This is a genomic window from Maledivibacter sp., from assembly GCA_025210375.1.
In the GTDB taxonomy this organism is placed as follows: domain Bacteria; phylum Bacillota; class Clostridia; order Peptostreptococcales; family Caminicellaceae; genus JAOASB01.
In genome coordinates this window covers 1-115,343 of sequence record JAOASB010000007.1, presented here as the reverse complement: position 1 = coordinate 115,343, position 115,343 = coordinate 1, and the positions used below count along the sequence as shown (strand labels likewise).

The following is a 115,343-nucleotide window of genomic DNA, read 5'->3' as shown; positions in this document are numbered from 1 at the left end:
CAAAGGGTCCAAAAACCCCTCCCCATATGGTGACCGGTGTTCCCGTCTTCACTATTTTGTATAATTCCTCTATATCATCATTTCTCATACGTATACAGCCATGTGAGGATGCCCACCCTATTGAATTAGGCTTATTTGTGCCATGTATACCATACTTCCCCCAGGGTACGTTCAATCCCATCCACCTGGTTCCGAAACCGCGTCCCCATCTTCCCTTATTTATAATTCTCCAGCTTCCTACAGGAGAGGGTGTACTCTGCTTACCACTAGCTATTATGTATCTTTTTACTACTTGATTATCATTAAGATTTATAAGTTCTAAAGTTTTGGAATTTATGTCAATAAATATAGCTAAATTCTTATAATTGGGATTTTCCTTCATTTTTCTTTCTTCCCAAAGGCTATATTCTCTGATTCCTTTATTTTTAAAGACATTTGTTAGGTACTCAGATAGTTTGGTATCCTTAAAGACCTCCCTTCCAAAGCCCATTAAAATACTTATACATGCTATACATATAAGTATCCAGATAAATGACCTTCTCAACATAAGTCACCCCCACATATATATTTATATGTGGGGGTAATGTATACATATGACATTTGGACAATAAGTGGGGTATTGTTTTTGCTAATTATTTTGTTTTCCGTAGCAAACAAAACGTCACTTTGACACGTCAATAAAATGTTCCGTTAGCACTGCTATCAAGCATATATAGCCTTCCCCATTTTTCTTAATAAACATTCAATAGTTAATTTTTCTTTTTCTTTTCCTCTAACATCTAATACTACCTCGCCATTGTCTAGCATAATAAGCCTATTCCCAAATTCTAATGCTGTTTTTAGGTTATGGGTTATCATGATTGTAGTCAATTCATTTTTCTTAACTAAATTTTGGGTCTTATTAAGAATTTTATCACATGTTTTAGGATCTAACGCCGACGTATGCTCATCTAGTAACAATAGCTTTGGAGTTTTTAATGTAGCCATAATCAATGCAACGGCTTGTCTTTGCCCTCCTGATAAAAGCCCTACCTTTGTATTTAGTTGTTCTTCTAAGCCTAATTCAAGCTCTTTCAAAACTTCAATGTAATAGCTTTTTCTCATCCTATTCAGTCCTAATGAAAGTCCATATATATGTCCTTTGTTATCTGCCATGGATAAATTTTCAAATACAGTCATATTCGATGCTGTGCCCATATTAGGATCTTGATATACATTTGATATAAATCTTTTTCTTTTAAAGGAATTAAGATTTTCTATATTATTATTATTAAATACTATTTCCCCTTTATCTACTTCTATATCACCGGTTAATATCTTCATAAGGGTTGATTTTCCTGAACCATTACTCCCTACTATGGTCACAAATTCTCCCTTTTTGATCCTTAAATTTAATTCATCAAATACAATTTTTTCTCCATCTATTGTTTTAAATTTCTTTATCACTTCTTTTAATTCTATCATTTGATCACCTCTAACACTTTAAGTTAATAACTTTTTTACATGATGTTTTTTGCTGTCAATTATTAATATGCCCAGTAAAATTAATGCTGTTATTAACTTTAAATCACTGGCTGTAAAGCCAATCTCCAATGATAAAGCAATGATTAATCTATAGATAATACTTCCGATTATAACTATGGTAGTTAATTTAATATGCTTATTTGTTTTAAAAATTTGTTCACCTAATATAATAGAAGCAAGTCCTGTAACTAATATACCTGTACCCATACTTATATCTGCAAATCCTTGATACTGGGCTAAAATACCTCCCGATAATGAAACTAGTCCATTGGCTATCATAAGTCCAATTATTTTATATTTCTTATCATCAAGTCCAAGGGAATTTACTACATTAGGGTTATTCCCTAAGGCCCTTAAAATATATCCAAATTTAGTCTTTAGCAAATAATCCATTAGTAATTTGCACAAAATTATCAATACCAATATAATCAATAAAGCAGGATACTTGCTTTTGAATATATGATTTTGGTTAAAAACATGGACATTTGCCTTTCCCATTATTCTTAAATTGATACTGTATAGACCTATCATTACAATTATTCCCGATAGTAGATTTGTTATATTGAATTTAGTATGGATATATCCAGTAAAAAATCCAGAAATAGCGCCTGCCAATAAAGCCATGAGTAAAGCCATAAATGGTGAATATCCATTTATTATAATTGCACAGGTGACGGCAGCCCCTAAAGGAAAGCTACCATCAACAGATAAGTCTGGAAAGTTTAATATTTTATAGGATATACTAACTCCTAATGCTGTTATTGCAAATATAAATCCTTGTTCAAGAATTGAAATTATATTCATACTACTCCCCCTTACCTAAATATTGCCCTTTCTTTTATCTCCTCGGGTAAAGCTATATTGTATTTTTCAACTGCTTTTTTATTTATAATAAGTTCTGTATCCTTTAATGTCTCAAATGGAATATTTGAAATTTCTTCACCCTTTAGTATATTTGCAATCATATGACCGGTTTGATATCCAACTTTGTAATTATTTATTCCCTCCGTTGCCAATGCCCCTTGTTTAACAAAATCATCAACGGCCCCAATTATTGGTATATTTAATTCCTCGGATTTCTTTACAATTAATGGGTATGATGATGCTAAAGTATTATCTACATGTGTATATAATACATCTACATTTTTAAGTACTTTATCTAATGCCAATGCCATTTCATTGGTATTAGTAATAGATGCTATCTCCAGCTCTAAACCCAATTTTGCAGCTTCTTTTTTGGCAATATTTACTTGAATTTCAGAATTCAACTCACTGGAATTATATACTATACCCACTCTTTTAGCATCGGGAATAAGTGTTTTTAATAGTTGTAGTTGTTTCCCTACAGGGGTCATATCACTTACACCGGTAATATTTTTCCCTACTAAACCAGCACTCTCGGGATCAGTAACTCCTGAAAAAATTATGGGCATACTCTTTAAATTGTTAAAAGCCGCTTGGGCACTTGGAGTACTTATAGCTACAACTAAATCCTTTTTGTCAAAGGACTTTGCAATCAATTGAGTATTTTCCATATTCCCTTGAGCATTTTTAAACTCTATATTTATCTTTTCACCTTCCCCATAACCATTTTCATTTAATGCATCTACAATACCTTGTTTAATATCATCTAATGAAGGATGTTCTACTATCTGAGTCATGCCAATTTGGATTAATTTCTTTGAACTATTATTTTGCCCACACCCAGTTAAAATAAGGAATAATGCAATCATCAATATACTTAATTTTCTTAATCTCATCATCATAATATACCTCCTGAATTTTCTTTAATATTTTTAAATTTTTAATGCTATTAAAACCAAATCTATATAATAACCTTCAGATAAATGTCAGTGCCATAAAATCCCTCCTTTACAAAATAAAAAGCCCTCTATGCACTTAATAGTGCATAGAGGGCGAATATATCGCGGTACCACCTCTTTTAAAGGTATAAATAGAACACCTTTATCTCTTTTCAAATACGGGATTTTTCATCCGATATTCTATCTCTGTAACGGGAGAAAACCGTGTCACCTACTATTATTTCAGCTTCAACTCATGAGTCCATTCAGTTTATTTCACAATATCAAACTCTCACCAATGTCTGATTCTCTGTAATTATTCCATAAACCTACTACTCTCAATCACAGTTTTAAATATTAAATTTTTGTATTAGAGAAATTATATATTACAATTTATAGTTTGTCAATAGCATATTACAATCCTTAAAAACTTACTAATACATATAGTCTTAAGTGCCCTAGAGGCATACCACATTTATTATGCAATTGTGCCAAGTTATAATTATGCAATTTCCTCAATAAGTTTACTTGAGTTTTACATATTCAAATATGGTTATTTATCGAAATCCGTGGTTTATTTTCAACTATATCTCCCTTGACCAATCTTTTAATAACTCTATTCCATTATGATCTAACAATAGAATTAATTGACAAATTATCTATATAGGAATATTATAAAGATAACGATTATCATTACCAATAATTTGATTATCATATAGAGAGTTCCAAGTAAATCTTAATTTATACATCTACAACTACTCAGTGTTTCTGGGAGTTTTGGACATGTATAAATCAAAGTTTTCACTGGAATCTCTATATAGGTTAGCCTATGGATTTAATTGGAGGTGTAGTAATGGCAAGTCAAATGTTTATTTCAATTATTGCCTTTGGTCTATTTATTGTTTGTCCAAGAATGGCTGGGATGATGCATGTTATTAATAAACATTCAAATGCTTCAATACTAAGGACAGTCTTGGTGGGTACCTTATTATCTATACCATTGTTATTATTGATGGTATTAGCTTTTAATTATATGGGTATATGGGGAGCCATTATTATCTGTGTATTAACTGATTTCGCCGCTGCTTTTATTATGAATGAAATTAGTAATAAGGCGGCCATAGAGACCTGTATAATAGCTATATTTGTTATACTAGGTGTGAAATTATCACCAATGATATCAAGTCTTATATTAGGATTCTAAATTGTACATAGAGGTGATGACCATGGAAAATAAGTTGGGTTTTACAAAGGAAAATATAACAGCAAGCTTAGGTTTTGCATTCTTTGTGGTATGCCCGAGGATGGCTGGAATGATACATATTCTGAGCAATTATTCTAGTTTTTCGTTATTATATACTGTTTTATTAGGGATCGTAGTATCCATTCCGTTACTAATGTTAATGGTATATGTTTTCGATAAGGCAGGAGTATGGGGAGCCCTTGGATTTTGTGTATTAACGGATTTTATTTCTGCTTTAGTTATGAAGGGTGTAAGTATTAAGGCTGGAATAGAGACCTTTATTATAGCAATATTTGTTGTTATAGGTGTGAAATTATCTCCCCATATTTCAAAAGTGATTTTCAGAGAACAAGATAAAGAGAAGATTGTAGAATCTAATGATTTAGAAAATAGTAGTGAAGATAGTGAATAAAAGTGATTCATAAACAAAACAATCTTAATACCATGATCTAAGTAATACAAAATGACTGATGCATCATACTATTTTCAGTCATTTTTTTATTTGATATAGATAAATAGCCTTCTCAACATAGGTTCCGCCCACATATATATTTATATGTAGGCGGAAGTATATTGATATGACATTCGGATAATAATCCGAGGATTGTTTTTGCTAATTATTTGCATAACGGTTGTTGCTGAGTAATACAGTGAATATTTCCACCGCGTAGAATCACGGGGACAAGTATATTTTTAAATAAAAAAGTATTTTCACCTAATCCTTCATTTTTGTTCCAGCTATGCTCATTTAATAAAAGATGGTTTAAAACTAGATTCTTTTATAAGCCAATCAAATAGCTTATTCATCTCTGGTGTGGAATCAATCATCTCTTCTGGATGCCACTGAACACCTATTATTTTTTTGCCCATATCAGATTCAATAGCTTCAATTATTCCATCTTCGGAGCCAGCACAAACCTTAAGGCCTTTCCCCAATTTTTTGACACTTTGATGATGAAGACTATTAACAGATAAATTTACTGACTGAAAAATATTTTTCAACACTGAGCCTTCACTCAATTGAATTTTATGAACACTGTGAGAACGCCCTCCAGTCTGAAAATGCTGATAAACATCTTTACATTGACATTCTATATCTTGGAATAAAGTACCACCAAGTCCAGTGTTAATAACTTGAAGACCTCTACATATACCTAATATTGGCTTGTCTAATTTTTGCACAATTTTAAAGAATGTTAACTGAAACATATCTAACTCTGGTTTAATTGGACCTAGTTTAAGACATGGTCCTTCACCATATTGGTTTGGATCTATATCTTCTCCTCCTGTAAATAGAAAACCATCACAAAGGGAAACTTGTGCTTCAATAATTTTAACATTTCCAGTACAAGGGATTATAATAGGAATTCCCCCTGCCCTTTCCACTGCTCTCACATAGCTACGATTAACGTACGCCCTTTCTATTTCACCAGATATTTCAGTTATTGTTTTGAGAGTATTTCCTACGATACCAATTACTGTTTTTTTCATTAGTCTTCTCCTTCAATTATTTCATTATGATTTAGTTAAAATTCCAATATTTTTGAGCTTGAAAATTTAATAATTATCAATTTCATTTATTCATCCTTAACTGCCAATTTTCTTTTACAAAAACTAACCAATGTATATTTATATAAAATAAGTATCTAATATTGCTTATTTTACTTATTTTACTTATTTAATTCATTAATAAAAGCAATTTTTTCTTCAGATGGTTTTGGTGTTGCTAATGATACTATTACAAATATAATTAATCCCGAAAGTGAACCTGTAATATTTGATGGTAACCCCAGAATTCCTGAAAAGTTTCCTTTCAAGAAAAATTCTGATATTGATCCAACCACTATAGCACTAATAATCCCTGCAAAGGCTCCTTGGGCATTTCCTCTTTTCCAAAAAGTTCCTAAAATCATTGGGAAAAATACCGCTGTTGAATAGAATAAACCTGCTATATATACTATTTTTATTAAATCTTTAAATAACAAAGCAAAGCCAACTGCCAATACACAACAAGCCAAGGTCACAATTCTTGACATACGCAGAATACTCTTATCATCAGCATCTTTATTTATATAGGGCTTGTAAATATCATTAACAAATAAATGTGTTATTGACATTAATTTTGAATCAGAAGTTGACATTGTAGCTGCAAATATTCCACCTAATGCTATTCCCACCAATCCTTCAGGAAGTATTTCCTTTATTAATAGTGGATATGCTGCATTTGTATCAGCTAGTCCAGGCATCATCACTGAAACTACTATTCCGATTAATCCAACTGCTGCTCCGTAGAATATATATGTTATTCCTGTGAATACATACGCAAATTTTGCTGTACTAGTATCTTTAGATGCAAAAACTCTTTGTAAAAAAGCTTGGCTAGTAGAGTAAGTAAAGAAGCACATTAATATCCATGAAATCGGAGTCCAATAACCTATTGCCCCAATATTAAAGAACTCCTCTGGCACAGAATTTATTAGTTCCCCAAAGCCCCCTACATTATTTAAAGCTAATGGAAGTGCTACGAGAATAGACCCTACTAATATAAAAAATTGAAATACATCTGTATTTACAACGGCTATTAGTCCTCCACCCATTGTGTATAAAAGTACAAATATTACACTTAATCCTAATGCTAAGTTTTGATCAATACCTGCTATAACATTTAATGCTACAGCGGCAACTACAAACTGTGCTGACAATGATGCAGCTCCTGAACATATTTGCATTACTGAAGAAATTAACCTTGATTTTTTATCGTATCTTCTTTCCAAAAACTCTGGTCCTGTAGATACTGCTAAAGGTCTTAATCTTTGAACAAAAAAAAGTCCTAGAATAATAAACGCTGGTGCTGCACACCAATTCCACCATGCTCCTGCAATACCAACAGTATAGCAATATGCTGCGGCTCCTATAAGACCACTTCCTCCGAGGTCAGATGCTGCCATACTAAGACCTGCCTGCATTTTTCCTAAAGATCTTCCAGCTATTAGAAAATCCTCTGAATTTTTAATACTTTTTGATGAACGATAACCTATATACGCTACTGTTGCAAATACAAGAATTATACCTAAAATATCCAATATATTCATAAAACCCCTCCAAATTAACAATATTTTTTTATACACCCAAACATATTATTTATTAATTATTACCTCTTTCCATTAATTTTTTTAATGATATTTATACATAAATCTATTGTTGCTATTAATGCATTTTCATCAAAATCAAATTTACAATTATGTAACGGTTGAGGACTATCTGCACCTATTCCAAAATATACTGCTCCGCCTCCTCTCTCCTGTACTCTTTTCATCATTACAGTTGCATCATCACTACCACCAACATTTCCATAATCATAAATTTCTTTGAACCATTCTACATTTTCTGCTGCTTCTTTAACTAGTTCAATCATATGTGTATCAGAATTACCACTTGGTGTTCCTCCGTAATCAACTAATTCATACTTTAAGTCATACATTTTAGCTGCAGCCTCTAATATTGTTAAAATACGGGTTTTGCCGTATTCTGTTATATTGTCATTTTCACCTCTTACTTCAAGCTTTATATGTGCATTTGGAGCAATTGTATTTCTACCAACTCCAGCATGGATTTCTCCTACATTGACTCTAAATAAACCTTCTTCATGGGGTGCTATAGAATGTATGTTTAGTGCTGCTGTACATGCAGCGAGAAGTGCATTTTTACCTTCTTGTGATGCACCGCAAGGGTGTGCAGATTTGCCCTCAAAATATACATCATAACCTTTAATACTTAAAAAATCACTACATCCTCCAGCTAATGTATTAGATGGCAAAGGCTTTCCTTGGTGGCTTAAACAAAGGTGCATCGCAAATAAATAATCAACTGTATCTACTACACCTTTCTGTACCATGGAAGATGCTCCAGGTCCTGCTTCTTCTGATGGTTGAAAGATGAATTTTATAATTCCTTTAAATTGCTCTTTATTTCCAATGACTTTTTCGGCTAATCCCAAACCAATAGCAGTATGTCCATCATGCCCACATGCATGTACACTACTTTCATTTACAGAGGCAAAACCTTCATCATAAGGTCTATGTCCTTTTTCATAAATTTCATAATTACTTAAGGCATCTATATCAAATCTAAATGCTGTAACCGGTCCATCGATACCAGTGTCTAATTCAGCAACTAACCCAGGATATCCGCTAGTTTTATTAACCCATTCTTCTTTAGCTCCTTGTTGTATAGCTCTTTTCATTTCTATTTGTATTTCTTCCTTATTAAGCTTAATTGGATCTATAATAATATTTGAATCTACTACTTCTAAACCCATTTTTATTTTCTTATATCCTAAGGAATTTAAAATCTCCGCTATTCTTGCAGTGGTTCTAAATTCTTTCCACGACGTCTCAGGGTATTTATGAAACTCTCTCCTATAACCAATGATTTTCTCCTCAAAATTCTTATCCATCTTTTCACTCCTTCAATAAATTTTATGGGTTCCTAATATTTATGTTATCCCTCTAAAATGATATAACATAGTCACTATGCACACCAATAAGGAGATAAACAACTTCCTTTGATAATTTTGTTGCTGACTTAGCTTCTTTATTAATATTCATAAAATAATTTTTTTGTCTTTTATTAAGCTATTTCTAAAGAATTTGGATATTTATTACAATTCCATTTTATTTACTTCTATTAAAGTTATTACTACTATGTAATTAAGCAACATTTATGCCAATTTTCTATTATTAGATTAACAAGAGTTTTCAACGCTTTCCTAAAAAATCATTTTAAAAAAACATTTAATTGGATGGTTCCTATTAATCCAATTAAATGTTTTCGTCCATTTTAATCTATATCATCATCTTCTATACTTTCAACAATACGCCGTCCTTCATCTGTCAACCGGCAGCCTACCCTACCCTTTTGAATTATCATTAAGCCTTTTTTAACTATCTGCTCTAATTGTTTTCTAATTTGATATTCGCTAATATCAAAAATGCCTTCTTGTTCAATCTGATGTCGTAGTTTTTGACGCCCTAAGCTCACACCCTGCCTTTCTGCTTCATAACACAAACGTAATATAGTTATTTCAAAATATCCTTTCAAATCATTATCAGAATGAGAATTCAGATGTTCTAATAAATAGGGTGGAAATGGTTCTTCTGTCTCTCTCATCAATTTAAAATAATCTGTAATATTCTTAAGTTCTCGTACGTTACCACCCCAGTGATAATCTAGTAATATTTGACGCAGGTGAAAAGGCATAACATAAGAAGGCTCCTTTAGAAATGTATTGAAAAGTAATAAAATATCTTCTTTCCGTTCTCTTAAAGGCGGTACATTTATAGGCAATACATTAATTCTATAGTATAAATCTTCTCTAAATTGCCCATTTTTCACAGCATTACATAGATTTTTATTAGTAGCTGATATGATCCTTACATCTACTTCAATAACAAAGTCACTACCAATTCTCATAACCTGTTTTTCTTGAATAACTCTGAGTAATCTAGATTGGAGAGGAAAAGGCATGTCGCCAATCTCATCCAAAAAAATACTACCTCCACATGCCTGTTCAAATAAACCGCGTTTCCCCTCTTTTCTAGCACCTGTAAAAGAGCCTTTTTCATAACCAAACAATTCACTCTCTAAAAGACTTTGAGGAAGAGCTGCACAGTTCACTGCAATAAATGGACCGTGTTTTCGAGTAGAATGATTATGAATTGACTGAGCAATTAGTTCCTTACCCGTACCATTTTCTCCTTCAATCAATACCGTTAAATCATTTGACGCAAAACGCATTGCCTTCTTCAAACACTGTTCCATCACTTTTGATTTATGAACAATATCATTGAAATTATATTTTGCTCGATACCCTTTTGATTCAAGCTTTACCCTAATAGATTGCTCTAACTGTTTGATATAAGTTACATCACGAAAAATAATAGCATATTCTTCCATGTTTGGAATATGGCTTACCAACTCCTTTGTAACTAGAAAGGATTTTCCATTAATTTCAATAAGCTCATCCATAAAATCCATTTGATCCTCTAAAGCCGTTCCTTCAAGTAGACTTTGCAATTGTGTCTCTCCATCTATAATAGATTTTTCTAAGTAACAACTCACTTGTTCATTGTGGAGTAAAACAAGTCCATGTTCCGAAACAAGAAGAACACCTTCATGGGAAATAGCAATAACAGTATTTAATTGTTCTTGTCTAATAATTAAACGTCTATATTGGTCTTTTATCCCTTCTTCCAAATTAGCTGTTGTATTTATATATTTCAACAACCTTTTATTCGTATCTCTATCATTTATCCCTAATATATTAACAATATTAATCATAGTTGCTGAATCTAAACATCTATTACCTATATCAATAATTTTTTTTATATGTTTTGGCACACGAAAACTTTCACCCGGTGTAATTGCTATAGTTATATCTGAAAAATCGATTGTATTATCATGGGGTAATAATTTCAAATTTCTTATTCTTAATTTGTATAGCAGTGCAATTGTCTGAAGTGTATTTTCATAACAATCATTGACAACAAGAACCGTTGACCCCTCTGGTATTTCAAAAATCTTAAGAGCTTTTTTCTCTCTAATAGTTCGAGAGACTATTACAATATTAGCATCTGCTCTTAAAGCATTTCGCATGTGTTCTACTCGACTAGGTAACATAAATAGCAATAAATCGCCTTCCAATTGCTTTCCTTCTTCATATTTACTAACATAAACTTTTTCAATGATGATTTTTTCATTAAAAACTTCTCTTAGATTTTTTTCTATCTCTTTAACTACCGGCCCCTGAAAATCTGTCACAATAACAACTTTTTTCATTTGTATACCTCCAGTTCTTCAAGTGTCATATAGACAAGGTTATTAGCATTTTTATACTTTTAAAACAATCTCCCCTCGCTGATACCAGTTATCCTCTCTATTTGTCTACTTAACAAATTATATTCTTTCTTTAATATGCTTTCCTTTATATATCCATTACACCTATTCCACTTGTAAACAAGAAAATTAATTTATAATAGAAAAAATCTAGAAGAATATTTAAAAATCACCTAAAAAAAGATATGCATGTTAAAGCATACTTTTTTCATATTATACAACTTTAGAATAAATCTGGTACTTGAATAGTTGTACCATCTACAACAAATATTTGATAGTTTGTTTTTGATAATTATTTACCTAGGACTTGCTGCTGAGTAATACAGTGAATATTTCCACCGCCTAGAATTATTTCCCTAGCATATATGCCAACAACTTCTCTTTTAGGAAAAATATTTTTTAAGATTTCTATTGCTTTTTTATCGTACACATCATCATTAAATAAAGGTAAAATCACTGCGCCATTGGCTATATAAAAATTAGCATAGGAAGCCGCTTGTCTATCGCCTTCCCTTCTAGGGAGAGTTCCATCTACAATATCAACTCCCTCACTTTCCTCCTTAGTGATCAATACTTTATTGGGGATGTGTAATTTATGTATTTCAAGTTTTCTACCCTTAGCATCGGTTTCATTGGACAAATAGTCATATGCTGCCTTTGAAAGAGGATACTGTGGGTCATTTTTGTCATCGGTCCAAGCAAGAACTAATACACCTGGGTCACAGTAATGTACAATGTTATCCACATGCTCATTGGTTTCATCAAGATAAATACCATTTGGAAGCCATAGAACCTTTTCTACTCCTAGATATTCCTTCAATATATTTTCTATTTCTTCCTTTGTCATTTTAGGATTCCTGCTTTCATGTAGTAAGCAGGCTTCTGTTACAATCACAGTGCCATCACCATCCGTATGAATTGCTCCTCCTTCAAGTATGAAATCCTCTAGGGAATAATAATCTATATTTTCAATCTCACATACCTTTCTTGCCACCTGATCATCCTTATCCCATGGAAAATACAAACCGTCTACTAAGCCTCCCCATGCATTAAACCGCCAATCTACACCCCTAACTTCACCCTTATCATTTACAACAAAGGTAGGCCCTATATCCCTCATCCAAGAATCATCGTTTGACATTTCCACCACACGAATATTACTGCTAAGCATCTGCCGTGCAGCTTCATATTGTCTTTGAGATACACACATTGTAACCTCTTCATATTTTGCTATTGTTTCAGCTACCTCAGCAAATGCTTTTTGAGCTGGCTTTGCCCCCAATCTCCAGTTATCTGTCCTTTCAGGCCAAACTAACCAACACCCTTTATGGGGTTCAAATTCTCCTGGCATTCTAAAGCCATCTTTTTTAGGTGTTCCCTTTAGTATTTTTGCCATCTTCTTCATCTCCACCGCTTCATTTGTTGTCAACCTTATTAAAAGCCAAGCACAATCTCAAACTAATACTTTACAGGTGATTTTTTTATTTATATTACTGCTTCTTTGCTTTTTTGGCAAGTCCTAATACCATCTTTTTTAACAAGAAAGGTAGAACTTCCAGTGCATAGGGGAGATATAATCTTTCTGTAAGCTTATGGGCATCCTTACCTATGGGGCCAATGTTCAAAACCGGTATATTTAAGGTCTTCGATCTATGGAAGGGATAAACAAAATCCACTCCCCAGGCTGGTATGTTTTCTGCAAGGGCTTGCTCATCCATTGCATTTCCCTTAAATCCAAACTCACTCAAATCCGATATTCCTTCATAAATCTCAGCTGTATGAATTTTCACAGAAAATGTTTTTTCTGCTTCCTGTATGATTTCCTCAACGGTATCTAGGATATCTAATTCTCTCTTTGTCTTACGCTCATTATATAAAGCAGGACAATAGGGAGGTAAAAAACCAATAATAACAGCGGGGCCCTTCAACTTTGCTATATCGATCAAATGGTTGACAAGCATCATTCCTCTTTCCTGTAGTTCCATTTGTGATGAAAGAGTCTGTAAATAGGATTCTATAATCTTTTCAATATCTTCATTTGATTGATCTGCTGCAAGGCTCAAGAGTTCATTGTACTCGATTATTCTTCCCTTTAGTATCTTTTCTTTAGTCTGTGTACCTTGGGTAACCCCTTTCATATTTTGTTCTGCTATTGATTTCTCTAATGCACAGCCTGCAGCTTTTTTTAATACAGCCAATATTTCATCGGGGGTCTTTTTAACAAAAAGCACATTATAGTACATTGCAATACGCTCTATGACCGTTACTGAGTAGGTAGGCTTTAAATCTTTTATTTTCAAGCAAGCAAGGGGTGGATACACCACATCCTTGAAGCTATCGGCAAACTCACCACTACCTTCTATAAGCCCTCCTAATTTAAAGGCAATCAAAGCTGCACTCAAACCTTCAAAATACTCACCAACATGGGTTTCTCTCCCTAGAATAAATGTAAAGGGTGTATACATCCCTATAGACCCTAGATGAATCCACCCAGAGCCCTTATCTAATTGTGTAATGGTTGGCTCGCTGTCGATACAGCATAGGAATTCATAGCCTTTTTTCTTCATATCTTCAACAAGTTCTAGAGCCTTATGGATACCACAGGCATTGTTCTCTTCATCTGCAACAGCTATATATAAAATATTTACATCTAGCTCCTCTGGATTTTCAGATAACTCTGCAACAAGTCCAGCTTGTACTGCTAAACCACTTTTCATATCCGCCACGCCTCTGCCAAATATCCAATCCCCAGATTCTAAATCCGCCATAGCCTCTGCTGGAATATCTATTTTAGCAATTTCCTTTGTATATTCTTCAGGATAAAAGGCCATATCCCTTAAATTTCCGCAAACATCGGTATCCACGACATCGAAATGCCCCATTAAAATAATTGTATTCATAGTTTGTTTTTTTGATCTTACAAGGGCACATAGATTTGATCTTTTGAGTCGATCTTCTTCGATCTCCTGTAAAAAAATATCCCGTGGATTATCTTTAAAATATGTGAGTTTCTTTAATTCATCATAAATAAATTTTGGAGCTAATCTTTCGCCCTCTGAATCTGTTATACTTTTGACCTGACAAAATTTCATTAAAAACGAATAAATTTCCTCTTTCGTATTTTTAAGAGGCATTTGATCCCCTCCTTGCATCAAATATCACTCCGGATTATCAACCATTTTCTTTACATAGGTTGGTAGCATGAACGAACCCATATGTACATGGGTATTATAATATTTTGTTTCCAAACCAAGATCTTCCCATTTCTTTGGTTTAAAATCCTTTATTGGATCAAATTTTTTTGATGCAAATCCAAAGAGCCAATGTCCCGATGGATAGGTTGGCATATTATATTGATATACCCTACTAATTGGAAATAGGGATTTGATTTTCTTTACAGCTTTTCTCATCTCTTTGGCATTTTTCTCATAAAATGGGCTTTCACATTGATTAACCAATATACCATCTTCACCTAGTAAATTGAAACAGCATGTATAAAATTCCATGGTGAATAGCCCTTCCCCTGGTCCTATTGGATCTGTGGAATCCACAATAATCAAATCATATTTTTCCTTAGATCTTCTTACAAATTCTATACCATCTTCAAAGTGCAGTTGCACTTTTTTATCCTCTAGCTTGCTGGATGTAAGGGGAAGATATTTTTGACATGCCTCTACAACCATCTGGTCAATCTCCACCATATCTATTTTCTCTATTCCTGGATATCTAGTTAACTCTCTAACCGTACCTCCATCCCCCCCACCAATTACAAGTACTTTTTTCACATCGGGGTTTGTTGCCATTGGAACATGAACAATCATATCATGATATATAAATTCATCCTTTGATGTCAACATGACAATTCCATCAATAATTAGGAATCTTCCCATTTCATTGCTATCAAATATATTGATTTGCTGATAAGGACTTTTGCCACTAAACAATTCTTTCTTTACTTTAATTGAAAATCTCACATTATCGGTCTGGGGCTGTGTATACCAAAGCTCCATTATTATTCCTCCCTCGATATATTTAAGTTTTTTTGTGAATTGATACCATAAATAAATATGCCAAAAGGATTTTTCTTCCTTTTACTAAATGAGCAAATTGCATAATTACCTTCTGCAAAAACTATCTACTATATATAGTTAAAAAACCTTAAGAACCATAACATATATATTATGCAATTCTGTCAAGTAAGAGTTATGCAATTTCCTCAAACACTATTTTTTCCTATAGGACTTATTTTTATGTGATATTAAATTTATATGTTTCGTATATAAAATTTACCTATTTGAGAGTAAAAAAGATCTTTGACCTTCACAATATAATAAAGCACCTAGTTTTTAGCTAGATGCCAGATCAATAAAATTACGGGCTTTGGTAGAGGAATTAATCATATTGCATTTACATTCCAGTCAAAACCTTAACTTTCAATAGCTACAGCTATTTATTCATTTGATAGACATAAAGATAATTTCTTATCATGGCTTCTGCTTTAGGAATCAAATCATACTTTCCTTTATTTTGACACCAGTTATAAATGATTCCTCGGGAAACGACAAGTACTTCCATACTGATCTGCTGATACGAGACAGCCTTTGTCAGTTCTCCATTTTCCTGAGCCCTTTGCACAAGGGAAGCCAGTCCCTTTGGCAGCCCCCTTTCATCGGAGAAAAAAAACTCAGTTCCTTCTGTTATTTGTGCCCTATAAATCTGAATTATAAGGTCTACTCCCAACATAATAGCATACTGTGACTGATACCCGATATATTCAATAATCTTTTCAAAAAAAGTATCTCCAGACAATTTCCCATATACTTCATTCTCAAAATATTCATCACAGATGGAATATCCTTCAATAATAATTCCAGCTTTACTTTTTAAATGATGATAAAAGGCACCTATTGAAACACCTGCTGCCTCACATATCTGATTAATTGTAACAGAATCATATCCATGCTTTTGAATCATTTCCATTGAAACATCCAATAGCTTTTTCTTGGTTCTTATGGCCTGCAACTGCCGACTTGTCATATGCTCCATTTCTGTCCTCTTTTCATAATTTTTTGCAAAATATTATTTAGATTATATCATAAAAATAAAATAGTCCTAATAGAAAACTACCGAATCCTGTGAACTAATTCAAAGAATTCGGTAGACAATTTATCATATTACTCTATGGTATTAAATGGATCTTGCTACCTCATAGGCATCCCATATTGCATACATAATATTTCTTACATTACGTGAATCTCCTATGTTGTAAACAGGTACATCAAAGTCTCTGAGTTCTTTCTGCAAGTTGGTTTCACTGGTGAAGCCTATTGCGATGATAACAGTATCTGCTTCTATCTTCTGTTTATCATTGGCATTTTTAACGAAAACATATTTTCCATTTACATCTGTTACCTTTGTACTGCGGTATATATCCACCTTATTGTCTACTAATAAATCCTTGAGCATGTCGTAGTTCATGAAGGGCATTCCATGTGGGCCCCCTAGAATATCCGGCATCATCTCGACAACTGATACTTGCTTTCCCCGCTGGGCTAACCACAAAGCAGTCTCACAACCAACCAATCCCCCACCTACAACAACGATTTTTTCTCCCACAGTTTCCTTGCCCATAAGAACATCAACGGCTGACACAATATGGTTTTCATCTCCGAGGTTTAGCATAATGGGTTTTGAACCCGTAGCGGTGATTACAGCATGGGCATCAAAGTTCTTTACAAAATCTCCATCTACCCTTGTATTCATCCTTATTTCAACTCCCAGCTTACGCAGCTGTGTTTCATACCACTTAATGAGTCTACGATCGTCTTCCTTAAAATCCGGCACACTCCCAGGAATAATATTCCCACCAAGTTTATCCGATGCTTCTACCAATGTTACATCATGACCACGCACCCCACAAACACGGGCACTTTCCAAGCCAGCTAAACCGCCTCCTACTATGAGAACATTTTTCTTTTTTGTAGCGGGAGAAAGTCCGTATTTTACTTCCCGTCCACAGGCAGGATTCACTGCACATGAGAGAGGCAATCCGTGGGCAATACGTCCCATGCATCCATCATGACAAGATAAACAAGGCCGAATATCCTCAAGATGTCCTGTTTGAATTTTCTCCACTAGGTATGGGTCTGCAAGAAGGGGACGTCCATAGGATACAATATCACAACAACCATTTAAGGCATCCATCGCTATCTCAGGATCATCCATGCGACCTGCAAGGATTACTGGTACATCAACGGCTTCCTTGACCCTGCGACCAAACTCACGATACATCCCTTTTTCAAAATACATAGGAGGATGATTCCAGTACCACGAATCATATGTACCAGCATCTACATTCAGCATATCATATCCTGCTTCCACAAGGATTTTAGCGGATTCAATCCCTTCCTCATAATCCTTTCCAAATTCAGAGAACTCCTCACCGGGTAGTGCCCCCTGCCTAAGTCCCTTCATGAAACTCTTTACACTGAAGCGTAGGGATACAGGAAAATCCGCACCACATACTGCTTTTATCCCCTTGACAATATCCGTAGTAATTTTCAGACGCCCCCTCAAATCCCCTCCGTATTCATCACTACGCTTGTTGTAACAGGAAGTAGCAAATTGATCCAAAAGATATCCCTCATGAACTGCGTGTATTTCCACACCATCAAAGCCTGATTGCTTTGCAACAGCGGCACTCTTCACAAAATCCTGGATCAACCCCTTGATCTCTTCCTTAGTCATCTCACGATGGGTAATTGTGGGATCAAAGCGGTTAGTATTTTCCGAAGGAGCATATGCCTTCTTGATAAAATTAGGAATAGCTGAGCGTCCAAGTCCTCCTGTGATCTGTAAAAGAATCTTAGAATCATAGGCATGTATCCTATCGTTCATTGGTGCCGTAGTCATGTTGAAAATCAGTGGATTTAATGTGGGACATGGCAGTCCCTGTTCCATAACCTCATCGTGATTAACTACACAGATACCAGTTATAATCAAGCCTACTCCACCTTTTGCCCTTTCGATATAATAATCTTGGGCCTCTTCATTGAATCCGCCAGCAGAATCTGAATAACCTACCAATCCCATAGGTGCCATTGAAGTACGATTTTTCAACTTTAATTTACCAATGGAAATTGGTTCAAACAACTTTTTGTAAACATTAGACATAAAAATACCTCCCCCTACAAATTTTGCATAACTAATTCGCCGAATCTATTATGTTAAAATTATATCCCTCTATCATCCCCCTGTCAATATAACAATTTGCTTTACATGAAAATACAGGGGCAGACTTACTTTAAACTTTAAAGTAAGTCTGCCCCTGTATTACAAATTTACAATGGAAATGTAGTCTTAATAACTAAAAAACAATAGCCTCCTGGAGAAGATTCAAAAATAAACATGTCATCTTACTCGTACCCTAACTTGTTTATTTTTTTTATATGTCTAGTTAACTTTTCTCCAGAATAATCTTATGCTCAACTAAAGCCATTTCTACAATCTTTCCCTTTGTAATTCTACGCTGTCCAAAAATGTTTTCTAGATAAATTTCATCCTCACGTATAATCACTTTGTCTACTCTATCTAAAAACAATTCATTTTTTTCATCTACTTTTAAATAAACATCTGCTTCACACATATTTTCTCCTCCTCTATATTACTTCTTTCAAATATCTAACAACTTCGTCTACCAGATGGGGTAAAGGTCCTGGTTTTGCCCCCACCAAATGAATATTCCCTCTAGATAAGGGTAGCAATATTTTAGGTGGAGAACATGAAGATACTGCCTCAGCGATTTTTGGGGTTACCTCCCCCAGTAAAGCATTGGGCATTACTAAACTCAATGAACTAATGACAAAATCCACCTTATTAATACTTGTAACAATAGCATTTTCTCCCGTAGCACCATCATCCGCTCCAGCATTTAGCATAAGGGTTGTTGCAGCCGTATTCGTACCAAAAACCCATATTTCTATATCATCCATATAAGCCCTTCGGATCTTTTCTGTTAATACTTTTCCAATACCTCCACCCTTTCCATCTATAATAGCAATTCTTTTTACCATTGAAGTACACCACCTTATCGATTTCGAGAACAGATATTTGTTTTTCATTAAATAATTTCCTAGTCCTTATAATACCATGACATAACACACCTGCACTTGCAACAGTTGTAATTATACAAATTTCTTATATGTATAATATAGGGTTTTCATAGTATAAGTTAAAGTCTATACTAAAATCCCTATAGATGATTTTTATAAAAAGTAATTATGCAATTTAATCAACTAATATAATAAAGACCACAAAAAAATCCTCTCTTCATAAGAGTCAAGCCTTCGTGGTCAAATCCAAAATCCTAATTATCTTTTAAAAACATATTTTTTGCTACCCCCAAGGGTATCTGCCATAGGTTTTTAATTTATGTCAACAATATTAATTTAATAATGTCAAGTTAATTATAACAGTATTAACTGGTTTCTTCAATACACAAATATTATATATTAACAATATTTGGTGTTTTATGTCCTATTAAATTATCCTATAGAATTTTTTGAGATAGTCTATTAGTATGATGAATTTCCATAACTCTTACTTAGCTAAGCCTAATATGGGAATATCATCCTTGATTGAATTCCTTAAGATATAAGCATATTTGCTTGTATAGCTTTAAGGATTTTCTTCTCAAATATATCATGCTTTTTATGCTTCTAGAATCCAACTGGTAGTGCAAATATATACCATATTGCGAATAGAATGGCTAAGCCTATGAAATAAGCAATTGTATAGGGAAGACATAGGAAAATAATTGTTCCTATCCCCACCTTTGTATTGTTGTCTGATTTATACATATCTAAAAGACTAATAATAATAGGCAAGTAATAATCCGTTGGAGAAATACAATTGGTTACTGTATCTCCTATTCTATAGGCCAGTTGTACAAGCTCCGGTGCAATATTCATCTTATTAAATATGGGTATAGCTATAGGTGCTATAAAAAGCCATTTCACCGATGAGCTAGATATTGCTAAATTTAAAAGTGCAACGATAATCATAAAAGATATTAAAAGAATCAGAGGCGTCATATGGATTTTTAGTAAAAAATCTGAAACAACAATTCCCATCCACGAGCCTAAGTTACTGTCTACCAATACTTTTACAAAAACTGAGGCAGGTAAAGCAGTTACTATAAAAGTCTTTGCCCCAATGATTCCATTGGCAAGAACCTCGGGCACCATGTCTATCTTTTTTATACTTCCACAGGCCATGCCAAATACTAAGCCTGTAAATGTAAAATAGAAGAAAAGAATTCCTACAATATTATCCATAAAAAGCTCTATATTTAGTCCTGTGATCCCCTGGGATTTGTTATAATAATTAATAAATACTAAAAGTACTGTGAAATATAATATATTGGCATAAAGTAAATATTTTAAACCCCTTTTTTCTCCATTACTCAATCTATTATTATCAGTATATGATACATTAATATCATTTTCTGGAGCTAATAAAATTCTTTTTGTGTATTTTTCCGTAACAATTACAGTAAGGACAATAATTACAAAGGAACCAACAAACATAAAATACCAATTGCTAAATGGATTGATAATATGATCTGTGCCGAATCCACTAAGAACAGAGTTAGTGATTTCAGAAAGTATAACATCTGTTCCTGCTATGAACATATTTAAGGTGAATCCTCCATTAACTGATGCATAACCAACAATAATACCCACCCAAGGATTAAAGTTCAAGGATTGGAAAAGTGCTGCAAATAATGTTGGAATCACTATGACACCTACATCCGATGCGATATTACTATTTACTCCTATAAATGCTGCAAAAACAATCATAAACTTGATAGGGATTCTTGTGGATGCACCTCTTATAATAGCAGATATGGCTCCAGAACCCTGAAAAACACTTATCCCCATAAGAATCAATATAACAACTGACAATGGCTTAAAGTACATAAATACTTCATCTAGGTTGCCAATCAGACTCATAAAATATTTTGCATCCATTAAATTTGTTATTTGTGTATTTATAACATTAGAATTATCAATAAAATAAGTTTCCTTACCCGATAATATAAAAGACAACATAAAAGTTACTAGTGTCAATATGGTAAACAACCAGAAGGGATGGGGTATTTTATTGCCTACTGTTTCTAATTTTTTTGTCAGTTCTTTATAATCAATCTTAAAATTTTTCATTATACCCTCCTTTATAAAAATGTTTTAAATACCCTAGGTTTAATAATATTATTATTTTTATATTTTCAAAATTTAATGCCTTATATATATAGAATAATAACATAATATATAATATAATTAAATTGTTTAAATAAATTTGTAGGTGATAATATTGGGTGAAAAACAAAATACAAAAAGAATTAATATGATGCGGCAATTTATTGACACCGCTTTTCAAATGGCACAGGAAGAGGGATTCAATGCTATAACTGTGCGAAATTTGGCATCGAAAACAAACTACAATAGTTCAACAATCTATTATTATTTTTCTAATTTTGATACCCTATTGACCTTTGTAGCACTTAAATATCTAAGTCAATTTTTCAAAGAGCTTTGGCATATCAGACAAAACTATGTTAACAGTATCGATTTATTTCTTAAAACATTTGATACATTCATAAAATTTGTTATCAAGTATCCACAGCAATTTCAAGCATTAATATTAAATGATGCTATAGAACTTGATGAAGTTTTAAAGATTTATTATGAGATTTATCCTGATGGTCATATAAGAGAATACTCTACTTTTCCAATAATAAGAAAAAATGGTATTACATCCGTACCTACTTTGGAACTATGTATTTCCCACGGACATATAAAGGCCAAAAGCCGTGATAAAATCATAGAGCTTATGGATAGTATTTTTTATACTCTCATAAAAAAATCCTTAACAACAACTGATGTAAAGGAACTGTCCGACATTGAAAACAGATATAATGAATACCTTAGACTCTTTATTCAGTGCTATAAAACTCCTATAGGTATATTAAACTGTCCAGATATATAGGGTTTAAATTAAGGTTTTTACTGGAGTTCCTATAATTTAAAAACCCAATTATAAGGGGCTGAACTCAAGAAATGATCCTTTGAGCCAGCCCCTTTTTAGTTGATCAAAACAGAAGTAATTGTTATTATATTACATAAACATAGATACTCCTGGTCCAAGGTTTATACCTAACATATACCAAACAAATAGTAATGCTAATAATCCAATCATATAAGCTATACTATATGGTAAACAAAGAGATATAACTGTTCCTAATCCAACTTTTCTATCTGGGTCCGTATTGTACATTGCCAATAATCCCATGATAACTGGTACATAATAATCTATTGGAGAGATAATATTTGTACAGGTATCTGCAATTCTATAGGTAGCTTGAGTTAATGCAGGAGAAAATCCTAGTCTAGCAAACATTGGTACAAATACCGGTGATATTATCAACCATTTTGCTGAACCACTTGTAATGAATAGGTTCATAAGAGTACAAATTAGAACAAATCCAACTAATAAAGGATATCCTGAAATACTAAGGGAATTTAGTACTTCTCCACCTAAAACACCTATTATTGTAGAAATTTTACTTGCACTAAATAAACTAATAAAGATGGACGCTGGAAGGGCTATAACCATAAATCCTAATGCATTAGAAACCCCTTCCTTCATATACTTTGGTACATCATCCATAGATTTTATACTACCAGAGCCTTTTCCATAAGCCATTGCTAGAGTAAAGAAGAAAAAGAATAATATACTGACAATACTGCTTAGTAGAGGAGATTTCGGTAGTAATCCTCCATCAGCATTTCTAAACAATGCATTCTGCGGTAACGTTAAAGCTAATATAACTAATATAAAAGCAATCGCTGCAATACCCGCATATTTTAAACCTTTTTTCTCTTCTTCTGTAACCTTGTGTTCTTCTAATTGACTATCATCAAGGGTTATTTGTGTTCCCCCAAGCTTTTTAGCTGTATAATACTTTGTTACTAGAACCGTTGATCCTACTATTATTAGACATGATGCTGCCATGAAATAGTAGTTCATCATTGGATGAACCGGTGCATCAATTCCCAAGCCCGTTGTTACAGATTCAGTTATACCTGCTAAAAGAGCATCCGTTCCCGCAATAAAGACATTCGCACTAAAACCACCATTTGCAGCAACATAGCCTGATATAACCCCTATCCAAGGATTAATCCCTAGGGATTTAAAGACTGCTCCCGCTACGGCTGGAACAACAATTACACCTGCATCTGAGGCTAAGTTTGCATTAACCCCTACCAATGCAATAACCAGAATTAACATTGACGCTGGGGCTCCTAATATGGTCTTTCTGATTAGCGCTGACAGCATGCCTGTTTGTTCTAGCATACCTACACCAAGCATCATGATCATTACAAGGCCCAAAGGTGCAAAACCAGAATAAGTGCCAGTAAAATTAGTAAATAAACTTTGAATGTTTGCTTTACTTAATAGATTGTTAACTGCAACCGTTACTTGAGTTGGAGCTTCAGTAGCGATTTTAGAAGCTTTTAAGTATGTTACCTCAACACCTGCTTTAGACATAACAAAAGATAATACCATTATAATGATTGACAAAGAAACAAATAACCAGAACGGGTGTGGTAACTTATTACCTACTTTCTCTACACCATCAATAAATCTGTCAAAGCGTGATCTCTTTTTACTAACAGCTACTTTAGACATAAAATCCTCCTTTTTATTTATTATTTATTCTGAAGCTGCTGTATCAGTTTTACAAAAAGCTCCACCGATGGCAGCATAACAGACTCATCAAAATCAAATGAACTCTGGTGAAATCCAGCTGCAAAATCTGCTCCTAAACCTATATAAGTACCTATTCCTCCATTTGCTTGCACTCTTCTAATCATATCCGATGCATCATCTGTTCCCCCTACACTTCCAACGGGTTCAAATTCTTCAAACCAAGGTATTTCTTTGGCACAATTCATCACTAATTCTATAGCTTCATCATCGCTTTCAGCAGAAGGCGTACTACCCACATGATGTATATCACACTCTAATTGATAAAGGGAAGCCGCTCCTTTTATGATGGATAGCATTTTATCTTCACCATAATCGGCAACCGTGTCATTCTCACCCCTTACTTCAACCTCTAAATAGGCATTTGGAGCGATGGTATTTCTTGACACCCCTGCTTTTAAAACCCCTACATTTACACGCATCATGCCTTGACTATGGGGTGCAATGGCATGGATATTGAGGGAAGCTGCACTAGCAGCAAGCAAAGCATTTTTGCCCACATGGGGATCTCCACAAGGATGTGCAGCTTTTCCTATATATGTGATATTATATCTTCTAATATCTAGGAAATCCTTTACCCCACAGATAATACCCTTTGATTTTAATGGAAGACCGTCCAGTTTAGTTAATCCTACATGACCAGCAAAGAAATAGTCCACATCGTCTAATAAACCTTTTTCTACGATACCCCTGGCACCACCTCCGCCTTCCTCAGCCGGTTGAAAAATCAGTTTTATCTTACCTGTTAACGTATCCTTTATTGACATCAATACTTCTGCTACCCCAAGACCTATGGCAGTATGTCCATCATGTCCACAGGCATGACAATATCCTTCATTAACTGATCTAAATCCATTTACTTTAGGAAAATGTTTGCCTTCATCAGACTCGAAATTTGGCAATGCATCCATATCAAATCTAAATGCTATAGTAGGTCCTTCTTTTTTTGTATCTATAATACCTACAACCCCGGTTATACCATGCATTTGCTCAACAAGCTCCTTTTTAGCCCCTTGGCTAATAGCTCGTTGAATCTCTTTTTCAATATCTTCCTGTGATGGGTAACTAAATTGAAATCCCTTTTCAGCGATATCAAGTCCCATTTTTACTTCCATACCCAATTCTTGAAGTCTCTGTGCAACCTTACTAGATGTTCTAAATTCTGTCCATTTCACTTCAGCATATTTATGAAAATCCCTTCTGGACTCAATTAATTTTTGTTCTAGTTCTTTAGAATATAATGTCATTTGTTCTCCCTCCTTGTATCCTTAACTAATACTTTACTTCATTTTTAGTCAATTGTCAGTATTTTCGTTTTTTTCAACGAGTTGAAAAAGTATATTTTCTAAAACCTTTGATACTACTCATATATAGCGTGATTTATTTTTCTTTTCAAACACGTTTAGAATATGTTTTTCGACATTTTCTGTGGATTTTCGAAGTGTAATTTTGCAATTTTCATAAAAAAGCTATCCATTTAGTTAATTTTTAAACTAAATGGATAGCCATATAAATCCCAGATTAATAATTAATTTATACTGAATAAAAAACTTTTGGCACCATAAACTTACCCAAAAATTCTTCTGATATAAATCCTAAAGAGAATCCATTTCAGATACAAAATACATAAAAACTGTTATCAAAAGTTACACTTTATTTTACTCTGTTTCAGATATGCAATTTCTTACAAAAATGTTTGGGTTCCTAAACAATAAAAAAACTGAAATATAACCTAAGGGTTACACTTCAGTTTCAAATTTTATTTTAATCTCGTATTTATAGGGATTTAAATAAAAACTTTAATTAATATTCAGTATATTTAGAAATTTATCAAATCCAATATTCTCAAAAAACCCACTTACATATAAAGATGGTACTGTTTTTTTTGTAATGGCTTCAACGAGCTTTTTATTGAATGGTATCTTTAAAATAACTTCTAAATTCTCTTCATTGCAATAGTCTTCAATCCCCTTTAATTCATCCTCAGATATATCATATTTATTTATTACAATATACTCCTTCAGTCTGAATCGCTTTACCATTTCGTGTACCTTCCTTAGATCATGAAGGCCAGATAAAGTTGGCTCTATAACGATAATCACTTGATTTACTCCTGTTAAGGAAGATATTACATTACATGCTATTCCCGGCGAACCATCTATAATAATATTTTTCATGTTCTTTTCTTCAGCAATTTTTTTAGCTTTTTTTCTAACCTCCGCAACAAGTTTACCTGAGGTCTCTTCTCCGGGAATTAGTCTGGCATGCACCATATCCCCATATTGTGTATTAGATACAAATATTTTTCCCACAACGGAATCCTTCATATCTATTGCATTTACGGGACAGACATATTCACATACTCCACAGCCTTCACACTTAATAGTATCTACTATGATGTCTTCATCTATGGCATTAAACTTACATTTTTTATGACATTCCCCACAAGCAATACAGATATCCTTGTTGATTACTGCTCTTTGTAAGCCTACAAAATCTTTTTCTGCTTTTATATCATCACCAAATAGAATATTAAGGTCCGGAGCATCAACATCACAATCTGCAATGACCAAGTCCCTAAGAAAAGGTATCATTGAAGAAACCAAAGTCGTCTTTCCTGTACCACCTTTACCCGATATGACTACGATTTCATTTATATTCATATTCAAACTTTTCCTTTCCTAAAAAAGAATATATTATATGGAACGCACTTATAAATCCATATTTTGATTTTTTGAATAGCCAAAGCTTCAATGCTTTTCAAGGAATCAAAATATAAAAGATTTATTGCGATTTCTATACTTTATCTTCTTTAAAATAGCTTCAAATTTTTCTTTATATGATTGAAGCTCGTTACTTAAAATATTCCCGGAAGCATATAATTTAGCTATTTCTCTATCAAAGGGTATCTCCTGCAATATTTCTATGTTCTCCTCGTCACAATATCTATAAATTTCTTCATCTCCCAGTCCTACTTTATTAACTACCACCCCAAAGGGAATATTCATATTTCTTAGCATTTCAACCACCATCTTCATATCGCTTACACCGAATGGTGTGGGTTCAGATACTATTATTGCATAGTCTGCATCCGTGGCAGCAGCGACAGTTGAACATGATGTTCCAGGTGGAGCATCGATGATAACCATTTCTTCATCTTTAACTAATTCCTTTAGCTTTTCAATTATCTTTACTCCCGATACTTCCCCAACATCTAAATCTCCATATTTCATATTGACACCATATTCAGAAGCTCCAGAGTATATATTTCCTATTCCCCTACTTATATATTCTATTGCATTGGTAGGACATACTAGCTGGCAGCCTCCACAGTCATGGCACATTTCTTTAAATATCAATACTTTATTTCTCCCAGGTAATATGGCATTATATCTACAAAAGTCCCCACATTTCCCACATAATATACACTGTTCAGTCACCCTTGGATATTCCTTTGTAACTGAAATAGTGTCTTCTATATGGGGCTTCAAAAAAATATGACTATTTGGTTCTTCCACATCAGTATCTATCAATACAGCATTTTGCATATTTATAGCTAAATTTGTGGATATTGTAGTCTTCCCAGTTCCACCTTTTCCGCTTAAAACTACAATCTTCATATATTTATCTCCTCTTTAATTGTATTATGCTCTTCTCAATCCACCTTGTTCATTTTCCACATCAATCTTTAATTCCTTTAAATCTCCACTTTCATATTTTTTTATTGCTTCCTCTACAGTTTTACTTTCTCCTAAACTATACGCTTTTATTTCAAATGCCTTTAATGCGTCTTTAGCCTTAGGTCCCAATTCTGGAACAATTACGGCTTCAACTCCATGTTTATATAGACTTCTGACTGCTTGTCCACCAGCTCCATGGCCTTCATTCTTAGCACTATTTTCAATTGTTTCTACATCCTTTGTTTCCATATCCCATATTACAAATTTATCCGATCTCCCAAATCTTTCATCGACCAATGCCTTTAGTCCTTCGTTCTTTGAACAAACTGCTATTTTCATATTTTACTCCTCCTCTTTTACTTCCAATAATTACAGGGGCAAAATTTGCCCCTGTATTTTGCCGATTATTAATTTATCAATTGAAATATCTTTAGTTTTTAATGCCTAGATTTTTATTCATGATGATGATGTTCACAGGCAGAACCCTTTGAATGCAATTCTCCACCTAGATACTCATTAAGATTATCTTCGATCCTTCCTACGGCTCCAAGTATAACATCAATACCTTGATTTTTAAATAACCCAACTGCCATTTGTCCCATTCCACCGGTAATGATAGTTGTAGCCCCATGATCTCCTAAAAACTTAGGCAATACTCCTGGTTCATGCTTTGGAGCATCCAAATATTCCTTAGATGTAACCCCATTATCCTTAACAGTATATATTGCAAATTTCTTACAATGTCCAAAATGCTCCTCTACACTTTCTCCATCATTTGTAGGGAAAGCTATTTTTAATTCTTTAGATAAGCTGTTTTCCATGATTTTTCTCTCCTCCTATAGATATTCCAGTTAAACAGTTAATTTATACACATCAAAACTCCTTAGAAACATCTGATATTTTGAGATGTATAAATTAAGTTTAACTTTAGGAAATCTATACATTATATTTTACTTCGCAATATTATGAATCCTATAATATTGCAATGCAATTGCACATTCAATTCTCTTTTTTTGCATTTCACATGCTATTTTATAAGGAACCTTAAAATCTCCATTGAAATTATAATGGTTTGCTTGACATCCTCCACTACAAAAAAATCTTGCCCAACAATTTCTACATTCAGGCTTATTATATACATGTGCTTCCTTAAATAAAGAAGCTATTCCTTGATTTACTTCACCTTCAAATACATTTCCTAGATGAAAATCTTCATTTCCTACAAATTGATGACATGGATATATGTCTCCATCTGGAGTGACTGCAACATAATCAAAGCTAGCTCCACACCCAGAAATTCTTTTATAGATGCAGGGCCCCCCATTGATATCCATATTAAAATGGTAGAAGATTACATCATCGCTTTTAGATAATTCGCTGCATATTTTATCATATTGCTTGTATATTTCTTCTAAATGTTCTTCCTTAATTGCTAATTCATTGTCATCGGGTAGTACCACTGGTTCAATAGAAATTTCTTTGAAGCCTAGGTCAATAAAGTGTTTTATATCTTCATAAAAATCCAGATTATTAGCTGTAAAAGTTCCTCTTATATAATATTGCTTTTTAGATTTATGTCTTTTCTCAACCATTTTTTGAATGTTAGGAAGAATCCTATCATAGCTTCCACCATGACCTTTGGTAACTCTTATACTGTCATTTACTGTCTTTCTTCCATCAATACTCAAAACAATGTTAATCATATTGTTATCCAAATAATCCATGATTTCTTCATTAAGAAGTGTGGCATTGGTAGTTATTGTAAATCTAAACCTTTTATTATATTTATTCTCCATACTTCTAGCATATTTAACTGTCTTTTTTACAACGTCCATATTTAAAAGAGGTTCTCCACCGAAAAAATCGACCTCTACATTCTTCCTATTCCCTGATTTCTCTATTAGAAAATCTATACTTTTTTTAGCTACCTCTATGGGCATTAGCTTTTTCTGCTGATCGTAGCCCTCACCATCTGCAAAGCAGTATTTGCAAATCAAATTACAATCATGGGCAATATTTAAACAAATGGATTTTATATAATTAGGTGAGTTTTCATAGTTTTCAATAATATTTGGATTAATATCTTTAGAATAAAGTTGTCCTTTTTCCTTAAGTTCCTTTAATTCCCCATAACATTCATCTATAGTATCTTTATTTATTTTCGTTTCAAATTTATTTATATAATACTCTTTATTCTTAAAGTTTTCTTCATCAATCATATCATAAACAATTTTATCTAGAACATGAATCGCCCCAGAGTTTACATCTAGTACAAAATAGTCGTCCTTATATTTAAATTTATGTATATTTGACATAATAGCAAATACCCCTTCCAAAATTTCTTTTTAAAATTATGGTGAATAAATCTCAAGATACTATATTTTGGGTATATGACCTTTTCGATTATCATTATACTCCATTTTTGGCATATGTCAATAACTATTATCCTAGATTATCCATGAAATGTTTAAAAATATGTATAAATCAAGATTTACCCTAAGCCCTCTATAAATGTTTTATAAACAAAAAACCTAGCAAAGTTTTAGATTTTCCATCAATATTATAGGATCATATAAAAATATACCATTCAAAGAATTTTAAGAAAAATAATCCATACTAAATAGCTTTAAGAGAAATTACCAAAAAAGAAGGTATTTGCAAATCCATGTCGAACTTTGTTATTAAAACAATGATAATATTTAATCCACATATAAAACATACTTTATAGAGATTCAATAAGAGTTAATATAGAGAGTCTAGGAAGGTGGTTAGATGAAATCTGTTTATAATCATATGGATAAAATTAATGACCAGCAATACTATTCTATTATTAACAATATAGCTGAGCTAATTTGTAGATTCCTTCCAGATACAACCTTAACCTTTGTAAATAAAGCTTATTCTAATTACTTCAAGAAAAAACCAGAAGTTCTAATTGGTTCTAAATTTATAAATCTACTCCCCAAAAAACGCCATAAGTATATTATAAGTAAACTACAATCTATAAATATAGATAATCCTAGCATTACATATGAAAATCAAGTATTGGATTCTAAAGGAAAAACGGCTTGGCAGAAATGGACTATTCAAGGCCTATTTAATGAAAATGATAATATTGTTGAATTTCAAGCTATATGTATAGATATTACTTACCTAAAAAAAGCTGAAGAGTATCTCAAAAGAAGCTATAATAAAATAGAACAAAGAATAAGACAAAGAACTGAAGAACTTGAAAAAAGCAATGCAAGGCTAGAAAAAGAAATCAATGAAAGAATTATCATAGAAAATGAACTGCGACAAAGTGAAGAACGATATCGTAAATTAGTAGAACTTTTACCTAATGGTATTGTTGTACATGTCAAGGGAATAATCATATTTTCTAATACTGCCTTTGCAAAGCTGGTGGGAGAAGATAATAGCGAAAATCTAATCGGTAGAAACCTATTAGATTTTATTCATCCTAAGTATCATAAAATGGCTAAAGATCATGTAAAATATGTAAATATGGGTAGCACTGTGAAATTTATAGAAGAACAGTTAATTAGAGTGAATGGAAAGGTCATAGATATTGAAGCAGCAGGAGCTGCTATTTCTCATAATAGTAATTCAGAAATATTGGTGATAGTTCAAGATATATCCGATCGCAAAAAAGCGGAAAAAAAAATAAAATATTTGGCCTATCATGATGCATTAACCGGTTTACCTAATAGATATTTTCTGAATAATTATCTAGTGCAATTATTAAATAATAAGGATAATAGAAATCAAAAAATTGCCATTATGTTTATTGATTTAGATAGATTTAAAATAATTAATGACACATTAGGTCATTCCTTTGGAGATATTGTTTTGCAGCTTGTAGCAAAGAGATTGACTAAATGTGTACGTAAAGGTGATAATGTTTGTCGTCAAGGTGGTGACGAATTTATTATTTTGCTAGAAGATGTAAATCAAAAGAAAATATCAAAAATTGCACAAAGAATAATTGATGAATTTACTTATCCTTTCACGGTTAACGGACATGAGATTTTTACATCCCCTAGCATTGGAATCAGTCTATATCCCACGGATGGATATGATGTAGAATCACTGATCAAATGTGCAGATATGGCCATGTACTCTGCTAAAGAAAGTGGTAAAAATAGTTTTAAGTTTTATAATACAAAGCTAAGTGAAAAAATATCTCGAAAAATGGATTTAGAAAATGGGCTAAGAAGAGCCTTGGATAATGATGAATTTATACTCTATTATCAGCCTCAATTTGACTTGAATACACATGAAATCTTAGGTATGGAAGCATTGATTCGCTGGAATCATCCACAATTTGGATTAATTCCTCCCAACGAATTTATTCCATTAGCTGAAGAAATTGGGCTTATAATAGATATAGGTAAATGGGTTTTAAAAACTGCGTGCAGACAAAACAAAATCTGGCATGAAGCTGGCTTTCCTTCAATACATATAGCAGTTAATATTTCAGCTCTACAGTTTCAGCACAATAACTTCATAGAAACTATAGAAAAAGTTTTAAAAGATACAAAGATTGATTCAAAATATCTGGAATTAGAAATTACGGAAAGTATTATGCAAAATATAGAAGAACTAACTGTTGTGTTAAATACCCTAAAAACAATTGGGGTTCAGCTGTCAATCGATGATTTTGGTACTGGGTATTCATCCCTAAGTATCCTACAACATTTGCCCATAGATACCCTTAAAATTGATCAATCCTTTATAAATGGTATTATGATTGATATGAATACAGCAGCAATTGTTAATACTATCATTGATATTGGAAAAAATTTAAAACTTAATGTGATTGCCGAAGGTATAGAAACTCCAGAACAAGAGCTTTATTTGAAGGAAAATAGTGTTTTTATTGGTCAGGGCTATTTGTTATGTAAGCCTTTACCGGCTGAAGAAATTGAGAAAATATTAATAAAATCATATAAAAAGCAGAAAAACATCTAATCCTTTTATCAAGCATCAAAAAAATCATATATATATAAATTATCTTTTCAATATAAGCCCCTCACAACATTTAGCTTTGTATGTGAAGGGCTTAATATATGGGGAAGTTCATAACTCTTACTTTTTACTTAACCCCTTGATCATCTACATAAATTTAGCAATATAAGCTGCCAAATCTATAATTCTATTTGAATAACCCCATTCATTATCATACCATGAGATTACCTTAATGGTTTTTTCTCCTATTTGCATCGTAGATAAAGCATCTACTATTGAAGATCTTGAATCCTTTTTAAAGTCTATGGAAACTAATGGTTCTTCACAATACCCTAATATTTCCCTTAAGTAAGTTTCAGACACTTCTTTTAACTTTGAGTTTACAGCTTCTACGGTTACATTCGTATTTAAATTTGCTACCAAATCTACAACGGATACCACTGGGGTAGGTACTCTCATTGCCATACCATTTAGTTTTCCTTCCATATTCGGAATAACCTTTGCAATAGCCTTTGCTGCTCCAGTTGTAGTTGGTATAATGGATTGTGCCGCTGCCCTTGATCTTCTTTTATCCCTATGGGGTAAATCCAATAACCTTTGATCCGAGGTATATGCATGAACGGTTGTTATTAATCCATTCTCTATTCCAAACTCATCATTTAATATTTTTATAACAGGGGCTAAGCAATTTGTTGTACATGAAGCATTAGATATAACATGATGCTTTCCATGATCATATTCATATTCATTTACTCCCATAACTATGGTTTTATCCTCATTTATCCCAGGTGCAGAAATAATTACTTTTTTAGCACCAGCTTGAATATGCTTTAAAGCCATTTCTCGATCTTTAAAAATTCCTGTTGACTCAATAACTATATCAACCCCCATTTCTTTCCACGGTATTTCAGCAGGGTCTCTAAAGGAAGTAAATCTAATTCTTTTTTCTCCAATAGTGATTGAATCCTTATCCGATTGTACTTTTTCTCCAAAAACTCCATATAAAGAATCGTATTTGAAAATATGGGCATGTTTTTCTGGCCCACTAGTACTATTAATAGCTACTATTTCTATTTCCCTATTACCTTCAAACCACGCCTTCAGTACATTCTTACCAATTCTTCCGAATCCATTAATTCCTACTTTTATGGTCATATTATACCTCCTGTGCTATATTTAGTATGACGTATTTATGTATTTATGTTATTCCGTTTAGTATAATAACATATTTATTACACTCTTTACAATGTTTTTTTGAAATTTATGTTATATTAATTAATTTGATATCTCATCATAGAATTGCAAAACATATGATTAATGTTGTTGATTTAATATATTTAGGATAATTATAGAAATATTTAATTATATTCACAGAATATTTCCTAAATTTTATTCCTATTTCTGTATGAAAAAACCACAGCCCCTATGATTACCAAAGGTGCTGTGGCTTAATCTTTAAGCTATAAAATTCTTTCCAATGCTTGTGACGTGTAGCTGGGCAATGATGCCAAAAGAAACCATTTTGAATCTCTATGTTTAGAATGTTGTGGCATACATTCAGATACACAATTGTTGTAATAATAGCCTATCTTTACTATATTTTCTATTTTTCCCTTTATTCTGTGTCAGTTTAATTATATAATTAAACTGATACAAAAAAAATTATATAAGGGGGTACTTTTGATGAATTTTTTTAACAAAAAAAGTGGACTAGTTGTTTTGATGCTTGTACTGGTTATAGGTCTATTGATAAACCCAGTATCAGCTAATGCAGAGGAATCAAACAAGGCTACAATAACCATCCTGGGAACCACTGATGTACATGGTAGAATTTATCCTCATGATTATGCTACTGATAGTGAAGATTCCGATGCAGGCTTTGCAAAAATACAAACCCTAATAAAGCAAGAAAAAGCTAAAAATCCAAAGGCAATTCTTATCGACTGTGGTGATACGGTTCAGGATAATAGTGCAGAGCTTTTCAATGACCTGCCAATCCATCCAATGGTAGAATCCATGAATGCTATGGAATATGATGTGTGGACATTAGGTAATCATGAATTCAATTTTGAAAAATCATTTCTTGATCGAAACATTGAGGCCTTCAAAAACTCAGTATTAGCAGCAAATATTTATAAAGAAGATGGTACTAGATTTGTAAAGCCATATACTATAATAGAAAAGGATGGCATACGTGTAGCTATCGTTGGCTTAATCCCTCCCCATGTGCCTACTTGGGAGGCCAGTGCCCCAGAACACTTTGCAGGGCTAAGCTTCACAGATCCACTCAAGGAAGCCCAGAAGGTTATAAAGGAGCTAGAAGGCAAATATGATGTTCTAATTGGAGCTTTCCACTTAGGCAAGGATGGCCAATATGGATCTACTGGTGCAAAGGATATCGCCCAGACATGTCCTGAATTTGATGCTCTTTTCATAGGTCATGCCCATGCTAAGGTAAATGAAGAAGTTAATGGTGTAAAGATCATAGAGCCTGGCAAATATGGATGGGCTTTAGCAAAGGCTGAAATACAACTTTCTAAAAATGGAGATAAATGGGAAGTTGAAAGTGTGGATACTGAGAATATAGAAACCAAGGAAATAGAAGCAAATCAAGAAATATTAGATAAGTTTGAATATGTACATAAAGAATCTGTTACCAATGCAAATCAGATTGTTGGCAAGATAACAAAGGACTTTATTGAAAGACCGGATTACATAACAGGAAGTTCTGATATTACCACTATGCCGACTGCACAAATAGAAGATACTGCTGTAATTGATTTGATAAATGAGGTTCAAATGTTTTATGCAAAATCTGAAATAAGCTCTGCTGCACTTTTCAACTTTGGTTCTAATTTACCCCAAGGTGAATTTAAGAATAAGGATGTTGCATTTATCTACAAATATGCAAATACCTTAGTTGGAGTCAACATAACAGGTGAGAATCTTAAAAAATATATGGAATGGTCAGCAAGCTACTACAATACATATAAGGATGGAGATGTAACAGTAAGCTTCAATCCAGAAATCCGTGGTTATAATTATGACATGTTCTCTGGCATGACCTATGATATAAACATATCTAAGGAAGCAGGCAATCGTGTTGAGAATATTTTAATTGCAGGTAAGCCCCTTGACGAAGCTAAAATCTATAAATTAGCTGTAAATAACTACAGATATGGAACACTTGCTAAAAATGGATGGGTAAACGATGCAGATAAGTATTATGACTCATATGAAAAATTACAGGATGCAGGTCGAATCAGGGATTTAATAATAAAATATGCTAAGGAAGAACAAAAAGGAGAAATATCCCCTAAGGTAGATAATAACTGGAAAATAACTGGAACCAATTTTGACAAAGAAAAACAAGAGATTGTATTTGAAAAAGTCAGAAATGGCGAGATTAAAATTCCTACTTCTGAGGATGGAAGAACTTTAAATGTAATAGCATTAAATTATAACCAGCTATTGGATGAAGGTAGATTAGCAGCTCCTACCAAGCCAACCCCAGAAGCCGTACCTGGTGAAGCAGTTACTGATATGATTACCCCGGAAAAAGCTCCTGTACAGCAAACTACAACATATATTGTTAAAGCCGGAGATGTACTTTGGAAAATAGCTAGAAAATTCAATACCACTTTGAACAAACTGGCTGAACTAAATAATCTAAAAAATGTTAACTTAATTTTCCCAAATCAAAAATTGATAGTTCCTTCAAATTAATATAATCCACATTTTTAAAAGCAGATAGGGGAAATGTACCCTATCTGCTTCAAGCTGTTGACAAATCCGAATTTCTTCGTTGTTGCTTCAACCCAGAACCCTTACGTATGTCTGTATACGCTACGGCCTCTGGGTTTCAGCACGCCTCGAACTTCAAATTTCTCAACTGCCTGACATCTTGTTGACTTTGTCAACAATCTGAGGCAGATAGGGGAAATGTAGCCTATCTGCTTATATTTTTTGAAACCATTTTTTCTTTTTTTAGCAATGCTACTGCCATGGCTGCTGTTATTGGCACAGTCAATATTATTCCTATACTCCCTGCCAATCCCTGTATAACCTCAGTTCCAATTGATGGTATATTCATAAATTGTTTATGCTTCATTTGAAAACCCCATATCAACATTATGGTATTTAATGAGCTTCCTACAAAGGCAAGAATCAATGTATTGGACATCGTTCCCATTATATCCTTCCCTATATTCATAGCAGATTTAAAGAGTTCTCCTTTACTGCGTTTTGGATCGGTTTTATAAAGCTCAAAGGTTGCGGATGAGATAGACATGGCAACATCCATAATTGCACCTAATGAGGCAATTAATATGGCTGTAAACATCAATCCCCTAATCTGAATCCTATAATCCTTTGCCACATATAATAATTGCTGTCCCTTCTCCATAGTAATACCTGATAAATGTACCACTTCTCCTGCCGTATAGGAAATCAAACCAGCTATTGTCACTCCTGCTATAGTTCCAAGGATTGCTGCTAGGGATTTATAGCTAAGTCCTCCTATCAATATAAATGTAACAATGGTTGTAATTGATGTGGTCAATATAGCCACCCAAATAGGATTTTTACCCTGAAAGATTAAGGGAAGCATTACAAACACTATCATTATTCCCGTAAATATCAGTGAAATAATAGAATTGATACCCTTAATGCCACCAAATATTATTATAAGTAGGAAAAATGCTGCCAACAATATGTATAACGTTTTATCTCTTTTATAATTATATACCCATGGAATAACTTCTCCATTTTTCTCCCTTACACAGGTAATTAAAATCATACCTTCTTTAGCTAAGACATTATGAGAACTGCTAAGGGGATTAACTATCTCAAATATTTTATCCTCATATTTACCTGAAAGAATCTTAACTTTGATCCTTTGGGTCCCCATATACCTTCCTGCCAAAACAGGGTCCTCCTCCAGCTCTTCATCCATAATTTTTAATACCTCTGCTTCTTCAAAATCCTGCTCAAAATAATTTGGCTGAGTAATACTCATCTTTAGCATTGGAGAAAAATAAATTATAATTACACACATAATCATAAAAATAATAAGCTTATAATACCTCTTCATTTTATCTCCTTCCATTTCTATACTTTTTTAGCTATATACAGTATACCATTTCAACTCATTTTTTCAAATTTAAGCCAGATTGTTCAAAAAGCTTCTTAAGGCAACGCACGGTATACTCTATGGCTTCATATTATGATAATACATAGTTTTAAAAGGAGCTGATATTGTGTACTATTATCCACTATTTTTTAGGAATCAAATGAAGTGCAATAAAAAATATATATTGGATTTTAAAAGGGGCGACGTAAACGGAGATAAGATCATAGATAATGTATATCTGATGGGAGAAAAACCATCTGGAATTGGGAGTCCCTTTGTGGATAATATAACTCTAATAATTCAGGATGGGAAAACAAAAGATTTTACTAGAATTCCCTTGAAGGCGAATGCAGGCTATACTCCAACAATTTTTTTAGGTGATTTTACCAATGACAAAGTAGATGATATTTTAGTGAGCATTGATTCTGGAGGAAGTGGTGGCTTAGCATTCTATTATATTTATTCCTTTTTAGATAACGAACCACAAAAAATCTTTGATTTTGAAAAGTTTAACAAAAAATATAAATATGATGTCATATATAAAGATTGTTATCAAGTTGAAGTCACATCGAAGGACAGCTCAAAAAAATATACTATTGACATTAAATATAAAGGGGAAGAATATTTATCAGAAATATATGATGAAAGGGGAAAGCTTAAACAGCCTATAGAAGGTTGGGTAAATCCTTTGGGTGGTTTATATCCCATAGATTTTCAAAGGGATGGAGTCTATGAATTATATGCACTTCAAAGAATAGCTGGAAGATATAATGCCGATGGCTTAGGCTATATTCAAACATCTTTGGAGTGGAATGGTAAAGAATTTATACCCTTCTTTCAAACCCTTGGTATATTTGGATAAGAAAAGGTTTTTAAGGGATTGTCTTTTTATATAACCCTTAAAAACCTTTTTTAAATACTACTCTTCAAATGCCTCGCTTACTTTCCATTCCTTCCACATATTACCTACTAGATGTGGCCCTGGCTTAAGTGTTCTTTTGCCTGGCTTCCAGCCGGAAGGTGTAGCCTCAGTGCCTTTAGATTCTCTTACAAGCTGGTATGCTTTAATTTGTCTAATTGCTTCACTTACATTTCTTCCAACTGGAGGTGTTAGCACTTCAAATGCTTGAATATTGCCATCGGGATCAATAAGGAATCTACCTCTAGTTTCTACACCGGCATCTTCATCATAAATTCCATACATTCTACCGATATTTCCATTCTGATCCGATACCATAGGGAATGGCATATCCTTTCCTATCATTTTAGATAACTCATTATCATTCCACATCTTATGTACAAAAACACTATCCACACTAACTGACAGAACCTCTACTCCTAAATCCTGTAATTCCTTATATTTTTCAGCAACTGCTGAAACCTCAGTAGCTCAGACAAAAGTAAAATCTCCAGGGTAGAAGCATAATAAAACCCACTTTCCCTTATATTCCGATAGCTTCACATTCATAAATTTCCCCTGACTATAAGCAGGTGCCATAAAATCTGGTGCCGGTTTTCCTACTTTCAACATATCTACTTTCTCCTCCTTCTCAACTAAATCATAGTTTTTCTCAGTTTCGTCGACGCTTTCATTTTTAATTTCTGGTCTTTGACAACCTATTTTGAATTCCTCTGGCATGTTTCCACCTCCACATATTATAAATTTTATCTATAGTAGCTTCCAAAGTATTGAATTTCCCTATAGTAAAATTACCCATTAAATCGCTATTTAAACAAATTATATGTTTTTTTTCAAAATATAAATTAATAAAAGCCTATACCCAAGCTATTTCAGTCATAGGATTGAATAGCTTGGGTATAGACCTTTTAATTAGTTGACAATATAATCATATAGGGATTTTAGTATAAACTTTAACTTATACTATGAAAACCCTATATAATTGCTTTAATTATTATAATATAAACTATCTGATGAATACTCAGCATCACAGGTAACATCGATACCGAGTTTTCTAAGGGTTTGTTCATCATTGGTTCCTAATATGGTTGTAGAATGAGCTTGACAACCTCTAAGAATAGATAGTTTTTCCATAGCTACTTGAGCCATTGGATTAGTTGCTGCACTGATGCTCAGTGCAATTAATATTTCTTCACAATTTAAAGATGTAATCTTGCTTCCAAAGGTCTTTGATTTAAGACTAATTATGGGCTCAAGAATCACTGGAGAGATCAAGTGAATGCCCTTCGCAATATTAGCAAGGTGCTTAATAACATTCAAAATAACTGCTGCAGCTGCATCCATAGTACTAGAACTTTTCCCAGTTATGATTGTTCCATCATCAAGCTCTATAGCCACTATAGGACATGGTTCATTTTTGCATAGCTTCTCTTTTAGCCTAGCACCCCTTTCTCTAGCCGGTGTAACTACCCTACGGTCTTCAGCCTTGAGGTTAAGCTCCTCCATAATCAATCTTGCCCTATGGAAAGTATCTAGATCAACATATCCCTTTTTATATTCACATCCGGTTTTAAAATATCTTCTAATAATTTCTTGTTTTGAAGCCTCTTTTACAATATCATCATCGATAATACCAAATCCAACACGATTAACACCCATGTCTGTAGGTGACTTATAAACGGATTCTTCCCCTGTTATCTTTTCAATAATCCTCTTAAGCACAGGGAAGGTTTCAATATCACGATTATAGTTTATAGTTATCTCATTATAGGCATCAAAATGGAAGGAATCAATCATATTTACATCCTTCAAGTCAACTGTCGCCGACTCATATGCTATGTTTAGGGGATGCTTAAGGGGTACATTCCAAACAGGGAAGGTTTCAAATTTTGAATATCCTACTTCTCTCCCAAGCTTATGCTCGTGATATAACTGACTGAGGCAAGTAGCAAGCTTACCACTACCTGGCCCAGGAGCTGTTACAACTACAATAGGCTTTGTAGTATCAATGTAGGGGTTCTTACCATAACCCTCATCACTAACAATAGTGTCTACATCTGTGGGATATCCCTTTGTTGCTCGATGGGTATATACCTTGATTCCTCTTCGCTCTAGCTTATTCATAAATACTGTAGCTGCAGGCTGATTGTCATATCTAGTAATAACAACACTATTAACATCTAGTTCATAGGATCTAAGATCATCAATCAATCTTAATACATCCATATCATAGGTTATACCAAAATCTCCACGTATCTTATTCCTTTCAATATCCCCTGCATAAACACAGATGATAACTTCTACCTTTTCTTTAAGCCTATGAAGCAGCTTAATCTTAGCATTTTCATCAAACCCCGGTAATACTCTTTTAGCATGTAAATCAAATAAAAGTTTTCCACCAAACTCTAAATAAAGCTTGTCATAATCGTTCACTCTTTCAAGTATGAACTTTGATTGTTCTTCTAAGTATTTTTTGTGATCAAATCCTATTTTCATAATCAACCTCACTATATTTAATCCAGACTATCCACAGGATGTTTAAAGAATCATAGTTTTAAATCCTCCATGGATAATCTGGATTTTATTATTCTCTGACTATTTTACCACCAAATGACCTTAATTGTAATGGCACTTTGAATATTTTTTTATTTTTTTTAGATTGTGTGTATATTTATACTAATTTTGTTTTGATAGCCAAATTATTACATGCAAAGGGAAGAGTCATAATTATAACTCTTCCCTTGTAGTCCTTAGAAATATCGATAATCCCTTATTTAATGGATTATGAAAGACCATATTTCTTCATCTTTCTATAAAGGGTAGCACGTCCTATTCCCATAGCTTTTGCTATCTGTTCCTTGCTTTTATATTCAGTAAGCATTTTCTTTATTAAATCCTTCTCTATTTCATCGACTACTTTGACTTCCTTACCATTATTGCCAGCAAATTTAAAGCATTTTATATCTTCAACAGTTACTATATCATCCTTGGCTTTAGCTATAATCACATCTATAGTCTTTTCAATTTCATACACATTTTTAGGCCAAGTATATTTATACATCATACTTAAAACTTTTTTATCAAATTTGACATGGGGCTTTAGATACTTTATCTTCAACTTGTCTATTATATCATTCACTATAATCTTTATATCGCCTTTTCGATTTAATAGGGAGGGAATTGTTATAGTATTTTTAGAAATACGGAAATACAACTCTTCATCAAACGTCCCTTGTTCTACTAAGGGTGATAATACCTCACAGGTATCAAAAATCATTCGAACATCAATATTAAAGCCTTTATATGTCCTTTGTCTTAATTCCTTGGTCTTCATCACTTCAACTAAACGTCTTTGTAAATACAATGGCATTTTAGAAATGTTTTTAAAAAACAAAGTCCCCCTATGGGCCATTCTAATCTTGCCAATACCAGGATTTACATGCATATCATCACTATCATGGCCAAATATCTCTGCTTCTAACATATCATATGGTATACTATCACAGTCAACTTCTACAAAGTAATTCTTTTCTCTATCTGAAAAATTGTGTATTGCCCTTGCTAGCATCTGTTTTCTAAATCCTGGTTCACTGAAAATTAAGATGTTTTCGTCGGTAACTGCCAATTGTTTCGCATTATTTATTTGAGTAAGTAGCTTCGGATCATTTCCTTGAATATCCCCAAATGAAACATGGGTTCTATTGTCAGAGATTTCATTAAACACTTTATATGCCTTACCAAGACTTTTAAAGGTTAATAACGCCCCATAGTGATTTCCATTAAGCATGATGTTACGGCAGGATACAAATCCATAGAAGCTGTGGTTTATATGTTCGTAATAAAATGTCTTATATGAAATATTTTCACTAAACATCAAGATTTCATGCATCAATGGATGATCGATTAACTTATCTATACTATCGCCTTCGACGTTTTTATCAAATTTAAAGAAGCTTTCAAACTGATGATTGTAATGAATTATTCTTCCATTATTGTTGATAAATACTAAACCATCTTCAATGACATCTATAATAGTTTCTCGTTCTTTTTTTATGACATTTAACTTATTGTAATCATCTATATTTTTAAGTTTTGAACTTAACAAGTCGGACATACGTTCTAAAAAATCAATTGAATTTTGTAGATTTTCAAAAACAGGGCTAGTTTTATTAATGGGAACTAAAAGTGCTATAGCCCCTATTACATTTTTCTCATAAAAAATGGGAACACTTACTAATCCAGATATGATACATTCACTTATATCAGAGCAGATTTTACAATGTTTGTAGGTGGTTTTATCTTTTACAGCAACCACTTTACCAGTATGTAAAACCTCTCCCAACATAGAGTATCTAGCAATAGGTGCAGAATCATCTATATACTTAAATGTGTTGGCAATTTTATTACAGTTACTGTCGACAATCATTACATCTATGTCGAGGATTTTTGCAATTGTTTCTGCAAATTTTGAAACAATATCTTTAATTTCTGCTAGATACATCCTTCATCACCTTTTCTAACAAAAGGAGGGAAAAACCCTCCTTTATTTAAGTTTTAATTACACAAGTAGTCCACCAATATTTCTAATTGATAACACATAGTAACAGCACCTGGGTCAAGATGCCCAACCCCTTTATTTGCCTGATAAAAAGCACGTCCACGTACGGCTTCCATATCCTTTGTGCTATTCATACCATCAATAGCACCTTGCTTTAATTCCTGCAGGGCAGTACTTTCATCTCCATTACTCTTAAGAGCAGCTTTAAAACGATTAACAGCTGGGGCAAGGGAATCTATCATTGTTTTGAAACCTGGCTCTGCATTTCCACGCTTCATAATAGCACTTAGTTCTTCCTCTAAAACATCACATAGCAGCTTTATATCTAAATATTCTTTGTCGCCAATTATTTTTGAAGCACCTATATATGCACTTCCATATAAAACTCCCGATGAACCACCTACCGTAGACATAATAAGCATTCCTATTTTCTTAAACATATCCTTTAACTCCATGGCAGCAAGTTCTTCCTTATTCTCTACTAATTTTTGAAAGCCCATATTCATATTTGCCCAATGGTCTCCATCACCGGTTATTGAATCCAGCTCAGTTATATAGTCTTTATTTTGTTCTATTTTTTTAGTTACTAGCTCAATGTATTCCATATAATCCTTTGCAGTCATCTTTATATTCATTATATCACCAAACCTTCAATGCTGGTGTATCACATGGAGCATCCAGCAATTTTTTTAATTCATCATCGAGCTTTAATAATGTAATAGAGCAGCCCGCCATTTCAAGTGAAGTCATGTAATTCCCTACAAGGCTTTTATGAATACTAATATTTTTTTCAGATAGAACCTTTTCAACCTCATTATTAAGGATAAATAATTCCATCAAAGGAGTAGCCCCTAAACCATTAATCATTAATGCAACTTCACTATCGGCAAAGTCAAAATCTGCAAGTATTTTATCACATAGTATATTTGCTAATTCTTTTGCGGTCTTTATTTCAGTTCTTTCAACTCCCGGTTCACCATGTATCCCCATACCTATTTCGATTTCATTATCCCCAAGTGTAAAGCCTGCTTTCCCAACACCTGGTAGTATGCAAGGGGCCATAGCCATACCCATACTTCTAACATTTGCAATTGTCTTTTCTGCAACTCTCTTAACTTCATCTAAATCTGCACCTTCTTCGGCTTTCGCTCCAGCTATCTTATGTACGAAAACCGTACCGGCTATACCCCGCCGACCAGTTGAGTGTGTACTATCCTCTACGGCAACATCATCCTTAACTACAACTACCTCAACTCTAATGTCCTCCATCTCAGCTAATTCCTTTGCCATATCAAAATTCATAATATCGCCAGAATAATTTTTTATTATTAGAAGTACTCCATTACCGGTATCAGCTTCTTGGATACCCTTTAACACTCTATCCGGTGAGGGTGATGCAAATACGTTTCCAGCAACAGCAGCATCTAGCATCCCTTTACCAACGTATCCAGCATGGGCTGGCTCATGGCCACTACCTCCACCGGAAACAAGTCCTACTTTATTTCCTTTTTCTTTTTTAGCAACAACTTCAGTTCCTTCAAAATATACAAGCTGAGGATTTGCTTTTACGAATCCTTGCAGCATTTCACTCACTACATTATTAGGCTCATTTATTATTTTCTTCATAATCAACCACCTATCAAATATTTTTTTAAGATAATACTTTCAATCTATTGAAGAAATTGCATAACTCTGACTTGGCTAAGTTGGATAATATATATGGTATAGCTTCGTGGCTTTTAAAACTTTATATAGTATATGATTTCTATAGAGAGTAATTATGCAATTTGCTCTATTATCAATCGTATTCTAAACACATTAGCTGATTATTAATGTGAATAATTTCTTTATATAGTATTATAATTCCTGCTATTTTTACAAATTTATTCATTAAACATTTCCTAAATATGCTTTTTTAACCATATCATTACTACATAAAACCTTTGCATCGTCGGACATAGTAACCTTACCAGTCTCTAAAACATATCCTCTATGTGCTATTGACAATGCCATATTTGCATTTTGTTCTACTAACAAAACCGTTGTCCCCTGTTTATTTATGGAAACTATAAGATCAAATATTAATAATACTAAATTCGGAGCAAGCCCTAGGGATGGTTCATCTAAAAGTAGCAGCTGTGGCTCAGACATTAAAGCCCTACCTATGGCCAGCATTTGCTGCTCTCCCCCCGATAGGGTTCCTGCTAATTGTTTTTTTCTTTCAAAAAGTCGAGGAAACAACTCATAAACTCTATCATATGATTCATTTATAATTTTTTTATCCTTCCTTGTAAAAGCACCGAGCTTTAGATTTTCCTCAACTGTTAAGGCTGGAAAAACCTCTCTTCCCTCCGGTGACAAGCTTATACCTTTTTTTACAATCTGAGAAGGCAGTGTTTTCGTTATATTTTCTTCTTTAAACCAAACCTCACCAGAGGTAGCCTTCAGAAGCCCTGTTATAGTCCCTAATGTAGTGCTTTTCCCTGCACCATTACTCCCAATTAGGGTTACAATCTCTCCTTGATTTACTTCAAGGTTTACTCCCTTTAGTGCATGAATATTTCCATAATGTGTATTTAAGTTTTTGACTACAAGCATAGCTATTCACTCCTTCCGAGATATGCCTCAATAACTCGTTTATTATTTGCGATTTCCGCTGGCAATCCTTCAGCAATTTTCTTACCGTAGTCTATAACATATATCCTATCAGAAATATTCATAACCACGCTCATATCATGTTCTATCATAATAATTGTGTAGCCCTTATCCCTTAATTTTTTGATGAAATTAAGTAAATCATCGGATTCTCTTTCATTCATCCCTGCAGCTGGTTCATCTAGAAGAACTATCTTAGCATCGGTGGAAATAGCACGTGCAATTTCTAGTCTTCTTTGATCTCCATAGGGTAAATTCACAGCATAATTATGCATTTTTTCCTTAAGACCTATGGAGTCAAGTATTTCAATTGCTTTTTCATGCTTTTCAATTTCGCTATTACGAAACTTTTTGCTCCTAAAAAGTATGTCTAAAAAATTGTAATTAGTATTTATATGCATTCCAACCAAAACATTTTCAATAACTCTCATATCACTAAATAATCTTATATTCTGAAAGGTTCTTGCTATACCAGCCTTAACAATTTCCTGAGGAGTATGGTTTTGTATAGGTTTTCCATCAAATATGATTTCTCCTTCTGTCACTGTATAAACACCGGTTAACATATTGAAAAGCGTTGTTTTTCCGGCCCCATTTGGTCCAATGATACTTATGATTTCACCTTGATTAACTTCGAAGGAAACTTTATCAACTGCAACAAGTCCTCCGAAGTGCTTTGACACATTCTTTACCTCCAGGAGTGCCATATTATACCATCTCCTTTTCTATATTAACAGCATCCCTTGATTTTCTACTAAGATCATTAACGCCTTTAGGCAATCTATATTTAGTCTTTTTCTGACCTCCCAGGATACCTTGGGGACGATATCTCATCATGACAACTAAAACTGCTCCATAAACAATAAATCTATATTCCTGTAGAAATCTTAAGACTTCGGGGAAAGAAACCAATATAGCTGATCCTAAGAACATGCCATTAATAGTACCCATACCACCTAATATAACAATACTCAATATCAAAATCGATGTATCAAATGTAAAGGTATTTGGATCGATAAATCTTATCATATGTGCATAAAATGCACCGGCAAGTCCTGAGAAGAATGCAGCTATAACAAAGGCTGCGACCTTATAGACAGTGGTCTTTACACCCATCATTGTTGCAGCCATTTCATCTTCCCTTATGGCCACTAAAGCCCTACCCATCTTTGATTTTACAATGGCTAACATAACCAAAGTAGTCAATACCAAGAAAGCCAGCATTAGATAATATAGTCCATTATTGTAAAGTGTTAAATCCATGCCAAAAAGTGATGGTTTGGGAATCCTACTTATACCCAAGGGCCCATTGGTAACATTTTCCCAGTTTAAAAGCACCATTCTAACCACCTCACAAAATCCAAGGGTAGTTATAGCTAGATATGTTCCTGAAAGTCTTAATATGGGCAGTCCTAGTAATAATCCACATAGTGCCGTAACAATTGCTGCAACAGGAGCTGTAATAAAAAAACTTAGTCCATAATTAACGCTAAGTAGTGCCGATACATATGCACCTATTGCATAAAATGCAGCATGTCCAAGGGAAACCTGTCCTGTATAACCAGTAACCAATCCCAATGAAAGTGACAAAATGGTATATACTCCTATCATTATTATAATTCTTAGAATATATTGGGATGGTACAATATAGGGCATACCTAATACTATTAGTGCTATAAGGGGGTAAACTATTTTCTTATTTTTAGTAGCATAATTTCTTATTAGCTTTATCATCTGGGATAAACCATTGTCTTTAAAACTTATCTTTTTCATAGTCCTATACCTTCTTTATTCCTTTCTTGCCAAATAAGCCGGCAGGTTTTATAAGCAACACTATAATAAGAATTAAAAATGCTATAGCATCTCTATATGTTCCTCCAAGATAAGTAGCGGCAAAACTTTCTGAAATACCTACTACTAACCCACCAAATATAGATCCGTGGAGTATTCCAATGCCTCCTAGAACAGCAGCAGAAAATGCTTTAAGTCCAGCCAAGAAGCCCATGTTTGCATATACAACTTGGTAATATCCGCTTATTAGTGTCCCAGCAATAGCTGCTGAAGCACCCCCAAGGAAAAAGGTAAATGTTATAACACGGTTTACATCTATACCCATTAAATGAGCGGCTTTTTGGTTCTGCTCCACTGCTCTCATAGCAAGTCCTATCTTAGTCCCCTTAATGATAAAAGTTAATACTAAGAGTAGTACTAGAGATACCACAAATATAAATATCTGAGTTGTACTTAATGCTACTCCACCTATAGACACCGTCCCATAATCGAAGAGTTTTGGAAAAAACTTAGTTTGGGTGCCAAATGCAATCATGAGGAAATTCTGAATAATATAAGAAATACCTATTGTTGTAATCAAAGCTGCTATACCCTTTGAGTTCTTTGCACGTAATGGAGCTAATGCAAGTTTGTCAATAACTATTCCCAATAGCCCCGTTAAAATAACACTAATCATTAAGGCTGGGAAAATTCCAAATTTCATTGCAACAAATATCATTGCAATATGTGCACCAAATGCGTATACTGAACCATGTGAAAAATTGACAAGTCTTAAAATACCAAATACAAGAGAATATCCCACCGCAATCAGTGCATAGACCATTCCTAAGGTTAAACCGTTGGTTAATTGCTGTATTATCACATCTACACCCCTTCTATATTGCATATATACTTTAGGAACTGTATAATTATCGCTTTTTTAACGGGGGTGTCTCAAGGGATTATTTTTTGAGACAGCCCCCTTTTAATACTTATTTTACCTCTACAAATTTTCCATTCTCTACTTTAACATTAGTAAATACTTTTATAGCATCGCCATTCTCATCAAACTTAGTTTCTCCAGTAACACCTGGATACGTCATTTTATATAATTCTGTCATCATAGCTGCCCTATCTACTTTGTTGGCATTTTTGATAGCTGTTAGTAAAATACCCGTACTGTCATAGGCTTGGGCAGTTAAACTACTTGGTGTTGAACCATATTTTTCTTCATAAGACTTTACAAAGGAACCAACTGCCTCATCGTCACTACCATGGAAGAATATAGTAGGGAAATGGATATTTTCAGCATTTTCCTTTGCTAAATTTATAAGTTGTTGACTATATGCATTAGAGAATCCAACAAGCTCAATATCTGGATTCACCGCTTTATATTGACTTGCAAATGGAGCAAGGGTATTATACATAGCGGCAACAATAACGACCTCTGCACCCGCATCATTAAGCTTAGAAACATTTGGACTAAAATCTATTGTTCCATCAACAACCTCCTGATGATCTACAACAGTCCCACCAGCTTTTTCTACAAGCTCCTTAGTAATTGCAGCTGTATTAGTTCCCCAGTCAGTTTTAACTGAAAGAATACCTACTTTCTTTTTACCAATTGTTTTTGTAGCTAGATCAACGGCAACTCCAGACTCAACATTTATAACCGTATTGTTTCTAAAGATAAAATCTCCTTCTTTAGTATAATCTGGGTGAGATGCCGAAGGGGATATCTCAACAATTCCCGCCTCTTGATAAGTCGGGGATGCCGCCATACAGACACCGCTAGCAAAGTGTCCAACAACACCTACTATTTCTTTATCTGAAACAATTTTCTCTGCTATTGATGCAGCTTCTTCTCCACTGTTCTTATCATCAAAGAATACGACTTCAACTTTTTTATCAAGTACTCCGCCATTTGCATTCCACTGTTCAGCCATAAGTAGAACAGCATTTTTAAATCCTGTACCGTATTCTGCAAAGTCACCGGTTAACGGCCCTACAACAGCAATCTTAACAACTTCTGACTCTTTACTACTTGCTGCCTTTTGTCCACAACCCGTAAAAGCAGTCATCACCAACATAACAATAATCAAAATACTAATCGTTTTTTTCATAAAACTTCCTCCTTAAATTTTGATTTAGGTATATGAAGAAAATAAATAAGTCAGGTTACGAAGTAATTTTGAATATGCCCTACTTGTTACAGAATCTAATATTACATGTTTTACAGCCTTCAGCAATTGTATCTCCAAGTTCAAATTCATAGCCCATAGCCTCTGCAATACCTCTGTCACCATCCATAGCTATGTCACATAATAAACTAATTTTTTCTTGGTCAATACCTAGCTTTAGCCAAGCCTCCACTAATGCACAGTAGTGGAATTCTATATATAGTTCCTTTTCTTCCAATGTTTGAACATCCATTTCGAAGTTTCTCATAGTATCTTCACATATAAATACTTCTTTAAAAGCTCTTATATCCTCTGGATTCTTACAGTTTTCCTTCATTCTTGCCCCATGGATTAAGCCAGTCTTTTTAATTGCTGCTCTTGTTATTTTTTCTGCGTCACAGCCCGCTGCTTCCATTTCAAGAAACATTAAACCCATCCATGTTGCTCTGTGTTCAATTGCTGCCCTAATTTTATTGATTTTTTCATTGTCTATAAGTTTTGCTTCATTTTTGATCTCTTTCATTTCTAGATTCCCCCTAATTTTTTCAGTTATTGTTTTTATATATCCCTAAATCCTACCTGTCATCTAATTTTATATAGATTCTTTATAATTAACCTAGGTAGCCTATTTATAAAATAAATTTGCTCCTCCTTTCTCAGCCATATGTAGAATTAGGTAGGCTTTAAGCATCACTGGTTCAACATAATTTTTAATACTTCAATATCGGTTTCCCTCATTCCATCACGGCCGAGTCTTCCTACAGCGGAAATGGTATCTTCTACTGTTTCCTTTACTATTCCAGAGTCTACATCAAAGGCAATATCACTCATTGCTAAGAAATGTGCCATGATGGCAGCATCGAGACTAGATGCTATTTTGGCAGCACATGAGGCCTTTGCTCCATCACATACAATTCCTGAAACATTCGCCAAAGTATTAGTTATGGTTTTCTCTATCTGGTCTAGGCTCCCATCTTCAAGATAAGTAATTCCTGTACCACTACCACAGGCTGCACTTACAGCCCCACAGTATGCTGATAATCTACCAATACCAGTTTTTTGATGAATTGATATCAAATTGGCTAAAATTAATGCACGATACATCTTTTCTTTTTTAAACCCTTTTTCCTGTGCATAAATTATAATGGGAAGGGAGGTTGTCATACCTTGGTTACCACTTCCCGAGTTAGTAACTACTGGCATACTACAGCCACTCATTCTTGCATCTGACCCTGCTGATGTGTAAGCTCTTATTTTAGTAAATACATCATCCCCATAGAACTTCAAAAGTATCTTTCCAACCTTGGCACCGTAATCACTGTTTAGTCCTTCCATTGCTATATTGAAGTTATACTCAATCTGCCTATCTAAAAGCCCTTGTAGGTCTTCAATATCTACGGTGTTTGCAAATTCATATATATCCTTTACATTCAAAATGCTCCTATCGGATAGTGGTGCATTGAAATTATCTCGTTCACAATCTTTTTCAAATATTACTTGACCATTCTTCTCGATTTTTGAAATATTTGTGTGGGTATGAATGATTTCAACCACAGCCTCATGCTCTTCGTAAATAGCCTTTACTATAATATGGAGGTTGGCATCATTTTCAATTATTTCAACATCACATAAATCTGTGCCCATTAACTCCTTAACTTTTTCAATATCTAATGGTTTAATAGCTTCAAGTACCTGCATCTCTCTTGATGCATCACCACCTACTGCCCCTGCTAAGGCCGCAGCCTTAATCCCCTTCAGATTTCCGGTGTTAGGCACTGTTACAGACTTTGCATTCTTTATTATGTTTCCACTACACCTAACTATTAACTTCTGTGGAAAATATCCAAGCACCTCATGGGCCTTCGCGGCAGCATATGCAATTGCGATGGGTTCAGTACATCCAGTCGCGGGTAAAAGTTCTTCTTTAAGGATATCAATATACGCTTTGCATTTATCTTTATCTATACTCACCTTTCATTCCTCCATTTTGTATCATTTTGATACAATTAGTCTCCTTGGTTCTATTTGCTTTAATCCCTATATATCTTCACTAGAAAAAATATTAAGGAATTGAACTAACTAACATTGGATGATAACGTTTTCTAGCAGGCTAAAAACATTGGAATTTAAATTCCCAACATCTACTTATAAATTTCCAATGGAATAAAATTCATGTTTTGTATCATTTTCGTATACATTTTCGATTTTTGTTTCATTTTCGACACATTTGTTTCGTCGTGTATCATTATATCACATTTTGTTTTAATTTGTATAATTATTTTGAATTTTTTTATTTTTGTCACTATAAAAATTTTTTTATATAATTTGTATATTCATAAAAACAAAGCCCCATAAAGCTATTTACAGCTTCATGGGGCTTTGTTTAATAAAGCAAATTGCATAATTATCTTCTATAAAAACCATATATATAGGGTTTTATAGTATAACTTAACTTATACATGGACAAATATGCGATGTTCCTGGGCATTTTGGACTTGTATAAGTTAAAGTCTATACTAAAATCCCTATACTATAGATTTCCTAAAGTTAAACTTAATTTATACATCTCAAAATATCCGATGTTTTTAGGGATTTTTGATGTGTATAAATTAACTGTTTAACTGGAATATCTATACATGTAGTTTTAAAATTCTTAAAGCTACACCATCAAATATGCTTATATCTTAAGCAATTAAATCAAGGATGATATTCCCATATGAAATTCTCTCAATTGTTAAAGCACATCTGAAAACAAACTAATTCTTTTACGCCTCTTTTTAATTCTTTTCGTCGTTACTTCATTATCACTTCGAAATCTGACTTGCTTATTTTTTCATGGCCCTAATATCATTGGGATAAGTTATTATCTATGCTATTCATCACTTTTTTGGCCATCACTTTGTCTTTATGTAGTAACAATTGAAAATATTTTTCTTTATTATCATATTCAAATTCCACCTTGAATAATATCCTTTCCATAAGTCGTCTACATTGATGTATGACAACCTTTTGATTTTCTTTTTCTATATATTCATTTTCTAAACACCTTAATATTATAGCTAGTCCATTAATAACTTTATCCTCATCAAATCTTTTATTAATACTATCAGAAAAATCATTAATCATCTCCTTAGGTAGGTAATCATCGTCTACACTACTTTTATAAAGCATTGCCTTAGTATAACCTATAATGCACTTCTCACCCTTACACTTTAAACAATTTCCTTCCCCTAAACAAATATCATCAACACTTCCCTTTATTTCTTGGGCATAGTTATAAAGTGTTATTGCAGCTTCCTGCAATGCAGTATTATCCCCAGTTTTTTTTGTGATTAATAATGACCTAATCATGGAACAGACAATAGAACCCAATATTATTAGAGATATAATCATGTTCCAGCTTGTTAGATACTGTCGTGGAATCATGGCATAAAGCTTAGTTAGACCAAAAAACATAAATATTGATGCCGATAAGATTTTGATTGCAAATTCAGGTATTCTGTTACCTATCTTGCTTCCTACAAATATTCCCACTCCGCTAGTCAAAACCATACCCGTAACGGTCCCCATTAAGACAAAAGATGGATTGATAGCATCCACGGATAGAGTAATTGCTGCAAGTTGGGTTTTATCCCCTAATTCTCCAATAAAAAAGGCTGTGGCAACTGTAAGTATTGGCCCAAACCTATTGCTCGTCTCTTCCTCATCCTCTACTTCATTGCTCCTAAGTGTCCATAGGGCAAAACCAAGAAATGAAAATCCAGCTATTATCTGAATAGTCTCTAAGGGCACTATACTAGATAAGTAGGCACCTAAAATAACAGCTAGTCCATGATTAAGCAAAGATCCCGTAAACACTCCTAACAATACTTCCTTTACTCCAAATTGTGTAGCAAAGGCCAAGGCTAAAATCTGAGTTTTATCTCCCATCTCAGCCACGAAGATTATAAATAGGGATTTTAGAATTTCTGTCATAAAGTTCTTCCTCCTTTTTACATAAAAATAAAGGAGTGAAACCTATAGCTTAGCAAAGTTATTTAAAACAAATGAGGAAATTACATAATACATTTAAGTAATTTCTCAGATAACTTTACTAAGCTAAAAGTCTCACTCCATTAGATTCTCTAAAGTGAATAAAGCCAGGTTTTTTCACCAGTATGTTGACTTTATTCGTGCATACACAGAGATTCAAGTAAAACTATTAATTTATTCACATTAAAAACTCCCACAGCATCGAGTATTTTGATATATATAAATTAAGTTTTGCTATATGAACTCTATATATTTACACAGTTACTCCCTTTTAGCTTATCAATATATAATATATCATATCCATTTAACAATCACAATATTTTTTATAGTTTCTTGTTCAAATTAACAACATTATAATATATCTACTTCTCCTATTCTAACTATTTTTCCTTCTTTTAAAATTACTATTTTATCAGCAATAGCCTTCGAATCTTCCTTGTCATGTGTAACAAAAATCGATGTTATGCTTGCCTGCTTAATTATTTTTTTAAGCTCTCTTCTAATTTTTATTTGCAAATCTGCATCTAGGTTGCTAAAGGGTTCATCCAAAAGCAGTATAGAAGGTTTAGGTGCTAAAGCTCTTGCTAATGCCACCCTTTGCTGTTGACCTCCACTTAATTCATAGGGGTATCTTTTTTCAAATCCTTTTAAATTTACTAAGCCTAAAACTTCATCTGATCTATTGTCTTTCTCTTTTTTATTCATACCTTTAAGTCCAAATTGTATATTTTGCTTAACGGTCATATGAGGGAATAACGCATAATCCTGAAAAACCATACCTACACCTCTTTTCTCAGGAGGAATAAATTCTTTATCATCTATTATAACCCTACCATTTATTTTAATTGTACCACTGCTTGGAACTTCAAGTCCTGATATCAACCTTAGGACAGTACTCTTCCCACTTCCACTTTCACCTAAAATAGAGACTACTTCTCCTTTTTCTATATTCACGGTAAAATCCTTTAAGGTTTTTTCCTTAGCATTTTTATATTTGAAATTTAATTCTTTTATCTCAACATACATTAGGATGCCTCCTTATCCGAAGCCTTATTAAATATATATATAGAAATAATACTTACAATTATAATAAGAAGTGAAGAAACTGAAGCTTCATGAATCATTTCATCATTAGCATATTCGAAGGATTTAGTTGCTAATGTATTGAAGTTAAAGGGTCTTAAAATCAAAGTCAAAGGAAGTTCCTTTAATATATCTACAAAAACTAAAATAAATCCACTTAATATAGCAGGCTTTATCATCTTAAAATCAACCTTTAAAAAAGTTTCTGTCATACCCATCCCCAGCGTTCTAGATGCCTCTGAAAATTTCCTTCCAACCTTTTCAAATCCTGATTCTATTGAATTAAATCCTATGGCTAGAAATCTTATAATATAGGCAAAAATAAGCATTGTAATACTTGTACTCAATACAAGCTTCCCCGATCCCTTATCCATTAGCCTATATAGCCAAAAAAATTTATTATCCAAGGCTATAAAAAATACTATGACAGCTATTGCTATTACTGCACCGGGTATAGAATAGCCAACGGTAGTACTTCTAGAGTAAATTTTAGAAAGGAAGTTATCGTTCATTCTACAATAATTGGCAATTATAGTTCCTATTATAGTAATTAGAATAGCAGATAATAATGCTACAGAAATTGAACTAAATGTAAAACTCCAAAACTCTATATCTAGTATCTTCTTATATGTCATTATACTCCAATCAGTTAGTTGTAATGTGGGAATTAAGAATCCTAAACTAAAAACTGTAAAACAAAATAGAAATGCCAATATTCCCTTTGTTCCTTCTAGTTTTTTTCTCACAATCGGTCTAAATTTTGTATTAGTAAAGCTATATTTTTTTCTTCCTCTCATCAGTTTTTCTATTATCAAAATTGTAAAAACCATAGATAATAGAATAGCTGATAATCTAATAGCAGAATCTACATCTCCCATTCCAAACCATGTTTTAAATATGGCTGTACTAAAGGTAGTAATTCCGAAATATTTTACAACTCCATAATCATTTAATACTTCTAGTATTACCAAACTAACTCCACCGATAATAGCAGATCTAGATATGGGCAATACAACATGTAAGAATATCTCAAGTTGACTTCTTCCTAGGAGTCTAGCATTCTCTATTAACGCAGCAGACTGTTTTTCTAAAAAAGATTTTGTAATAATATATACATATGGAAATAGGAGCATTGTAAATATAAATATACTGCCTTCCATAGACATAATATCAAAATATTTTTGACTTAGCTTAATACCGAACTCATTTCTCAGCGTTGTTTGTATAACTCCAGTATAATCTAATATCCCATTATATGTGTAAGCAGCTATATATGGTGGTATTGCTAAAGGTAATACTAGACCCCATCTTAAAAATCTTCTTCCAGGAAAATCATAGGCTGAAATTATCCATGACAAACCCGTCCCAATAATAGTAGTAAATATTCCTGTAAAAACAACTAATATAATGGAATTTATCACATAATCCTTTAAAAGATAAGTTTTTATATGAGCCCAATTTTCATTAGGCTTATTCAGTAAATTTAACAGTATATTTATATTGGGTAATATAATCAAGCATATAAATATGAAACTTAAAATAGACCAAATATTTATACTATGCTTTATATATTTCGTCCTGATCAACTTTTACACCTCATTCACTTCAAAAAGTTTGAAGGCACTGCTAAATAGCAGCCACCTAAGGCTGCTATTTATAAACTATTTCCAACCAATTTCATTAAATATTTCAACTGCTCTTTTATTGAATTCACCTAGTTTAGATAAGTTAATATCTTGTGTCTTAAACTCTCCCCAAGACTTGAGTAATTCAGATGGCTCAACTTTTGTATTTACGGGATATTCATAATTAGCCTCTGCAAATTGCTTTTGAGCTTTTTCACTTGATAAGAATTCCATTAGTCTAAGTGCATTTTCACTATTCTTAGCATGCCTTGTAAGTCCTATACCACTTACATTTATATGTGTTCCAGTAGTGTCTTGATTTGGGAAAAATACTCCTACCTTTTCAGCTACCTTCACTTCCTCAGCGTCCGATGAATTAAGCATTTTTCCTATATAATATGTGTTCATTATTGCTAAATCACCTTCACCTGCAACAACAGCTTTTGCTTGCGCTCTATCGTTACCCTCTGGATCTCTAGCCATGTTCTCAACTAATCCCTTTGCCCATTCTTTAGCCTTTTCTTCTCCATCTATAGCTATTAAGGATGCCAAAAGCGATTGATTGTATATATTAGATGATGCTCTTACTAATATTTTTCCTTTCCACTTGTTACTTGTTAGATCCTCATAGGTTGAAAGCTCAGATGGGTCAACTCTATCCTTTGAATATACTATAACTCTTCCCCTTACAGTAAGTCCGAACCACTGATTATCTTCATCTCTTAAATTCTCAGGTATATTATTTAATAAAGTTTCATTTCCTACAGACTGCAATAGTTCTTTTTCTTTTGCTCTAAATAGTCTACCTGCATCGGCGGCTATTAAAAGGTCTGCCTCAGTATCTGCAGCTTCTCTTGCCAGTCTTTCAATCAACTCATCTGATTTACCCTTTACTACATTCACTTTTATACCAGTTTCCTCTGTAAACATTTTATATAACTCTTCATCAGTATCGTAATGTCTATCAGTATAAAGATTTACAATTTGAGCTTTGGCCTCTGCTTGATTTTCCTTTACTTCTTGTATTTTCTCTTGAGTATCTTGAGATGTCTGACATCCTGCAAGAATCACCAAAGATAAAACCAACATTAAACTTAAAGAAATTTTCATTAACTTGCTTTTCATATTATGCAGCCTCCTTAGATGATATTTGTTATCGAATTAAATCACCGGCAAATTGATAACGACTTTCACTATCGTCAGTATAGTTGATAACGTTTATCACGTCAATAGAAATTACCAATTACCAAATATTACCGCATAAAATCATAATAAAAGCGTAACAAAGAATATATCTTGTTACGCTTTTACTTACTTATTAAAGCAATAGTATAGAATGCCCTTTTCTTCTGTTCTTTTTGCCCTACCTATAGCAACCAAATGCTCTAAATGGGACATGGCTTCTCCCGATGCAAACCATTTTTGGGGATTAGGGAAGTCCTCCCAGCAGTCATATCTTAGATCCCAATGCATATCCGCCGCAATATCTCTAACTGTCTTTTTATCATCTTTAATAATTTCTATAATCTCATCGAGACGTTTTTCATGATGCTCAAGAAGCTCGTCAATTCTCTTTTTATGGTCTTCAACAATACTTCTATGGGCTGAAAAAAGGTGGTCTATATCATACTCATATACTTTTCTTAAGCTGTCAAAATATACGGATAATATATCACCATATTGAAAGCCCCAAAATGCAATATTGGGAGTTATTTTATTTAAAATATGGTCACCACAGAAAAATATTTTATGTTTTTTCTCATAACGCCCAATATGTCCTGGAGTATGGCCTGGTATATCAATTATCTCAAAGGAATATTCTCCAATATGTATTGTATCTCCTTCTTCTAAGGGAGTAAATTCAATGGGTTCTTTAGGACAGTACCTATAACCGGGATGATCATCAAAGGTCATATTGTCCTTCATAAGACCAAACATTTCTCCATATGCCTTAAATTTTTCCCAATATTCTACCTCAGTCATCCTATTAATCATACCACCGTCTATCTTTCCAGCATATATTTTAACACCTTCTTTATTTAAGGCGGCCGCAAGACCAGAGTGGTCTGAATGTAAATGTGTAACAAGGAGATCGGTTTTATTTAAATCAATGTCCAGTTCCTTAATCCCATTAAATAAAGCTTCTCTACATTCGTCTCTATTAAACCCCGTATCAATAATCAAATTTCTATCCTCCGACAATATTATATAACTATTAATAGCCCTTAGAGGATTGTTTGGAAGGGGTATTTCATTACTATAAATGTTATGATAAATTTTTTTAATCATTTTCTCCCCCAAATCATTATTTAACCGCTGCTACAACAGACATTTCAACTAAAATTTCTTCCCTAGCCATTTTTGCTTCAACACAGGCTCTAGCTGGTTCAAATCCATTTTCAACCCAAGCATCCCAAACTTCATTCATATCTTGAAATAAGGACATATCTTTTATATAAATTGTTGTTGAAAGAATATGTCTTTTGTCAGATCCATATTTATCAAGTAAATCTTCAATTTTTTTAAGGACAACCTTAGTTTGTTCCTTGATATCCTTATCCTTCTCCCCACAGGTCTGCCCACATAAATAAATTGTTCCATTGTGTACTACTGCACGGCTCATTCTCCCTGTACCTTCAAATCTCTTTATTTCCATAATATACTAACCTCTTTTCAATTTATTGGTTTTTGCAACCACATCAATTATATTAAATCTAAATAAATATTTCAAATAATTGAAGATAATAAATAAAGAGTGGGTATAATATAAAAAAATTGAAGTCAATCACCTGTATCTATTTATAGGCACTTCTACACATTCCTTCATTTTCCTTTGGCATTTATTGAATGTTTATACTAAAATTAAATAGACTTTAGGTATAGAGAGTTTAAGCTAAATCTTAATGTATAAATATGGAAACATAGTATGCTTCCAGGATTTTTAATATGTATAAATTAAGGTCGTAACTGAAATCTCTATATCAGAAATTAATTCAGAAGGAGGTTTTATATGGTATCATTTAAGAAAGATTCCGGAGCAGAAAATATAGCTAAACATAATATGAAGTATCTAATAATTGCCGCCTATGCCCTTTCTTTAATTATATTTGGGCTATTATCAGATAATCCTAAAGAAATACTAAACGGGTTATATAAAATTCTCACCCAACCCGATACTCTTATTACTGACTATATAGGTGTCGGGGGGATAGGAGCAGCTTTTATCAACGGCGGCCTTTTGACCCTATTGTTTCTTTTTATACTTTATAGGCTAAAATTAAATATTAATGGTGCTTCTATCGCCTCTTTATTTTTGATTGCCGGTTTTGGTCTTTTTGGAAAAAATCTTTTGAATGTATGGTTTATTGTTATAGGAGTATACTTATACGCAAAGATACAAAAAAATAAGTTTTCCAAATATATTTATATAGCTTTATTTGGTACAGCCATGGCTCCGATGGTCACTGAAATAATGTTTAGTACTAGCTTAAATAAGATTATTAGTATTCCATTAGGTGCAGCTACAGGAATAATCATAGGTTTTATTCTTCCACCACTTTCTACTTATTTGCTAAGAGTTCACCAAGGCTTTAATCTGTATAACATAGGATTCGCTTCGGGGATGATAGGAACAGTTTTTGTGTCGATTTTTAAATCCTATGGTTTTTTACCAAATCCAAGATTTATATGGAGTACTGGTAACAATACATTACTGAGCATATATTTATTTTTGATGTTTTCTTCAATGATAATTTTAGGGTATTGTCTAAATGAAAGGTCGTTTGCTAAAATAACAAGCATAACTGGTTATTCCGGTAGACTTGTAGCGGATTTTGTTTTATTGGAAGGCTTTGCTCCAACACTTATCAACATGGGCATAAATGGCTTTATTGCAACATCCTATATCCTTTTAGTGAATGGCGATTTAAATGGCCCTACAATTGGAGGTATTTTTACAGTAGTAGGCTTTGGTGCCTTTGGTAAGCATCCTAAAAACATACTTCCCATATTTTTAGGTGTATTCCTAGGATCTTTGACAAAGGTATGGAATATAAATGATCCTGCAATATTATTAGCAGCATTATTCGGAACAGCTTTAGCTCCAATTGCAGGAGAATTTGGATGGCAATACGGTGTAATTGCAGCCTTTATACATTCGTCTGTTGTACTTAATGTGGGAGTATTGCACGGTGGATTAAATCTTTATAATAACGGATTCGCTGCGGGTATTGTTGCTGCAATTTTAGTACCTATAATTCAAGCTTTTAGAAAGGATGATTTCTAGTGAAGCATGATAAAAAAAGAATTGCAAAAATAGTAGATGAATTAATTACCTATTTTTTTTCCATGGGAGCAACTGACATTAATATTAACCTAAAGGATGAAAAGGAATGCTATAAAATATCCCTAAAATGTAATTATTCATCTAAGGATCAAAGAAAATTTGATAAGTTAATTAAATATTTAAAATGTGCTAAACAAGAGGAAATGGAGGAATATTTCTGGGAATTAGCAGGAGACTCTGATGTTGATACAGAACTCACTTTAGTAGGCATGATGACCGATGAAGCAAAGATCGACTATAACGATGACGAAATAGAAGTTACCTTGATTAGATATAAGAACTAATAGGGAATGCATATCTCTGGGGATACACTATTGGTTGAAAGTTCTATTGTACAGGTATGGGGTATTTAAAATGGGTTATGAACAGTTTAAAGCCAGCTTTTCTGAAATGAAAGCTGGCTTTTAGACATATGAGGAAATTCCATAACTGTAATTTGGCAGAATTGCATAATATATGTGGTATACCTTTGGAGATTTTTAAACTATATATAGTAGATGTTTTTTGTAGGAAGTAATTATGCAATTTGCTCATATGAGAAAAATAAATAAGTTAAGTTACAAAGTAATTTTGATTATTTTCTGTGCCTCAATTGCCCACATACTTCCTGGATATAAGTGATTAAATAACTACGAAAGGAATTAAAAGTACGAATAATATGACTAGTTTATTGTTTCAATATGCCCTAAGCTGTTTGGGATTTATTTCTTTTCTTCCATCAATTCAAATATTACACCGTCCTTAACAATAAAAGCAATCTTAGTTTTTTCGTCGGCATCAAAGGGATCAACAATTATCTCAGCATCCTTTGCCATTTCATCTATACTATCTACTTTAAAGGCAACATGAGGATTATTTTGCATAATTTCAGGTAGCGGCGAATCCTTTTCATAACGAAGATATTCAAATTTAAGCTCATGTTCCTCTGGATCTGTTATGTATACCTTCAAATCGTCTAAATAGGTTTCATTGGACTGCTTATTTTTTGTTGGTACTCCAACATGCATAAATTCAGCCATAAAAAATCTCCCCCTTATTTATAAACATTACCTGCCCTAGTTAGTTTCACTAATTTCATCGCTATTAACCGATGCTTCATATGCTCCCCTTAGAGTTACCGTCATATATCCATAAAATAATCCTATTGCACAGTATACCAGTTCCGTAAAGGCCGCTCCTTGATATGTTGCAGCTGATATATAGGACATAAATCCAAAGAATACTCCAGATCCAACGAAAACAGCTGGCACAAAGTCAAGCCACGGAATCCTTTCCAAACAAATAACTGGGATAACTACTAAAAATACAGCTAGTGGGAAGCTAAGGAATCCAATACCCATAAACGCAGCCCCAAACTCCATAATTAAAATAGATGCAATTATTCCACTTCCATACCCTAGAAAAGTCTTGATTCCTCCCTTGATGTCACACCCCGCTAGGAAATACATGGCCCAAGCCTGAAAGGCAATCCATCCAAAGCCAAAATTCCCTGCTGGAGGCATAAGCGGGCTAAGTAGTTGGTCAACAATCTGTATAGTAAATGCAAGTGTAGCTATTATAATGGGTATAATGATAAACTTTTTAAAATTCAAATTATTCACCTCTTTTTAATGAATTATATAATTCAAAGGCTTGCTTTGCGTCATACCCCTCATGTACAATACTTCTTATTGATCTTATCATTGCCTTTGGGCTTTCGGCTTGAAAAACATTCCTTCCCATGTCCACTCCAGCTGCCCCTTCTTGAATAGCTCTGTAGGCGATTTCTAATGCTTTTTTCTCTGGAACCTTTTTACCTCCCGCTATAACGATTGGTACGGGACAAGCAGCAGTAATTTTCTCAAAGTCCTCACAATAATATGTTTTTATAATATGGGCTCCAAGCTCTGCTATTATTCTAGTAGCTAAAAGAAAATATTTGGTCGTACGCTCCATTTCTTTACCAACTGCTACTACCCCTAGAACAGGTATTCCATATCTATTTCCCATATCTATCGTCTTAACAAGATTGTTTATGGTCTCACATTCTCCGGAAGCCCCTATAAATACTTGAGTAGCCATACAGGTTGCATTCATTCGGATAGCATCTTCAATATCAACCCCTATAACTTCATGGCTGATATCCTCCTTTGCTACGGAGCTGCCAGCTGTACATCGCAATGCTATTGCCTTATTGTAATCAGGCCTTATTGATGACCTAAGGGCACCCCTTGTCGCCATCAATACATCTGCATATTCCACTAAAGGAGGAATAGATATATCTAATCTTTCAAGCCCCGCCGTTGAACCCATTATATATCCATGATCGAATGCTAACATAAGAGTCTTACCTGTTTTGGGATCAAATATCTTAGATAAACGACTTTTCATTCCCCAGTCTACATTATCCATCCCCTTAACATGAAAATATTGCTTGGGGGTTGGAATCCCTATACCATAATCCTTCGCTAGGATATTTCCATCCTTATCCGCCATGAATTCTCCTCCTTCTATTTTGTAAGGTATGGAGTCCTACAAGGAGCATTCCAATAACCCAACAATTCCTCATCCATTCTTGCTATGAACATTTGGAAACCTGCCATTTCTTGAACAGTAAGAAGCTCTCCTACGGCCCTAGCAACAACCTCTATTCCCTTTTCTTCTAAATACTTATGGCATTTTCTATAAACTATCAATTGTTCCATGAGAGTTGTGGCTCCCGTACCATTGATGATGACCATTAACTTTTCTCCCACCTTAATATCTAAATCCTTTAATAACTCTTCTACCATGATTACAGCCACTTCATCGGCAGTTTTCATTTTGATATGGCCTCCACCACCTTCTCCATGCTGCCCCATACCGATTTCTATTTCATCTTCCCCTAATGTTGAGATAACGCTTCCAGTTGCAGGATGAGTAGCTCCCCGTGCCGCAACAGCTAATGTGGCACTATTATCTGCAAATTTTTGAGCTATTGCAGTAACCTCTTCTAATGATTTACCCTGTGCAGCTGCTGCCCCTGCGATCTTATAAAGTGGTACACAACCTACTAATCCTCTTCTATCCTCTCCCCTTTCCCTAGGTGCATTTGATATATCCTCCTGGGTAACAACTTTTTTGACATTAAGCCCTTCTTTTTCTGCCGCCTTCATGGTTAGTTTCCCTGTCAACATATCTCCTGCATGATTAAGTACAACAAGTAATACCCCTTTGCCCTTATCTGCCATTTTAATAGCTTCAATACATCCCTGTGGTCCCGGAGCCGCAAATATATCTCCTGGAACTGAAATATCGACCATACCTTCTCCTACAAAACCACTTAAAGCAGGTTCATGTCCAGTTCCTCCTAGGGTTACAATTGTTACTCTGTCTGCATCCTTTAACTTCTTATTTACAACTAGCTTACTATCTGTCAATTCTATAATGTCGGGATTAGATAAAGTAAGTCCTTCTAAAAGCTCTTTTGTCAAATTCTCAGGATTGTTAATGAATTTTTTCATTTTCATATGAAACTCCCCCTTTATTATTTAAAAATATGACACTGGTTATAACAAGCTAAAACTATGGATTATTAGATTCCAGACCTTCAGCAAGGCCTATAAATAATAGAGATAAGGATACTGCCCCAGGATCTTTATGTCCAATACTTTTTGCCTTTAAATTCTTAGCCCTTCCAAATTTTGCAGCATATTTTGCTGTATCATTAGCCGCCTCATTTGCTACCTTAGCTACTTTCTTTAGCATGGTAGGAATATCATCATCTGAGTTCCTTATGGTTTCCACTACAGGAATCAAAACATCCATCATTGTCTTATCCCCTACTCGGGCATCGGATATTTCCTTCATAGCCTTTAAAGAAGATTTAAACATTTTCTTCAGGCTATCTTCGTCAACTTCCTTTTCATTTTCAAGCCCATTGGATAGTCCTATGAACATTGTTCCCCACAGTGGTCCCGCTGAGCCTCCATTTACATCCATGATTTTCCATCCAAGGGACTCTAACATTTCCTTGATACCAAGTTTGTCATGATCCCAAGTTTCAATCGATGTCTCAATAACATTTGCTATTCTTTCAATGGTAATCCCATGATCACCGTCACCTATTATGGAGTCAAGCTCAGACAACATCTTAGAATTGTCCTTTATCAAACGGACAGAAGTCATCAGAATTCTTTCCCAATCTGAAAAATATAACATATGCTACATCACCTCCCGAACATTTGTAATTTAAGTATAACATTTGTTATTACATATGTAAATACTTTTTTGGTAAAATATAGCTTTTAGAGACAATAAAAAAACCATGGCTTTATTGCCATGGCAAAGTACTTTACATTTTAAATTTTATTAAATCTATAGCAGTTTTTTCATCTGTAATCAAATGTGTAATATATCCAGTCCTTAATGCTCCATATACCGATTGTATACTGCTGTTACCAGAACATATTCCGATGACCCTCTTTACAGCCCTAATTTTATCTATGGGAATACGTATTGCATAATCATTCTTACCCTGTATAATATTCCCTTCCTTATCAAAATAATATGAGAGAATCATCCCGACAGCTTTCCTCGTAGTCAAAGCTTTTCCAAATCTTAAAGCCGTTGCTTGATCGGGAACTGATGGATAGGAGCCTATACTAATGATTATATTATCTAGCTCTGCCCATAATTCATTTATTTCTCTATAGTTATCAGTATTAATAAATAAATCTCTTTCCTGAGAAGTTGCAGGGAAAGCTGGTGCATATAGATAATATGGCTTAAGTCCTGACTTCTCAGCAAAAACTCTAGTTAACTCATTGGGATGGTACCCCCTATTTGGTATAGATGAGTTACCAATCAAAGGACACACCCGACCTTGATAGTTAGCGGACATTTCACTTTGCTCTATTTTTTCCATAAGTTCCCCTAAAGTATACCCCCACCCCAATCCTAGGGTTTTAGTATCGGGCAAAATATCCTTAACATAATTAAATGCATGATTTAATATAAGTTGCTGGGTTAGATATTCTGTATTGGCTCTAGGTACAATTATGCCACCCCTTAGATTAAATAGATTTTTAAGCTGTCCCATTAATAGGCTGTTATTAATATATGGAGATTTTATCTCAATATGAACTATACCCATTTCCCTAGCCTTACCAAGCATTTTACTTACAAGAGGTCTCGACACCTCCAACTTTCTAGCTATCTCAGCCTGGGTCATATTTTCTTCATAATACATCCGTGCTACCTCTACTAGCCTTAGCACTTCACTCTCATCGGTAATCATTGATTTCCTCCCATTAAAATACTTCTATAGAGAATTCCAAGTTAATCTTAATTTATACGCATTAAAACATCCGCTGTTTCTGGGGATTTTTAATATGTATAAGTTAAGTTATACTATGAAAACCCTATATACAACTATAAATATACTTATATTCCTATCCAACCACATAAAAATTGTACTTTTTACTTAATATTATCCCATGTAATATCAAATGTCAAACTTCTTTCACAAATATAATCCAGGATGAGGTTTTCAATATATTAAAAAGTGATTTTCATGGCTACCCCCACGACGGGAACTAGATAAACCCATGGAAAAGAAGAAGTTATAATTATTCCTCTCTCCATAGGTTCATCTAGTTCTATATATTTAATTTTTCTTTACATATACTGATAATCTCTTCCTTGGAAAAGTCTAAATCTCCCCTTAAAACATATATAATGTCCCCTTTTTTTATTATTACAGTAGACTTTTCATCATCCAAAAAGTATCCCTGCTCCACATTCCACGCTTTAATATTTATCTCACTTATTTGATTATCCATTTCGGCTGCCTCATCCTTTGCTCCTACATCCAAGTACTCTTGTTTGTATCTTTGATATCTCTCCTGCTTTTCTTTTACATATTCTTTAAATATATAATTACTAATATTATTATTTCTACATCTAATATAATGGGTTTCAATATAATCTACTTGATTTGGTTTATGCTTACCTGGCAGGTCCTCCATATACTCAATACTAAATGGTACTAAAATACTAGAATCCTTATATACATCGATATCTAACTCATCTGAAACCACTCCAAGATCCGACAATCTTAAAACAGATATATCGTCTGGAAGGGTATCATTACCGAAATCGGATTTACCAATCGTTGATATCATCATGAAAATTGTCAAGCCTAGTGAAATACCCATAGCTAATACCAATGTAATGACAAATAAAATAATATTTTTATTCCTAGTTCTTTTCTTAGTTCTTAATTTCTTCCTGAAATATATACCTATTATAAGAGAAATTATGGTAGGTATAGAGGCTATTAATAATACCATCCCATTACTCAAACTATTACTTCCAAAGTAAATAATAGATATGAAGAATATAGCTATTAGAGTCCAAGTGATTATGGTATTAATTAAAACCATCTTTTCTGAAGCAAAGTACAAATCTTCACCTTTTTTTGCTTTAGCATTGTTTCTTATAAACCATATAAGCTTAGGTAAATATATTGACAAAGCAGCTAATATTAAAAAAACCGGCGTTATAATCGTAATCAGCATAGCATTGCTAAAAAGACTTTCATAGGTCATTCTTATGGCACTATTTAGTGAAGTGCCTATAATAATAAGCATCATTATCATAGATATAAATTCAGTTTTCATAAAAGTGTTCTTTATTATTTTATATTCTTCACTACTATCTGTGTGTATGGGAGTAGCAACAGCTTTTTTGTCCTTATAAAATATTTGATATATCTGGCTGCTCGTACAGTATGTCCATCCACTACTCTCACAGAGTTCCCTAAAATCCATTGATTTTTCTTCATCTGGATAATCAAACATGGTGTGTGGATAGAATAAGCTAACATTGAAATCTAAGTCCTTTGGTTCACACTTTTCGAAGGTGAATTTTCCCTTTTTCCCTTCCACTAGCATGTATCCCTTTGCTGCCATTTCTTCAAAATAGACTTCTAAGGATTTATAATCTGTTACGGAAGTAAATTGTCGTTTTTTTATGATGTCTTTACTCATGTGAGCCCTCCCCTAATGCAATATTACCATCAATAACTAATAATTTTAGTCTATCATACTCGTCTTGGAGTACACTCTTACCCTTTTCCGTCAAGCAATAGGTCTTTTTTCCATCCTTAACCGATACAATACTAACTATATCTTCCTTGAGAAATCTAGATAGTAGTGAGTACAGTGTTCCAGCCCCCACCTTCACCCTACCATCAGTTGAGTCCTCTATTTTTTTCATGATCCCATACCCATGTATAGGTTCAATTAAATTAAGTAATATATAGTACATGGGTTCGGTCAAAGTTTTTAGCTGTTTTCTAGCCATAATAACCCTCCATTTTATTAATTGAGGAAATTGCATAACTCTTACTTGGCACAATTGCATATGCGAATATCATCCTTGATTTAAATACTTAAGATATAAGCATATTTGATGGTATAGCTTTAAGGATTTTAAAACTACATGTAATAGATGGTTTTTACAGAAAGTAATTATGCAATTTGCTCAATTAAGAAAATTGCATAATTCTAACTTGGCTAAATTGCATAATAAATGCGGTATGCCTCTAGGGCATTTAAGACTATGTGTAGTAGTAAGTTTTTGAGGATTGTAATTATGCAAGTTGCTCTATTATTTCAATAATATATCAATATTCGATATATGTCAATACTAGATATATATCAATATTAGATATATGATATTATGATAAAATATATAAAATAGAATAAGCCGTCTCACATATTATTGTAAGATGGCTTAATATCCTAATTGATTAATTGCTTTTTTTGTTTACTTAGGCGGGTTCTGGCATTTACTATCTTCACACATTCTTTGCAATAAAACCCCTCCCTATCCCTTTCCCTTCCACACCGTCCACATAGGTTATTAGCAACCTTTTCTCGCTTCCGTTTTGTACTATAATCACTGATTTTCCTTTTACATTCTTCGCAATATGTTTGACCAGCCTCTATTTCCTTAGAACAATAAATACATAAATTTTCTTGTCTTCTCTTTTCCCTCATAATTTGCATATATTTTATATTGTTCCCATTACATTTTTCACATAAATATTTATCAGTAGCTTTTGGTATTCCACACACGGGACATAATCCCAGCTCAATTCTATTTTCTCTTCTTACCCTATCCCGCTGCCTTCTTTTCTCCCTACATTCATCACAGGTATACTTACCTGTATTATTTACATTTCCACATTCAGGACATAATCCCCTTGCTATTCTATCTCTTCTTTTTCTTGTTATACTATTCATTTTTACTTCCTTCCTAATGATATAGACTCATTATGTAAACTTTTCTTGTTTTTATTCAGTTATCAACATTTTTATATATTATTAACATTTTTTCATTTATCAAACATTTATTCCAAATAAATTAGCAATTCCCTCTACATCCTATATAATCAAAGCCCATTTAATTATATAGGTCAATCATTATTAATAGTTAATATGATAAATCTATATTCCCATAAAACTTTATTTTATAACTGTACATATTAACCCCAGATTGCTAAAATAGTGATGTCGAATGTTTGACAAATTTGGTATTATATAGAATATCTATAAAGAGGAGGTTTCTTGCAATGACACAAAAAACTATGAATGCTGGGGATTACATCAACGAGGTATTAGAAAAAGTAAAAAACAGAAATGCTAGTGAACCAGAATTTTTACAGGCGGTTGAGGAAGTATTGGTTTCCTTGGCTCCTGTTTTAGAAAAACATCCGGAGTATGTAGAAGCGAATTTACTTGAAAGAATGGTTGAACCGGAAAGACAAATTCTTTTTAGAGTACCTTGGGTTGATGATAATGGTAATATTCAGGTTAACCGCGGAATGAGAATCCAATTCAATGGAGCTATTGGCCCATATAAAGGTGGTTTGAGATTCCATCCATCAGTTTATATTGGTATCATTAAATTCCTAGGATTTGAGCAAATATTTAAAAACTCATTAACTGGACTTCCAATAGGCGGAGGTAAAGGTGGATCTGACTTTGATGCCAGGGGAAAATCTGATGCTGAGATCATGAGATTCTGTCAAAGCTTCATGACAGAGCTTTATAGACATATCGGTCCAGATGTAGACGTTCCAGCTGGTGACATTGGTGTCGGTGGAAGAGAAATAGGATATCTTTATGGACAATATAGAAGACTAAAAGGTTCATTTGAAAATGGGGTTCTTACGGGAAAAGGACTTTCCTATGGTGGCAGCTTAATTAGACCAGAGGCTACTGGATTTGGAGTAACTTATTTCTGTCAAGAGATGCTAAATCATCAGGGAGAAACATTAAAAGGAAAAACAGTAGCTTTATCAGGCTTTGGAAATGTTGCCTGGGGAGCATGCCAAAAGGTTGAACAGTTAGGCGGAAAAGTAGTTACCCTTTCAGGTCCCGATGGATATATATATGATCCAGAGGGAATAACTGGAGAAAAAATAGATTATCTACTGGAAATGAGAGCTTCTGGAAGAGATAAAGTTCAAGATTATGCAGATAAGTATGGTGTAGAATTCTTCCCTGGAGAAAAACCATGGGGAAGAAAGGTTGATATAATAATGCCATGTGCTACTCAAAATGATATTCATTTAGAACATGCTAAACAAATAGTTGCTAATGAAATCAAATATGTGGTAGAAGGTGCTAATATGCCTACTACAAATGAAGCCGTAAAATATCTACAAGAAAACGGAGTCTTAGTAGGCCCAGCTAAAGCAGCGAATGCTGGTGGAGTTGCAACTTCAGCCCTTGAAATGTCTCAAAACAGCATGAGATTATCCTGGACTAAGGAAGAAGTTGACGATAAGTTACATCAAATAATGAGTAATATTCATAATAATGCTATGAAAGCTGCCAAGGATTATGGATTCGGATATAATCTAGTTGCAGGTGCCAATATAGCTGGTTTCTTAAAGGTTGCCGACGCTATGCATGCACAGGGAAATTACTAAGCATTAACCGAATTAAAACCTCTCTCCTAAAAATAAATTACAAGAAATAGGAATTCACATTATTTTGAATTCCTATTTTTATTTGTTCCCATTCCAAATTTGTGTAGAAAGTAATTATGCAATTTGCTACATTAATATTGACATCTCAGAAAAAATAAAATAATATAAATTATAGAAATCGCAATAAATCTTTTATATTTTGATTTCTCGAATCCCATAGAAACATAGGCTATTTGAGAAATCAAAATGGAGATTTATAAGTGTTTTCTATTTAAAACTATTGTTTTCACATGATAGACATTGACCCTTCTTTATATTTTTGCAGGGCCTTATGGATATCAACACTTCTTTCACATTATCTAGGTTATCATATACTATCCCCTCTACTTCATGGGATATAGTATCCCCCTTTAAAATTGTAATACCGGGATCTACGCATATCTTAATATCTACAAACACCTTTGGTCCATGTTTTCTTGTTCTAATTTTATTTATGTTTATTATCTCTTTATGACAAAGTATTTTATTGACTATATCCTGTAACGCTTCTTCCCCTATGGATATATCCATAAGCTCATTATATCCTTGTATAAATAGCTCCACTCCTATTTTTATGATTATCGCTGATACTATCAAAGCCGCTAGAGGATCTAAAAAGACATATCCCATCCTTGCTCCAATTATACCTACTAATGCAGCAATAGAAGATAGGGCATCGGAACGATGATGCCAAGCATCTGCTATAAGGGCATTACTATTTATTCTTTTTCCTCCGTACATCGCTATTCTAAATTGTATTTCCTTTACGAATATAGAGCCCCCAGCAATCCATGCCGCTAAAATACCTGGGACCTCTGTTTTTCCTATTATGATTATTTTAAATGCTGAATATCCTATATTTACTCCTACAGCAGTCAAAAAAATAGCCAATACAAAACCCGCTATGGATTCTGCTTTTTCGTGTCCATATTGATGCTCCTTATCCTCGGGTTTCTTTGAAATAAAGAATCCTAAAATTATACCAATAGAACTTCCCACATCGGAAATAGTATGGACTCCATCGGCTAATATCGCGGTGGAATTAAACAGTATCCCTGCCCCAACCTTTACTACTGCCAAGATGATATTAATTATAACTGTAATCCATGTTATCTTATTTCCGAATCTATATCTTTCATCATCTGATAAGGTACTTATATTATTCAACTCACCACCCCATTATCAATTGATATTTACCCACTATTATTATATTATTATGCTAGCTTTGTTGTTACAATGTATTAAAAGAGTAGAAAATCAATTCATTTCTATGATTTATATTATCAATTAATAATGAAATGCATTTAAAGTTCCCCTATATTTGAAAAATATATAATTGTTCAATTGCTCAGCTTTTTCATAAGGATTGTGAAAATATATAAAGCCTGAAACGACATTTTATGTGTTGTTTCAGGCTCTATATACCTATATTTATGATCTTCTAAAATTATATTTATTAGTTCTTAAAGCTATGGACGGGAGCTGGAATTCTGCCACCTCTCATTACAAAATCGGCACTTGAAAACTTACTCACAGCCATAATGGGCGCTGTACCTAAAAGTCCTCCAAATACTACCTCTTCGCCTAGTCCCTTCCCATGAACGGGTATTAACCTTACTGCAGTGGTCTTTTTATTTATAACTCCTATGGCGGCTTCATCGGCTATAATTGCCGATATAGTAGTTTCTGGTGTATCCCCGGGAATTGCTATCATGTCAAGTCCAACGGAGCAAACACATGTCATGGCCTCTAGCTTTTCTAAATTGATAGAACCAGCCTTCACTGCATTAATCATACCTTCATCTTCACTTACAGGAATAAATGCTCCGCTTAATCCCCCTACATGGGATGATGCCATGATACCTCCCTTTTTGACTGCATCATTTAATAATGCTAAAGCTGCCGTAGTTCCATGCCCTCCACAGCTTTCAATACCCATTTCTTCCAATATCCTTGCAACACTATCTCCAACAGCTGGCGTGGGTGCTAAGGATAAGTCCAGTATTCCAAAGGGGACATTTAACATCCTTGAAGCTTCCATGGCAACCAATTGACCGGCTCTGGTTATCTTGAATGCAGTTTTCTTTATAGTATCAGCTACAACATCGAAGCTCTCACCCCTTACCTTCTCAAGGGCTGCCTTAACTACTCCTGGCCCACTTACTCCAACATTTATTATGCACTCAGCTTCCCCAACTCCATGGAACGCTCCCGCCATAAAGGGATTATCCTCCACTGCATTGGCAAAAACAACGAGCTTTGCACAGCCTATACTATCATTTTTCCTGGTCAAATAGGCAGTTTTTTTAATTATTTCCCCCATATCCCTTACGGCATCCATATTTATTCCCGATTTAGTATCTCCAATATTTACGGAAGAACATACTCTTTCCGTCTCGGCAAGGGCCTGGGGTATGGAATCTATCAGTATCCTATCGCCCTTGGAATAGCCTTTTTGCACAAGGGCTGAAAATCCTCCTATGAAATTAACTCCTACAGCCTTTGCAGCTTTATCAAGGGTCTTTGCAAACTCAACATAGTTATCATCACTACTTGCCCCTGCAATAAGGGAGATAGGTGTTACAGATATTCTTTTATTTATTATGGGTATACCATATTTAGTTTCAATGATTTCTCCAGTCTCTACTAATTTCTCGGCATATCTAACTATTTTATCGTATATTTTTCTTCTAGCCTTTTTCCCATCTGGATCGCAGCAATCTAATAGTGATATTCCCATAGTAATGGTTCTGATATCAAGCTTTTCCTTCTCAATCATTTTTATGGTTTCCATTATATTATTGAACTTACTCATAGTATTTCATCTCCTGGCATTAAATTTTATGCATGGCATTAAATATATCTTCATGCTGTATCTTGACTGACATTCCTATTTTTTTGCCCACAATCTCAAGCTTCTCCTTTAACTCCATAAAGTGAATATCCATTTTTTCAAGCTCCACAATCATTATCATAGTAAAATAATCCTGCAATATAGTTTGACTTATATCTAAAACATTAGCATTCTTCTCCGCCAATACCGACGTAACTTCAGATATAATACCAATTTTGTCCTTTCCTATAACAGTAATAACTGCTTTCATTCAGATCCTCTCCTTTTTTTTAATCACAACCTTTACTTTCAAACATAAAAAGAGACTAAATCATAACGATATAGTCTCTGGAAAATATATTTCAATTAAAGAGAGTTCCAAGTAAATCTTAATTTATATATAGGAAAATATCCGATGTTTCTGGGGATTTTTGATATGTATAAATTAAAGTTTTGACTGGAATCTCTATAAAGAATCTTAATTGAGGAAATTGCATAACTCCTACTTGGCAGAATTGCATAATATATATGGTATAGCTTTGAGGATTTTAAAACTACATGTAGTAGATGGTTTTTATAGAAAGTAATTATGCAATTTGCTCTATTTATAAAGCTTCTATTTAATAACAAAAACTTTTATAAAAATCCTTCATATATTTCCCCTGTCCTTTTACCTGAGAGTTTCACCAATACTTTCTTTGGTTTTCCCCTTCGGTGCTCAGACGAGTCTCTCCAGAGGTCTGTCCAATAACGGTCATAATTACTACTTCCACTATCTTCAACCAGAATATTAAGTTTTATAAAATTGATTCTAACATAAATTTACTATTAAAATCAACATTTTTTTGAATATTTATAAGCTTTTATATAAAATATTTTTTGATTTTATATGCCTTCTATGTGATAATAGAAGCCCTTGATTTATAAATAATATCTCTAGCTTTTTTCTTGTAGAACTGCCTTCAATTCTTTTTTCTCTTTACCATTTCTAATAATTTTTATAGTAACCTGATCTCCAACTTTTCTCTCTTTTATCAACTTACTTAACTGCTCCATTGAAAATATTTTTTCGCCTTCAAATTCAATTATTACATCGCCTCTTTTAATCCCAGCCACATCTGCAGCACTTTTTTCCATTACATCGGCAATAAATATACCTATAGGTAATTCATAAAGCTCAGATGTACTTTGATCAATATCCTTTCCTACTATTCCAAGAAATGGTCTTGATATAGAACCCTTCTTCGCAAGTTCATTAATAATAGGCTTAACTGAATTGATTGGTATAGCAAATCCTATTCCCTCAACCTTTGTATCGGCAATCTTAATGGTATTTATTCCAACAACTTCTCCATTACTATTCACAAGGGCTCCTCCGCTATTTCCTGGGTTTATGGCTGCATCGGTTTGAACTAGCTTTAGCTTCTTATCGGGAAGCTGTAATTCCCTGTTCAAAGCACTGATAACTCCAACTGTTACTGTATCGTTATATCCCATTGGATTTCCCATAGCTATAGCTGTTTCCCCAACCCTTAAAGCTTCGGAATCTCCAAATTTTGCAGCCATAACTTTTCCTAATATTTCTTTTGGTATATGTTTTTTATCTATCTTCAATACGGCTAGGTCTGTTTCTGAATCAATTCCAATTATGGAAGCTGGTACCTTCTTATTATCATATAAAGTAACCATTACTTCTGCCGCCCCATTTACAACATGCTCATTTGTTACAATCATAACATCCTTATCGCCTACTTCAAATATAACCCCTGACCCTTGACCCTCCTGAAGGTATTGATTATCAAACCAATCCCTTACTTTAACCTTACTTGTGATAGCTACTATTGAAGGTCCTACCTCCTGGGCAATATCAGCTATAGATGAACTAGTCCTATTATAATTTACCCTTTGTACCAGTGAGGAATCGATAATTTCTGTCTGCTTATTCTCCTTTACGACCTCATTGTCTTGATCATACTTCCATAAGTAGCTTTCACTAAATTTATAACCTGCACCTACTGAAAAACCCCCTACCATTGAAAAAATAATCCCAAATATCAAGATATTTTTAAATGATCTCCTTTTCTTAATAGGCGTAGTTCTTACTTCAACTATCTCTTTACAATCACTTAGAAATTCATTTTTATCCTTAAACATATATATACCTCCTTAACCCTTGGGTTCTATATTTATATAATAAATAATAAAGTTTAAGAAAATATGAATAGTTTGTAAACAAATTCATTTTAGTTATATTAGGAATATGAAGAATATAAACAAGTCAGCTTACGAAGTAATTTTGATTATTTTATAGGCACTCGGCCACAGTCCTACTCACTGTATGCAAGTGATTGAGTATGGATAAAAATAATCAAAAATACGAGTAAGATGATCAGTTTATTTTTTAAATCTGCCTTACTTTGTGGTCAATGTGAAAGTGAAAACCGTCCCTTGTTCTTTACTACTCTTTACAGTTATATCTTCTCCATGGTTTTTAATGATAGCCTTTACTATGGACAATCCCAGACCTGAACCCCTCCTGTCTTCCCCCCTTGATTTATCAGACTTATGGAATCTATGCCATATATATATCATCTCATCCCCATTAATTATATTCCCTGTATTTTTTATTGACACATGAACTTTATCTTTTCTAAGTACCGTTCTAAAACTGATTTTACCACTTTGATCTACAAATTTAATGGCATTGTCAACGAGATTGTATACAACCCTCGTAATCTGTTCTATATCCCCATTAACTAAATCATTTCCCTCAAACAAATCAAATTCTACATGTATATTTTTATCTAATAACCTAGTTTCATGCTTTTCTATTTCATTAATCAATAAACTATTTATGCTAAACTCCGTTCTACAAAGCTCCAGCTGGCCACCCTCCATTTTAGATAAATCCAAGATATCATTAGTCATCTTAGTTAATCTTTCACTTTCCCTTAAAGCGATTCTTAAGTAGTTATCCTGCTTGTCTTTAGGAATAGTTCCATCGAGAATCGCCTGTAGAAAGCCCTTAATAGAAGTAAGGGGCGAACGAATATCATGGGATAAATTTGATATAAAGGTTCTTCTTAGCTCCTCTAATTTATTTAGCTCCACAGCCATACAATTAAAATTCTCTGCCAGCTGTCCTAGCTCATCCTTTCTCCTAATAGTCAACCGTTTTTCAAAATTACCCTTTGAAACAAACCTAACGGCCTCATTTAGATTTTTAATATCCTTATTCAAATTCTTGGACAAGAAAAATGCTGCTATACACGCTATCAATATTGAAAAGATTAGACCAGTTATGGCTATCCTGTAGACATCTGACACTGTTCTTTTAATTTCTGGAATTGAAGAATGCATAAATAATGCTAAAACAACTTTATTATCAATTATAATTGGATATCCAATAGTTAGTACAGGCTCTTCGAAATAATTCCTAAATCTACCCTTTCTTTTTATGATATATCCCTTAAATACTTCTTCTATTTCTTCATAGGGCAGTTTTTCTCCCAACCATGTAGTATTTTCCAACTCTGGATCAACATAAATCTCTCCACTTCTATTCACCCACCATATTCGAGCATCCAGATATTTATCCAAAGCTTCCATTTCATCCTTCAAGCTATCGATATACCTTGGTCCTTTTTCATAAACCAGAGAATATTGCTTCTGAATTTTTTCACACTGCCCAATCAATGATTTTTCTTTTTGGCTCATAAAATAATCTTCAAATGTAGTGGATAAAATGGATATCAATGCTATAAAGCTAATCAAAATTACAACTATATATATAATAAACATTTTTCCAAATAGTGACCTCAACTCAATATCACCTCATCATAACCCACATTATTCATAGAAAATTTAAAACTCCCCTAAATATTTTTAAACTTCCTATGAATAATCTAGGTTAAACTTATATCCTACACTCCAAACCGTCTTTATTTCCCATGGGTCATTATTATTCAACTTTTCTCTTAGCCTTTTTATATGCACATCTACAGTTCTTGTCTCCCCTATAAAATCATATCCCCAAACATTGTCAAGGATTTGTTCCCTCGTAAAAACTTGATTTGGATTAGATGCTAAAAAGTATAGAAGTTCTAACTCCTTTGGTGGTATTTCAACTTTTTTTCCGTGGTATATAATTGAGTAATCCGATAGATCTATAGTCAAATTAGGGATTACTAATTGCTTATTATCAATATTTTTTGACCTGTATCTTCTAAGTACGGCCTTTACCCTAGCCAGTAATTCCTTTGAATCAAAGGGTTTGACTATATAATCATCTGCTCCCAGCTCCAGCCCTAGAACCTTGTCAAAGGTTTCACCCTTCGCTGTAAGCATTATTATAGGCACAGAGCTTTTTTTCCTAATTTCTGTACATACATCATATCCGTCTATTTCTGGAAGCATGATATCTAAAATTATTAAATCTGGAGTAAATATATTGAATTTTTTTAGTGCCTCTACTCCACTAAAATACTTCTTCGTCTCATATCCCTCTTTATTAAGATACAGGCATATTAATTCGGCAATATTTTCATCATCATCCACAACCATGATTTTTATATTTTTATTCAAATTAAATCCCTCCTTTAAAGCAATTTCTTAATTGTTGAGGAAATTGCATAACTCTTACTTGGCAAAACCTAATATGGGAATATCATCCTTAATTTAATTACTTAAGATATAAGCATATTTGATGATATAGGGATTTTAAAACTACATGTGGTAGATGGTTTTTATAGAAAGTAATTATGCGATTTGCTCTATCCTTATATTATAATCTATTTTGGAAATTTTTTATGAATTTTATAAAAGTTCTTGAAAAAATTCTCAGTTATGATATAATTTTATGAAAGGCTAATGTATATTTATACACAACGTTGTATAAATTATACTCTTTTTTATTAAATTTGTTCAGTGAAACAAAAATAAGAGGAGGTAAAAAAATGAAAGGCTATTTATTATTAGAAAATGGTACTATGTTTAAAGGTAAAATCATTAGTCAAACAAAAAATGTTCTTGGAAATGTAATACTAGACAATCAAGGAGCCATCAAATTAAAATGTAAAGAAACTGGGAATTATGGTTTCATAGTTAATGGGCCTAATGATTCCCTAGGTGATGTTTTACTATCGGATATAGATTTTCAAAGCTTAAAATCAATGGTTGAGGATAATAATATGCTTCAAGGTAAAATTGTAACTGATTCTTTACCCATTGAATATCATGTTTATGATTTAAAAACATTTATACCAGTATAAAAATAGAAAGTCTTTGGACTTTCTATTTTTTTATGAATCTATTTTGATTTGTGTCCATTTTTTACTTTTAAATCTCCTGAACATCACCATACAGAAAACAAGGAATGATATTATCTCTCCATACCATACGCCCTCTACACCATTATTTAATATTATAATAAATAAATATGTTAAAGGAATAAACATAATCCAGACTCTAAGAGACGTTATAATCATGACTCCCCTTGTATCTCCTGCCCCCCTAAGTGCCCCTGACATAACAATCATGAAATTTAAAAAAGGCTGGTTAATTCCCATAAAATACATAGTTGTTATTGAAAGTAAAATAATTTTATTGTCCCATGTAAAGAAACTTAATAGGTTATTTGGAAATATAAAAAATATTGTTCCCATAAAAATACCCCATAGTACTCCAAGGGCAGATGCAGCATATCCTGTATCCGATGCCTTCTCAATATTTTTTTCTCCAAGTGCCTTACCCACCAATGTTGCACAAGCTATTGACAAGCCCACCGCGGGCATGTATGAAATGGATTCGATGTTAATTAGTATACGAAAGGCAGCCTCGGAATTTGTATCTAATTTTGATACAATAATTCCCACTATAACAAAAGAAATCTGCATCAATGCTTGTTCAATAGCACCTGGATAACTTAGGTTCCATAATGGTCTCAATACATTTTTTGTGATTTTCATATCCTTTAATCTGATACGTATTTGGGACTTCTTAATAAATAGAATGTTTACATATAAAATGACACCTATCATTCTTGAAATAGTGGTAGACCATGCCGCCCCTGCAATACCCAACTGGGGAAAGGGACCAAAGCCTGTGATCAACACATAATTTCCAAAAATATTAAGAATATTAGCAATTCCTGTAATTACCATTGGTGCAACAGTGTTTCCAGAACCCCTTAAAATGGCTGCACATGAAAATGATATGAACATAAATATCATTCCAAATACGATAATATAGAAATATTCTAATGTTAATGCAAATACTTCCTTCGAAATATCATATATGGAGAAAATTTCTTGTGCAAATAGGAATGCTAGAATGGTAATTATAAATCCTATAACCACATTTATGGAAACTGCTTGTGCTGCTATATGATTCAACTTGCCATAATCCTTTTCTCCATAGGCCCTTGATATCATTGCAGTAGCTCCTGTATTGAAGGAAGAAAAAATAAATATCAGAGTGAAGACTATTTGATTTGCATAGCCTACAGCAGATAAAGCCTTTGGCCCAATGAACCAACTTATCATCAATGTATCGGCTAATCCAAGCAAAGTATTTAAACTCATTTCTCCAATAGCAGGGAGAGCTATAGTAATGATTGAAGCCAATAAAATTTTATAATCACTTAAAAACTTCTTTAATTTATTCATTTATATCACTTTCTTTCTTAACTCTATTTTGACGTTATACAAACCATTCTAATATTAATTACTTTATATATTTCCCACAAAAATATCATAGTAAAATCTCCATAAATTAAATGCTAGTTAGAAAATTATATCATAAAAATTTAAAAATATATAATGTGACACAGGAAAAAATTAAACTTTTAAAATATAGGGATTTTAGTATAAACTTTAATTTATACACATCAAAACGCCCTAGAAACATCGGATATTTTGAGAGGTATAAATTAAGTTTAACTTTTGGAAATCTATATTAAAGGATTTTTTTATAATCTATGTTACATTTTATATATGAAAACATATACAAGATAGAAAGGGGGCTTAAATTTGGATAAGCTATTTATTAAATTATGTGAATCATATCATGAAAAAATACTAAAATACCTATATTATTCCGTAGGAAATATAGAGGACGCAAAGGATCTTACACAAGAAGTATTTATTATCGTATATAATCGTATTGATAAGCTCCAAACCCACGACAATATAGGTGGATTTATATATCAAACAGCTAAATATGTGGTAGCTAATTTTAAAAGAAAGGCTTATAAAAAAGCCTCAATGGAAACCTCAACTGATGTAGAATTAAAAAGTAATTTTTCAGATGTATATGAAGAACTTGAAACCATCTATGACAAAAGGATCGATGAAAATCAATATGTTGATAACGTATTAGAAAGCTTATGTGAGGAGAAACAGTTACTTTACAAGCTATATTATATTGAAAATAAGAAATATAAAGAAATCGCCAAAATTCTTAATGTAAATGAAGCAAGCCTACGCATGAAATATGTACGGTTAAGACGTGAAATCAAAAAATTAACCCATAATATAGCTAAAGAAAATTTTATATAATTTCTTGTTACAAACAAATATTGTTTACATATAATAAGTGAGGAAATTGCATAACTCTTACTTGGCTCAATTGCATATGCGAATATCATCCTTAATTTAATTACTTAAGATATAAGCATATTTGATGGCTTAGCTATTGGAAATTTAAAACTATATATAGTAGATAGCTTTTGTAGAAGGTAATTATGCAATTTGCTCAAGTAATTGGATATGAGCTCAATCCAGATCAAAGGGGAGGTTATTTTATGAAAGATACCTTTAAAAACACTCCACAATTTCATAGCACAAAAAATAAACTTGATGAAGCTATTGATAATATGGATATATCTGAAATTGAAAAGCAAATCGACATACTATCTGCTAACAACCCTTTTCCTTATCCAATAGAAGATAGTAAGCTTTTTGCTAAAAGAATTATTAAACAAAATAAGGAAGGATATGATACTATGAAAAAAAATCATAAAAAATTTGCTGCCATAGCAGCTAGTTTAATACTAACTATAACTATAGGTGTAACAGCAGCATATGCTACAGGATTATTTAAAGAATTTAATTTCTTCAATAAGAATACAACTGTTAAAATTAAAACTACTCAGGACATGAGTGACGATGAAGCCCAAAAAATGGCTCAGGAAGCTAGTGATTCATATAATAATCCCAAAGACCCACAAAAAGAAACAAAGCAGGTAGATACACAATCCTTTCCTAGTATAGAAAAGGTTAAGGAAGCTCTGGGCATTGATATCGTTTTACCAGCTTATATACCAGAGGACTTTGAGATGGACAAGGATATTAAAGTACAATCTCCCTTTGATAAGAACTTCAATATATATACAACCTATAAATCTAAAGAAAATACAGAAAGGCTTTTAGGTATCACCATAATATCCGAAAATTTACCAGAGGACAGCACCCATATAACAGTTACCGATGCTGTATATCAAGATACCTACACTACCCCTACCGGAACTCAATATACATTATTTAATGAGGATAAAGGGGTTATTGCTTCAATAGAAATTGATAATATACAATATGCCTTAGTCTTTATGGGCTTAAGTGAGGATGAAATGCATAAAGTTATCGATAGTGTTGACTTAAGTACCTATACAAAATAATTTAAAGCCCGGGGGAAGATTTGTGGTTATATCCAAATCCTCTTACGGGCTTTTCTTCTATATTCTAACCATCATCATATCTTCTATTTTACTTTTCCAAAAGCTCATCGTAAGGCCATCCACCTTGACCATTTTCAAGTATAAAAAGTCTTTCAGCCTTTATTCCTTTTCCTTCAAGATGCTGTACAGTTCTTTGAGCCCCGCCTTTTCCTCCTGGGCATACAATTATTATAGGATTATCTCCTTCTAGCTGAGAAATCACTGCATCTACTTTAGCCTTTTCTTCGTCGCTTTTAACTGGGTATGCCTTTGTTGATATAGCACCTTTTATATGATGGGCATTCCATTCATCTTCCACCTGAATATCTAAAAGTGTTATATCGTCTCCCTTTTCAACTGCCTCTTTAACCTGTTCAGCCGTATAGTAGTTGTAGGTTCTCTCCTGCTCCTGCTTAGGCTGCTCTGATGAAGCTCCTGATGATTCCTCCACTGGCTTTGATCCACATCCCACTGCAGACACTGCAAGGGTAAGCATAAGTACACCTACTAAAAGTTTCTTTTTCATTTTATTATTCTCCTCCTGTATTATATATATTTAGCTCGTTGTAGAACTCTACAACTCGCATAAATACTCTATTTTTTTGATGAACTGCCCCTTATATTTTGCAGCTAATCACATGTATGTTGACATGTCCCCGTAAATGTTAACATATTGTTGATGTATTTGTCAAATAAAAGGAACACATTATCAGGCTATCCCATTCATAATAGGGATAGCCTGATAATGTGTTGAATAGGAGCATTTAATCTGACATTTTTTTACCTTAATAGTCGATGTGATTTTATGTTGTCAACAACTCCGTCTCCGTTACAGGTACATACTGTTCTAATTTTTTATCTTTTTTACTTCCTCTATACTTAATCCTGTGGCTTTGGATACCATGTCTATATCCATACCCATAAATAATAAATTTTGTGCAGTTTTAGTTATTCCTTCTTTTATTCCTTTTTTTATTCCTTCTTCTATTCCTTCCTCTTTAGCACTACTTATCATATTTGCTCTTTCGTGTAGTGACTTTTCTCTAGCTTTATAGTATTCCATTGTTTTTGGATCACTGCTTAAATACTCTAATCTTTCCTGGGCTCTTTTTATGTCTTTGTCCATTTCCATCAACTCCTTTAACTTTTCCTCTGAAATATTTGTATTAAAGAAAGTCAACCATCTTTGCAATCTATCTTCTCCTAAATTTTTTTCTTTTAATTCCCTGAATTTAGGTACTTCTATAAAATGAATCTCTACTAAATCTGTAAGCATATATTCCTTATCTTCATCTTCCCACAAATGAAATTTTGTATGGAATTTATCTAGCTTAAGATAATTAAAATCTAATATATTTATTGTTATAACCTTTGGTAAGCTTTTATAGTCTTCACCCTTGCTTATATTTTCATTAAACATTCTTCCCCAATAAAATAATGTTCTTTTATCCATATTATGTTGATTCGTAAGCTGCACCTCTATATTTATCTGTGTTCCATCTTCTGTTCTTGCCCTTACATCTAGTATGGATGTTTTATCATTTATCATATCCCGAGTTAATTCTTTATTATCTATTATTTCTAGTGTAACTATTCTTTCTCTATCCTTTTTATCTAATACTGCATTTAAAAATGCAATTAAATTGTCCTTAACTTCGTTTTCTCCAAAAAGCTTTTTAAATATAAAATCATTTAGTGGCCTTAATCTTCTCATCCTATCATTTCCTTCCTACTTATATTATATCTTAATTTCCATGTTATTTTCACTATATTCTAAATTCTTTTTTGTTGCAGCTAAAGGGACAGTGGCCCTTTTCATTTTCATCTCCATTATTATCATAGGTATAGGTTGTAGCTTAGCTGCTATTTCTAGGGAAAGCCAAGGGCCGAGGAAAGCCAGGGGTCGGAGTTGTTGACACTATTTTGGTTAAATTTTAAAACTGAAATGGATAAGATATATCAAAAAAATTATGATCTGAAACAATAGAATAAAATAATACCAATAATATTAGTTTTCACTATGATGTGAAGGCTTTTTTTATATACATCCATATGGGTACTATCTATTCGCTAAAGCACTCTTTAACCCTAAACCCCAAAAAAGACCCTAGCCAATTTTTTGACTAAGGTCTTTCCTATTTTATTCAATTATCAACATTCAAATATGTTAATGACTCAGTGCCTAACACCATTTACCTCTATTGGCAACCCGGAGAATCATCCCCTCGTTTTCTGCTCACAGGGTCTTCCGCAAGGAAGCAAGAGAACCGTCCCATCGCTTCTATTGAATTATTAAAGAACTAATACAATTATATCATGGGGAAGGTTGCAGTATAAGGTGTCAATTTTTTGACTGATACCTGATACAAAGATGCTAAGGTCGTTGAAAATGTGACAAAAGAATATATTGATTATTATACAAACCTTAGGCCTCAAAAAAAACTTGGGGGCATGCCCCCAAGTTTATATAGAAAAACCTATTTACAAATGTAAAAAAAATCTATAAATTTTACTGTCCACAAACTGTACACCATTAGGGGGTCACTCCACACTATGACCTATTTTATTATTTTTCTTTCATGTAATTTCCCTACATTTTTATGAATAGGTATTTTTTTTATGTAATAATTTGACGTTTTTATACGAAAAGCATTGATTTTTTTGTCAAAATTTGATAAAATTTTTTGTAAAAATCTTGCTTATGGGGATCGGAGATGGGTTAAATGCATAGAATCTATGTTTTTGAAGATAACCTACAATTTTCTTTAGGTGTTGAGAATTTGCTAAAAGAATATTCTGAAAAACATTCAGACTTCATAATTAAGGAACAACCTATGAGTACCCCCAATCACTAAGTAAGCTTTCTAGTCTTTTACCTAAAAACTTTTATAGATGCCATAAATCCTATATTGTTAATAAATCTAAAATAACGAAGCTTGAATTAAAGCATACGAACTATAAGGCATTTTTTTCTGATAATCAGTTTTGCCCTATTTCAAAAAAACATATCAACGATTTTACTGATATACTCAATGCTTGAGCAATAAAAATAGAAAAAAGAGGGGGTCTTTAAGACCGTCCCTCTACAAATAAATATCCCTTTCCCCTTTAGAAACTCTACTATAGGAATCTATAAGCTGCTTATCTAAGCCATGCTCCTTAAAATATGTAATATTCTTTATTTGCTGTATTTCTTTTTGTATAACCTTCTCTCCTACCATTCTTGTTTCCGGTGAAGCATAGTCATCCAGATACTCTTTATATGTTAGTACAGCATTTAGCTTACAAAACTTACCTTCTATACAGCCCTTAAGAAGTCCCATTATCTTATCTCCAGTTCTTCCGCATCTATATCCTGCAGTACAAAATGAAGTAATGGTATCCTTCTTAGCAAGTATTTTTATCATCTCATCCAGGCTCCGGGTATCACCTAGTATGAATTGTTGTTTTTCCTTTTCTTGATTGCCATTATTTTGACTATATCCACCAATTCCTATTCTACTTGAAGCATCTATTTGAGTACAACCCACATTAATAACATCATCTCTGACCTTAGGAGCTTCTCTTGCCGTGATGATCAGACCTGTATAGGGTACTGCTAATCTTAAAACAGTGACAAGCTTCTTGAATTGGTCATCATCTACTAAGTACTTAGAGTCTGAAAACATTGTTGTCCCAGATGCAGGCATAAGTCTTGGGAATGAAATCGTATGGGGGCCTATTCCAAATTGTCTTTCGAGGTCTAAGGCATGATAGATTAATCCCATAACCTCAAATTTCCAATCATAAAGTCCAAATAAGGCTCCTATGGCTAAATCATCAATGCCGGCATCCATTGCTCTATGAAGAGCATAAAGTCTCCATCTATAGTCGGATTTAGGTCCAAATGGATGTATAGATTTATATAAATTACGATTATAGGTTTCCTGAAACACTTGATATGTACCAATCCCAACATCCCTGAGCTTAATAAGGTCTTCCGTTGACATCGGCGCCGCATTTACATTTACTCTTCTAATGTTTCCATAGCCCTTGCCATAGGGAGATTTCTTCTTTACATCATAAACTGCTTTTATTGAGTCACACATATAGTCAATATCTGAAAGGGGATGTTCTCCATACACAACGATAAGTCTTTTATGCCCTTCATCGATTATGACTTCTGTTTCCCTTTTTATTTCTTCCATATTTAATCTTTTTCTTTTTTCTTCTTTGTTATTAGTTCTAAATCCACAATACTTACAGCCATTGACACAAAGATTACTGCAGTATAGGGGTGCAAAAAAAACAATTCTATTATCATATACCCTTCGTTTTATTTCTGCTCCTGCTTCATACATCTCTTCCCACAGCTCTTCATCGGTCACATTAAGAAGTAAAGCAACCTCATCGGGACATAGTGTTTCGATTGATTTTGCTTTTTCAATAATAGCTCTGATTTGACTTTTATCATTTGTTTTTATTGCTTGAAGCTTTTGTGAGATTATTTTCTCATCGATAAAATCTTTACCATTGATCAAATATTTATCAATCTGTTCTTGTTTTATAACTTGGTTTCCCCAATCATTTAATGACATCGTTGCCATGTAAATCATCCTTTCAAAAACATTTTTTTATGGAGATATGATCACCCCTACTCATATCAACCTCATATCCTGCGTTTTTTATTAGATCCTTTACTTGAGCTGTCAAAGTGTTTGCATTATCAGCTGTATCCCCTTTTCCTTTATAAATATCATAGTTCTTTCTTTTTTCCGAGCTTGTTAAATTGGTCATTATCACATTTGCCCCTGCTTCAAGACTTTTCCCCCAACTGCTAGGGTCTAAGCATCTTAAGGCAGTAGTTGTAGGCAGAAGCACCTCGGGGAGTAAGAGCCTTATGATAGCCAAACAGATTATAGTCATATCCACAGGGCCATTTGGATAATCCTTTAATGGCGTTTGAGGGTGTGATATGAAGGGGCCTATTCCCACCATATGGGGATTTAGAGCCTTTAAAAACAATAAATCCTCTGTAATATGGATAATACTTTGCTCTGGAAGTCCAACTATAAACCCGGCACCCACTTGATAGCCAATGTTTTTAAGATTTTTTAAACAGTTAATTCTATTATCATAGCTCATACTTGGATGCAGCTTTTCGTATAAGCCTCTTTCAGCTGCCTCATGTCTTAGTAGGTATCTATCCGCCCCGGCTTCAAATAGCTTAGTATAGCTTGAGCTACTTTTTTCTCCTATGGATAGCGTTACAGCCACATCTGAAAAGTCTTCCTTAATGCTGTAAAGAATACTTTGAAGCATTTCATCGGTATAATGTAGATCTTCACCGCTTTGAAGCACAAAGGTACGATAACCCATCTCATATCCTTTTCTACAACATTCCATTATTTCAGATTTGCTCATCCTATATCTGTTGACTATATTATTTGAGCTACATAGTCCACAGTACATGCATGTATTTTTACAATAGCTAGAAAACTCAACAATCCCCCTTAGGATAACTTTTTTACCATATACTTTTTGTCTAACTATGTCTGCATACTCAAAAAGTATTTTTTTATGTTCATCATCAATATTACTTAACAGTTTTATAAGTTCCTTTTTTTCTAAATTATTAGTCCTATATAGTTTATCTAGTATTTTTTTCATGCTTCTATGTTCTTCTTTGAGAATGATGTTTTTATATTGACCCCCTGTATATTACCAAGTTTGCCTGTTAAGCTATTTATTTCATCTAATGAGCCATATACGATTATTGAGATTACAGAAACACACTCTTCCTCAAAAGGAATACCCATCCTTCCCCTTACAATTCCCTTAAAATCAGATACTATATCGTTAAATTGACTTTGACAATCCCTTGGATTATCTAGTACAGCTCCTATAACAGCTATTTTTCTTTTGATATTAATCATCTCCTTTTCTAAATTTAGGGGAATAAAAAAACTTTCCAAAAAGGAAAGCTCGGCTTTTAAATTTTATGACAAAAACATATTAATAGGCTGCTAGTTTTTTATTCCATAGCAGTTGTCATAATATCATATGCCGTAGTTCCTTTTCAAATTAGAATACTCTTCTTTGGAAGGGCTACTTTTTATACAACAAATCCTTAAAGAATATTCTCTAAGAATTTGAAGCTTCATATTGTTATAATATAACATTAATTCATTTATTTCCATTAATTATATAATAAATACCACCACATTTCAATACTGGTTATAAATATAGGAATATTATTTCTTGGTATTTTTCACATTTGATACATTAATTCAACATATACATAATATATCTATAATAATTGAAGAAATTACATAATTGTAACTTGACTGGATTACATAATGCATGGGATATGGCTTTGTAGATTTTAAAACTATATATAGTGGATGATTTCCACAGATGGTAACTATGGAATTTCTTCAGTTTTAAAAATAAACTTCAGAGGAGGGGGGGAGTATAAGTTTTTATTGGATTTTGAGAAAATAAATTTAAAATGGGAGTGGTGATTAATATGAAAAACAGATTCTTAAAAACTACAAGCTTTGTTTTGATCCTTACACTTGTGCTAGTAAATATGTTTAGCATCAATATGTTAACAATGGTTAACGCTGAAAGTAGTCCATTGACAGTATCAGAAGCATTATTGGAATCCCAGGGTACAACTGTCACCATAGAAGCCTACATAGTTGATGGATTTAACGATCAGTATGCCATTAAGGTAGCTGATACTAATAATGCCTCAGCTGCAGATTATCTGATAGTTAAGCTGGAATCAAATATGAGACAAGAGTTCAGCCCCGTAAATAATCCCCAGGCACTGGGAAGGAAAATAAGGGTAACTGGTAAAAGAGATATTTATTCCCATGAGGAATCCATAGAGCAAGTTTCCTCTATCGAATTTATTGATGGTGGTTCATCTCAAGGCGGTCAAGATGTAGCTAACGCACTTAATGAAGCCCATGGTACAACTGTCACCATAGAAGCCTATATAATTGATGAATTCAACGATCAGTATGCCATTAAGGTAGCTGATACTAACGATATTTCAGCTGCAGATTATCTGATAGTTAAGCTGGAATCAAATATGAGACAAGAGTTCAGCCCCGTAAACAATCCCCAGGCACTTGGAAAGAAAATAAGGGTAACTGGTAAAAGAGATGTTTATTCCAATGAGGAATCCATAGAGCAAGTTTCCTCTATCGAATTTATTGATGGTGGTGGTGGAACCCCTTCACAAAATTATAACTGGAACAACACAATACCTGAGAAGACTCCTTCTCCATCAAATGATAACGGAAAATTAGTACTCTTTGATAATTCTCATTTTGAAACTGCTGGAAATGCTGATTGGGTAATTGACGGTGGCTTCTCAGATTTTGCTGATGCTTTAGTTGAGGAAGGCTATACAGTTAGGGAATATAGGGGTATTGATAAGAACGGTGACGGAGCTATACGTTTTTATGATGATAGACAATCATCAAATGTTGATATAAATGAGGCATTGATTACATACGACTCTATTAATGAAGCTGATGTATTTATAATGGCCGAGCCCAATAGACCACTTAGAGCTTCAGAGTATGCAGCATTAAAGCAATTTGTAGATGATGGTAAGGGCATTTTTTTAATATCAGATCATTATAATGCTGATAGAAATAAAAATACTTGGGATTGCACTGAGGTTTTTAACGGATATAATAGATCAACGGATTTAAGCTATGATATGGATGGGGAATATATGGATATGAGGAATCCTCAAAATGCTAACTCAGGTTGGTTATCACAGAACTTTGGAATTAGATTTAGATTTAATGCAATAAATTGCATGGACGGAGTTTCAGGGATTAGATCTGTAGAAGAAAGTGAAGGAATTACCCAGGGTGTACAACCGATTCTTATGGCTGCGGGAGGTACAATGTCAATTACTAACCCTGATATAGCTAAAGGGATAATATATTTTAGTGACAATGACTCCCCAACTAAATGGAACCATGCCGCTGATTTAGGTCTATACTTTGGTGGGGAAAAAGAGGGTGCCTATGTGGCTATTTCAAAGCCTAGCTTAGGTAAAGCAGCATTTATTGGAGACTCCTCTCCTATAGAAGATGCATCTACTAAGTATAAAAGAGAAGATGGTGGTAATAAAAATACCTATCCTGGCTGGACCGATAACGGAAATGCAGCTACATTATCTATAAATATAGTTAATTGGTTAGCTAATCAAGAAAGTTATATAGGTTTTGATGGTGTTGCCCATACAAAGGGAATATTGACTCCTGAAGCTATGGCTGATGTAGAAAGGAATGAAACTGCAGATGAACCATGGAGTACCCCTTCCTACGATCCATGGAATACTGATACTTTTTCACCTGGATCCTATGGGGCTCCATCGGGTTATTAATAGGTGTTGCTAAAAAAATATAAGAAGTCCTAGTAAGAGTTATGCAATTCCCTCAAGTAATAAAAAAGTGGCAAGGGTCAGATTTAAACCGACCCTTGCCACTTACTCGTTAACTATAAAGAACTATCATAGTCATTTATCTTATTTAAATACTTCCTACCTTCAATGCTCTCATAGAGTTAAGTACTGCTATCAGTGCTACCCCTACATCGGCAAATACTGCCGCCCACATGGTCGCCATACCCATGGCTCCAAGTATCATCACTATTACTTTTATACCTAATGCAAATACAATGTTTTGCCATATTATTCTTTTGGTTTTTTTTGCTATTTTTATTGCACTCACCAGTTTTAAAGGTTCATCGGTCATGAGAACAACATCGGCTGCTTCTATTGCTGCATCTGAGCCCAGTGCCCCCATAGCCACACCTATATCTGATCTAGCCAGAACTGGTGCATCATTTATGCCATCTCCAACGAATATAAGATTCCCTTTGGATTTTTTTTCTTTATCTAATTGTTCTAACTTTTCAACCTTATGCTGGGGTAAAAGCTCTGAGTACACTTTGTCCAGCCCAAGACTTTCGGCTACCTTTTCCGCTACTTTCCTATTATCTCCTGTAAGCATTACCGTCTTATTGACTCCTATTGCTTTAAGCTCCTTTATAGCATTTTCTGCGTCTAACTTAATTTCATCGGAAATAATAATATGGCCTGCATATTCCTTATCTACTACAATATGAACTATTGTCCCAGTAAAATGAATATCATCAAATTCTATATTTTTTTGCTTCATAAGCTTATCATTTCCTGCTAAAACTTTTTTACCCCTTATTACAGCACTTATACCATATCCTGACAATTCATCATATGACTCTATATCCTCTTTATTGACCTCTTTACCATATTCCTTTAATATAGAGGCCGCAATTGGATGGTTAGAATAACTCTCAGCAAAGGCAGCAAGCTCTAATAGTTCCTCCTTGGATATATGGGCCTTTGCTTTGATTTCAGTTACTTTAAATACGCCCTTTGTTAAGGTTCCTGTTTTATCAAATACTACTGTGTCTACATTGTTAAGGGCCTCTAAGTAGTTCCCACCCTTTATAAGTATTCCAGACTTTGATGCTCCACCTATACCTCCAAAAAATCCAAGTGGTATAGATATCACTAAGGCACAAGGGCATGATACTACTAAGAATATAAGTGCCCTATATAACCACTGAGAAAATGTTGCACCTTCAATAACAAGTGGAGGAATTACAGCCAAGGCTAGGGCACTAAAAACTACAATAGGTGTATAATATCTTGCAAATTTTGTTATAAATTTTTCAATTGAAGCTTTCTTACTACTTGCATTTTGAACTAAATCTAATATTTTAGATACAGTGGATTCACTAAAATCTTTATCAACTTTAATAGTCAGCAGTCCGTTTTTATTAATAAATCCACCTAGAACTTCACTTCCCACCACGACATCCCTCGGCATAGATTCTCCTGTAAGTGCGGATGTATCAAGGGTAGATGTCCCTTCTATAACTATCCCATCCAAGGGAACCTTTTCACCGGGTTTTACTACTATTATGTCATCGATATTTACTTCCTCAGGTGATACCTTCTTTAAGTCATTTCCTATTTTAAGATTGGCATAGTCTGGTCTTATATCCATTAATTCAGCAATTGATTTTCTTGAACGATTAACTGCCAACCCCTGCATAAACTCTCCTGCTTGATAAAATATCATAACCCCTGCACCCTCTGGGAATTCTCCTATGGCAAAGGCTCCAACGGTTGCTATAGCCATTAAAAAATTTTCATCAAATATTTGTCCTCGCAATATATTTCTTCCAGCCCTAAGAAGTACTTCCCCACCAACTAAAATATAGCTGATAAAGAATATCCCAAATTCAATGGGCTGGGAGAATTTAAAGACTAAGCCTACAATAAATAGAACTGCTCCTATACCTAGTTTTATTAATTCTTTCCTATTATTTCCCTCCCCATGACTATGGTGATGAGCATGGGTATGTTCATGATCATCACAATGATGGTGTCCATGATCATCATTATAGAGGTTTTCTTTGCTTTCTTCTATTACATTTACATGGGGTTCAATATCTTTTATTATTTTAATTGCTTCTTCAGTGATTCTAGTCAAGTCCCTTTTATTGGCTTCCATAATCAATTTTCCAGATGCGAAATCAATATAGGCCTTATTCACACCCTGTAATTCCTTGATCTTTGTTTCGATCTTGGCACTACAGTTTGCACAAGCCAGTCCCTTTAGGACTAAGACTTTCTTTCCAGTCTTATTTAGTCCCCTTTCATTGACTACAACATGGGGTTCAAGTTTTTTTACTATATTTTTTGTTTGTGATATTACCTCTTTACTCTTTCCCACATCAGCTATGTCTATGGCCATTGTCTTGGTAACAAAGTTTAGTGAAGCTAGCTTAACATGGGATAACTCATTTACTCTTCTTTCTATCTTTGCAGCACAATTAGCACAGTTGAGTCCTTCTAAGGATAACTCAACCTTTACTTGGTTAGACATTATTCATACTCCCCCTTCAAGCCCTACATGTGACTTATATGGCTAAAGCCTTGATCAAATATATTCTTAACGTGTTCATCATCAAGGGAGTAATAAACTGCCTTTCCTTGCCTCCTATATTTTACAAGTCTAGCAGCTTTTAAAACCCTTAATTGATGGGATATTGCAGATTGTGACATTCCAAGAGCTGCGGCAATATCACAAACACACATTTGTTCTTCAAATAAAGCACATATTATCTTTATTCTGGTCGTATCACCAAAAACCTTAAATAAATCCGCTAAATCATATAGCTTTTCTTCTTGGGGCATCTTTGATTTAACACTATCAACTATATCCTCATGTATGACATTACAATTACACATATCTTTATCTGATTTCTTATTAGTCATTAGATCACCTCGTTAGATTAATGATTATATATGAATGATTGTTCATATGATCATCTATACAATAATATATACCTATTTAAAATAAAAATCAACCTTTTTTTATATAAATATTATCCAAAAATTGGTGTGAAAATATAAAGGAATAGAATAAAAGTATGGGGAAGGTATTAGAAATACACTTGAAATGTTTATTGGAACACTAAGAATACTAAATTTTATTTCATAAAAAAATTGTTTAAGGAAAGATATACCTACATGATCTTTTCCTTAAACAATTAAATTCTTGTTCATAGATTTTTAGTTGTCTTGTAAAATAAGTTCTAATTTTTCAATAAATTTTTGTGTTTGCTCAATGGTTCCTGTACTGACCCTTATCCAGTTATCCCAATTCCAAAGATAGCCTGGTCTCATTATAACTCCCTGCTCCAATAGCCTTTGGAATACTACTCTAGAATCCATATTTATATTAACAAAAATAAAATTAGAATTGGATTTTATATATTCTAAATTATTATCTTCAAAGTATTTCTCCATCATTTCCATAGATTCATAATTTAATTTTACTGTTTTTTCTATATGCTCATCATCTTCAAGGGCAGCTACGGCAGCTACCTGGGCTAATCTGTTGGCATTAAATACTCCCTTTACCTTAGTCATTTCATTTGCTATTTCCTTAGATGTTAAGCAATATCCCGTTCTAACCCCTGCAAGTCCTGCCACCTTTGAGAAAGTTCTAAGTATAATGGTGTTTGGTCTTTTCTTTAGTATATTTATGCTGTCAGGGTATTCAGGATTTTTTATGGCATACTCATAATATGCTTCATCAAGAACTACTACAATATGTTCTGGAATATTGTTAAATAAATAGTCTATCTCTTCTCCAGTCATAATATTCCCCGTTGGATTATTTGGATTACAGACAAAAATTAATTTTGTGTTTTCATTTATATTTTCTACAAAGCCTTCAAAATCATGCTTGTAGTTCTTAAGGGGAATCTGTACTAATACACCTCCCATATGGGAAACACTAGTACTGTATAATCCAAATGAAGGAAGTGCCATTATCGCCTCATCCCCAGAATTAATAAATGTCTGAGCAATGAACTTTATGATCTCTTCTCCACCATTTCCAACCACAATTTGTTCTGGGCTTAAATCATATTTCTGTGCTAATTTCTCTTTTAATGTAGCTACCCCTGGATCTGGATAAATATGAATATTTGCTGCTTCCTGCTTTATAGCCTCAACTGCTTTCTTTGAAGGCCCTAAAGGGTTTTCATTAGACGCTAGCTTTACTATGTCTTCTAAACCTAATTCCTTTTTTACTTCCTCAATAGGTTTACCGGGAACATAACGCTTTAATGTCAGTACTTCTTTTCTAAATAGATTATCCTTCATATATTTTCCTCCTCATATAAAAGCTATAGTAAATTTAAATTTCCGATCTAAGGCACATTAAAAAATAAACAGGTCGGATTGTTAAGTAATTTTCATTATTTTTTCCATATGCCTAATGATCCACCTATATCCAATTATAACAGATAATCAGAACACTCTGATAATTTTTTTTGCAATTTTATTGTAAGGTTTGCATTTTTTTTTGAATTTATACTTATGTACATTTTTATACACTTTTAAAATCTTCAATAACCATTTGAGGCTTGATATTCCCATTCCATTCATTAATGTCTACAGAAAAAGCAACATCCATAGAAGCGGGTTGTCCCAGCTTTACATATCTTTCTGTTAATGAAAATCCTATTCCATCTAAAGTGACACTGCCCCTATTTCCCACAAATTTTAGATGCTTACCATCGGTTCCACAACCCCTTGTCTTAGTTCTCTCAACCTCTATATCCTTTATGACAAACAAAGGCCTAGGATTCCCCATTCCATAGGGCTCTAGTTTTGATATATTGTCCACAAGCTGGGTAGTGAAATCCTCTGATTTGATCTCCGTCATAATATTTAATTTTGGTACAAATATATCGGGATTTTCTTTTTTGATTCTTTTAGCTCTGAAGTCTAATCTAGACCTTAGTTCATCTAGCTTTTCCTCTTCTATGGAAAATCCACAAGCCATGCCATGACCTCCAAAGCCTAGAAAAAGATCAGAGCAGTTTTTCATTTCTTCATATATATTTATTCCCGATATACTTCTACCACTTCCCTTTAAATATCCATCTTCACTTTTTGTAACCACTAATGTGGGTTTATAAAAAATATCCTTTATCTTTCCAGCAACGATCCCAATGACCCCTTCTGAAATATTATCTGCACGTAGGACTAAAAAATCCTTATCGGTATATTCTTTTTCAACAATACCCTTACACAGCTTTTCCCCTACCTCTTGGACATCTCTTCTCTCTTTATTCAAATCATATAAGTATTTCGATAATTTTGTAGCTGCGGCTATATCCTTTGAAATAAGCAGCTGTACACCATATTTTGCATCCTCAAGTCTCCCAGCTGCATTGAAGCATGGTCCTATTACAAATCCAATCCTTCCTGCGGTTATTTCTTTATCCTTAAGGCCTACTATCTGTCTTAAAACAGAAATACCTAAACGTCTATTTGCATTTATACTTTTTAATCCATATTTAATGAGAGTTCTATTTTCGTCCACAAGGGGTACAATATCACAAATGGTTCCAAGGGTAACCAAATCTAGAAGTCTTGATAATGTACCTTTAGGTAATCCCAAGGTTTTCTGAATTGCTTGTGCAAGCTTGAATGCTATACCACAGCCACATAATTCCTTAAAGGGATAGTCATCGCCTTCTTGTTTTACATCGAGTATTAAACAATTTGGCAGCTTCTCCGGAGGATTATGGTGATCAGTAACTATCACTTCTAATCCTAATTCATTTGCATAATCCACTTCCTCAACGGAACTAATTCCATTATCTACTGTAATAATAAGCTGAGCCTTCATTTCTTCTTTTATGTGCTTTATAGCTTCTATATTCAGTCCATAACCCTCGGTAAAACGGTTAGGTATGTAATAATCTATATTTTTAGTTATTCCACCTAAAAATTCTAATAACAATGATGTTGCTGTAACCCCATCCACATCATAATCTCCAGCAATTACAATCCTATTGCCCTTTGTGATATGCCGAATAATTGTGCCTACAGCCTCGGTCATATTTTTTATGATAAAGGGGTCATAGGTCCTTTGGGGTTTATCACTTAAAAATTCTTCTATATCTTTTTTTTCAGTAATCCCCTTACTACGGAGTATACCTTCAACTATAGATAAGCCCTCAACCTTTTCAGAAACTATATTCCAAACCTTCTCCATGAGAATCCTCCAATCAAACAATGATAAAATATATAAACATTTTATCATATGATATGAGCCATATTCAAAAAAATAAATCCAAGGTTATTTCCTTGGATTCAGATTGTAGACAAAGTCTACAAGATGACAGGCTGCCTAAAGACCTGAAGTTCGAGGCGTGGTGAAACCGAGAGGCCGCAGCGTATATAGACATACGTAAGGGTTCTTGGTTTCAGCAGCAACGAAGAAATTCGGGTTTTTAGGCAGCTTAAATCCAAGGTTATTTCCTTGGATTTATTTTTACTTTCTGTTAAAAAAATTGTTTAAGAGATTTGGTAGTTGGTTTTGTATTTGTTGCTGTATCTTCTGCTTAATCTGCCTTTGGATCATGCCCTGTATCTGTTGCTGTAGCATTCCTTCAATCTGATTACTAAACTGTCTTTGAACTTGTCTTTGAGCCTGATGCTGAAATTGTCTGTTAGCTATTTGGTTTATTGGCGATCTTAATGGCCGCTGCATTTGCATCATTTGTTGCATCTGTATAGGTCCTTGTAATTGCCTTACCAGCTGTAAAGGCCCTTGTATCTGCTGAATAAATCTTAATGGTCCTTGGATTTGCTGTATAAATCTTAGTGGCCCTTGTATCTGTTGTATGAATCTCATAGGGCCCTCTAATTGCTTAAATACCTCCAAGAGTTTTTTCATCTGCTCTAATGTTTCTGCATCTTCTCCTTTAAAAAATTCTTCAAGTAGATCCTCAATCGAAGGTGCTTGTGTAGCGGGGTCTATTAATGAATTATTTTCAGTATTAGTTAATTCATCTGCGGAGTTATCATCATTTTCCTCAATATAATCTTCTATATCAATTATTTTTGACTCATCTTTATAATCGTCCTTCATTTGCCTTAAACCTCTTCTTCTATTCATAATACTATCATGCTTCCCCCCTTTATGCTCTATTGATACTACCCATAGATCAATAATATAGATGTTGGATTTTGAAAATTAATAAAAAGAACGTTCAATCCGACAAGAATTTAGAGAAAACTTTATCTTCAAGCTTTGAGAAAAATTCTAACGCTCCCGTTCAGCGTCCATGCCTCATGGCCTAAGAACTGACGTCCTGTCAGTTCTACGAATTTTTTATAAATCTTTCAGATAGTTTTCTTACTAAATTCTTGAAGTCATTCTCTTTTCTTTTTATTAATTTTCTTAGTCACATATCTATATAGGGTTTTCATAGTATAAGTTAAAATCTATATAAAAACCCCTATACCTGGAGATATTTATGGAAAACCATTTATTCTGTTTTCACTATCATAGTATGACAAGGAATGAAAGACTGTGTAGACACTAGTCTAAATTTATAATAAAAAAACTGTATCATTTATCAATGTATTGATAAGGATACAGTCCTATGTTTTTACTAATTTGAGGATAATGAGCATATATCTAGAGTTCAAAGTATGGTTTTAACTATAGGAATCCCAATAAATCTTTTGCATTTTTATTCCTTGAAAAGCATTGAAGCTCTTGCTATTTAAAAAATCAAAATGTGGATTTATAGGTGGGTTCTATATAGAATATCTATGCTCTTATACTTTATATAATATATAGGTTGATAAGGGAGCAATGATTGCTTCATCAATAAAATATTTTACGCCCCTTGACATACCCCTTACATTTACTTCAGATTCATTTGCAATAACCTTCCATTCTCCCCTTAAGGGAAGCTTGATTTTCACTTCATCTCTATTTGAATTATGGGCTATAACCATGGGGCTATAATCCTCTTTATAGGGAGATGTCAAAGTATATGCAACGGTTTTATCCGGAGAATCTAAAAATTCAAGACTTTTTCTTATCTTTTCACCTCTATCTAATGCCATAACTTTCTGACTTTTTCTAAGGGCAACTAGATTTTTTATATATTCATATGTGTCAGAATAATATTTTTTTCTATTCCAATCTATACCATTTATACTATCTCCTGAATTATAGCTATTATGATTACCCTTCTTGGTTCTTAAAAATTCTGTTCCCCCCTGTATAAAGGGTATACCTTGGGAGGTAAGTATGATAGATAATGCCAATCTATTCATCCTTTCCCTTTCTTCATCGGTAGCATATCCATTACTCTTCAAAATTTTATCAAACAGGATTAGATTATCATGGGAGCTTACATAATTTATGGTCTCACTAGGCTCCTGAGCGAATCCTTTTAATTCAAAATTATAGTCTATGCTCCCAGCAATTCCCTTTTTAATCTCACTTTTTAATCCTGAGGCTCCATTAATAAAGCCTCTCTGTATTCCATCATTATCTCCTTTTATGGAATTCCTGAAATCATCATTAAATAAAGCTATCTCAGTACCTCTTTGTTTCCCTTTCCTAAACTGCAATTCGTAGTCAAGGGATGAATCTCCCCCTGTCCACGGCTCTCCATAAATTAAAATATGGGGATTAATTTTCTTTAACTCTTTACTTATTTCCTTCATTGTGTCTATATCATGTAAGGCCATCAGATCAAATCTGAAACCATCGATTTTATATTCTTTAGCCCAGTACTTTAGGGAATCTAATATAAATTTCCTCATCATGGGTTTTTCTGAGGCCGTTTCATTTCCACAGCCTGAACCATTTGTATATATACCATTTATATTTCTTCGATAATAGTAATTAGGTACCAGTATTTCAAAGGGACTTTTTTCTATATTAAATGTGTGATTATATACAACATCCATAATGATCCTTATTCCACTTTCATGTAGCTTTATTATCATCTCTTTAAATTCTTTGATCCTAACTGCTCCATCGTATGGATTTGTAGAATATGACCCTTCAAGCACATTATATAGATAGGGGTCATATCCCCAGTTATACTCACCTTCCTTTGTTTCATCTATACTTGAAAAATCAAAGACTGGTAATAAATGAAGATGGGTAATTCCAAGTTCTAATAGATGATCTAATCCTGTTGCTAAACCATCTATTGATTTAGTCCCCTTTTCTGTGAATGCCAAATACTTACCTTTATTTTTTATACCCGAATTTCTATCGATAGAGAAATCCCTTATGTGCATTTCATATATTATTGATTGAGTACTTTCTATAGGTTTAGGCATTAAATGGTTATCCCATCCCTTGGGATTAATTAATTGAAAATCTACTATCATTCCTTTACTTCCATTTACAGCTGCTCCCTTGGTATAAGGGTCTGGTGTCTCGATTTCTTTTCCATTTGCAAGCACTAGATAATTATAATATTTATTACTATAATCACCTTCTAACCTTAAAAACCATATCCCATTTTCATCCCTGATCATGGGATATGCTTTTCCTTGTTTATCATCATAGCTTTCATATATTATGGTTTTTACATCATCCCTGGTTGGTGCCCAAACCTTAAATACTGTAAATGCTTTATTATAAGTTGCTCCTAAATCATTTCCACTATAAATATAATTCTCCCATTTTATTAAATCATTACTCAACTGCCACTGCACTCCTTAGGATTTCAAAAATAATTACTAAATAGTTTTATATCCCATACACTAGAAGCATATTCATATATTGTCCTATCACTTGAAAATATTCCCGATGAACCTATGTTTATTATGGACATTTCGAGCCATTTGGATTTTTCTCTATATAACTCATCTATTCTCTCTTGAGCCTTAACATAGGAATCAAAATCCTTTAATACAAAGTATTCATCATTATGCTTAAGAAGGGAATCATATATGATTAAAAACTCTTCATGCTTTACGGGGAAAAATCCATTTATAAGCCTATCTATTACAGTTTTTAGCCTTATATCATCATTATATAAATCTATAGAGTTATATGTTCCACTACTATATAGTTCAAATATCTCTTTTTCCTTTAGCCCAAATATAACTATATTTTCTTTTCCTACAACATCCTTTATTTCAACATTAGCACCATCAAGGGTTGCTATTGTAATCGCTCCATTCATCATAAATTTCATATTCCCTGTTCCAGATGCTTCCTTAGTTGTTGTTGATAATTGCTCACTTACATTAGCTCCTGGAATTATCTGCTGTGCCAAGGTTACTCCATAATTCTCCATAAATACAACCTTTAGCTTATCTTTGATTCTTTTATCATTATTTATTTTGTAAGCTAAAGTATTAATTAACTTTATGGTCTGTTTTGCTATATAATATCCCGGTGCAGCTTTTCCGGCAAATATGAAGGTCCTAGGAACTATATCGAGGTCTGGATTTTCAATAAGCCTATCGTACAGATACATTATGTGTAATAGATTTAACTTTTGTCTTTTATACTCATGAAGCCTCTTTGCCTGTATATCAAAAATAGATTCTGGGTCTACATTTATTGCATACTTATCCCTAATAATATTTGCTAATCTATACTTATTGTTTTGTTTTATTTTATAAATTTTTTCTTGAAATCCAGGATCATTTCTATATCTTAATAACCTTCTTAACTTCATGGGCAAAGCTATCCATATCTCTCCTATGGTATCTGTTATTAGATCTGCCAACTCAGGATTACATTGTAGAAGCCATCTTCTATGGGTGATTCCATTGGTCTTATTATTAAATCTTTTAGGATATATATTATAAAAATCTACAAATTCTTGTTTTTTTAATATTTCAGTGTGTAATTTAGCTACACCATTTACACTATGACTTCCTACAATAGCTAAATGGGCCATCCTAATCTGTCCATAGGATATTATTGCCATTTGTGCTATTTTATCAAAGTCATTGGTATACCCTTTATCCCATAAAGTCCTACAAAATCTTTCGTTTATCTCCTTTATGATCATGAATATACGTGGAAGCAAGGCTTTGAACATATCTATATTCCATTTTTCTGAAGCCTCTGCCATAATAGTATGATTAGTATAGGACATTGTTTTAGTAGTCACCTTCCAAGCTTCTTCCCATGCCATGCCTTCTTCATCCATGAGTATCCTCATGAGTTCAGGTATAGCCAATGCTGGATGGGTATCATTTATATGTATTGCCACATATTCATGGAAAGCTTCTATTGGCTTTTCTAGCTTTTTAAATGTCCTAATAATGCTTTGTATACCAGCAGAAACTAAAAAGTACTCCTGCTTTAATCTTAAAATTCTTCCCTCTTCATAGGAATCATCTGGATATAGAACCTGGGAAATTGATTCAATGGAATGCTTATGTTCAAAGGCTTTTAAATACTCTCCCCTACTAAATGAAGAATAGTCGAATTCCTTTTTTTGAGCTTCTGCACTCCAGAGTCTTAGGGTATCGACTATATTATTTTCATATCCCACTATGGGTGTATCATATGGAACTGCTAATATGGACTCATAGTTTTCATGGATAAATTTCAGTCTCCCTTTTTCATTTATAGCCCTTACTTCGCCTCCAAATTTAACCTCCACAGCCTTACTTGTTCTTTTTATCTCCCACACATTTTCATTTTGAAGCCATTTGTCTGGAAACTCTACTTGATATCCATCTATTATTTTTTGTTCAAAAAGACCGTATTTATATCTTATTCCACAGCCATGACCTGATATACCAATAGAAGCCATGGAATCTAAAAAACATGCCGCCAATCTTCCAAGCCCACCATTTCCCAAGCCCGGGTCTCTTTCGATTTCTTTGATTTTTTCCAAATCTATGCCTAACTCCTTTAAACCATGTACACAAGTATCCTTTATTCCCAGATTTATGAGATTATTTACGAGGAGCTTTCCAATAAGGAATTCCATAGAAAAATAGTATACCTGCTTTTCTTTATTACTGATATATTTTGTATTGGTCTTTACCCAATTTTCACATATATAATCTTTTATAAGGCTGGCTAAAGCATAATATTTATCTAAGTCCGAAGCTTCTTCAATACTATTTGCTCTTTCAGACTCTACTTTTTTTATAAAATCAGCCTTAAACTTCTCCTTGGTCAGTCCCATAAAACCAACTCCCTTTTATATACCTTCTCATACAAATCCTTATAAATCTTAGCTGAATTTTTCCAGCTATAGTCTTCCTTCATGGCATTAGTTACTATTCTCATCCATGTATTTTCATCTCTATAAAGTCCCAATGCTCTTTTTATTGTATAAAGCATATCGTGGGCATTATAGTTGGTAAAGCTGAATCCATTCCCTTCATGGGTATATTCATTGTATGAAATTATGGTATCCTTTAGCCCCCCTGTTTCTCTTACAATAGGGATTGCTCCGTATCTTAATGCTATTAACTGACCAAGTCCACAGGGTTCAAATTTAGATGGCATTAAGAACATATCAGAAGCGGCATAAATTTTATGGGCAAGGGCTTCATCAAATAGAATATTGATAGCAATTTTATTTGAATATTTGCTTGCATATTCCCTCAGCCTGGATTCAAAATAGGGCTCTCCAGTTCCCAAAATAATCATTTGAATATCTTCGGTCATTAGTTCATCCAATACATGTAATAATAGGTCTAGGCCCTTCATATGGGCCAACCTAGAAACCATTCCTATTACGGGTACATCCTTCCTTTGGGGCAAATTTAAAAGTTTTTGAAGCATTACTTTATTTTCTTTTTTTCCTTCCGGCAAATCAATATTGTACCTTGTAAAAATATCCTCATCCCTTTCGGGATTATATAATTCATAATCTATACCATTCGTAATACCATATAGGTCTTCTTTCCTCAATTTGATAATACCATCTAGCTTCTCACCATAATATGGATTCTGTATTTCCCCTGCATAGGTGCTGCTAACTGTAGTGACTATATCTGAATAGTTAATTCCTCCCTTCATAAAGCTCACCCCACCATAAAACTCAAGGGAATTTACATGGTAATATTCCATACTTAGACTTAATAAATCTCCTAATATCTCCTTTGGGAATACCCCTTGATATCTTAGATTATGTATAGTAAAGATAGTCTTAATTCCTTCGTATAAAGGATTGCTTTTATAGTGTTCCTTTAACAATGTACTTAAAATCCCAGTGTGCCAATCATTACAATGAATAATATGGGGTATAAAATCTATATTGGCTATGGTTTCTAATACAGCTCTACAAAAGAAAGAATATCTTTCTCCATCATCATAAAATCCATATATACCATCTCGTTTGAAATAATATTCATTATCTATAAAATAGAATGGTATACCTTCATACTCTAAATATTCTACTCCACAATATTGTTTTCTCCATCCTACGGGTACATTGAAATTTTTTTGAAATGTCATGGCCTTCTTGAATATTTCATGTATTTTTGAATACTTTGGAAGTATTATTCTGACGTCTATATCCAGATTCCTTAGTTCCTTAGGTAAAGAAAATGCTACATCTGCTAGTCCCCCGGTTTTTACAAAAGGAACTACTTCCGATGCCACATATAATACTTTCAACATATTTATACCTCCACGTCTTTTATAACTTCATATTTTTCTTAATTACAAATGAATTTTTTTTATCTCCATATAACACCTTTCCCCTTGTTATATGAACATATTTATCGAGGATGACATTTTTTAGATAAACTCTTTCTTCAATAACACTTTTGCTCATAACTATGCTGTCCTTGACAACAGCTCCCTTTTTGATTACTACACCTCTACCAACTATACTATTTTCCAGAGTGCCTTTAATTACACAGCCATTTGCCACAATAGAATTTGTCACCTTGGCGCTATCTGTATACTTTGTTGGAGGTTCGTTTTTGACTTTGGTATAGATTAACCCATTCTTATAAAACAACTCCTGGGAAATCTTTATATCCAATAGTTCCATATTGGTTTTATAATAATTTTGTATGGAATTGATACATGATAAATATCCTCTAAAGGGATATGCATTAACATTTAAATTTTTCATATTTAAAAAAATTGCTTGTTTCAAATATTCACTTTCACCGGTTGAAATACTTTTTTGAATTATTTCTAAGAATAATTCCTTTTTCATAATATACATTTCCATTGACATATTATAAAATTTTGTTTTTCCAGTATTTTTTCCTATACTTATCACCTTGCTGCTTGCATCCAGATTCAATGTGTCACAATTTATAAATTTATGGTGATGGTTTTCCATATTCTTATAGATTATAGTAATATCTGCACCGGTTTTTTTATGATATTTAAGTGCATCACCATAATTAACATTGCAAATCATATAGCTTCTAGTTAAAAGTACATATTTTTGTTTGCTATGCTCAATATAATCCATATGATTCTTAAAATTCTCTATATCTCCTTTATTTGTTATCATTTCATCCAGATTGATTACTGGATTTAATACAAATAGCCCATCTATTTTCCTATCTAAATCCCAATCCTTACCGGTTCCTAGATGATCCATCAGTGATCGGCTTTTCCCCCGAGTAAATATGGCCACATTATGTATTCCAGCATTAACCATATTAGATAAGGTATAGTCTATAACTCTATATCTCCCCGCAATGGGTATGGTGGCAATGGGTCTATTGTAAGTAATTTCCTTTATTGCACCTTCACTTTCACTAAGGTTAATTATTCCCATAAGCTCTTTCAAGTCTTATCCCCCTTTTAAGATAAAGTTTAAAATTAACATTAAGTATTTGGGTCAATTATCTTTGGTAGCAGATTTAAACTATTCATTTACTACAATTATCTCATTTGAATTTTTATTGATTATACTACTTCCTTGTCTTACTGTAACCTCACTCATGACTATGGCCCTTTTAACTATCACATGATCTTCAATTCTAGTATTGGGCATTATTACAGAATCTACTACCCTTGAATTTTTGCCTATAAATACACCCGGAAACAATACAGAATTTTGAACCTCCCCATGTACAACACAACCTTCATTCAAGAGAGAAGATTTGACACTGCCAGTGTTGCTAATATAATGGGGTGGGCTAGTGGGATTTTGAGAATATATCCTCCAGCTTCGATCATACAAATTGAGCTTATTATCTTCACTCAATAAATCCATATTTGCTTCCCATAAACTTTCAACGGTACCTACATCCTTCCAGTAACCATTAAACACATGGGCATATACATCCAGTCCCCTGTTTACCATCTTAGGAATAATATCTTTACCGAAGTCATTATTGGAGCTTTCATCCCCTTCATCTTCAAGCAAGTACTGTTTGAGTATCTTCCAATTAAATATATAAATTCCCATTGAAGCCAAGTTACTCTTTGGTTTTTGAGGCTTTTCTTCAAACTCATATATTTTATTATTCTCGTCTATATTCATTATTCCAAATCTATGGGCTTCGTTTAAAGGTACCTCAATAACTGCAATTGTGGCTTCAGCAGATTTTTGTTTATGATATTCCATGAGTACAGAATAATCCATTTTGTATATGTGATCCCCCGATAATATTAAAACGTATTCTGGTTCATATTTATCTATAAAATCCATATTTTCATATATAGCATTTGCAGTACCCTTATACCATCTACCTCCATTAGGCCCCACATAGGGTGGTAGAATTGTAACCCCTCCATCCTTCCTATCTAAATCCCATGGACTTCCAATTCCTATATGAGAATTTAATACTTGAGGCTGATACTGTGTTAATACTCCAACTGTATCTATATCGGAATTCAAGCAATTACTTAATGTGAAATCAATTATTCTGTACTTACCTCCAAAGGGTACGGCAGGTTTTGCTAATCTTCTAGTTAATTTTTTCAATCTAGATCCTTGACCTCCAGCTAATAACATGGCCACAATCTCTTTTTTATGATCTCCCATGGATGAATCCCCCTTATTTGTTAGTTCCAAGTTTTAGGTTGCAAGTTACAAGTTTTTGGGTCATTCTCTTGGGTCATTAAAGGCATTTAACTTATAATCTAAAGATTTTGCTTTTTTTTTAATAAACAATGCCCCAAGGGGCGGAATTTTTATTCGGATTGAATGGGGTTGATTATGCCAGTTACTGTTATAGGATTTAATATTGTCACAGTTTATTACCCCTTTCCCTCCAAACTTCTCTAAATCACTATTAAAAACTTCCTTATATTCACCCCCATAGGGTACTCCTACTTTGTAATCATACCTAGCTACAGGAGTGAAATTGCATATAATTATTATGAATTCATCTTCTTCTATTCCTTTTCTCATGAAGGCTATCACACTTTGTTCATTGTTCTGATGATCTATCCATGAGAAGCCCTTGTAATCACTATCTAATTGATACAAGGATTTTTCTCTTTTGTATAAGTGATTTAGTTCTTTCACAAAACTTTTAATTTTATGATGCATATCAAAATCTAAAATCCCCCAGTCCAATTCCCTTTGATAATTCCATTCTATAAACTGGGCAAATTCACTGCCCATAAACAATAGCTTTTTACCGGGATGCCCTATCATATAGGAATATAGCACCCTCAAATTAGCAAACTTCTCCCAATACCCTCCTGGCATCTTCTCTATCAATGATTTTTTCCCATGAACTACTTCGTCGTGGGATAAGGGCAATATATAGTTTTCAGTAAATGCATAGGTGAATGAAAAGGTTATTAGGTTATGATGCCATTTCCTATATATGGGGTCCATTTCCACGTACCTCAACATATCATTCATCCATCCCATATTCCACTTGAAATTGAAGCCCAGCCCATCTATATGGATTGGAGCCGTTACACCAGGCCATGATGTGGATTCTTCAGCAATCATAAGGCCATGGGGAAAATCATTAAATACAGTTTTATTTAGCTTTTTTAAGAACTCCATGGCTTCAAGATTTTCTCTTCCACCATATTTATTTTTTACACAGTCACCATCCTTTTTCCCATAATCCAGATAAAGCATATAGGATACCGCATCTACCCTTAATCCATCTATATGATAAATATCAAACCAAAATATAGCATTTGATATTAAAAAGCTTACTACCTCCCCTTTGCTATAATCAAAGACTGCCGTTCCCCACTCAATATTCTCGGCCATTTCTGGTGTATCATATTCATAAACCGCTTCTCCATCAAATTTGTATAGTCCATGGTCATCCTTACAAAAATGACCCGGTACCCAATCCAATATTACCCCTACATTACTTTGATGGCATCTATCTACAAAATACATAAAGTCTTCTGGACAGCCATATCTACTTGTAACAGAAAAGTATCCTGTTGTTTGATAACCCCACGAGCCATCAAAGGGATGTTCCATAAGTGGCAATATTTCAATATGGGTATATCCCATTTCCACAACATATGTAAGGATGTCATCTATGATTTCTCTATAGTTTAAAAAATCTCCATCATATTTTCTTTTCCATGAGCCTAAATGTAATTCATAAATGTTCATTGACCCATGATAAATATCCCCATTTTTTTTGTTTTGCCATTCCTTATCCTTCCATTGATACTTTTCTAGGCATGTTATTATTGAAGCAGTATTTGGTCTCAATTCTGAATAAAAGGCATAGGGATCGGATTTTAAGATTTTGCTTCCATTTTTAGTATGAATTTCATACTTATATATTTCTCCTTCCCTTAATCCAGAAATAAATATATTCCAAATCCCTGAATCACCTATTGGTTTCATATCATACCCAAAGCCCACCCAATTATTAAAATCACCAACAACATTTACATGCTTAGCATTAGGTGCCCAAATATTAAAATTGACACCCTTTAATCCTTTGTATTCCCTTAAATGTGATCCTAAGAAGTTATAAGATTTGTAGTGATTCCCTTGATGAAAAAGATATGTATCCAATGTCCCAGTAGAAATATAGTCAATGGTAATTCTATCCACAGTTTTTTCTCCTCCTTTGTTACTGCGTTCTTCTTTTTTTCCATAAACTTCACTTAAGTTTATAAATGCCTTTTATATAAATCATTTTTTTTACTTTTCTATATATATGCAAATAAATTAAAATATACTAGCTTTTTAATCTTTTTTACAAAAATATAATTTTTTCAAATAAAAAAAGGGCATCTGCCCCTAAGTTTTGATCATACTTAGTTGGGAAAATGCCCCTTATAAGGATTGCTCCTTGATTTCAATTCTAATCTTGGTGAAATTTCTGAATATTTTTTATTGTTTTCTTATAACTATACATCCTCTCATCAGCAATTTTGACTAATTGATCATAGTTTTTACCATCATATGGAAATTTTGCGATGCCATAACTAAACTCACATATGATATTATTCTGTTCAAATATAATCGGATTATTTCTAAAATCCCTAATTAAGTCTTCAAACATTTTTCCTGTTTTTTCCCATTCATCAGTAGAAAAAATAGCTATAAATTCGTCCCCACCAAATCTTGCAAAATAATCCTCCGATCCAATTAAATCACTTAAACTATTAGAAAAGACTCTTATTAACTTATCACCTGCCAAATGTCCATAGTTATCATTTACAAACTTCAGTCTATTTAAATCGAATAATACTAACAGAAACTCTTTTTTATTTATAATGGCATCTTTAATGTAGCTACCAAACAGTTCTTCAAAATAACTTCTATTATACACATTAGTTAGCTTATCATATCTTGACAGATATATTATTTCTTTATAAAGCCTATGATTGCTAATTAATATGGCAATTTGATTGCTAAGATATCCCATCATATCAAGATCATACTCATCAAATGAATGATTACTGCTACTATCAACATTTACAAAACCATATAGTTCACCGTCTACTACTATTGGGGCACTAATTGAGGACTCTATTTTAGCACCTCTGTAATTTTCTAAAATATTAGGGAACCGATCCTTAAGCATTTCTTGAATATCATTTATAATAATTGCATTATCTAATTTACCCTTAGTTTTAATCCATAAAAAGGTATCCTTTAGGTTAAGAAAATAGCTTTTTGATTTTTCTTCATCATACCCTTTACAAGCGGCAACGCTTAAATTTTTATCTTCATTCAAAACCAAAACACATGAAAATTCAGCATTATCAATTACTTGTGATATCTTATCTAAAACTAAGTTAAATAACTCATTAATATTATTTGTTGCTATAATGGCTTGATTTATTGCTATAGCGGCATCCTTCATTTTCAATAGTCTTTCAATATTCTTTGCTGCAAGCTTTCTCTCTGTAATATCCATTATTACACCTACTAAACCGCTGGCACCATCATTTTTATCTTTGATAGTCGCTTTATTAAAGATAACATCACGCAATGAATGGTTTTTGTACATAAACTTGGCTTCATAGATTTGCTTCCCCTTATTATTCATAAGCTCATTATCAGCTCTATAGTAAATATCAGCAAGCTCCTTTGGATAAATATCATGAACCCCTTTACCTATAACCTCTTCATATTCTTTATCTAAGTATTCTAGAAATGCGGTATTACAATGTTTATATATACCATCACTATCTTTATAAAATATTGGATTTGGAATAGTATTAATAACAGTTTGAAGAAACTTTAAGTTTTCTTGTAAAGCTTCTTCTACTTTCTTATCTACACACTTTCTTTTTAATATTTCCATATTGTCTCACCCCCTAGCAGATTACAAATATTTGAACCTTGGTCTGAAGTCAATGTTATCTATAATAATATATAATTTGAGGAAATTGCATAACTCTTACTTGGCTAGGCCTAATATGCAAATATCATCCTGCAAGACTCTCTGGACTAAGTTAAAGATATAGGTAATATTAAATTTACAGACTATTCAATATTTTTCATAGTGTTATTATATCATATCCCAAGCACAAATTATCTCATATATTATTAAAAATACTACTTATTCTTTTTCCAAAATGAAGTGATGCGAGATTCTACTTGTTGCGGTGATGAAACGGTTATATTATGACTCCACTCTCTTGGAAAAATCATTCTATAGGAACTATAGATAAAACGATCGTCTATCAGCAAAATAACTCCTTTATCCTTTTCAGTACGTATAACTCGTCCTGCGGCCTGTAGAACTTTATTCATACCAGGGTACATATAGGAATAATTAAATCCCTTATCATTTTTTTCATTAAAGTAATCTCTTATTATATTTTTTTCTAAACATATTTGTGGCAATCCTACTCCCACTATTATTGCTCCCCTCAGTCTATCCCCTTTGAGGTCTATTCCCTCTGAAAAAACACCACCCATTACAGCAAAGCTTACAAGTGTTTGCCTTGGATTGTGATTAAAACTACTTAGATATTCTTCCCTTTCTTCCTCTGTCATGGTATTCCTTTGGATAATAGTATTGTATTTAGGATACTTTTCTTTAAATACTTCATAGACATCATGCATGTATCTATATGAAGGAAAAAAGGCCATATAGTTTCCCCTTTCCTTTGATACTTTTTCTATGTAATCTGCAATTATGCCGTAGCTATTATCCCTGTCCCTATATCTTGTTGATACCTTGCCACCTATCATAAGCAATAAATTTCTCTTGTCAAAGGGAGAGGACAGCTTCAATGTGGTATCCTCGTCATGGCCTCCTAAAATGTCTTTAAAATATTCTATAGGCGATAATGTAGCAGAAAAAAATATGGCCGTTTTGCCTCTTTTAACTGCTTGACTTAATAGATACGATGGATCAAGGCAAAATATTTTAAGCTTTACATCTTTATTATCTTGCTCCACATAGGTTACATATCTATCATCATAAAATTCTAAAATCCTTGTGAAGCTTAAGGCCTCAAAAAATAAATCTAGAAGTTCCCTATGCCCTTCTTTTCCTTGTTTTGTAGCCAAAAACTCTTCACTTACTGACATCAAATTGTTTAATAAATATGATATATCATCGGGCATTTCATATTGTATATAAAAAAGTTCATCTCCACAAAGTTTTTTCATTTCAAGCATATATGAATTGAGCTTATCTAAGGCCTTTGCTATTTTAGGCTCTTTATCTTTAAAAATCCTTTTTAAATCTAAGAATGGTCTTTTGTAGAGGGTTGCCGAAAACATCTCCCTCGCTCTATCTACTAAATTATGGGCTTCATCTACCAAAAACGTATAGTCATTATTGCCAAATTCAAAAAATCTTTTAAGATACACTCTGGGATCAAAAACATAATTAAAGTCACATATGACCGTATCCGCCCATAGTGCTAAATCTAGGGAAAACTCAAATGGACAAATATTATGCTTTTTTGAATATTCCTCAATTATCCCCCTAGACAATTCGTCTTCATTTCTAAGAATATCCAACAGTCCATCATTAACTCTATCAAAATGCCCCTTTGCATATTCACAATATTCTGGGTCACATCTCGACTCATCCTTAAAACATATCTTATCCTTGGCAGTTAAGGTTAGTGTCTTAAATCTTAAACCCTTTTCCCTCATTTTCATGAAGGCTTCCTTAGCAACCTGTCTAGCTATAGTTTTAGCCGTGAGATAAAATATCTTAGAAGTATGTCCTTCACTAAAGGCTTTTACAGCGGGAAAAAGAGTAGAAATGGTTTTTCCTATTCCTGTTGGGGCTTGAGCAAATAATTTATTTCCATCTCTAATAGTCCTATATACTGAAACTGCAAGCTGTCTTTGTCCAGTTCTATAACCTTCAAAGGGAAATACTAGCTCATTGACTGAATTATTACGTAGAATGCTCCACTCAGATGTAAAGCTTGCCCAAACTATATATTTATCTATGATATCATAAAAAAATTCTTCTATGCTTTTAAAGCTAAAGCTTTTCCTAATACTTTTAACAATTTCCGTTTCTAAATGAAAATATGTTAACTGGACATCTATGTTTGTGAGTTCATTTTGTAGGGCATATATATATGCATAACATTTTGCTTGGGCCCAATGAACTTCATTGTAGTTTTCGTCTATCATTTCTAGAGGTCTAGTAGTAGATTTTATTTCATCTATACAAATTGAATATAAATCTGAATTATTTACCATGAAATCATTAATTTCTACATTATCTTCTAGGTCTTCCTTTATGATCCCATCGGCTCTGCCTTCAATTGAAAATATAAAATCTTTATATTCAAAACTATGCTTTAAAGTAACTTCGGCTTCATAGTTTTCATCTTGAGACCCCTGTACTTTTTGGTGGGCCTTTATTCCTTCCACAGCTCTAGACATACTTCTAAAACTAGTATCTAAATCTCCCGAACGCAGAACAAACTCCACTAAGTTTCTAACTGATATTTTTATCTCCTGCTTATTGCACATATTATCAGCCTTTCAATTAAAAGTAAGTATCTTTGCAGTTATTTATATATCTTAATTAGTATTTTAACAAAATCTGCTATTCATATTATAGCAATAAGGCTTTTATGTTGTCCAATAATATAAGAACAAATAACTAAGCAAATTACATAATTACTTTCTATAAAAACCATATACTATAGATTTCCAAGTTTTTATTTTCCAAAAACATAAAACACCTAAATGAACCTTTCCTATTTTTCATTTAGGTGCCACGGGAAAATATGTATCTAACTGTCAATAATAAGTATTTTAGAGACTCTATCACTTGTCTTCTATCTCAGTTATATTCTTTAATAATATTGAAATCGTCCCATCAATATTAGATATAAATTCTACCTTGTCTCGTCTAGATAGTAATGAAGATGGGAGCTTAATTTCGATTCCATCATTAGTAACTAAACGTTGTTTTTTCATAACTCTTTTCTCAAGATTTTCATTTATATTAATAGATTTTTCCTTTAATCCACGCTTTTCTATCTCTTCTGTATATATTTTTTGCATTTCCGGATTATCTGCAAAGACTTTATCGCTAACCTCTTCAACATTAATGGTATTACTCTCCTCAACACTCTCAGCTATTGCATTCTTTATCTGTGCAATCTTAGTAACATCATCATTACAATATTTTTTTACAACTTTTTTTGATGCTTTATTTATAATATCAATTTTTTCTTTATCCGATAGCACTTCTGTGGAATGAAGTATTTTTCTAGATAGATAAAATTGTTTTTCTCCATCTATTTCATATTTCTTTTCCTTTAATAATATTGAAAAATCATGGATGTTTATTATTATACCTTCATCTATTTTTTGTGTCATTGAAGGTAATGCTGTCCTTTGCTTTATAATATTTATAATTCTACCATTTTCATCCTCACGTAAAAAATGAATATAGGATTCTTTATAATTAAATTTGAAAATTCCAATATGATCTATATTATCTAATTTAAATAGAACAACTATTAAATCTGCCGAGGGAATATCTGGATTTTGATTCATAAGTCTGTACAGCATTGAGGCTATATCCTTACTCACCTTAACAAAATCTTTTTCTCCTTTCTTTAAGCTTAAACAATCCATTCTTACCTCATTATCATTATTTTCAAAGTATACCTTCTTTAAGTCTATATCCTTAAACAATTTAATGATATGGGTTTCTATATATTCATTAATTTCTGGATCTAAGTCATACTCTAAATCTGATAAAACTGGTGTGCCAACTGATGCATCTAATACATGAACAATCAGTTTTTTTATTATTATATTACTTTCCATAACGTATCCTCCTTAGTAACTGAGCAAATTCCATAATCCCCTTATATAAAGGCCATCTACTATATATGATTTAAAAATCTCCAAAGCTATACCACCAAATATGCTATATCTTAAATATTCAAATTAAGGATGATATTCCCATATTAGGCCTAGCCAAGTAAGAGTTATGAGATTTCCTCAACTATTAAAATCTTACTAGAATAATTTATATTTTTCAACCTTAATTTATTGGCAAATATGATTCATATAAATAATAAAAGACAACCCTCATATTATCCTGTGAGAGTTGTCTTATTACTCTGTATTTAACTCATTCATTTTTTGGTGGACTCACCCCTTTATAATTAAATATTTTTAATTATTGTTACTTTAGTATTTGGGATTCTTTTTATCATCTCCTTTTATTTTATATATTATATATATACCTATAAAAAAACTTTTTAAACATATTTTTTAAAAAAATTTTAAATATAAAAAAACCTAAAAGAATTTTATTCTTTCAGGT

General features: G+C 33.3%; 90 protein-coding genes, 1 pseudogene, 1 riboswitch and 1 other annotated feature (1 of these 93 running past the window's edge). Of the genes and pseudogenes, 13 read left to right on the top strand and 78 right to left on the bottom strand.

Going from position 1 to position 115,343, the window contains the following annotated elements; genetic code table 11:
* The 4 genes from N4A68_02735 to N4A68_02720 all read right to left on the bottom strand — a co-directional run.
* Positions 1-547, bottom strand: the 5' portion of a protein-coding gene (locus N4A68_02735) for a L,D-transpeptidase family protein (GenBank protein MCT4563233.1). 224 nt of this gene lie to the left of the window's left edge; 547 of the gene's 771 nt are visible here — the first part of the coding sequence; its start codon is at positions 545-547; its stop codon lies beyond the left edge, outside the window.
* Positions 548-702: 155 nt separating this feature from the next.
* Entirely contained in the window at positions 703-1,464 is a 762-nt protein-coding gene (locus N4A68_02730) for an ATP-binding cassette domain-containing protein (GenBank protein ID MCT4563232.1), read from the bottom strand.
* An 18-nt stretch (positions 1,465-1,482) separates the two neighbouring features.
* Entirely contained in the window at positions 1,483-2,328 is an 846-nt protein-coding gene (locus N4A68_02725; protein ID MCT4563231.1) for an ABC transporter permease, read from the bottom strand.
* An 11-nt stretch (positions 2,329-2,339) separates the two neighbouring features.
* A complete protein-coding gene (locus N4A68_02720) occupies positions 2,340-3,290 on the bottom strand; it encodes an ABC transporter substrate-binding protein (GenBank protein MCT4563230.1) in 951 nt (316 codons plus the stop codon).
* 143 nt (positions 3,291-3,433) lie between these two features.
* Positions 3,434-3,681 (bottom strand) — a binding site (T-box leader).
* Positions 3,682-4,179: 498 nt separating this feature from the next.
* On the opposite strand from N4A68_02720, the gene N4A68_02715 reads away from it, so the two are divergent.
* Both N4A68_02715 and N4A68_02710 read left to right on the top strand, forming a co-directional pair.
* Positions 4,180-4,530, top strand: a complete 351-nt coding sequence (locus tag N4A68_02715; GenBank protein ID MCT4563229.1) for a hypothetical protein — start codon at positions 4,180-4,182, stop codon at positions 4,528-4,530.
* Positions 4,531-4,552: 22 nt separating this feature from the next.
* Positions 4,553-4,981 carry a hypothetical protein gene (locus N4A68_02710; GenBank protein ID MCT4563228.1) on the top strand — a complete coding sequence of 143 codons (429 nt, stop codon included), beginning with the start codon at positions 4,553-4,555 and terminating at the stop codon, positions 4,979-4,981.
* A 332-nt stretch (positions 4,982-5,313) separates the two neighbouring features.
* On the opposite strand, the gene N4A68_02705 is transcribed toward N4A68_02710, so the two are convergent.
* The 12 genes and pseudogenes from N4A68_02705 to N4A68_02650 all read right to left on the bottom strand — a co-directional run bounded on the left by N4A68_02705 (position 5,314) and on the right by N4A68_02650 (position 21,686).
* A complete protein-coding gene (locus N4A68_02705; protein ID MCT4563227.1) occupies positions 5,314-6,060 on the bottom strand; it encodes a gamma-glutamyl-gamma-aminobutyrate hydrolase family protein in 747 nt (248 codons plus the stop codon).
* Positions 6,061-6,239: 179 nt separating this feature from the next.
* Positions 6,240-7,661 (bottom strand): sodium:solute symporter family protein, encoded by a 1,422-nt coding sequence (locus tag N4A68_02700; GenBank protein ID MCT4563226.1) that lies wholly within the window; start codon positions 7,659-7,661, stop codon positions 6,240-6,242.
* Positions 7,662-7,720: 59 nt separating this feature from the next.
* The gene (locus N4A68_02695) at positions 7,721-9,025 is read right to left on the bottom strand and encodes an amidohydrolase (GenBank protein MCT4563225.1); all 1,305 of its coding nucleotides are present in this window, start codon (positions 9,023-9,025) and stop codon (positions 7,721-7,723) included.
* A 734-nt stretch (positions 9,026-9,759) separates the two neighbouring features.
* A pseudogene (locus N4A68_02690) lies at positions 9,760-10,524 on the bottom strand (sigma 54-interacting transcriptional regulator).
* Positions 10,525-11,755: 1,231 nt separating this feature from the next.
* Positions 11,756-12,859, bottom strand: a complete 1,104-nt coding sequence (gene aguA / locus N4A68_02685) for an agmatine deiminase (protein MCT4563224.1) — start codon at positions 12,857-12,859, stop codon at positions 11,756-11,758.
* Positions 12,860-12,953: 94 nt separating this feature from the next.
* Entirely contained in the window at positions 12,954-14,597 is a 1,644-nt protein-coding gene (locus tag N4A68_02680) for a M20/M25/M40 family metallo-hydrolase (GenBank protein ID MCT4563223.1), read from the bottom strand.
* A 24-nt stretch (positions 14,598-14,621) separates the two neighbouring features.
* The gene (gene speE, locus N4A68_02675) at positions 14,622-15,473 is read right to left on the bottom strand and encodes a polyamine aminopropyltransferase (protein ID MCT4563222.1); all 852 of its coding nucleotides are present in this window, start codon (positions 15,471-15,473) and stop codon (positions 14,622-14,624) included.
* Between the two features lie 436 nt (positions 15,474-15,909).
* Positions 15,910-16,509 (bottom strand): TetR/AcrR family transcriptional regulator, encoded by a 600-nt coding sequence (locus N4A68_02670; GenBank protein MCT4563221.1) that lies wholly within the window; start codon positions 16,507-16,509, stop codon positions 15,910-15,912.
* 141 nt (positions 16,510-16,650) lie between these two features.
* A complete protein-coding gene (locus tag N4A68_02665) occupies positions 16,651-18,636 on the bottom strand; it encodes an FAD-dependent oxidoreductase (protein MCT4563220.1) in 1,986 nt (661 codons plus the stop codon).
* 283 nt (positions 18,637-18,919) lie between these two features.
* The gene (locus N4A68_02660) at positions 18,920-19,108 is read right to left on the bottom strand and encodes a CooT family nickel-binding protein (GenBank protein MCT4563219.1); all 189 of its coding nucleotides are present in this window, start codon (positions 19,106-19,108) and stop codon (positions 18,920-18,922) included.
* A gap of 13 nt (positions 19,109-19,121) precedes the next feature.
* Positions 19,122-19,535 carry a DUF3842 family protein gene (locus tag N4A68_02655; GenBank protein MCT4563218.1) on the bottom strand — a complete coding sequence of 138 codons (414 nt, stop codon included), beginning with the start codon at positions 19,533-19,535 and terminating at the stop codon, positions 19,122-19,124.
* A gap of 645 nt (positions 19,536-20,180) precedes the next feature.
* Positions 20,181-21,686, bottom strand: coding sequence for an AbgT family transporter (locus N4A68_02650; protein ID MCT4563217.1), 1,506 nt, complete (start codon positions 21,684-21,686; stop codon positions 20,181-20,183).
* 151 nt (positions 21,687-21,837) lie between these two features.
* Between N4A68_02650 and N4A68_02645 the strand changes: the two genes are divergently transcribed.
* Positions 21,838-22,512 carry a TetR/AcrR family transcriptional regulator gene (locus N4A68_02645; protein ID MCT4563216.1) on the top strand — a complete coding sequence of 225 codons (675 nt, stop codon included), beginning with the start codon at positions 21,838-21,840 and terminating at the stop codon, positions 22,510-22,512.
* A 129-nt stretch (positions 22,513-22,641) separates the two neighbouring features.
* Here the strand turns inward: N4A68_02645 and N4A68_02640 are convergent, their stop codons facing one another.
* The 7 genes from N4A68_02640 to scfB all read right to left on the bottom strand — a co-directional run bounded on the left by N4A68_02640 (position 22,642) and on the right by scfB (position 30,289).
* Entirely contained in the window at positions 22,642-24,216 is a 1,575-nt protein-coding gene (locus tag N4A68_02640; GenBank protein ID MCT4563215.1) for an AbgT family transporter, read from the bottom strand.
* Between the two features lie 20 nt (positions 24,217-24,236).
* Complete coding sequence (locus N4A68_02635; GenBank protein MCT4563214.1) at positions 24,237-25,541, bottom strand: amidohydrolase; 1,305 nt, start codon at positions 25,539-25,541, stop codon at positions 24,237-24,239.
* 552 nt (positions 25,542-26,093) lie between these two features.
* Complete coding sequence (locus N4A68_02630) at positions 26,094-26,957, bottom strand: ATP-binding protein (protein MCT4563213.1); 864 nt, start codon at positions 26,955-26,957, stop codon at positions 26,094-26,096.
* A gap of 105 nt (positions 26,958-27,062) precedes the next feature.
* Positions 27,063-27,914 carry an ATP-binding protein gene (locus N4A68_02625; GenBank protein MCT4563212.1) on the bottom strand — a complete coding sequence of 284 codons (852 nt, stop codon included), beginning with the start codon at positions 27,912-27,914 and terminating at the stop codon, positions 27,063-27,065.
* A gap of 24 nt (positions 27,915-27,938) precedes the next feature.
* Complete coding sequence (locus tag N4A68_02620; GenBank protein MCT4563211.1) at positions 27,939-28,313, bottom strand: NifB/NifX family molybdenum-iron cluster-binding protein; 375 nt, start codon at positions 28,311-28,313, stop codon at positions 27,939-27,941.
* A 113-nt stretch (positions 28,314-28,426) separates the two neighbouring features.
* Positions 28,427-28,795 (bottom strand): NifB/NifX family molybdenum-iron cluster-binding protein, encoded by a 369-nt coding sequence (locus N4A68_02615; GenBank protein MCT4563210.1) that lies wholly within the window; start codon positions 28,793-28,795, stop codon positions 28,427-28,429.
* Positions 28,796-28,924: 129 nt separating this feature from the next.
* Positions 28,925-30,289 carry a thioether cross-link-forming SCIFF peptide maturase gene (gene scfB / locus N4A68_02610; GenBank protein ID MCT4563209.1) on the bottom strand — a complete coding sequence of 455 codons (1,365 nt, stop codon included), beginning with the start codon at positions 30,287-30,289 and terminating at the stop codon, positions 28,925-28,927.
* Positions 30,290-30,746: 457 nt separating this feature from the next.
* Here scfB and N4A68_02605 point away from each other — a divergent pair, with 457 nt between their 5' ends.
* The gene (locus tag N4A68_02605) at positions 30,747-32,945 is read left to right on the top strand and encodes an EAL domain-containing protein (GenBank protein MCT4563208.1); all 2,199 of its coding nucleotides are present in this window, start codon (positions 30,747-30,749) and stop codon (positions 32,943-32,945) included.
* A 144-nt stretch (positions 32,946-33,089) separates the two neighbouring features.
* Here the strand turns inward: N4A68_02605 and gap are convergent, their stop codons facing one another.
* A complete protein-coding gene (gap, locus tag N4A68_02600) occupies positions 33,090-34,097 on the bottom strand; it encodes a type I glyceraldehyde-3-phosphate dehydrogenase (protein MCT4563207.1) in 1,008 nt (335 codons plus the stop codon).
* 528 nt (positions 34,098-34,625) lie between these two features.
* Here gap and N4A68_02595 point away from each other — a divergent pair.
* Positions 34,626-36,668: a 5'-nucleotidase C-terminal domain-containing protein gene (locus N4A68_02595; protein MCT4563206.1), complete on the top strand. Its 2,043-nt coding sequence runs from the start codon at positions 34,626-34,628 to the stop codon at positions 36,666-36,668.
* 223 nt (positions 36,669-36,891) lie between these two features.
* On the opposite strand, the gene N4A68_02590 is transcribed toward N4A68_02595, so the two are convergent.
* Positions 36,892-38,034, bottom strand: coding sequence for a YibE/F family protein (locus N4A68_02590; protein ID MCT4563205.1), 1,143 nt, complete (start codon positions 38,032-38,034; stop codon positions 36,892-36,894).
* Positions 38,035-38,200: 166 nt separating this feature from the next.
* Between N4A68_02590 and N4A68_02585 the strand changes: the two genes are divergently transcribed.
* Positions 38,201-38,935, top strand: coding sequence for a VCBS repeat-containing protein (locus tag N4A68_02585; GenBank protein MCT4563204.1), 735 nt, complete (start codon positions 38,201-38,203; stop codon positions 38,933-38,935).
* Between the two features lie 57 nt (positions 38,936-38,992).
* On the opposite strand, the gene prxU is transcribed toward N4A68_02585, so the two are convergent.
* The 18 genes from prxU to N4A68_02495 all read right to left on the bottom strand — a co-directional run bounded on the left by prxU (position 38,993) and on the right by N4A68_02495 (position 59,551).
* Positions 38,993-39,712, bottom strand: a complete 720-nt coding sequence (gene prxU / locus N4A68_02580; GenBank protein ID MCT4563203.1) for a thioredoxin-dependent peroxiredoxin — start codon at positions 39,710-39,712, stop codon at positions 38,993-38,995.
* A 267-nt stretch (positions 39,713-39,979) separates the two neighbouring features.
* Complete coding sequence (locus N4A68_02575) at positions 39,980-41,488, bottom strand: DUF1846 domain-containing protein (GenBank protein MCT4563202.1); 1,509 nt, start codon at positions 41,486-41,488, stop codon at positions 39,980-39,982.
* A 286-nt stretch (positions 41,489-41,774) separates the two neighbouring features.
* The gene (locus N4A68_02570) at positions 41,775-43,493 is read right to left on the bottom strand and encodes a sigma 54-interacting transcriptional regulator (GenBank protein MCT4563201.1); all 1,719 of its coding nucleotides are present in this window, start codon (positions 43,491-43,493) and stop codon (positions 41,775-41,777) included.
* A 53-nt stretch (positions 43,494-43,546) separates the two neighbouring features.
* Entirely contained in the window at positions 43,547-44,185 is a 639-nt protein-coding gene (gene dhaL, locus N4A68_02565) for a dihydroxyacetone kinase subunit DhaL (protein ID MCT4563200.1), read from the bottom strand.
* 4 nt (positions 44,186-44,189) lie between these two features.
* On the bottom strand, positions 44,190-45,176 hold the full coding sequence (gene dhaK, locus N4A68_02560) for a dihydroxyacetone kinase subunit DhaK (protein ID MCT4563199.1): 987 nt from the start codon (positions 45,174-45,176) through the stop codon (positions 44,190-44,192).
* A gap of 264 nt (positions 45,177-45,440) precedes the next feature.
* Positions 45,441-46,148: an ABC transporter ATP-binding protein gene (locus N4A68_02555; GenBank protein ID MCT4563198.1), complete on the bottom strand. Its 708-nt coding sequence runs from the start codon at positions 46,146-46,148 to the stop codon at positions 45,441-45,443.
* Positions 46,149-46,150: 2 nt separating this feature from the next.
* The gene (locus tag N4A68_02550; protein ID MCT4563197.1) at positions 46,151-46,912 is read right to left on the bottom strand and encodes an ABC transporter ATP-binding protein; all 762 of its coding nucleotides are present in this window, start codon (positions 46,910-46,912) and stop codon (positions 46,151-46,153) included.
* A 1-nt stretch (position 46,913) separates the two neighbouring features.
* The gene (locus N4A68_02545; protein MCT4563196.1) at positions 46,914-47,978 is read right to left on the bottom strand and encodes a branched-chain amino acid ABC transporter permease; all 1,065 of its coding nucleotides are present in this window, start codon (positions 47,976-47,978) and stop codon (positions 46,914-46,916) included.
* 4 nt (positions 47,979-47,982) lie between these two features.
* Positions 47,983-48,858, bottom strand: coding sequence for a branched-chain amino acid ABC transporter permease (locus N4A68_02540; GenBank protein MCT4563195.1), 876 nt, complete (start codon positions 48,856-48,858; stop codon positions 47,983-47,985).
* A 109-nt stretch (positions 48,859-48,967) separates the two neighbouring features.
* Positions 48,968-50,098: an ABC transporter substrate-binding protein gene (locus N4A68_02535; protein MCT4563194.1), complete on the bottom strand. Its 1,131-nt coding sequence runs from the start codon at positions 50,096-50,098 to the stop codon at positions 48,968-48,970.
* 79 nt (positions 50,099-50,177) lie between these two features.
* Positions 50,178-50,678 carry an L-2-amino-thiazoline-4-carboxylic acid hydrolase gene (locus N4A68_02530; GenBank protein ID MCT4563193.1) on the bottom strand — a complete coding sequence of 167 codons (501 nt, stop codon included), beginning with the start codon at positions 50,676-50,678 and terminating at the stop codon, positions 50,178-50,180.
* A 167-nt stretch (positions 50,679-50,845) separates the two neighbouring features.
* Positions 50,846-52,126, bottom strand: coding sequence for an L-serine ammonia-lyase, iron-sulfur-dependent, subunit alpha (locus N4A68_02525; protein MCT4563192.1), 1,281 nt, complete (start codon positions 52,124-52,126; stop codon positions 50,846-50,848).
* An 876-nt stretch (positions 52,127-53,002) separates the two neighbouring features.
* Complete coding sequence (locus N4A68_02520) at positions 53,003-54,130, bottom strand: TMEM165/GDT1 family protein (protein ID MCT4563191.1); 1,128 nt, start codon at positions 54,128-54,130, stop codon at positions 53,003-53,005.
* Between the two features lie 408 nt (positions 54,131-54,538).
* Positions 54,539-55,213 (bottom strand): ABC transporter ATP-binding protein, encoded by a 675-nt coding sequence (locus N4A68_02515; GenBank protein ID MCT4563190.1) that lies wholly within the window; start codon positions 55,211-55,213, stop codon positions 54,539-54,541.
* Positions 55,213-56,856: an iron ABC transporter permease gene (locus N4A68_02510; GenBank protein MCT4563189.1), complete on the bottom strand. Its 1,644-nt coding sequence runs from the start codon at positions 56,854-56,856 to the stop codon at positions 55,213-55,215. Before N4A68_02510 ends, N4A68_02515 begins: the two co-directional genes overlap by 1 nt.
* A gap of 75 nt (positions 56,857-56,931) precedes the next feature.
* On the bottom strand, positions 56,932-58,020 hold the full coding sequence (locus N4A68_02505) for a Fe(3+) ABC transporter substrate-binding protein (GenBank protein ID MCT4563188.1): 1,089 nt from the start codon (positions 58,018-58,020) through the stop codon (positions 56,932-56,934).
* Between the two features lie 186 nt (positions 58,021-58,206).
* Positions 58,207-59,184: an MBL fold metallo-hydrolase gene (locus N4A68_02500; protein ID MCT4563187.1), complete on the bottom strand. Its 978-nt coding sequence runs from the start codon at positions 59,182-59,184 to the stop codon at positions 58,207-58,209.
* 16 nt (positions 59,185-59,200) lie between these two features.
* Positions 59,201-59,551: a RidA family protein gene (locus N4A68_02495; GenBank protein MCT4563186.1), complete on the bottom strand. Its 351-nt coding sequence runs from the start codon at positions 59,549-59,551 to the stop codon at positions 59,201-59,203.
* Between the two features lie 354 nt (positions 59,552-59,905).
* Between N4A68_02495 and N4A68_02490 the strand changes: the two genes are divergently transcribed.
* On the top strand, positions 59,906-61,180 hold the full coding sequence (locus tag N4A68_02490) for a DUF1576 domain-containing protein (GenBank protein MCT4563185.1): 1,275 nt from the start codon (positions 59,906-59,908) through the stop codon (positions 61,178-61,180).
* Complete coding sequence (locus N4A68_02485) at positions 61,180-61,524, top strand: hypothetical protein (protein ID MCT4563184.1); 345 nt, start codon at positions 61,180-61,182, stop codon at positions 61,522-61,524. The genes N4A68_02490 and N4A68_02485 overlap by 1 nt, the downstream gene beginning before the upstream one ends.
* A gap of 417 nt (positions 61,525-61,941) precedes the next feature.
* Here N4A68_02485 and N4A68_02480 read toward each other — a convergent pair whose 3' ends face one another.
* The 9 genes from N4A68_02480 to N4A68_02440 form a co-directional block, all read right to left on the bottom strand.
* Positions 61,942-62,259, bottom strand: coding sequence for a hypothetical protein (locus N4A68_02480; protein MCT4563183.1), 318 nt, complete (start codon positions 62,257-62,259; stop codon positions 61,942-61,944).
* A gap of 36 nt (positions 62,260-62,295) precedes the next feature.
* A complete protein-coding gene (locus tag N4A68_02475; GenBank protein MCT4563182.1) occupies positions 62,296-62,832 on the bottom strand; it encodes a DUF1097 domain-containing protein in 537 nt (178 codons plus the stop codon).
* Between the two features lies 1 nt (position 62,833).
* Complete coding sequence (gene lsrF, locus N4A68_02470; protein MCT4563181.1) at positions 62,834-63,715, bottom strand: 3-hydroxy-5-phosphonooxypentane-2,4-dione thiolase; 882 nt, start codon at positions 63,713-63,715, stop codon at positions 62,834-62,836.
* 14 nt (positions 63,716-63,729) lie between these two features.
* The gene (locus N4A68_02465) at positions 63,730-64,728 is read right to left on the bottom strand and encodes a dihydroxyacetone kinase subunit DhaK (protein MCT4563180.1); all 999 of its coding nucleotides are present in this window, start codon (positions 64,726-64,728) and stop codon (positions 63,730-63,732) included.
* 55 nt (positions 64,729-64,783) lie between these two features.
* Positions 64,784-65,419: a dihydroxyacetone kinase subunit DhaL gene (gene dhaL / locus N4A68_02460; protein MCT4563179.1), complete on the bottom strand. Its 636-nt coding sequence runs from the start codon at positions 65,417-65,419 to the stop codon at positions 64,784-64,786.
* Between the two features lie 133 nt (positions 65,420-65,552).
* Entirely contained in the window at positions 65,553-66,497 is a 945-nt protein-coding gene (locus tag N4A68_02455; protein MCT4563178.1) for a transcriptional regulator, read from the bottom strand.
* Positions 66,498-66,858: 361 nt separating this feature from the next.
* Positions 66,859-68,250 carry a DUF2812 domain-containing protein gene (locus N4A68_02450; GenBank protein ID MCT4563177.1) on the bottom strand — a complete coding sequence of 464 codons (1,392 nt, stop codon included), beginning with the start codon at positions 68,248-68,250 and terminating at the stop codon, positions 66,859-66,861.
* A complete protein-coding gene (locus N4A68_02445) occupies positions 68,243-68,566 on the bottom strand; it encodes a PadR family transcriptional regulator (GenBank protein ID MCT4563176.1) in 324 nt (107 codons plus the stop codon). The genes N4A68_02450 and N4A68_02445 overlap by 8 nt, the downstream gene beginning before the upstream one ends.
* A gap of 440 nt (positions 68,567-69,006) precedes the next feature.
* Positions 69,007-69,510: a hypothetical protein gene (locus N4A68_02440; protein MCT4563175.1), complete on the bottom strand. Its 504-nt coding sequence runs from the start codon at positions 69,508-69,510 to the stop codon at positions 69,007-69,009.
* A gap of 329 nt (positions 69,511-69,839) precedes the next feature.
* Between N4A68_02440 and gdhA the strand changes: the two genes are divergently transcribed.
* Complete coding sequence (gene gdhA, locus N4A68_02435; protein ID MCT4563174.1) at positions 69,840-71,204, top strand: NADP-specific glutamate dehydrogenase; 1,365 nt, start codon at positions 69,840-69,842, stop codon at positions 71,202-71,204.
* 267 nt (positions 71,205-71,471) lie between these two features.
* Here the strand turns inward: gdhA and N4A68_02430 are convergent, their stop codons facing one another.
* The 6 genes from N4A68_02430 to N4A68_02405 form a co-directional block, all read right to left on the bottom strand.
* On the bottom strand, positions 71,472-72,410 hold the full coding sequence (locus tag N4A68_02430; GenBank protein MCT4563173.1) for a cation diffusion facilitator family transporter: 939 nt from the start codon (positions 72,408-72,410) through the stop codon (positions 71,472-71,474).
* Between the two features lie 289 nt (positions 72,411-72,699).
* Positions 72,700-74,058, bottom strand: a complete 1,359-nt coding sequence (locus tag N4A68_02425) for a PFL family protein (GenBank protein MCT4563172.1) — start codon at positions 74,056-74,058, stop codon at positions 72,700-72,702.
* A 19-nt stretch (positions 74,059-74,077) separates the two neighbouring features.
* Complete coding sequence (locus tag N4A68_02420) at positions 74,078-74,347, bottom strand: ACT domain-containing protein (GenBank protein ID MCT4563171.1); 270 nt, start codon at positions 74,345-74,347, stop codon at positions 74,078-74,080.
* A gap of 381 nt (positions 74,348-74,728) precedes the next feature.
* Positions 74,729-74,822, bottom strand: a riboswitch (glycine riboswitch).
* A gap of 190 nt (positions 74,823-75,012) precedes the next feature.
* Complete coding sequence (locus N4A68_02415; GenBank protein MCT4563170.1) at positions 75,013-76,230, bottom strand: trypsin-like peptidase domain-containing protein; 1,218 nt, start codon at positions 76,228-76,230, stop codon at positions 75,013-75,015.
* A gap of 258 nt (positions 76,231-76,488) precedes the next feature.
* A complete protein-coding gene (locus tag N4A68_02410) occupies positions 76,489-77,898 on the bottom strand; it encodes a HAMP domain-containing histidine kinase (GenBank protein MCT4563169.1) in 1,410 nt (469 codons plus the stop codon).
* A gap of 72 nt (positions 77,899-77,970) precedes the next feature.
* Positions 77,971-78,639, bottom strand: a complete 669-nt coding sequence (locus N4A68_02405) for a response regulator transcription factor (GenBank protein MCT4563168.1) — start codon at positions 78,637-78,639, stop codon at positions 77,971-77,973.
* Positions 78,640-79,031: 392 nt separating this feature from the next.
* Here N4A68_02405 and N4A68_02400 point away from each other — a divergent pair, with 392 nt between their 5' ends.
* Complete coding sequence (locus N4A68_02400) at positions 79,032-79,346, top strand: hypothetical protein (GenBank protein MCT4563167.1); 315 nt, start codon at positions 79,032-79,034, stop codon at positions 79,344-79,346.
* Positions 79,347-79,376: 30 nt separating this feature from the next.
* Here N4A68_02400 and N4A68_02395 read toward each other — a convergent pair whose 3' ends face one another.
* The gene (locus tag N4A68_02395; protein ID MCT4563166.1) at positions 79,377-80,741 is read right to left on the bottom strand and encodes an MATE family efflux transporter; all 1,365 of its coding nucleotides are present in this window, start codon (positions 80,739-80,741) and stop codon (positions 79,377-79,379) included.
* A 363-nt stretch (positions 80,742-81,104) separates the two neighbouring features.
* Here N4A68_02395 and N4A68_02390 point away from each other — a divergent pair, with 363 nt between their 5' ends.
* Both N4A68_02390 and N4A68_02385 read left to right on the top strand, forming a co-directional pair.
* Positions 81,105-81,632, top strand: a complete 528-nt coding sequence (locus N4A68_02390) for a sigma-70 family RNA polymerase sigma factor (GenBank protein MCT4563165.1) — start codon at positions 81,105-81,107, stop codon at positions 81,630-81,632.
* 245 nt (positions 81,633-81,877) lie between these two features.
* A complete protein-coding gene (locus N4A68_02385) occupies positions 81,878-82,750 on the top strand; it encodes a hypothetical protein (GenBank protein ID MCT4563164.1) in 873 nt (290 codons plus the stop codon).
* Positions 82,751-82,838: 88 nt separating this feature from the next.
* Here N4A68_02385 and N4A68_02380 read toward each other — a convergent pair whose 3' ends face one another.
* The 5 genes from N4A68_02380 to N4A68_02360 all read right to left on the bottom strand — a co-directional run bounded on the left by N4A68_02380 (position 82,839) and on the right by N4A68_02360 (position 88,704).
* Positions 82,839-83,315: a rhodanese-like domain-containing protein gene (locus N4A68_02380; GenBank protein MCT4563163.1), complete on the bottom strand. Its 477-nt coding sequence runs from the start codon at positions 83,313-83,315 to the stop codon at positions 82,839-82,841.
* A 321-nt stretch (positions 83,316-83,636) separates the two neighbouring features.
* On the bottom strand, positions 83,637-84,503 hold the full coding sequence (locus N4A68_02375) for an Rpn family recombination-promoting nuclease/putative transposase (GenBank protein ID MCT4563162.1): 867 nt from the start codon (positions 84,501-84,503) through the stop codon (positions 83,637-83,639).
* Positions 84,504-85,872: 1,369 nt separating this feature from the next.
* A complete protein-coding gene (gene hydG, locus N4A68_02370; protein ID MCT4563161.1) occupies positions 85,873-87,375 on the bottom strand; it encodes a [FeFe] hydrogenase H-cluster radical SAM maturase HydG in 1,503 nt (500 codons plus the stop codon).
* Positions 87,376-87,388: 13 nt separating this feature from the next.
* A complete protein-coding gene (hydE, locus tag N4A68_02365; protein ID MCT4563160.1) occupies positions 87,389-88,438 on the bottom strand; it encodes a [FeFe] hydrogenase H-cluster radical SAM maturase HydE in 1,050 nt (349 codons plus the stop codon).
* Positions 88,435-88,704 (bottom strand): iron-only hydrogenase system regulator, encoded by a 270-nt coding sequence (locus N4A68_02360; protein ID MCT4563159.1) that lies wholly within the window; start codon positions 88,702-88,704, stop codon positions 88,435-88,437. The genes hydE and N4A68_02360 overlap by 4 nt, the downstream gene beginning before the upstream one ends.
* 593 nt (positions 88,705-89,297) lie before the next feature.
* On the opposite strand from N4A68_02360, the gene N4A68_02355 reads away from it, so the two are divergent.
* Positions 89,298-91,187, top strand: a complete 1,890-nt coding sequence (locus N4A68_02355; protein MCT4563158.1) for a DUF6359 domain-containing protein — start codon at positions 89,298-89,300, stop codon at positions 91,185-91,187.
* A gap of 145 nt (positions 91,188-91,332) precedes the next feature.
* Here the strand turns inward: N4A68_02355 and N4A68_02350 are convergent, their stop codons facing one another.
* From N4A68_02350 to N4A68_02285, 14 genes are all read right to left on the bottom strand, one after another.
* The gene (locus N4A68_02350) at positions 91,333-93,741 is read right to left on the bottom strand and encodes a heavy metal translocating P-type ATPase (protein ID MCT4563157.1); all 2,409 of its coding nucleotides are present in this window, start codon (positions 93,739-93,741) and stop codon (positions 91,333-91,335) included.
* 23 nt (positions 93,742-93,764) lie between these two features.
* Positions 93,765-94,133, bottom strand: coding sequence for a metalloregulator ArsR/SmtB family transcription factor (locus tag N4A68_02345; protein MCT4563156.1), 369 nt, complete (start codon positions 94,131-94,133; stop codon positions 93,765-93,767).
* A gap of 297 nt (positions 94,134-94,430) precedes the next feature.
* Complete coding sequence (hisC, locus tag N4A68_02340) at positions 94,431-95,531, bottom strand: histidinol-phosphate transaminase (protein MCT4563155.1); 1,101 nt, start codon at positions 95,529-95,531, stop codon at positions 94,431-94,433.
* A gap of 226 nt (positions 95,532-95,757) precedes the next feature.
* Positions 95,758-97,437, bottom strand: a complete 1,680-nt coding sequence (gene recJ / locus N4A68_02335) for a single-stranded-DNA-specific exonuclease RecJ (GenBank protein ID MCT4563154.1) — start codon at positions 97,435-97,437, stop codon at positions 95,758-95,760.
* A 279-nt stretch (positions 97,438-97,716) separates the two neighbouring features.
* A complete protein-coding gene (locus N4A68_02330) occupies positions 97,717-98,343 on the bottom strand; it encodes a hypothetical protein (protein ID MCT4563153.1) in 627 nt (208 codons plus the stop codon).
* Positions 98,344-99,011: 668 nt separating this feature from the next.
* Complete coding sequence (gene pulA / locus N4A68_02325) at positions 99,012-100,910, bottom strand: type I pullulanase (protein ID MCT4563152.1); 1,899 nt, start codon at positions 100,908-100,910, stop codon at positions 99,012-99,014.
* A gap of 23 nt (positions 100,911-100,933) precedes the next feature.
* Positions 100,934-103,369, bottom strand: coding sequence for a glycogen/starch/alpha-glucan phosphorylase (locus N4A68_02320; protein ID MCT4563151.1), 2,436 nt, complete (start codon positions 103,367-103,369; stop codon positions 100,934-100,936).
* Positions 103,360-104,811 (bottom strand): glycogen synthase GlgA, encoded by a 1,452-nt coding sequence (glgA, locus tag N4A68_02315; GenBank protein MCT4563150.1) that lies wholly within the window; start codon positions 104,809-104,811, stop codon positions 103,360-103,362. The genes N4A68_02320 and glgA overlap by 10 nt, the downstream gene beginning before the upstream one ends.
* Positions 104,812-104,833: 22 nt before the next feature.
* The gene (glgD, locus tag N4A68_02310) at positions 104,834-105,952 is read right to left on the bottom strand and encodes a glucose-1-phosphate adenylyltransferase subunit GlgD (GenBank protein ID MCT4563149.1); all 1,119 of its coding nucleotides are present in this window, start codon (positions 105,950-105,952) and stop codon (positions 104,834-104,836) included.
* A gap of 78 nt (positions 105,953-106,030) precedes the next feature.
* Positions 106,031-107,155: a glucose-1-phosphate adenylyltransferase gene (locus N4A68_02305; GenBank protein ID MCT4563148.1), complete on the bottom strand. Its 1,125-nt coding sequence runs from the start codon at positions 107,153-107,155 to the stop codon at positions 106,031-106,033.
* A gap of 60 nt (positions 107,156-107,215) precedes the next feature.
* Entirely contained in the window at positions 107,216-109,165 is a 1,950-nt protein-coding gene (glgB, locus tag N4A68_02300) for a 1,4-alpha-glucan branching protein GlgB (GenBank protein MCT4563147.1), read from the bottom strand.
* 253 nt (positions 109,166-109,418) lie between these two features.
* The gene (locus N4A68_02295) at positions 109,419-110,870 is read right to left on the bottom strand and encodes a diguanylate cyclase (protein ID MCT4563146.1); all 1,452 of its coding nucleotides are present in this window, start codon (positions 110,868-110,870) and stop codon (positions 109,419-109,421) included.
* Between the two features lie 254 nt (positions 110,871-111,124).
* Positions 111,125-113,524, bottom strand: coding sequence for an ATP-dependent DNA helicase (locus N4A68_02290; GenBank protein MCT4563145.1), 2,400 nt, complete (start codon positions 113,522-113,524; stop codon positions 111,125-111,127).
* Positions 113,525-113,824: 300 nt separating this feature from the next.
* Positions 113,825-114,838 carry a nucleoid-associated protein gene (locus N4A68_02285; protein MCT4563144.1) on the bottom strand — a complete coding sequence of 338 codons (1,014 nt, stop codon included), beginning with the start codon at positions 114,836-114,838 and terminating at the stop codon, positions 113,825-113,827.
* Positions 114,839-115,343: the final 505 nt, after the last annotated feature.

What these genes read in the sequence shown, in the direction of transcription:
- N4A68_02730 (MCT4563232.1), bottom strand. Translation starts at nt 1,464, where the DNA reads ATGATAGAATTAAAAGAAGTGATAAAGAAATTTAAAACAATAGATGGA.
- N4A68_02725 (MCT4563231.1), bottom strand. Translation starts at nt 2,328, where the DNA reads ATGAATATAATTTCAATTCTTGAACAAGGATTTATATTTGCAATAACA.
- N4A68_02720 (MCT4563230.1), bottom strand. Translation starts at nt 3,290, where the DNA reads ATGATGATGAGATTAAGAAAATTAAGTATATTGATGATTGCATTATTC.
- N4A68_02715 (MCT4563229.1), top strand. Translation starts at nt 4,180, where the DNA reads ATGGCAAGTCAAATGTTTATTTCAATTATTGCCTTTGGTCTATTTATT.
- N4A68_02710 (MCT4563228.1), top strand. Translation starts at nt 4,553, where the DNA reads ATGGAAAATAAGTTGGGTTTTACAAAGGAAAATATAACAGCAAGCTTA.
- N4A68_02705 (MCT4563227.1), bottom strand. Translation starts at nt 6,060, where the DNA reads ATGAAAAAAACAGTAATTGGTATCGTAGGAAATACTCTCAAAACAATA.
- N4A68_02700 (MCT4563226.1), bottom strand. Translation starts at nt 7,661, where the DNA reads ATGAATATATTGGATATTTTAGGTATAATTCTTGTATTTGCAACAGTA.
- N4A68_02695 (MCT4563225.1), bottom strand. Translation starts at nt 9,025, where the DNA reads ATGGATAAGAATTTTGAGGAGAAAATCATTGGTTATAGGAGAGAGTTT.
- aguA (MCT4563224.1), bottom strand. Translation starts at nt 12,859, where the DNA reads ATGGCAAAAATACTAAAGGGAACACCTAAAAAAGATGGCTTTAGAATG.
- N4A68_02680 (MCT4563223.1), bottom strand. Translation starts at nt 14,597, where the DNA reads ATGCCTCTTAAAAATACGAAAGAGGAAATTTATTCGTTTTTAATGAAA.
- speE (MCT4563222.1), bottom strand. Translation starts at nt 15,473, where the DNA reads ATGGAGCTTTGGTATACACAGCCCCAGACCGATAATGTGAGATTTTCA.
- N4A68_02670 (MCT4563221.1), bottom strand. Translation starts at nt 16,509, where the DNA reads ATGGAGCATATGACAAGTCGGCAGTTGCAGGCCATAAGAACCAAGAAA.
- N4A68_02665 (MCT4563220.1), bottom strand. Translation starts at nt 18,636, where the DNA reads ATGTCTAATGTTTACAAAAAGTTGTTTGAACCAATTTCCATTGGTAAA.
- N4A68_02660 (MCT4563219.1), bottom strand. Translation starts at nt 19,108, where the DNA reads ATGTGTGAAGCAGATGTTTATTTAAAAGTAGATGAAAAAAATGAATTG.
- N4A68_02655 (MCT4563218.1), bottom strand. Translation starts at nt 19,535, where the DNA reads ATGGTAAAAAGAATTGCTATTATAGATGGAAAGGGTGGAGGTATTGGA.
- N4A68_02650 (MCT4563217.1), bottom strand. Translation starts at nt 21,686, where the DNA reads ATGAAAAATTTTAAGATTGATTATAAAGAACTGACAAAAAAATTAGAA.
- N4A68_02640 (MCT4563215.1), bottom strand. Translation starts at nt 24,216, where the DNA reads ATGTCTAAAGTAGCTGTTAGTAAAAAGAGATCACGCTTTGACAGATTT.
- N4A68_02635 (MCT4563214.1), bottom strand. Translation starts at nt 25,541, where the DNA reads ATGACATTATATTCTAAAGAACTAGAACAAAAATTAATTGAGTCCAGA.
- N4A68_02630 (MCT4563213.1), bottom strand. Translation starts at nt 26,957, where the DNA reads ATGAATATAAATGAAATCGTAGTCATATCGGGTAAAGGTGGTACAGGA.
- N4A68_02625 (MCT4563212.1), bottom strand. Translation starts at nt 27,914, where the DNA reads ATGAAGATTGTAGTTTTAAGCGGAAAAGGTGGAACTGGGAAGACTACA.
- N4A68_02620 (MCT4563211.1), bottom strand. Translation starts at nt 28,313, where the DNA reads ATGAAAATAGCAGTTTGTTCAAAGAACGAAGGACTAAAGGCATTGGTC.
- N4A68_02615 (MCT4563210.1), bottom strand. Translation starts at nt 28,795, where the DNA reads ATGGAAAACAGCTTATCTAAAGAATTAAAAATAGCTTTCCCTACAAAT.
- scfB (MCT4563209.1), bottom strand. Translation starts at nt 30,289, where the DNA reads ATGTCAAATATACATAAATTTAAATATAAGGACGACTATTTTGTACTA.
- N4A68_02605 (MCT4563208.1), top strand. Translation starts at nt 30,747, where the DNA reads ATGAAATCTGTTTATAATCATATGGATAAAATTAATGACCAGCAATAC.
- gap (MCT4563207.1), bottom strand. Translation starts at nt 34,097, where the DNA reads ATGACCATAAAAGTAGGAATTAATGGATTCGGAAGAATTGGTAAGAAT.
- N4A68_02595 (MCT4563206.1), top strand. Translation starts at nt 34,626, where the DNA reads ATGAATTTTTTTAACAAAAAAAGTGGACTAGTTGTTTTGATGCTTGTA.
- N4A68_02590 (MCT4563205.1), bottom strand. Translation starts at nt 38,034, where the DNA reads ATGAAGAGGTATTATAAGCTTATTATTTTTATGATTATGTGTGTAATT.
- N4A68_02575 (MCT4563202.1), bottom strand. Translation starts at nt 41,488, where the DNA reads ATGAAAATAGGATTTGATCACAAAAAATACTTAGAAGAACAATCAAAG.
- N4A68_02570 (MCT4563201.1), bottom strand. Translation starts at nt 43,493, where the DNA reads ATGTATCTAGCAGAAATTAAAGATATTGTTTCAAAATTTGCAGAAACA.
- dhaL (MCT4563200.1), bottom strand. Translation starts at nt 44,185, where the DNA reads ATGAATATAAAGATGACTGCAAAGGATTATATGGAATACATTGAGCTA.
- dhaK (MCT4563199.1), bottom strand. Translation starts at nt 45,176, where the DNA reads ATGAAGAAAATAATAAATGAGCCTAATAATGTAGTGAGTGAAATGCTG.
- N4A68_02555 (MCT4563198.1), bottom strand. Translation starts at nt 46,148, where the DNA reads ATGCTTGTAGTCAAAAACTTAAATACACATTATGGAAATATTCATGCA.
- N4A68_02550 (MCT4563197.1), bottom strand. Translation starts at nt 46,912, where the DNA reads ATGGCACTCCTGGAGGTAAAGAATGTGTCAAAGCACTTCGGAGGACTT.
- N4A68_02545 (MCT4563196.1), bottom strand. Translation starts at nt 47,978, where the DNA reads ATGAAAAAGATAAGTTTTAAAGACAATGGTTTATCCCAGATGATAAAG.
- N4A68_02535 (MCT4563194.1), bottom strand. Translation starts at nt 50,098, where the DNA reads ATGAAAAAAACGATTAGTATTTTGATTATTGTTATGTTGGTGATGACT.
- N4A68_02530 (MCT4563193.1), bottom strand. Translation starts at nt 50,678, where the DNA reads ATGAAAGAGATCAAAAATGAAGCAAAACTTATAGACAATGAAAAAATC.
- N4A68_02520 (MCT4563191.1), bottom strand. Translation starts at nt 54,130, where the DNA reads ATGACAGAAATTCTAAAATCCCTATTTATAATCTTCGTGGCTGAGATG.
- N4A68_02515 (MCT4563190.1), bottom strand. Translation starts at nt 55,213, where the DNA reads ATGTATGTTGAGATAAAAGAATTAAATTTCAAATATAAAAATGCTAAG.
- N4A68_02505 (MCT4563188.1), bottom strand. Translation starts at nt 58,020, where the DNA reads ATGAAAAGCAAGTTAATGAAAATTTCTTTAAGTTTAATGTTGGTTTTA.
- N4A68_02500 (MCT4563187.1), bottom strand. Translation starts at nt 59,184, where the DNA reads ATGATTAAAAAAATTTATCATAACATTTATAGTAATGAAATACCCCTT.
- N4A68_02495 (MCT4563186.1), bottom strand. Translation starts at nt 59,551, where the DNA reads ATGGAAATAAAGAGATTTGAAGGTACAGGGAGAATGAGCCGTGCAGTA.
- N4A68_02490 (MCT4563185.1), top strand. Translation starts at nt 59,906, where the DNA reads ATGGTATCATTTAAGAAAGATTCCGGAGCAGAAAATATAGCTAAACAT.
- N4A68_02480 (MCT4563183.1), bottom strand. Translation starts at nt 62,259, where the DNA reads ATGGCTGAATTTATGCATGTTGGAGTACCAACAAAAAATAAGCAGTCC.
- lsrF (MCT4563181.1), bottom strand. Translation starts at nt 63,715, where the DNA reads ATGGCGGATAAGGATGGAAATATCCTAGCGAAGGATTATGGTATAGGG.
- N4A68_02465 (MCT4563180.1), bottom strand. Translation starts at nt 64,728, where the DNA reads ATGAAAATGAAAAAATTCATTAACAATCCTGAGAATTTGACAAAAGAG.
- dhaL (MCT4563179.1), bottom strand. Translation starts at nt 65,419, where the DNA reads ATGTTATATTTTTCAGATTGGGAAAGAATTCTGATGACTTCTGTCCGT.
- N4A68_02455 (MCT4563178.1), bottom strand. Translation starts at nt 66,497, where the DNA reads ATGATTACCGATGAGAGTGAAGTGCTAAGGCTAGTAGAGGTAGCACGG.
- N4A68_02450 (MCT4563177.1), bottom strand. Translation starts at nt 68,250, where the DNA reads ATGAGTAAAGACATCATAAAAAAACGACAATTTACTTCCGTAACAGAT.
- N4A68_02445 (MCT4563176.1), bottom strand. Translation starts at nt 68,566, where the DNA reads ATGGCTAGAAAACAGCTAAAAACTTTGACCGAACCCATGTACTATATA.
- N4A68_02440 (MCT4563175.1), bottom strand. Translation starts at nt 69,510, where the DNA reads ATGAATAGTATAACAAGAAAAAGAAGAGATAGAATAGCAAGGGGATTA.
- gdhA (MCT4563174.1), top strand. Translation starts at nt 69,840, where the DNA reads ATGACACAAAAAACTATGAATGCTGGGGATTACATCAACGAGGTATTA.
- N4A68_02425 (MCT4563172.1), bottom strand. Translation starts at nt 74,058, where the DNA reads ATGAGTAAGTTCAATAATATAATGGAAACCATAAAAATGATTGAGAAG.
- N4A68_02420 (MCT4563171.1), bottom strand. Translation starts at nt 74,347, where the DNA reads ATGAAAGCAGTTATTACTGTTATAGGAAAGGACAAAATTGGTATTATA.
- N4A68_02415 (MCT4563170.1), bottom strand. Translation starts at nt 76,230, where the DNA reads ATGTTTAAGGATAAAAATGAATTTCTAAGTGATTGTAAAGAGATAGTT.
- N4A68_02405 (MCT4563168.1), bottom strand. Translation starts at nt 78,639, where the DNA reads ATGGTTGTGGATGATGATGAAAATATTGCCGAATTAATATGCCTGTAT.
- N4A68_02400 (MCT4563167.1), top strand. Translation starts at nt 79,032, where the DNA reads ATGAAAGGCTATTTATTATTAGAAAATGGTACTATGTTTAAAGGTAAA.
- N4A68_02395 (MCT4563166.1), bottom strand. Translation starts at nt 80,741, where the DNA reads ATGAATAAATTAAAGAAGTTTTTAAGTGATTATAAAATTTTATTGGCT.
- N4A68_02385 (MCT4563164.1), top strand. Translation starts at nt 81,878, where the DNA reads ATGAAAGATACCTTTAAAAACACTCCACAATTTCATAGCACAAAAAAT.
- N4A68_02380 (MCT4563163.1), bottom strand. Translation starts at nt 83,315, where the DNA reads ATGAAAAAGAAACTTTTAGTAGGTGTACTTATGCTTACCCTTGCAGTG.
- N4A68_02375 (MCT4563162.1), bottom strand. Translation starts at nt 84,503, where the DNA reads ATGAGAAGATTAAGGCCACTAAATGATTTTATATTTAAAAAGCTTTTT.
- hydG (MCT4563161.1), bottom strand. Translation starts at nt 87,375, where the DNA reads ATGGCAACGATGTCATTAAATGATTGGGGAAACCAAGTTATAAAACAA.
- hydE (MCT4563160.1), bottom strand. Translation starts at nt 88,438, where the DNA reads ATGAAAAAAATACTAGATAAACTATATAGGACTAATAATTTAGAAAAA.
- N4A68_02360 (MCT4563159.1), bottom strand. Translation starts at nt 88,704, where the DNA reads ATGATTAATATCAAAAGAAAAATAGCTGTTATAGGAGCTGTACTAGAT.
- N4A68_02355 (MCT4563158.1), top strand. Translation starts at nt 89,298, where the DNA reads ATGAAAAACAGATTCTTAAAAACTACAAGCTTTGTTTTGATCCTTACA.
- N4A68_02350 (MCT4563157.1), bottom strand. Translation starts at nt 93,741, where the DNA reads ATGTCTAACCAAGTAAAGGTTGAGTTATCCTTAGAAGGACTCAACTGT.
- N4A68_02345 (MCT4563156.1), bottom strand. Translation starts at nt 94,133, where the DNA reads ATGACTAATAAGAAATCAGATAAAGATATGTGTAATTGTAATGTCATA.
- hisC (MCT4563155.1), bottom strand. Translation starts at nt 95,531, where the DNA reads ATGAAGGATAATCTATTTAGAAAAGAAGTACTGACATTAAAGCGTTAT.
- recJ (MCT4563154.1), bottom strand. Translation starts at nt 97,437, where the DNA reads ATGGAGAAGGTTTGGAATATAGTTTCTGAAAAGGTTGAGGGCTTATCT.
- N4A68_02330 (MCT4563153.1), bottom strand. Translation starts at nt 98,343, where the DNA reads ATGAATAGAAGAAGAGGTTTAAGGCAAATGAAGGACGATTATAAAGAT.
- N4A68_02320 (MCT4563151.1), bottom strand. Translation starts at nt 103,369, where the DNA reads ATGGGACTGACCAAGGAGAAGTTTAAGGCTGATTTTATAAAAAAAGTA.
- N4A68_02305 (MCT4563148.1), bottom strand. Translation starts at nt 107,155, where the DNA reads ATGGGAGATCATAAAAAAGAGATTGTGGCCATGTTATTAGCTGGAGGT.
- N4A68_02295 (MCT4563146.1), bottom strand. Translation starts at nt 110,870, where the DNA reads ATGGAAATATTAAAAAGAAAGTGTGTAGATAAGAAAGTAGAAGAAGCT.
- N4A68_02290 (MCT4563145.1), bottom strand. Translation starts at nt 113,524, where the DNA reads ATGTGCAATAAGCAGGAGATAAAAATATCAGTTAGAAACTTAGTGGAG.
- N4A68_02285 (MCT4563144.1), bottom strand. Translation starts at nt 114,838, where the DNA reads ATGGAAAGTAATATAATAATAAAAAAACTGATTGTTCATGTATTAGAT.